Origin of the sequence: Streptomyces sp. NPDC005803 (genome assembly GCF_040630435.1) — a bacterium.
Taxonomy (GTDB): Bacteria; Actinomycetota; Actinomycetes; order Streptomycetales; family Streptomycetaceae; genus Streptomyces.
Genome location: NZ_JBEXXO010000007.1, coordinates 229,416 through 321,105, shown reverse-complemented (window position 1 = coordinate 321,105; position 91,690 = coordinate 229,416). Strand labels below are relative to the sequence as shown.

The window sequence follows — 91,690 nt, the reverse complement described above, 5'->3', positions numbered from 1 at the left end:
GGGGTGCCCCGGGGGCCCCCCGCGCCGACCGCCGCCTGCCCGGCCCGCCCGGACGCGCCGCGAGGGGCGGCGCATCGTGAGCGGGCCGGGCCGGCGGCGCGAGGAGAGCCGGCGGCACCGGCTCTCCGGCGGCCGTCACCTCACCGGTTCCCGCCGACGGTCTCCCGCGCCGCGCGCAGGGATTCCTTCAGCGACCCCATGGTGGCGAGTACGGCGGTGGGCTCGTAACCGCAGTGCGCCATGCAGTTGGCGCAGCGCGGGTCCTTGCCGCGGCCGTACTTGTCCCAGTCGGTCTCCTCGATGAGCTGCCGGTACGTCGGCACGTACCCGTCGCTCATCAGGTAGCAGGGCCGTTGCCAGCCGAACAGGGAGTAGTTGGGAATGGCCCACGCGGTGCACGGGAAGTCCGCCTTGCCCTCCAGGAAGTCCAGGAAGAGCGGCGAGTGGTTCAGGCGCCACCTGCTCCGGTTGCCGCCCGCGAAGGTCTTCTTGAACAGCTCACGGGTCTGCTCGACACCCAGGAAGTGCTCCTGGTCGGGCGCCTTCTCGTAGGCGTAGGCGGGCGAGATCATCATCTCGTCGACCTTCAGGTCGTCGTTGAGGTAGTTGAGGACCTCGATGATGGTCTGGGGCGTGTCCGTGTTGAAGAACGTGGAGTTGGTCGTGACCCGGAAACCGCGCCGCTTGGCCTCCTTGATCGCCGCCACCGCCTCGTCGAACACCCCCTCCTTGGCGACCGATTCGTCATGGCGCTCGCGCAGCCCGTCGATGTGGACGGCGAACGCGAAATAGGGCGAGGGCGTGAACTTCTCGATCTTCTTCCGCAGCAGCATCGCGTTGGTGCAGAGGAAGACGTACTTCCTCTTCGCCACCAACTGCCGGACGATCTCATCGATCTGCGGGTGCATCAGCGGCTCGCCGCCCGCGATGGAGACCATCGGGGCACCCGATTCGAGCACCGCGCCGACGGCCTGGGCCACCGGCATCCGCTGCTTGAGGACGCCGGCCGGGTGCTGGATCTTCCCGCAGCCTTCGCAGGCGAGATTGCAGGCGAACAACGGCTCCAGCTCGACGATCAGCGGAAACTTCTCCCGCTTTCGGACCTTCTGTTCAATGAGGTACGTCGCAACCTTGATGGACTGACGGAGCGGCATGGCCATCTAGCTCACCTCCTGGGGAGCAGCAAAGATCGGTGCCATTCATAGAAAGCCGGCAGGACGGCACGGAGGACGCGGAAAGCCGATATTCCACCGCGGACCGTGCCGATGCGGACGAGCTCGTGCTCCGGAGCGTCCACGACCACCCGTACGGCCGCAACCGGGCGTGGCCCGGACCGGGTGGCGGTGTGCAGGGTCGCGGCGGACTCCATGTCCACCGCGATCGCTCCGGTGGCCCGCAGCTCGGCCCGTTCAGGTCCTCGAACGACATGATCGGAGCCGGTCAGCGGACCGGTGTGGACGGTGCGTCCGGGTACGGCCCTGGCGAGTGCGTCGGCGAGCAGTTCCGTGCCGGTGCAGGTGAGCGACTGCCCGGCTGCCCGGGTCTCGTCGGCCACCACCAGGTCCCCGGGGTGCATGCCGGGTGCGAGCCCGGCGCAGAACCCCGCGGCGATGACCGCGGCGCCGAGCGCCCGGCCCTCGCCGAGCGCCCTCGCCACGGCCGTTTCGGCCGCCTTCGGCCCCATGCCCGTACGCAGTACGGTCACCGGGCCCGGGGCGGTGCCCGCCCTGCCCCTGCCGGTGCGCAGGGCCAGGTGCTCGATGCCCAGCGCGCAGGCGATGAGCAACGGGGCGTCGGGGCCGGCCGGCCCCGTGGCATCGCCCATCAGGCCCCCTCGCGGACCGCCGTGCGGCCGGCGAACGGGTCGCCGTGCACGTACCGTCCCAGTGCGGTCAGCGGGAAGACCTGCCGGTAGAGGTGGTAATTGATGGAGAAGTCCCAGGGGAAGCCGGTCCCGGTGAAGTACGGCTCGTCCCAGGAGCCGTCGGCCTGCTGGGTCTCGGCCAGCCAGGTGATGCCGCGTGAGACGGACACGGTGTCCCGCCGTCCGGCCGCGAGGAGTGCGAGCAGGGCCCAGGCTGTCTGGGAAGCCGTCGAGGCTCCGTGGCCGATCCACTTGTCCTCGTTGTACGAACGCAGGTCCTCGCCCCATCCGCCGTCGTCGTTCTGGACGGATTCCAGCCAGCCGACCGCACAGCGGATGGAGGGGTGCGAGGCGGGCAGTCCGGCGGCGATCAGGGCAGGCACCACCGACCCCGTCCCGTAGACGTAGTTGACGCCCCAGCGGCCGAACCAGCCGCCGGCCGCGTCCTGTTCGGCGAGCAGCCACTCGATTCCGCGCCGGGTTGCGGGGTGCCCGGAGTGACCCTCGATGGCGAGCATCTCCACCACGTGCCCGGTGACGTCGGCGGACGGCGGGTCGATGACCTCACCGAAGTCGCAGAACGGCAGCCGGTTGGGGAACGCGCTGGTGTTGTCGGCGTCGAAGGCCCCCCAGGCGCCGTTGCGGGACTGCATGCCCACGTTCCAGCGCACGCCCCGCTCGATGGCGGCCTCGACCCGTGCCTGATCCGGGTGGCGGACCCGGCGCAGCGCGAGGACCACTTCGGCGGTGTCGTCGATATCGGGGTAGTTGTCGTTATGGAATTCGAACGCCCATCCGCCAGGGGCCAGTTGGGGCCTGCGGACGGACCAGTCGCCCGGCCGCACGATCTCCTCGCCCAGCATCCAGTCCGCCGCCTTCACCAGCGCGGGGTGGTCGGGAGCGACCCCCGCGTCGGCGAGCGCGATGGTGGCGAGGCAGGTGTCCCAGACCGGGGACTGGCAGGCCTCGATCATGCGGGACCCGTCCTCGCGCCAGACCGCGAACCGGTCGAGCGACTCGAGCCCGGCCCGCATCACCGGATGGCCGAGGTCGTACCCGAGCAGATGCAGGGCGATGACGGAGTACACGGCGGGCGGCTGGATGCCGCCCCAGCATCCGTCGTTCTCCTGGCGCTCGATGATCCAGCGGGCCGCCGCGTTCATGGCGACCCGGCGCAGCCGGCGGGGGGCGATCCGGTGGTAGAGGTGCAGCGCCTTGTCGAGGCGCTGGAAGACGCCGTCCCAGGTGGCGGCCGGGGCGGGGCGGCGCGGCGGGTTCGGTTCGGCCGGATCGGTGTGCAGCTCGTCCAGGGCGAAGGGGGCGGGCCGTACCGGCCGCTTCGCGGAGACGACGGTGAGCGGCACGATGGTCTGGCGGGCCCAGCAGCCGAAGTCGTAGATGTTGAGCGGGGCCCACTTGGGGAAGAACATCAGCTCGGGCGGCAGTTCCGGCAGGTCGTCCCATTTCCACCAGCCGAAGAGGGCCAGCCAGATCCGGGTGAACACGCGGCTCGCCGCGATGCCGCCCTGCTCCCTGACCCACCCCGCGGCGCGGGCCATGTGCGGTTCGTCCGGCCGGTCCCCGGCCAGGCGCAGGGCCACGTACGCCTCGATGGTGGCGGAGAGGTCCCCTGGACCCCCGTGGAAGGTGGCCCAGGTGCCGTCGCCGAGCTGCTCGCCGCGGATGAAGCGGCCGGCCGCCTGGACCGTGGCGGCGTCCTGGATGCCGAGGAACTGCCGGAGCAGGAGGTCCTCGGCGTCCATCGTGACGTTGGTGGCGAGGTCGCCCTTCCACCAGCCCTGTTCGTCCTGCCTGCCGAGGAGGTGCTCCACCGAGCGCTCCGCGGCCCGCCGCGCGGCGGCGAGTAAGCCGTCCGCGACGATGGTCGATTCGGTTGTCGGTTCACTGGCCGAGGCTGCCCGGGGGTCAACAGCCCCGGTGCTTCCGTCGGTCGTCGCTGTCATGGCTTCCCCTTCGTGCAGTTGGTCCTCTGCTGTGCTGGGGTCTCCGTCGGCCGGCGCCCGTGGCGGGCGCCGGCCGGCGACTGCGAGTCATATGGAGGGGATGGTGATCATCTCTTTCGTACGACGACGAAGTCCGCGAGCGCCGTGAGCTGCGCCCGCACGGTTTCAGGCATGTTCACACCATGCAACGCCTCGATGGCGACCGCATGCTGACGACGTGCCTCCTGGGCGGTCCACTCGCGGCCGCCCGCCTCCTCGATGAGCGCCGCACGGGCGGCGAACTCCTCTTCGGAGAAGCTGTCGAAGTCATTGCTCTTCGCGTCGGCGGCGAGCAGCTCGCCCAGACGCTCCGAGGCCGGCCCGCCCGCGGCGAGCGCGGCGACGACCGGCAGGGACTTCTTGCGCTGGCGCAGATCGCTCCAGGTCTGCTTGCCGGTGGACTCGGGGTCGCCCCAGATCCCCAGCAGGTCGTCGACCGCCTGGAAGGCGAGGCCGAGGTGGTAGCCGTACGCCTCCAGGACGTCGGCGGTCCGGTCGTCGGCGCCGCCGAGCACCGCTCCGATGGAGCAGGCGCAGGCGAGCAGGGCGCCGGTCTTGTTGCCCTCCATCTCCAGGCACTCCTCGACGGTGACCCGCTCGCGGTGCTCGTAGGAGATGTCCTGGGCCTGCCCGTCGATGAGCTTGCGGGTGGCCGAGGTCAGCCGCCGGGCCGCGCGGCCCGCCTCCACGGTGCCGAGCTCCAGCAGGATCTCGTTGGCCAGGGCGAACAGCGCGTCGCCGACGAGGATCGCCTGGGCGGGGCCGTGCACCTTCCACACCGTGTCGCGGTGGCGGCGCTGCTCGTCGCCGTCCATCAGGTCGTCGTGCAGCAGCGAGAAGTTGTGCACGAGTTCGACGGCCACGGCGCCGGGGACGCCGGCCTCGGCCGCGGCGCCGGCCGCCTCGGCGGACAGCAGGGCCAGCGCCGGGCGGACGGCCTTGCCGCCGTCGCCGTCGGAGGGCCTGCCCTGGGCATCGATCCAGCCGAAGTGATAGGCGGCCACGGTGTCCATGGGCGGTGCGAGCCGGTCAACGGCGGCCCGGAGCACCGGCGCGGAAAGGGCCCGTCCGCGCTCCAGAAGCGCGGTGACGTCCGTGGTGTCCGCCACGGTGTCGGAAGCCGGATTCGCCGGGGTCACTGACTCTCCTCTTGTTCCGGTGGTACTGCTCATGCCGCCTCCTGCAGCGGATGTTCGTGGGGGCGGCCGAGTGCCAGGAGCGCGGCGTCCGCGGCGCCGGCACCGCTGCGGACGGCACCCTCCATCGTGGCGGGCCAGCCGGTGGCGGTCCATGCGCCGGCCAGGAAGAGGCCGGAGGCGCGGGTGCGCGTCCCCGGCCGCAGCCGGCCGACGCCGGGAGCGGGCGCGAAGGTCGCCGTACGCTCCCGGGTGACGAAGAAGTCCCTGATCCCGGCCCCGCGGGCGGCGGGCAGGAGCCGCTCCAGCTCGGGCAGGTAGCGCGCGCGGAGCTCGGCGACGGGCAGGTCGATCTCCTCGCCGGCGGCGGACTGGGAGACCGCGAGGTACTGACCGGGACCGGTGAGGCCGGAGGCCTCGGTCCGGTCGAAGACCCACTGGACCGGCGAGCCGAGAGCGGCGAAGAAGGGCTGCCTGAGCACCTTGCGGTCGTAGACCACGTGCACGTTGAGGATCGGCGAGGTGCCGATCTCCAGCAGCCGCTCCGGTGCGTCGAGCGCACCCTCCGGCAGCAGGTCGTGGGCCTCGCGCTGCGGTACGGCCAGCACGACGGTGTCCGCCTCGATGCGTTCGGCGCCCGTGTCGACCACCCAGCGTCCGTCGTCGGTGCGGGTGAGCGAGCTGGCCTTCGTCCGCAGTTCGGTGCGCACGCCCGCGGAGTCCAGGGCCTTGCGGCCGAGCGTGTCGTGGACGTCGCCGAGCGGCACGGAGGCCCAGCCGATGTCGGCGGCGCCCGGCTCGGAGAGGAGTCCGGTCTTGAAGACCTTCGCGGCGAGCGCGAGCGAGGAGTTCGGGGCGGTGGCGTTGAGCGTGGCCACGCCGACCAGGTCCCAGAGGGCCTCGACGGTGCGGGGCGACTGGCCGTGCCGGGCGAGCCAGCTGCCGAAGTCGACGTCGTCGAGCGCGGGGTCGTCCGGGTCCAGCCGGCCGAGCGCCAGCGCGGCCCGTCCGACGCTCGCGCGCTCGGCGAGCGAGAGGTGCGGGTAGGCGGCCAGTCCCGCGGCGAGGTGGAGCGGGACCGGGAGGCCGTTGCGGCGCAGCCGTCCGAGCCGGGGACCCGAGGGCCGCCCCACGTCGAGGACGGGCACGTCCAGACGGCTTTGCAGCGGCGCCAGGGCCGCGCCGTCGACCCGGTCGAGGAACCAGCGGTAGGCGGTGCAGCAGCGCAGGTAGACGTGCTGGCCGTTGTCGACCGTCAGCTCGCCGCGCCGGAAGGAGAAGGCGAGGCCGCCGAGCCGGGGCCGCCCTTCGAGCAGGGTCACGTCAAGTCCGGCGTCGGCCAGGCGCAGCGCCGCCGTCATGCCGGCGAGTCCGCCACCGATCACGACCGCGCGCGAGGAACGCAGGGCATCCTGCGTCATGCGTCCCCCTCTCGCCAGGTCTTTTCAGTCAGGGACGCATCCGCGTGGCCGGGGGTTGCCCGTCGCACGAAGAGATCATCCATGGTGCACATGGTGCGCGAGATGTCTGTGTGACGCATTCAGACACGCCCCCGGGTCGTGCGGCGCGAGATGTGGCGCGCGTCCAGACCCGACAGGCCGCGCACGGCCACGTACGCCTTCTCATGACCCGGGAGGGAGACCCGGCCGCGGAGCACGGCCTCGGGGTCGCGCTCGATCCGGTCGAGGAGCCGGCGGTAGATGCCGGCCATGGCCGCCACACAGGCGCCGCTGCGCCGGTCGAGCATCGGCAGCAGCCGGTAGCCCTCGGCGAACAGCGCCCGGGCGCGCCGGACCTCGAAGTGGACCAGTCCGGCGAAGTCGGAGCCGGGCGGCGGGGTGGCCCGGTGGAAGCCCGCGGAGCAGCCGAACTTGGCGAGGTCGTCGGCGGGCAGGTAGGTGCGCCCGTTGCCGGCGTCCTCGCGTACGTCGCGCAGGATGTTCGTCAGCTGCAGCGCGAGGCCGAGCGTGTCGGCGTACTCGGCCGCGCGCTCGGTGCCCGGAGCGCCCGGTTCCGTACCGAAGACGCCCAGGCTCAGGCGGCCGATCGCTCCGGCGACGCACCGGCAGTAGACCCTGAGGTCGTCCCACGTCTCGTAGGTCGCCCCGCGCACGTCCATCAGCACGCCGTCGATGAGCTCGTCGAGCCCTTCGAGCGGCAGCGGGAAGCGGCGCGCGGCGTCGGCGAGCGCGACGGCCACCGGGTCGGTGTCGTCCTCCTCGACCGCTCCGCCGCGGATCCGGTCCAGCACCGCGCGGGTGCTCTCCAGGCGGACGCGCTTGGTCTCCGGCTCCAGTTCGCCGTCACCGATGTCGTCGACCCGCCGGGAGAAGGCGTACAGGGCCGACATGGCCTGCCGCTTCTCGACGGGCAGCAGCCTGATGCCGTACGCGAAGTTACGCGCCTGCTGTCCGGTGACCGCCTCGCAGTAACTGTATGCGGCCTGTACCGGTGCCGACATGTACGTCGTCTGTCCCTCCACGGTCCGGCTCACCCCTCTCTACGCGCTCTTCGCAAAACAACTCCCACCTCGCGCAGCAGGCTGGGCTTGGTGGGTTTGGGGGGTCCGGGCAGTACGTCGAACCCGGCGGCCGCGATCGCGGTGAGGGCGGCACGCCCCCCTCCCACGAATCCGGCGAGAAGCAGCTTGAGCCTGCCGTGGACGCTACCCACCAGGGGGGTGCCTTCATTCAGCAGATCGGCCGCGCGTTCGGCCTCGTACGCGATCAGCGCCCGCACCGACGCGTTCGCGGAGGGCGCCGCCAGGTCGGATTCGGTGACATGGAACCTGGCCATGTCGTCGGCCGGCAGATAGATCCGGTCACGGCCGAGGTCCTCGCTGACGTCCTGCAGGTGCTCGACGATCTGCAGTGCCGTGCAGACGGCGTCGGAGCGGCGGACGCGCTCGGGGCTCGCGGTCCCGGTGAGCTGGAGGACCAGGCGGCCGACGGGGTTGGCGGACAGCTCGCAGTAGGCGAGGAGCTCCTCGTACGTCCCGTAGCGGCGGATCTTCTGGTCCTGCCGGTTGGCCTCGACGAGGCCGAGGAAGGGTTCGGGGGTCAGCGCGCGGCGCCGCACGGTGGGGCGCAGTGCCCGCAGGAGCGGGTGGTGCGGGCTCTCGCCGGTGGTGGCGAAGATCCGTCGCAGGTCCGTCTCGAGCGCGTCGAGCATCGCGAGCCGGTCCTCGCCCTGGGCCGGGTCGAGACCGAGGTGCCGGGCGTCGGCGCCGCCGGGGGCGAGGTCGCCGTCGCCGATGTCGTCGACGAGCCGGGCGAAGCCGTAGACCGCCATCAGATCGTCGCGCCAGGCGCGCGGCAGGAAGAAGGGGGCTACCGGAAAGTTCTCGTCGGCGGCCTTGTCAAGGGTTGTGGGTACGGCGGAATCAAGCCGCGCCTGCGGGGTACGGGTCACTGCGGACCGCCCTGCGCGGGGACGGCGTGAGCACTTCGGAGCTGGAGATCTTCCGCCATAGCCGTCACATCTCCCGTTCTACACTGCTGACCCAAAACATCCCATTCCGGACACGCCGCCCGCTCTCCCGAGTGCGGAGGACGGCTACGGGCCGTCCGCCCAGGCGGTATCGCCCCACTTTGCAACGAATCAGCACCGGTACAGCTTACGTTGTACAGGGCTGATCCATACGCCGGGGTGCGGGGCGGGCGGCACCTGCGCGCTTCGCCCTGCCAACTTTCCCCTCGCGCGCCGATGTTGACGTCATCCGGCGGGAGGAGATCTTGCCCGGAGCCGTACCGCGAGCCGTGGACGCCCGGGGCGCGGCGCACCATCCGGAAGCAGCGCAGCGGCCTTCGCCGGAATGCTCCGGCGAAGGCCGCTGCGGTGCGGGTGTGCGCGAGGCCCTACTTGCCCGTGTCGCGCTCGTACGCCTTGAGCACCTCGTCGGTCGGGCCGTCCATCAGCAGCTCGCCCTTTTCCAGCCACAGCACCCGGTCGCAGGTGTCCCTGATCGACTTGTTGCTGTGACTGACCAGGAAGACGGTGCCGGCCTCCTTGCGGAGCTCCCTGATGCGCTCCTCGGAGCGGATCTGGAACTTGCGGTCACCGGTCGCCAGCGCCTCGTCGATCATGAGGACGTCGTGGTTCTTGGCGGCGGCGATGGAGAAGCGCAGCCGGGCCGCCATGCCGGAGGAGTACGTCCGCATCGGCAGGGTGATGAAGTCGCCCTTCTCGTTGATGCCGGAGAAGTCGACGATGTCCTGGTACCGCTCGCGGATCTCCTCGCGGCTCATCCCCATGGCGAGCCCGCCGAGCACCACGTTGCGCTCGCCCGTCAGGTCGCTCATGAGCGCCGCGTTCACCCCGAGCAGCGAGGGCTGTCCGTCCGTGTACACCTTGCCGTGCTCGGTCGGCAGGAGTCCGGCGATGGCCCGCAGCAGGGTGGACTTGCCGGAGCCGTTCGTACCGATGAGGCCGATGGCCTCGCCCCGGTAGGAGGTGAAGGAGACGCCGCGTACGGCGTGCACCTTGCGGACCCCGCGCTCCTCACCCTTGCCGCGGCGCAGTATCCGGCTCAGTGCCGCGGTGGCGCCGCCCTTGCCACCGCCGCCGCCGTTGACGCGGTACACGATGTGCACGTCGTCGGCGATCACGGTGGGGACGCGCCCCGCGGTGTTGTCCTCAGCCACGGCCGTACCGCTCCTCTGCCTTCCAGAAGTACACGAAGCCCACGGCGCCCGTCAGCACCGCCCAGGCGAGACCCACCACCCAGACGTGCGCCGGCAGGTTCTCGGCGCCGTACCCGTCGATCATCGCGAAGCGGATCAGGTCCATGTAGATGGCCGCCGGGTTGTACTGCAGCACGGTGCCGATCCAGGCCGGCTTGTCGGCGAGCATCACCCGGATGGAGAACATGACGCCGGAGGCGTACATCCAGGTCCGCATGATGAACGGCATCAGCTGGGCCAGGTCGGGCGTCTTGGCCCCGAGCCTCGCCATGATCAGCGCCAGTCCGGTGTTGAAGAGGAACTGCATGGCCAGGGCGGGGATCACCAGCAGCCAGGAGAGCGTGGGATAGCTGCCGAGTGCCGCGGTCACCGCGACCAGCACGATCATCGAGTACAGCAGCTGCTGGAGCTGCTGGAGCGAGAACGAGATGGGCAGCGAGGCGCGCGGGAAGTGCAGGGCCCGCACCAGCCCGAGGTTGCCGGAGATGGCGCGGACCCCGGCCATCACCGAACTCTGGGTGAAGGTGAAGACGAAGACCCCGGTCACCAGGAACGGGATGAAGACCTCCGGGTCCATCCCCCTCTTCGTGCCGAGGATCACGCCGAAGATGACGAAGTAGACCGCGGCGTTCAGGAGCGGGGTGGCCACCTGCCACAACTGACCCAGCTTGGCGTCGCTGTACTGAGCGGTCAGCTTGGCCCGGGAGAACGCCATGATGAAGTGGCGTCGCCCGCGGAGCTGGCGCACGTACTCGAAGAGCCCGGGCCGGGCGCCGCTGACCGTCAGACCGTACTTGGCGGCCAGTGCGGCAGGGCTCATACCGTCGTCGGCCGATGGCGGGGTGCTCAACGCAACAGCACCGTCATGGGTTGTGTCACTCACCAGATGAAACTCTCGTATTCAAAACGCGCAGCCAGTCGTGGGCGCGGCACAGGGCGGACAGGTCCCGACAAGAAAACTTACGCCTCATGCTCCCAGAGGCGAACCCTCTCAGATCACCGGAGGGCGGCCGAGTCTGGTCAGCCGCCACACCGTACGCCACTTCATCGGACGGCGCGGTCCGCAGGGCGTGGACCAGCCCTCACGGAAGCCGCCGAACCACGCCTTCAGCGCCGGGCCCGAGGGCTTGCGGAGCAGGGTCAGCAGCAGCCACACGCCGAGGTACACGGGGACCAGGGGCGCGGGCAGGTTGCGCCGGGCCAGCCAGACCCGGTTCCGGGCCACCATGCGGTGGTAGAGGGCGTGCCGGGACGGAGCGGTCGTGGGGTGGTTGAGGACCATGTCGGCGCGGTAGTCGATCTGCCAGCCGGCGTCCAGCGCCCGCCAGGCGAGGTCGGTCTCCTCGTGCGCGTAGAAGAAGTCGCCCGGCAGCGGGCCGACCTCCGCGATGACCCGGGTGCGCACGGCGTTGGCGCCGCCGAGGAAGGTCGTCACCCGCGAGGAGCGCATCGGGTCGGCGGCGCGCAGCCGCGGTACGTGGCGGCGCTGGGTCTCCCCGGTGTCCGGGTCGGCGATCCGGAAGCTGATGATGCCGAGCCTCGGATCGGCCTCGAACGCCTGCCGGCACAGCTCGGCGGTGTCGGTGAGCGGCAGGTGCCCGTCGTCGTCGAGGAAGAGCAGGGCGTCGACGTCGGCGCCGGAGGGCCCGAAGGCCTCGATGCCCACGTTGCGGCCGCCGGGGATGCCGAGGTTCTCTGGCAGCTCGACGGTCCGCACGCCCGGGGGGACGTCCGGGACGGGGGAACCGTTGCCGACGACGACCACCTCGATCCGGTCGCCGTCCTGGGCGGCGACCGAGTCGAGCAGGGCGCGCAGCTCGGCCGGGCGGTTGCCCATGGTGATGATGACCGCGCCGAGTTTCATGGGGGTGCTCACTTCAGCCTGCTCGATGCCAGGACCGACACGAGGTGGAGGAGGGTCTGCAGCAGGGCGATGCCGGCCAGCACCGCGACCGCCAGGCGGCTGAAGAAGAGGTCGTCGCGGACCGCGTCCAGGACGGCCGCGACCAGGATGACGAACGACGCCTCGACGCAGAGGATCAGCCGGTGGAACTTGAGCGCGCCGGCGGCCCGGCGGGCGAACGCCATGCCGGACGAGCGCGGCTCGGAGGCGGCCTCCTTGACCGGCGGCAGGCCGCCCTGGTGGCGTGCGACCCCGACCAGGTCGGTCTCGGCCTTGATCAGGATGGCGCCCAGCGCGGCGAGCGTGCCCAGGAAGGCCCACAGCCAGTCGATGCGTCCCGTTCCCCACAGGTCCGCGGCGCGCAGGCCGAAGCCGACCAGCACGGCGGCGTCACAGAGGTAGGCGCCGACCCGGTCCAGATAGACCCCGCCCAGGGAGAACTGCTTCTTCCAGCGGGCGAGCTCGCCGTCGACACAGTCCAGCAGCAGGTAGAGCTGGACCATGAGGACGCCGAGCAGCGCGCCGGGGATGCCCGGGACGAGCAGGGCCGGAGCGGCGAGCACACCGGCGACGGTCATCAGATACGTCAGCTGGTTGGGCGTCACCTTGGTGTTCACCAGGTACCGGTCCACACGCAGCGAGACCTCGCGCATGTAGATCCGGCCCGCCCAGTGTTCGCCGCTGCGCCGGTCCTTGACGCCCGGGGGGTGAACGACCGGGCGGAGTTCAGCTACTGATGGTCTTGGCATAGTCGGCGTACGCGTCCCTGATCTGGTCGGTGGACAGGTTGAGGTGCTCCAGGACCGTGAAGCGTCCCGGACGGGTCTGCGGGGCGTAGTCGACGGCCTGCACGAACTCGTCGACGGTGAAGCCGATCTCCTCGGGCAGGACCGGCAGACCGTGCCGGCGGAGCACGTCGGCGAAGAGCCCGGACTCCTCCTGGGCGCCGCGCAGGTGCATGGCGAAGGCGGCGCCGAGGCCGACCTGCTCGCCGTGGCTGGCGGCGCGCCTGGGGAAGAGCAGGTCGAAGGCGTGGCTGATCTCGTGGCAGGCGCCCGACGAGGGGCGGGTGTCGCCGCTGATCGAGATGGCGATGCCGGAGAGCACGAGCGACTCGGCCAGGACCGTGAGGAACTCGTCGTCGGCGACGGTGCCGGGGTGGCGCAGTACGGCTTCGCCGGCCGTACGGGCCATGGCGGCGGCCAGTCCGTCGATCTGCTCGTTGTTGACCTGGTGCGAGAGTTCCCAGTCGGCGATCGCGGAGATGTTGGAGATCGCGTCGCCGACGCCCGAGCGCACGAAGCGGTCCGGGGCCTCGCGGATCACCGAGAGGTCGATGACCATGGCGATCGGCATCGGGACACCGTAGGAGCCCCGGCCGTTGTCGTTGTCCAGGGTGGCGACGGGCGAGCACAGACCGTCATGGGCGAGGTTCGTGGCGACCGAGACGAGCGGCAGGCCGACCCGGGCCGCGGCGTACTTCGCCACGTCGATGATCTTGCCGCCGCCGAGGCCGACCACGGCGTCGTAGCGCTTGCCCTTGATGTCGTCGGCCAGCTTCACCGCGGCATCGATGTCGCCGCCCGCGACGCAGTACCAGTCGGCGCCCGGCAGCGCCGGCGCGAGCTTCTCGCGCAGCGCCTGTCCCGAGCCGCCGCTGATGGCGATCGCGAGCTTGCCGGACGCGGAGATCCGCTGGTCGACGAGCAGGCCGGCCAGGTCGTCCATGGCGCCCCGGCTGATGTCGACGAAGACCGGGGAGGGGATGAGTCGGGTCAGTACCGGCACGCGATCTCCCTGCCCTTCGCGAGGTCGTCGTGGTTGTCGATCTCGACCCAGGTCACGTCACCGATCGGGGCCACGTCGACCGTGAAGCCGCGGTCGACGAGCTCCTGGTAGCCGTCCTCGTAGTAGAGGTCCGGGTCGCGTTCGAACGTCGCCTTCAGTGCGTCGGCGAGCTCCTCGGCGGCCTCGGCCTCGATGAGGGTGACGCCGATGTACTCGCCGGTGGCGGTGGCCGGGTCCATCAGCTTCGTGATGCGCCGCACACCCTGGTCGCCGTCGGTGATGACCTTCATCTCCTCGTCGGCGAGGTTCTTCACCGTGTCGAGGGCGAGGATGATCTTCTGGCCCTTGCCGCGCGCGTCCAGCAGGGTCCGCTCGACGGAGACCGGGTGGACCGTGTCGCCGTTGGCGAGGATGACACCGCGCTTGAGGACCTCGCGGGCGCACCACAGGGAGTAGGCGTTGTTCCACTCCTCGGCCTTGTCGTTGTCGACCAGGTGGAGCGTGAGGCCGTACTTCGCCTCCAGCTCCTCCTTGCGGTCGTAGACGGCCTCCTTGCGGTAGCCGACGACGATCGCGACCTCGGTGAGCCCGATCTCGGCGAAGTTGGCCAGCGTGAGGTCGAGGACCGTCCTGTCGCCGTCCACCGGCACGAGGGCCTTGGGGAGCGTGTCGGTGTAGGGGCGCAGACGCCGTCCTGCTCCGGCTGCCAGTACGAGGCCGATCATGCGGGTTCTCCTTCGTCGTGTACGGCGGGCGCCCCGGAGGACACCCAGAAGCGGATGGACTCCACGAGCACGACCAGGGCCACGGCCACCGCGAGGGCGGTGAGGGCCACCGTGAAGTCGGAGGTGTGGGTGAGTACGGCGGCGAGTACGGCCACCACCAGGGTCCGGCCCTCGTGCCCGCCGATCGTGCGCACCAGCCACTGGGGCGGGGCGCCGGTGCCGCCTCGGATGCGGTACACCGTGTCGTAGTGATGGTAGGCGACCGCCGAGACGAGGCCGAAAGCCGCGGGAAGCGCACCGTCGATGTCGCTGCGTGCGGCCAGGATGAGGACCGTGCAGTACTCCGCCGCCCGGAAGACGGGCGGGACGAGCCAGTCGAGTGCGCCCTTGAGGGGGCGGGCGACGGCCACGCCGGAGCAGATCGCGTAGAACACCGCGGCGGCGATCATCTGCCGGCTGCCGAAGGGCTGCTGCAGAGCCGCGGCGATCAGCGCGCCGGTACCGACGACCGCAGCCACCGGGGCGCTCCAGGCGCCGCGGATCCGGGGGCCCCGGGCGGCCACGAGCTGGGCGAGCGGGCCGGAGTCGGCGAGGTCGGCGAGGGCCTGGGCGGCGCGGTCGGTGCGACGGGCCTTGCGGGTCAGGGAGCGCAGCAGCCGGCCCGCGGTGGTGTAGCAGGCGGCGAAGGCGCAGCCGACGAGCAGCGCGTAGAAGACGATCCGCGGGGTGGTCAGCGCGGTCAGCACGGCGATCATGGCCCAGCGCTCACCGATCGGGAGCACGATCATGCGGCGCACCCAGACCGTCCAGCCGACGCTGTCGAGCTTGTCGGAGAGCGCGGCCGTGGGGCTGGAGTTCGCGACCGCGTCGTGGTTCGCCTCGTTGAACGAGAAGTCGATGACGTGGCGGCAGGACTGCAGCACCATCGCGCCCAGGGCCAGCGCCCAGACGTCGTCGCCGCCCCGGGCGGCGCCGAGGGCGAGGCCCGCGTAGTAGGCGTACTCCTTGGCCCGGTCGAACGTGGCGTCCAGCCAGGCGCCCATCGTCGAGTACTGCAGCGAATAGCGGGCGAGCTGCCCGTCGGTGCAGTCCAGCACGAAGGAGAAGAGGAGCAGCAGACCGGCGGCGACGTATCCGCCGCGGGTCCCGGTGGCCGCGCAGCCCGCCGCGACCAGCGCGGTCAGCAGGGACGCGGTGGTGACCTGGTTCGGGGTGAGCCCGCGGCGCGCGCACCAGCGAGCTATGTAGCGCGAGTACGGGCTGATGCAGTGGGTGGTGAAGAAGCCGTCGCGCGCCTTCACGGCGCTGCGCAGCCGGACCGCCTCGTCGTCGACGGCGGCGACACCGGCGAGCGCCGCGGCACGTTCGGCCTCGTCCGCCGGCACGGCGGCGACGAGCGACCCGAGCTCCGGGCGCTGGACCGCGGCGCCCTCGGACTCCATCGCGGCGGCGAGCCGCCCCGGCACGGTGCGGTCGGTGACCGCGACCGTGCTGCCGGGCGGGCCGGCGGGGACTCCTGCGCCGTCCGCCTCGGTGGTCGTGCGCAGGGCACGGACCAGGGCGGGACGCGCCTCGGGCTGTGCGGTGAGCGCTCCGGCCACGGCGGCGGCGGGGTAGCGGGGGTCGGTCAGTCCGAGCCGCAGGGCGTGGACGTGACCGACGAAACGGGGGTCGACGAGGGCGACGCGGCTTTCGGCCGGCACCGCGGACAGCAACCGTGCCGCCTCGGTGACGTCGGCGGCGGTCTGTACGTCGAAGCCCAGTGACCGCAGATCGTCATGGAGTGACGATCCGGGTACCGGAGCACCTGTGAGAATGGCGGTCGACAGACGAACTCACTCCTTGGTGCTGACACGGGTCGGCGCGCGACAGTGCGGCCGTGAATGCGGCCGGCGGCATGTCGGCAGAGGCTATCGGATGAACGGAAGCGGGAGTTCACTGCCCGTTTGTGCTCCGTTCCGGGCGGACCGGCAGCATGCGGTACCGTCCGCGATCATCATCGTCGATGGCTGCCTCACCTGACAAAACACGGGTCCACGGGCTGTCCCGTAATCCCTGGTGGATCAGCGCGCGGCGTCGGATGCGGTGCATCGCAAGGCGGAGGAGCGTCCGCATACCGGATGTATTCGCCGCGTTCCGACAACGCGGCGAGGTGCCGTAGCTGTCGTCGCGCGCCCGCCAGGGATCACGGGACAGCCCTTAGTCTGGCCCGCATGACATGGCTGATCACAGGCGGAGCCGGATATATCGGGGCACACGTGGTGCGGGCGATGAGGGAGGCCGGGGAGCGGGTGGTCGTGATCGACGACCTCTCGACGGGTAATCCGGCCCGGCTGCCGGACGACGTCCCCCTGGTCCGGGGCTCGGCCGCCGACCGGGGTCTGCTGGACCGGGTGCTCGCCGGGCACGGGGTGACCGGTGTGGTGCATCTCGCGGCGAAGAAGCAGGTCGGCGAATCCGTCGAGAAGCCGCTCATGTACTACCGGGAGAACGTCGGCGGGCTGAGCGTCCTGCTGGAGGCCGTGGTCGCCGCCGGGGTCCGGCGCTTCCTGTTCTCCTCGTCGGCCGCGGTCTACGGCGTACCGGACGTGGAGCTGATCTCCGAGGAGGCGCCCTGCGTCCCGATCAATCCCTACGGCGAGACCAAGCTCGCCGGCGAGTGGCTGGTGCGGGCGGCCGGGCGGGCCCACGGACTGTCGACGGGCTGTCTGCGCTACTTCAACGTGGCGGGCGCCGCCGCACCACACCTGTCGGACACGGGCGTCTTCAACGTGATTCCGATGTTCTTCGACCGGCTGACCCGCGGTGAGGCGCCGAGGATCTTCGGGGACGACTACGCCACACCCGACGGAACCTGTGTCCGGGACTACATCCACGTGGCCGACCTGGCCGACGCGCACCTGGCCGTCGCCCGGCAGCTGGCCGCGCAGGAGGGCCCCGGGGACCTGACGGTGAACATCGGCCGCGGCGAAGGCGTCTCGGTGCGCGAGCTCGCCGATCTCGTGGCGGAGGTCACCGGCTGCGCGCGGAAGCCGGAGATCGAACCGCGCCGGGCGGGGGACGCCGCGAAGGCGGTCGCCTCGTGCGACCGGATGTCCGGCGAGCTGGGCTGGACCGCCCGCCGCGGGGTACGGGAGATGGTCGGGTCGGCGTGGCAGGGCTGGCTGCTGCACCATCCGGGCACGCCGGCGGCGCAGGCGGTCGAACAGGTCGGCCCACCGCACTGACCTGCACCCTTCCGGCACCCCGTTTCCGCAGGTCAGAGCAGTTGACAACGGTGTTCAGTGCCGTGTTGCCCGATACCCCCCACCCGTAGTTCACTGGCAGTGCCCGGGCCATTCGCGCCTGGGCCCGCAGACGACCGGGAGGCGTCCCCATGGGGGCAGGGCACGACCACGGACACGCGCACGGAGGGCCCGCGCCCACCGGGACGGCGGCCGCCGCGTACAGGGGGCGGCTGAGGATCGCGCTGGGCATCACGCTCGCCGTGGCGGTCATGGAGGTCGTGGGAGGTGTGCTGTCGGGGTCCCTGGCCCTGATCGCCGACGCGGCCCACATGGCGACGGACGCCCTGGGGCTCGGCATGGCGCTGCTGGCGATCCACTTCGCCAACAAGCCGGCCGGCCCGAACCGGACCTTCGGCTACGCCCGTGCCGAGATCCTCGCGGCACTGGCCAACTGTGTCCTGCTGCTGGGGGTGGGCGGCTATCTGCTCTTCGAGGCGGTGCAGCGCTTCATCACGCCGGCCGACACCCGGGGCGGGCTGACGATCGCCTTCGCCCTGGTCGGCCTGGTCGCGAACATGGTCTCGCTGTCGCTGCTGACGCGCGGGCAGAAGGACAGCCTCAACGTGCGCGGCGCCTATCTGGAGGTCCTCGCGGACGCCTTGGGGTCGGTCACCGTGCTCATCTCGGCGGCCGTCGTCCTGGCGACCGGCTGGCAGGCCGCGGACCCGGTCGCCTCGCTGGTCATCGGGCTCATGATCGTCCCGCGCACGGTGAAGCTGCTCCGCGAGACGTTGAACGTGCTGCTGGAGTCGGCGCCGCCGGGGGTCGACATGGGCGAGGTGCGCGACCACATCACGGCCCTGCCCGGGGTGCTGGACGTCCATGACCTGCACGCCTGGACGATCACCTCGGGGATGCCGGTGCTCTCCGCCCACGTGGTGGTGCATCAGGAGTTCCTCGACTCGATCGGGCACGAGAAACTCCTCCACGAACTGCAGGGCTGCCTCGGCGACCACTTCGACGTCGAGCACTGCACCTTCCAGCTCGAGCCGAGCGGCCACGCCGAGCACGAGGCGAAGCTCTGCCACTGACCAAGCTCTGCCACGGACGAGGTCGTCGAAACCCGAGGTGTAGGGTTTTCGGAGCGGTGTACGAAACACTCAAGGGTTGCCCACGTTGACCGAAGACGATCACTCCCTGAACGACTCGCCCCCCTCTTCCCCGCACGCCGGCGCCCCGGAGCGTCCCTACTCCGCCGCCCGCTGGACGGCCCGTCCCGAGACGGCGGCCGACACCGCCGCCGTGCACGCGGTCAACGCGGCCGCGTTCCCGACGGAGGCGGAGGCGGACCTGGTCGACGCCCTGCGCGCGGACCCCTCGGCCTGGCTTCCCGGTCTCTCGTACGTCGCCGAGGCCCCCGACCGCTCGCTCGCCGCCTTCGCCCTGCTGACCCGCTGCCGGGTCAGCGGCGTACCGGCACTGGCGCTGGCGCCGGTGGCCACCGCTCCGCGGCATCAGCGCCGGGGCGCGGGGCAGGCCGTGGTACGGGCTGTGCTCGATGCCGCACGGCGGCGCGGGGAGCCGCTGGTCCTGGTGCTCGGTCATCCCGAGTACTACCCGAGATTCGGCTTCGTGCCCGCGTCGCGGTACGGGATCCGGCCGGGCTTCGAGGTGCCGGACGAGGCGATGATGGCCCTGGTCCTCGACGACTCCGCGCCCGTTGCGCACGGCACGATCGAGTATCCGGCGGCTTTCGGCGTCTGACGCGCCGTCCGGCCCGTGGCCCCGGGATGGTGCGGACGGCGCCGGACATGCCAGGACCCGAAGTGCGGACAAGCCGCTTTTGTACGGCAGACTTGAGCGGACTCGACGGGACCGGCGCACGGGGCCGGGCCTTAGGGGGTGTCTGACACATGCCTGCGGCGTCGCGGCGTCTGGCACGCACGCTCCTTCTCCCGCTCTCGTTGCCAGACACCCCCTAGCGAAGGATGGGTATGCCGACCACACCAGCCACCGCGGCGAACAGTTCGAACGGCGCAGCAGAAGCGATCATGCTCGAACTGGTCGACGAGAACGGCACCACCATCGGCACGGCGGAGAAGCTCGCCGCCCACCAGGCGCCTGGCCAACTGCACCGGGCCTTCTCCGTGTTCCTCTTCGACGAGCAGGGGCGGCTGCTGCTCCAGCGCCGCGCGCTGGGCAAGTACCACTCCCCCGGTGTCTGGTCCAACACCTGCTGCGGCCACCCGTACCCGGGCGAGGCGCCCTTCGCCGCCGCCGCCCGGCGGACGTACGAGGAACTGGGCCTTTCGCCCTCGCTGCTGGCCGAGGCGGGCACGGTGCGCTACAACCACCCGGATCCCGCTTCGGGCCTGGTCGAGCAGGAGTTCAACCACCTCTTCGTGGGCATGGCCCAGGAGCGGCTGCGGCCGGATCCGGAGGAGGTGGGCGAAACGGCTTTCGTGACGGCCGCGGAGCTGGCCGAGCAGCATGCCGAGGCCCCGTTCTCCGCCTGGTTCATGACCGTGCTGGACGCGGCACGGCCCGCGATCCGGGAGCTGACCGGACCGGCCGCCGGCTGGTAGGCGCGGGCCGCCGGCGCGGGAAGGTCACAGGCGGTTGCTCAGCGGCAGCGCCGCCCAGATGACCTTTCCGCCGCCCGCGGTGTGCTCCACATCGCAACTCCCGCCCGCTTCCCGGGTGATCTCACGGACCAGCAGCAGCCCGCGCCCGCCGGTCTGCGCGTAGTCCGTCTCCAGCGCCGTCGGCCGGTAGGGGTGGTTGTCCTCGACGGACACCCTGATCCACCCGGCGCCCACGGCGACCTCGACCGCGAGCTCCGGTGAGAGCAGCGCGGCATGCTTCACGGCGTTGGTCGCCAGTTCGGAGACGATGAGCAGCAGACCCTGGGCGATGTCGTCGTCCAGGGGGACGCCCTGGCGCTCCAGCAGATCGCGTACGGCGTGCCGGGCCTGGGGTACGGAGACGTCCGTGGCCGGGGCGGTGAACCGCCAGACCCCTTCGTACGACACGGGCCGGGCGGGGACACTCCCGCGGCTCTCCATTGTCCGGTACCCGCTCTCCACTCGGTGGTGACTGCACGTCGAGTACAGGGTGCGGGGCGTAGTCGGTTCGGTCCGTGCCACTGCACAGAAGTGGACCCCAATCGACGGAACTTGCCCGAATCGGTCTGGTTGCTTCAGCTTGAGGACCGCTTCCGATCGGGCCGTGCGCGCCTCCTCGGTCACATCGAGGCGCCCTTCTTGATCATGGGTTCGAACGGCATGGATAGCATCCGGCGTATGGAGCGTACGGAACCCCGGCTGGAGCACGGCGTCACGGACGGCGTCGCCACCGTCGTCATCAGCAACCCCGCCAAGCGCAACGCGATGACGGCGGCCATGTGGCAGACGCTGCCCGTGCTGCTCGAAGGGCTGGCCGCCGACCCGTCGGTGCGCGCCCTGGTGCTCACCGGCGCCGGGGACACCTTCTGCGCGGGTGCGGACATCTCGTCGCTGCGCGACCCCTCGGGCGCCCCGCAGGGGCTCGCCGTGGCGGCCGAGGAGGCGCTCGCCGCCTTCCCCCTGCCGACGCTCGCCGCGGTGCGCGGCTACTGCGTGGGCGGGGGAAGCCAGCTGGCGGCCGCCTGTGACCTGCGGTTCGCGGAGGAGGGGGCGTCGTTCGGCGTCACCCCGGCCAAGCTCGGGATCGTCTATCCCTCGTCATCGACCCGCCGCCTGGTGGCGCTGACCGGCCCGGCGACGGCCAAGCACCTGCTGTTCTCCGGCGAGCTGATCGGCACGGACCGGGCGCTGCGGACGGGCCTGGTGGACGAGGTGCTGCCCGCGGGCGAGCTGGACAAACGGGTCGAGGCGTACGTACGCACCCTGGTGTCCCGTTCCCGGCTGACCCAGGCGGCGGCCAAGGAGTTCGCCGCGGGGCGCGAGGACCGGGACGCGCACTGGGCGGAACAGGCACGCCGCAGCGGCGACACCGCGGAGGGTGTCGCCGCCTTCCTGGCGCGCCGCGCCCCGCGCTTCACCTGGCCGGCCGGGGCGTAGGGCCTCCTACCGGAGGACGAAGCGGCTCTTGGCCCGCCAGTCCTCGACGATCGCGGCCGGGGCCTTGTCCGGGGATCCCGCGTCGTACGGCGGCTGCGGGTCGTACTCCGTGAGGAGCTGCACGGCCTGGGCGTGCTCGTCCCCGGCGATCCGGCCGAGCAGGGTGAGGCCCATGTCGATGCCCGACGAAACCCCCGCGGCGGTCACGTACTTGCCGTCGGTGACCACGCGTTCGCCGGTCGGCTCGGCGCCGTACGCCTTGAGCGCCTCCAGCGCGAGCCAGTGCGAGGTGGCACGCCGGCCCTCCAGGAGTCCGGCGGCGGCGAGCAGCAGCGATCCGGTGCAGACGGACGTCGTCCAGGTGCTGGTGGCGTCCGCGCGCCGCAGCCAGGCGAGGAGTTCCCCGTTGTCCATCTGGGCGCTCTGCCCGGGGCCGCCGGGGACGATCACCAGGTCGGGGGCGGGGACCTCGTCCAGCGTCCGGTTCGCGACCAGCGCCAGGCTGCCGCTGTCGTTGCGCACCTCCCCCGCCGACTCGGCGACGAACACGGTCTCGGCACCGGGCGCCCGGCTCAGGATCTCGTAGGGGCCCACGGCGTCCAGCGCCGTGAACCGGTCGAAGAGGACAAGGGCGATCTGCATGGATGGCTGCCTTTCGGTCAGTGAGTGAGGTACCCGGTGGTGCCGGGGCGGCCGGGTGACGCCGCCGCCGGACGGGGGCTGAAGCGCCGCCGGTATTCGGCGGGGGCTGTGCCCAGAGCCTTGACGAAGGCCCTGCGCATCGCCTCCGGGGTTCCGTAGCCGCAGGCGCGCGCGATCTGGGCGACTCCGTCGGTGGTGTCCTCCAGGAGGCGGCGGGCCTGTTCGAGGCGGACGCGGTCGACGTACCGCCCGGGCGTCATGCCGGTCTCCGCCTGGAAGGCGCGGGCGAAGTGGCGCGGCGAGAGCCGGGCGCGGGCGGCGAGGGATTCGACGGTGAGGTCCGCGCCGGGGTGTTCGGTGATCCAGTGCTGTACCTCGCGCAGCGGTTCGCGGCGGGCCGTCTGGGCGGTGAGCTGGGCGCTGAACTGGGACTGGTTCCCCGGCCGGCGGAGGAAGACCACCAGGTGCCGGGCCACCGTGAGCGCCATGTCCCGGCCGTGGTCCTCCTCCACGAGTGCGAGCGCGAGGTCGATGCCCGCGGTGACCCCGGCGGACGTGGCGAGGCGGCCGTCGCGGACGAAGATCGGCTCGGGGTCGACCTCGACGGCGGGGTAGGTACGGGCGAGGTGGTCGCAGACGTTCCAGTGGGTGGTCACCCGGTGCCCGTCCAGTTGTCCGGCCGCGGCGAGGAGCAGCGCGCCGCTGCAGACGGAGACGAGCCGGTCGGGGCGCGGGCCGTTCGCACGCAGCCAGTCGATCAGGGCGGGGGCGGGGGCCCGGGTGCCCTGGCCGCCCGGGACGAGGAGGGTGTGGGGGGTCGCCGCGTCGGCGAGGCTGCCGTCGGGGATCAGGGTGAGACCGCACGACGAGCGCACCGGCGCGCCGTCCAGCGAGGCGGTGCGCAGGCCGTACGAGGCCTCCGGGAACCGGGAGGCGCCGGCGAAGACCTCCATGGGCCCGGTCACATCGAGGCTCTGGACGCCGTCGAAGAGGACGACGAGTACGGATCGCTGCTGCATGTCTTCATCGTGTGCGGCCCCGCCGCATGGCCGCAATGACGAGCTTCCCACCTTTCCTGCCACCCCCCCTCTGCGGCGCACTTCACGCCCGTCCCGGGGTTCCGGCACGTACCGACCAGTCGGTAACGTGCGGGCATGAGTACTCTCCCGCCGCGCGCCGGACGTCGTTGTCACAACGCCCTCAACCCGCTGCACTCCGCCCACTACTTCTCCCCTGACCTGGGCAAGGAGCTCGGCGGGATCGGCATCGACGATCCCTCCGCCGCCTACTTCGCCGTGCGTGCGGCCGCGCTGGGCGCGGTCGGCCCGGGCACGGTCACCGCCACCTTCTACAACTTCAACCACGAACTGGTGGCCAGGCACGTGCCCGCCGTCTGGGGCATCGCCCCGCCCGAGGCGGTCCTGGCGGCGCGGCTGCGTGCCGTCGACTCGACGCTGCGCCGGCTGCTCGGCGAGGAGATCATCGCCTCCCCCGAGATGGCCGAGGCCGCGCATCTGGCGCTGCGCGCCACCGAGGGCTGCACGCCGCACGCCCGGCCGCTCTTCGCGGCGCACGCCGGTCTCCCGGTGCCGGAACAGCCGCACCTGGCGTACTGGCACGCCGCGACGCTGCTGCGTGAGCACCGCGGCGACGCCCATCTCGCCGCTCTTCTCGCGGCCTCGCTCGACCCGCTGGAGGCCCTGGTCAGCCACACCGCCACCGGCAAGGGCATGGCACCGCGCTGGATCCTGGCCAGCCGTGGCTGGCGGCGCACCGACTGGGAGGACGCCTCCGCGCGGCTGCGCGAGCGTGGACTGCTCACGGCGGAGGGCGGGTTGACGGAAGAGGGCACCGCGCTGCGGGCCGGCCTGGAGGAGGCCACGGACCGGATGGACCTGGCACCGTACGAACACCTCGGCGGCGCGGGCGTGGCCCGGCTGACGGAGCTGGGGCGCGGTTTTCTCGGCACCGCACTGGCGGCCGGCGCGTTCCCGGCGTCCGCGACCGGCTGACCTGCCCGAAACCCGCGGCCGATAACCCGGGTGGTCGGGCGACACGGCGCCCGGCCACCCGGCACAATGCAGGCGAGTGGCTCCGCTGCCGGTCCGAACGGCCGGCCCCTGGGCCCGACCAGCACAGCCAGCAGGAGAAGGCGAGTCGGTAGAACCGTGACGACGTCCATCGAAGGCAGGATCGCCGAGGAGCTCGGCGTACGCGAGCGACAGGTGAAGGCGGCCGTCGAGCTGCTCGACGGCGGATCGACCGTGCCGTTCATCGCGCGCTACCGCAAGGAAGCGACCGAGATGCTCGACGACGCGCAACTGCGCACGCTCGAGGAGCGGCTGCGGTATCTGCGCGAGCTGGAGGAGCGCCGTGCTGCGATCCTCGAATCCGTACGGGAGCAGGGCAAGCTCGACGAGGCGCTGGAGGCGCGGATCCGGGCCGCCGACACGAAGGCGCGCCTAGAGGACATCTACCTGCCGTTCAAGCCGAAGCGGCGGACCAAGGCCCAGATCGCCCGGGAGGCCGGTCTCGAACCGCTCGCCTCGGGACTGCTCGACGACCCGTCGACGGACCCGCTCACCGCGGCCGCGGCCTTCGTCGACGCCGGCAAGGGGGTCGCGGACGCCGCGGCGGCCCTGGAGGGGGCCCGCGCCATCCTGACCGAGCGCTTCTCGGAGGACGCCGACCTGATCGGTGAGCTGCGTGAGCGCATGTGGTCGCGGGGGCGGCTGGTGGCCCGGGTGCGGGACGGCAAGGAGGAGGCGGGCGCCAAGTTCGCGGACTACTTCGACTTCACCGAGCCGTTCACCGCGCTGCCCTCGCACCGGGTGCTGGCGATGCTCCGCGGCGAGAAGGAGGACGTCCTCGACCTGGTCCTGGAGCCGGAGGAACCGTCCGAAACGCCTGGTCCGTCGTCGTACGAGAACATGGTGGCCCGCCGCTTCGGGGTGAGCGACCGCGGGCGTCCCGGCGACAAGTGGCTGGGCGACACGGTGCGCTGGGCGTGGCGGACCCGGATCCTCGTCCACCTCGGCATCGATCTGCGGCTGCGGCTGCGCACCGCGGCGGAGGACGAGGCGGTGCGCGTCTTCGCGTCCAACCTGCGCGATCTGCTGCTCGCCGCACCGGCCGGGACACGGGCCACGCTGGGGCTCGACCCCGGCTTCCGTACCGGGGTGAAGGTCGCCGTCGTCGACGCGACCGGCAAGGTCGTCGCGACCGACGTCATCTACCCGCACGTCCCGGCGAACAAGTGGGACCAGTCGCTCGCCAAGCTGGAGCAGCTGGCGAAGGCGCACGACGTCGATCTGATCGCGATCGGCAACGGCACCGCGTCCCGCGAGACGGACAAGCTCGCCGGTGAGCTGTGCGACAAGCACCCGGAGCTGAAGCTCACCAAGGTGATGGTGTCGGAGGCGGGCGCCTCCGTGTACTCGGCCTCGGCGTTCGCCTCGCAGGAACTCCCGGACATGGACGTGTCGCTGCGCGGCGCCGTCTCGATCGCGCGCCGCCTGCAGGATCCCCTGGCGGAGCTGGTGAAGATCGACCCGAAGTCCATCGGGGTCGGGCAGTACCAGCACGACCTGTCCGAGGTGAAGCTGTCGCGGTCGCTGGACGCGGTCGTCGAGGACTGTGTGAACGGGGTCGGGGTCGACGTCAACACCGCGTCGGCGCCGCTGCTCTCGCGGGTCTCCGGCATCGGTTCGGGGCTCGCGGAGAACATCGTGGCGCACCGCGACGCCAACGGCCCGTTCCGGTCCCGCAAGGGCCTCAAGGACGTGGCCCGGCTGGGCCCGAAGGCGTACGAGCAGTGCGCGGGCTTCCTGCGGATCCGCGGTGACGACCCGCTGGACGCGTCCAGCGTGCACCCGGAGGCGTACCCGGTGGTCCGCGCGATGGTGAAGCGGACGGGCGGCGATGTCGCCTCACTGATCGGCAACACGAGCGTGCTGCGTTCACTGCGGGCCGACGACTTCGTGGACGAGAAGTTCGGGCTGCCGACCGTCACCGACATCATCAAGGAGCTGGAGAAGCCGGGGCGCGACCCGCGTCCGGCCTTCAAGACGGCCACGTTCAAGGAGGGCGTCGAGAAGATCGGCGACCTGGAGAGCGGGATGGTGCTGGAGGGTGTGGTGACGAACGTCGCCGCGTTCGGCGCGTTCGTGGACGTCGGTGTGCACCAGGACGGCCTGGTGCACGTGTCGGCGATGTCCAGGACCTTCGTCAAGGACCCACGCGATGTCGTGAAGCCCGGTGACGTCGTCAGGGTCAAGGTGATGGAGGTCGACATTCCGCGCAAGCGGATCTCGTTGACGCTGCGGCTGGACGACGAGGCGGGTGCGGGGGCCGGCTCCGGTGCGCCGGCCGGTGAACGGGGCGGGCGTCCGCCGCGCCAGCGGCAGGGCCAGGGCGGGCAGGGCGCGCGGGGCGGCCAGGGCGGCGGCCAGCGTGACCGGCGCGGTGGCGCAGGCGGCAACGGCGGCGCGGGCGCTCGTCCGGCTCCGGCCGCGGCGCCGGCGAACGGGGCGATGGCCGACGCGCTGCGGCGGGCGGGACTGCTGGAACCGAAGCAGGGCGGCAAGAAGCGCTAGCACCGGCGGGCGGGGCGGGGCCGGGCTTGCGGCAACCCTCCCCGCCCCTTCCCGTAACCGGGGCCGCGCCCCGGACCCCGCTCCGCGCCACACGGAGGAGCGGCAGGAGCGCGGGGGGCTTCGACGGAACCGTCAGAGCTCCGTCAGCCGGCCCGCCACCACCTCGACGCGGCGCGTGGTGCGCACCGCCTCCAGCATCCGGCGGTCGTGCGTGACCAGCAGCAGCGTTCCCGTGTAGGAGTCGAGCGCCGACTCCAGCTGCTCGATCGCGGGCAGGTCCAGGTGGTTCGTGGGTTCGTCCAGCACGAGGAGGTTGACGCCGCGGCCCTGGAGGAGGGCGAGCGCGGCCCGGGTGCGTTCACCCGGGGAGAGCGTGGTCGCCGGGCGCATCACATGGTCGGCGCGCAGGCCGAACTTGGCCAGCAGCGTACGGACCTCGGCGGGTTCCGTTTCGGGCACGGCCGCGCAGAACGCCTCCAAAAGGGACTCCGAGCCGTGGAACAGCTTCCGCGCCTGGTCGACCTCACCCACGACCACGCCCGAGCCCAGGCTCGCGTGCCCCGAGTCGAGCGGCAGACGGCCGAGCAGGGCCGCGAGCAGCGTGGACTTGCCTGCTCCGTTGGCGCCGGTGATGGCGACCCGGTCCGCCCAGTCGATCTGGAGCGAGGCCGGCCCGAACGCGAAGTCGCCGAGGACGGCCCGGGCCTCGCGGAGCGTGGCCACGACGGAGCCCGATCGCGGCGCGGAGGCGATCTCCATCCGCAGCTCCCACTCCTTGCGCGGCTCGTCCACGACATCGAGGCGCTCGATCATGCGCTGTGTCTGCCGGGCCTTCGCGGCCTGCTTCTCGCTCGACTCGCTGCGGAACTTGCGGGCCATCTTGTCCGAGTCCGAGGCCTTGCGACGGGCGTTTCTGACGCCCTTGTCCATCCAGGAACGCTGCATCAGGGCCCGGCCTTCGAGGGCCGAGCGCTTGTCCGCGTACTCCTCGAACTCCTCGCGCGCGTGCCTGCGGGCCCGGTCGCGCTCCTCCAGGTAGGCCGCGTAGCCGCCGCCGTACAGGTTGATCTGCTGCTGCGCGAGGTCGAGTTCGAGGACCTTGGTGACCGTGCGCATCAGGAACTCGCGGTCGTGGCTGATGACGACCGTGCCGGCGCGCAGTCCGGAGACGTACCGCTCCAGCCGTTCCAGACCGTCCAGATCGAGGTCGTTGGTGGGCTCGTCCAGCAGGAAGACGTCGTAGCGCGACAGCAGCAGCGAGGCGAGCCCCGCGCGGGCTGCCTGGCCGCCGGAGAGCGCGGTCATCGGCAGGTCGAGTCCGACGGTGAGGCCGAGGTCGGCCGCGACCTCCTCGGCCCGCTCGTCCAGGTCGGCTCCGCCGAGGGCGAGCCAGCGCTCCAGCGACTCGGAGTACGCGTCGTCCGCGCCGGGCGCCCCGTCCACGAGGGCCTGCGTGGCGGTGTCCATCGTGGCCTGGGCGTCGGCGACGCCCGTGCGGCGGGCCAGGAAGGCGCGCACGGTCTCGCCGGGGCGGCGCTCCGGCTCCTGCGGCAGGTGGCCGACCGTGGCGGTGGGCGGGGAGAGCCGCAGCTCGCCCTCCTCCGGCTGGTCGAGCCCGGCCAGCAGCCGGAGCAGCGACGATTTTCCGGCTCCGTTGACTCCGACGAGACCGATCACGTCACCGGGCGCGACCACGAGGTCGAGCTCGGCGAAGAGAGTGCGGTCGCCGTGTCCGGCGGCGAGGTCCTTGGCGACGAGAGTGGCAGTCATCAGGGTGCCGATCCTAATCGGCCGCCGGGCCCCACCCGGCCGTCAGGGCGGCTCGGGACCACGCGGGAGCGTCTGCCCTGGGCGGTCAGCGGTGCACGACGGGCACGGCCGGCCCGCTTCCCGTCGCACGCGGCCGCGGCCGCGGAACAGCTGAGGCGGCCGTCCACGAAGGAGGACCGTGACGTCCCCGCGCGCCTGGTGGTCGCCGTGGGCCGGAATCCCTCCACGGGGCGGGGTGCCGGACCGGGGGCGCGTACGCGGCGGGCATCACCCGCGTCCTCCCGTTCCCGGGCCCCTGTGAGCACGTTTTCACGTGTCTCCGTTAGCGTCCGGCCATGAGCGGAGACAGGACGGGCAGGGGCGGCGGCGCGGCAGTGCCGGACGTGATCGTGGTGGGGGGCGGGGTCATCGGCCTCACCACGGCGGTGGTGCTGGCGGGGCGCGGTCACCGGGTGCGGGTCTGGTCCGGGGCGCCGGCCGCGGCCACGACGTCCGCGGTGGCTGGCGCCCTGTGGTGGCCGTACAGGATCGAGCCCCGGGACCGGGTGGGCGACTGGTCGCTGGCGTCGCTGCGGTGGTACGAGGAGCTGGCCGCCCGGCCGTGGGAGACCGGGGTGCGGCTGGTGGACGGGGTGCACCGGGGTGAGCGGCTCGACGCGCTCGGGCCGTGGGCGGGGCAGCTGACCGGGGTGGTGGAGACCGCCGAGGGGCTGCGGTGCCGGCTGCCGCTGATCGACATGCCCGTCCACCTGGAGTGGCTGGAGGAGCGGGTCAGGGAGGCCGGGGGCTCGGTGGAGCGCCGGACCGTCACCTCGTTCGGCGAGGCGGCGGCGGAAGCGGCGACGGTGGTCAACTGCACGGGACTGGGCGCCCGGGAGCTGGTCCCGGACGCCGGGGTGCGTCCGGTGCGCGGCCAGTTGGTGCTGGTGGAGAACCCGGGGGTCGAGGAGTGGTTCACCGAGGCGGACCCGGCGTCGAGCGAGACGACGTACTTCTTCCCGCAGCCGGGCCGGCTGGTGCTCGGCGGCACGGCGGGGGCCGACGACTGGAGCACGGTGCCCGATCCCCGGACGGCGCGGGAGATCGTGGCCCGGTGCGCCCGGGTCCGGCCGGAGATAGCCGGGGCGCGGGTGATCGGGCACCGGGTGGGGCTGCGGCCGGCCCGGGACGCCGGGGTGCGGATCGAGGCCGAACCGCTGCCCGGCGGCGGGCGACTGGTGCACAACTACGGGCACGGGGGCGCCGGCGTGACGGTGGCCCTGGGGTGCGCCGAGGAGGCGGCCCGGTGGGTGGGCTGAGCCGCCGTCGCCGGGCATGAGACGGATCAGCCGTCCGTGGGTGTCGAGCCGCCGGGCTTGTCGTGGTGCTCGGTCGTGATCTGGCTGCCGCCGGGCCCGATCCTGATCTCGAAGTCGCCGTCGTACTTCGCGTGCCCCTCGATGACCGCGGACTCGACGGCTTCCACGCCGAACTCGCGGCGCACGATCAGCGGGTCCTCGCGCAGGTCCCTCATCAGGGCCACACACATGCCGATCATCACGATGGTGAAGGGCGCGGCCACCAGAATGGTGAGGTTTTGCAGGCCGGCCAGCGCATCGCCCTTGCCGTTCCCGATGAGCAGCATGACGGCGGCCACCGCGCCGGTGACCACGCCCCAGAAGATGACGACCCACTTGGCCGGTTCGAGGATGCCCTTCTGGGAGAGGGTGCCCATCACGATGGAGGCGGCGTCCGCGCCCGAGACGAAGAAGATGCCGACCAGGATCATCACCACCAGGCTCATCACGGTGGGGATGGGGAACTGCTGCAGTACGCCGAAGAGCTGGGCCTCCTGGGTGTCGGCCCCGCTCAGCTTCCCTGCCTCCTGGAGCTTGATCGCGGTACCGCCGAAGATCGCGAACCAGACCAGGCTGACGGTGCTGGGCACCAGGATGACTCCGCCGATGAACTGGCGGATCGTCCGGCCCCGGCTGATCCGGGCGATGAACATGCCCACGAAGGGCGTCCAGGAGATCCACCAGGCCCAGTAGAAGACGGTCCAGCTGCTGAGCCAGTCCGCGACCTCGCCCTTGCCGGTCGCCTCGGTGCGGCCGGCGAGCTGGGCCAGATCACCGATGTAGGCGGCGATCGAGGTGGGCAGCAGGTCGAGCACGATGATGGTGGGTCCCGCGATGAACACGAAGACGGCGAGGATCAGGGCGAGCACCATGTTGATGTTGGACAGCCACTGGATGCCCTTCTCCACGCCGGAGATCGCCGAGGCGACGAAGGCCACGGTCAGTACCGCGATGATCAGGACGAGCAGCCCGGTGCCCGTCTTCTCCTTCCAGTTCAGTTCGTGGAACCCGCTGCCGATCTGGAGGGCCCCCAGGCCCAGCGAGGCGGCCGAGCCGAAGAGCGTGGCGAAGATGGCGAGGATGTCGATCAGCCGGCCGACCCCGCCGTGGGCGTGGCGGGGGCCGATGAGCGGCTCGAAGACCGCACTGATGGTCTGCCGCCTGCGGCGCCGGTAGGTGCTGTACGCGATGGCGAGACCGACCACCGCGTAGATCGCCCAGGGGTGGAGCGTCCAGTGGAAGAGGGTGGTGGCCATGGCGGTCTGCATCGCCTCGGCCGCGTCGGCGGGATGGGTGCCGGGCGGCGGGTGGATGAAGTGCGCCAGGGGCTCGCTGACTCCGTAGAACATCAGGCCGATGCCCATGCCGGCGCTGAACATCATCGCGACCCAGGACACCGTCCTGAATTCCGGCTCCTCGCCCTCCTGGCCGAGGGCGATCTTCCCGTACCGGCTGATGGCGAGCCAGAGGGCGAAGACCACGAATCCGGAGGCGGCCAGCATGAAGGCCCAACCACCGTTGTGCATCAGGCCGTTGAGCAGGGTGCTGGAGACGTCCTCCAGCGAGTCGGTCGCGGTGGCGCCCCAGACCACGAAGGCGAGGGTGAGGACCGCGGTGACGCCGAACACCACCCGGTCGGTCCTGGGGTGCCGGCCCTGGGTCGGATCGCCGGGCAGATCCGCCGTCACCGACCGATCCCCCTTGCCGCCCGTTCTCTGATCGTCCTGCGACACGAATGGCACCTTTCACGGAAGCTGGAAATTCGCTCTCCGTAGGCAGTACCACACAGCGTGTGCATCTCCCGGGATCAACAAGCCGTATCGGGTTGCCCGTCTGTGAGGCGGGAGGCCGCCCGCCGGTCCAGGAGGAGCGGGATCAGTCTCCGGGCGGACTGCCGCAGAGGTACGTACACACCGTCACCGTCGGGCCGGGACGTGACACCGTGCAGGGCCAGTTCGTCCCGGGCGCCGGCGTAGCGTTCCGCCGTGAGCCGGTAGCCGCAGGGCGGGTCGGCGAGGATCTCGCCGGGCTCCGCCGCCTCGTTGTCCGCTCCCCCGAGGTAGACCGGCCCCCGGTCGGCGAAGCCTGCGGCGCGCGACCGGGCGGTGGCGGCGCGGATGGGGGCGCGCTCCTCGTCGGTGGAGGCGAAGAGCGCTTCGAGCGCGACGCGTTGGGACCGCACGCGGCGGCGCCGCGCCAGGGCGGGGTCGTTCCGCTCGGCCTCGGAGAGCGCGTCCGCACGGGATTCGACGAGCAGGCCGAGCGCGTGTTTGACGGCGGCCATGTTGCGCAGCACGCGTTCCTGTCCGTCGCCCGCGGACTGCTTGACCGGATCACCCGTCACCGGGTCGGTCCAGACTCCGTACCGGCCGCTGCTGAACCCCGCGTCCAGCGCGGCCGGGCGCACGTGGCGTTCGACGAGGCGCTCGGACGCGTCGTGCACCTGGTCGTCGGCGTTGAGGGTGCGGGGCCAGAGGGCGTAGAGGTCCTTGTCGTAGTAGGGCGGGGTCGCACCGTACTCGTGGAGGTCCTCGATCACATCGGGGGTGCGGTCCCTGATGACCGCGGCGAGGGCGCGGGCCTCGGCGGTGCGCAGGGCGATGTGGTCGCGGTTGACGTCCAGACCGTCGGCGTTGCCGCGGGTGCCGGCGGCCATGCCGTCGGGGTTGGCGGTGGGCAGGACGAGGACCCGGGTGCGGGAGAGGAAGGCGCGTGTCGCCGGGTCCGTGGCGTAGGCGAGGTCGCGGATCGTCGTCAGACACGCCTCGCGTCCCGCGGGTTCGTCGCCGTGCTGGCCGCAGACCAGCAGCACGGTGAGCGCGGCCGGACGGCCGCTGCCGATCCTCACGAGGCGCAGGGGGCGCCCTTGTCGCGTGGTGCCGATCCGTTCCACCCTGGTCCCGGCGCCGTGGTGGACGACAGCCGCGAGCAGCGACCGTTCCTCGTCCGCGCCGGTCCACCGCGCCCCGTCGGAGGCTTCGAAGCCCGTCCGGGGCGGGGTGCGCGCCGCCTCGGACGGCACGGTGACGAGGGGCACGGCAAGGGCGACGGCGGCCGCCGTCAGGGCGAGGTTACGGACGGGGTGGCGGCTGGAGCGCGGCCCACGGCCCGAGCGCCCGGACAGACCGCCCGGCTCGGGGCCGGTCATCGGCGGCGGCCGCTCGCCGGAGCTGGGCGGCCACCTCCCCGTCCGTTCGCCGGACGGGGCGTCACCGGCCGCTGTCCGCCGCGCCGCTCGGTCGGCCCGGGTGCGGGGCCGGAGGCGTTTTGTTCGTCCGCGGGCGGGGCCGGAGACATTCCGTTCGTCCGGCGGGCACCCCGCGCACGTATCGGCATGGGCGGAAGGTACCCCGTACGGCTCCCGAGCGACAGACCCGACCGGGACCGGGTGCCGGGCGGGCTCGCGGTGCCCGGCAGCCCGTCGGCGTCCACCGGTCCGCGAGCATGCCCGGCAGCCTGTCGGGAGGGGTACTAGGCTGATGAGATTCGCACGGACCGGCCGGCCCCGGCCGGTCCCTGCCTCCTTCCGCGCCTCCCAGGAGCGTCTCTTGCCCGGTCCGACCCCCGACGCCTCTCCCGACGCGCGCCCCACGCTGGAGGCGGTGGCGGCCCGCGCCGGTGTCTCCCGGGCGACCGCCTCCCGGGTGGTGAACGGCGGTGCGGGGGTGCGCCGGCCGCTCGTGGAGCAGGTCCGCAAAGCGGTCGATGAGCTCGGATACATTCCGAACCGGGCGGCCCGGACCCTGGTGACCCGGCGCAGCGGTGCGGTCGCCGTGATCATCGACGAACCCGAGGCGCGGATCTTCTCCGATCCTTTCTTCGCTCAGCACATCCGCGGCATCAGCCGGGAACTGAGCGCGCACGACGCCCAGTTGGTCCTGCTCCTGGTGGAGGGCAGCGGGGACTTCGAACGGGTCACCCGCTATCTGGCCGGCGGCCATGTCGACGGGGTGCTCGCGTTCTCGTTGCACACCGACGACGAACTGCCGTCGGTCATCCGCCGGTTCCGGGTTCCCACGGTCTACGGCGGCCGGCCGGGACGGCCGGGTGCGGCCGGTGGGCCCGCCGTCCCCTATGTGGACTGCGACAACCGAGGGGGTGCCCGCGAGGCCGTGCGCCACCTGGTCTCGCTCGGGCGCCGGACCATCGCGCACATCGCGGGGCCGCGCGACCAGACGTCGGCGCTCGACCGGATCGACGGCTATGCCGACGTGCTGCCGGACGGCGATCCCGCCCTGGTCGCCGACGGTGACTTCACCCCCGAGGGCGGCGCCCGGGCGATGGCCCGGCTGCTGGAGCGGCGTCCGGACCTGGACGCCGTCTTCGCCGCCAACGACCTGATGGCGTCGGGGGCGCTGCGGGTGCTGCGGGAGCACGGCCGCAGGGTGCCGCAGGACGTGGCGCTCGTCGGGTTCGACGACATGGAGTCGGTCGCCGAGGCCACCGACCCTCCCCTGACGACGGTTCGTCAGGACGTGGTGGAGATGGGGCGGTTGATGGTCCGGCTGCTGATGGCCAGGCTCAACGACGGGACCGCCGCAGCCGATTCGGTGATCACGCCGACGGAACTGGTCCGCCGCGCCTCGGCGTGACCCCGGCCGTCCGGCGCCCGGTGGGGGCGGTCAGCGCGCGCCGCGCCGCCGCGCCGCCCGGTGGGCCGCCCGCGCCCGCCGCGCGCGCGGCAGATAACGCAGCCTTTCCGGCAGCACCGGCACCACCACCCGCACCACGGCACAGAACCGCCGGAGCCTGCGCTCCTGGGCATCGGTCCACTCCAGGCCGATCGCCTCGCGCGCGTCCGGCGGCATGAGCCCGATGGTGAGGAAGCGGCGGAACCGGGCCAGCGGCGGGAGCAGCGCGGGCCACAGGAGTCGCAGCAGCAGCCGGAGGACCAGAGGGCCCCGGTCGGGGGGCGGCACCGGGGTGCCGGGGGCGACGAGCTCCTCGACGACGACGGTCCGCTCGATCTCGTCTGCGAGCATGCGGCGGTAGTAGGGCCAGAACTCCTCGATCGTCTGCGGCATGTCCCGGTCGTGGATGCCGAGCACCCGGCCCACCTGGAGCCACTCCCGGTACAGCGCCCGCTCCTGCTCCGGGCCGAGCGGCCGGATCAGGTAGCGCGCCCCGTGCCGGTACACGGGGAAGCCGGTGGCGTGCACCCAGGCGTAGTTCGCCGGTGACAGCGCGTGATAGGGGCGGCCGCGGGTGTCGGTGCCCTGGATGGTGCGGTGCAGGCGGCGGAGCCTGCGCCCCTCCTCGGCCGCTTCCTCTCCCCCGTACACCCAGAGCTGGAGCGAGCTCAGGGAACGTTCGCCGCGCCCCCACGGGTCCGTACGGAATACGGAGTGCTCGTCGACCCCCGCGCCGACGGCGGGGTGGGCGACCTGAAGGGTGAGGGCGGCCGGCAGCATCAGCAGGGCCCGGATGTCACCGGACAGGCTCCACAGCACCCCGCCGGGCGGGGGCGGTGCGGGATCGGCGCCCCTGGCTGTCTCCCTGCTCATGCGGCGCTCCCGACGGTCGACGGGTGCCCGGCCCGGCGCCCGGCCCCCTGCTGATCCAGTATGCGAGCGCGCCCGCCGTCGTGCGCACCGGCCCTGCGCCCCCGCCCCCGCCGGAGCGCGTGCTCTCCCCGCCGGGGGTCGACGGCGGTGTTGACGGAGCTCGTGAAACAAGTCGATAGTATTTGTAACTTTGACTCCCCGACCCGACGGCCCCCTCATCTCACTTACGCAGCAGGCACGTTGGGCCGTCCGGCAGCGACACCCCACCCGAGCGGTCCCGCGGGGAGTCGGTACACGGACAGGAGGGCGCACCATGGGCCGATACAGCCGCCTGCACGAGATACGCCGGATGGATCCGGCGCGCGACTACGCCGAGATCCTTCGGCTGATCTCTCAGTACGAGTTCCCCTGGGACTACCGGCAGGGGGTGAGCGTCGCCTTCCTCCGGGACTACGGCGTCCCCCGGATCTCCGTGCTCCTCGACCGGACCCAGGAGTTCGAACGGGCCGGGCAGAAGCGGTTCGACGACACGGTGCTGATCGGGTACGAGATGGCCGCCGACGGCTTCGACTCGGAGCGCGGGCGGGCGGCCGCGCGTCATCTGAACCGGATCCACGGCAAGTACAGCATCCCGGACGAGGACTTCCGCTACGTCCTCGCGACCACGGTCGTGGGGCCCAAGCGGTGGATCGACCGGTTCGGCTGGCGCCCCCTGTGCGCGCAGGAGGTCCAGGCACTGGTGGAGGCCGGCCGCAAGATGGCGTCGCTCATGGGCATCGACGGCGCGCCGGACACCTACGAGGGGTTCGAGGCGCTGCTCGACTCCTACGAGGAGCGGATGTTCGCGTACGACCCGGCGAACCGGCGGGTCGCGAACGCCACCTTCCGGGTCATCGCGAGTTGGTATCCGCGCCCGTTCCGGCCCCTGGTGGCGAGGTTCTCGCTCGCCCTGCTCGACGAGCCGCTGCTGACGGCGCTGGGCTTCCGGCCCCAGCCGCGGTGGGCGCAGGCCTCGGCGTCGGCGTCACTGCGCCTGCGGGCGCGTTGTGTACGCCGGCTGCCGGCCCGGCCGGGACGCTTCCCCTCGCGCCCGCAGCCCCGTTCGTACCCCTTCGGCTGGCGGCTCGACGACCTGGGGCCGCACTGGGCCCGCAACCGCCCTCTGGAACCGCTGCCCGACGAAAGGGACGGGGCCGTGGGCGGGGCTAGCCGGCCCCGAGCAGGGGAACCAGGTAGCGGCGGGCGAACTCCCGCACCTGGGCCTCGTCGTCGAGCTCGAAACAGCTGACGGGGTTGAGGAGGAAGGAGACGGTGATCCGCACCATCAGTTCGGCGACCGGGGTCGGATCACTGACCGGCCGGCCCTCCGCGCGCCGGGCCTCGCGCAGACGGTCGGCCAGGTAAGCGCGGATGGCCAGGAACGCCGGACCGCTCTCCACGGTCAGGAACGGCAGCATGGTCTCGGGCTCCAGCCTCAGCAGACCGCCGATGAGCGGGTGCTCGCGGATGTGCCGGAGCACCGCGGCGAAGCCTTCGACGAGGCGGTCCTGCGTCGTCGGCAGCTCGGACACCGCCTCGTCCACCTCCCCCACGAACCTGCGGTACTCGCGCAGCAGGCAGGCGGAGACGAGGCTGTCCTTGTTGCCGATCCGCCGGTACACGGTCACCCGGGAGACGCCGGCGCGCTTGGCGACGTCGTCGACGGTGGAGCGGCGCAGCCCGAAGGTCATGAACTGCTCGCGCGCGGCGTCCAGGATCTGCTCGCTCAGCGCGTCGGAGGGCGGCCTCTCGGCGAGCGCCAGGGCCAGCCGTGTCCCGTCGGTGCTCCGTGCCGTCATGGGCCCTCCCCTGTTCCGCCGCTTCCACCCCCACCATAGGAGTCGGTACGGAGCGGCTCACCCCGTACCTCCGTATCGGCGGGCAGGGCGCCCACCGGAGTCCGCGGAGTCCGGTGGGCGCCCTGCCGGTGGCGCGGTGCCGGGCCGGGGCTACTCGCAGGTTCCGGCGAACGTCCTGCGGGTGACCACGTCGGTGGCCGCCGCGCTCGTGTCCAGCCAGGCGACGCGCTGCCCGTCACCGAGGGACGGGGCCAGCTGGGCGCCGGAGGAGCAGGAGACCCGGTGGTAGTTGTCGAGGCCGGCCAGGAGGTCGGCGGTCGTGGAGACGTACACCTTGCCCGGCCCGGACCAGGAGCCGAGAGCGCCCCAGAAGTCGTAGGTCGAGTAGGCGAAGTAGTCGTCGTTGACCGAGAACTGCGCCAGGGTGGCGGACGTCGGGAAGGCCGGTTCCACAGCCTTGGACAGGTCGTCCAGGGGCGCCGACCGGAACGTCGTGCTCGGGATGAGGAAGCCGCCCGTCTCCCGCCAGAAGACGCGGTCGGACGTGAACTGGATGTCCGAGACGTAGTTGAAGAGCCAGCCCGGGATGCGCTTGGTCTGCGTGGCGCCCGTGGCCGCGTCGTACAGGTACAGCGTGTCGCCGTCTCCGCCCGCCCAGGCGACGTGACCGTTCTTCATCGCGAGCCGGGCGGCCCGGGTACCGGCCTCCGGGGTCAGGTTGACCGTTTCGCCGTGGGCCTCGCGGAGCATGACGTCCTGCTCGCCGTCGGCGGTGGTGCTGATCCAGGCGAGCGCGCCGTCGTCCGTCACCGGCTCGGTCTCGTCCGCGTCCGGGCGGTCGACCAGCTTCCTGATCGCGCCCTGGCCCTTGGCGCCGGCCTCGTAGACGCCGATGGAGCCGGCGGCGATGCGGGTGAAGACGACGCGGTCGTCGTCCAGGGACGGGTCGAGCAGGTAGGCGTCCTTCTGTGCCAGCTCGTGCTTCGCGTTCTTGTCGAAGCGGCCGACGGTGATGCCGAAGGCGGCGCCGCCCTGGTCCCAGGCGATGGCGTCGCCGTGGCTGATCGCGTAGACGTTCCCGTTGATCTGGGCGGCCTGCTCGTCGACCCCGCCGTAGACCTCGTACGCGGGCAGGACGTCGGCGCCGATGGTGGTGCCGTCGTGCGTGCCGCCCTTGTGCTCCCAGCCCTTCTCGATGCCGTGGGTGTCGAAGGCCTTGTCGATGGCGGCGAGGTCGGCCCGGGAGACGTGCAGGGACTTGGCGGCGAGGGTGACCGCGTCGCGCATGTCGGTGAAGCCGGACAGCGGCGTGAGGTAGTTCTGCGCGGACCGGTAGACGATCTGGTCGGCGAGCTTGCTGTCGAGGTTCTTGCGCATGTCCCACAGCGCGCCGCCGACGATCGTGGAGTTGGAGTGCACTCCGCCGTTGTCGAAGTCGAGCGTCATGGGCACGTAGTCCCGCTGCGCGTTCCGCCCGTCGTTAAGGTCGCGCAGCGCACACTCCTCCAGCGGCTTCGTGCCGTTGCAGAGGTACTCGCCGATGAGACCGGACGTCGGGTCGCTCATCGCGATGCCCTTGTCGGCGGTCTCCATGGCGTTGCCGAAGTAGTCCGATATCGCCTCGTTGAGCGCGCCCGACTGGTTGAGGTAGACGAGCCCGGCGGAGTGTTCGGTGACGCCGTGCGTCATCTCGTGGCCGACGACGTCCAGACCGACGGAGAGCGGTACGCCGTCCATGTGGCCGTAGACCATCTTGGAACCGTCCCAGAAGGCGTTGGCGTAGTCCTTGCCACCGGAGGCGACGTTGACGACGGAGTAGATCGTGCCGCCCTTGCCGTCGACGCCGTCCCGGCCGACCTGGTCCTGGTAGAACGCGTACACCTTCTGCGCGTTCAGGTGCGCGTCCACCGCGCCCGACGTGGTGTTGGCGCCGTCGAAGCGGTCGCTCGCCGACGTGCCCAGCGGGACGTCCTCGGTGACCGGGCCGCCCGCGACCAGGGTGTAGTCCTTGCGCCGCGCGTCGTACGTGCGGATCTGGCCGCCGGTCCGCGGGTACATGGCGCGCGTCGAGTCGACGAGCGTGTACGAGCCGTCCGTCTCCTTGTTGACGTCCAGCTTCTCCTCGCTGCCGTCGACGCGTACGCCGGTCCCCTCGGCGGGCGACGCGTCGGCGGCGTCGATGTTGTTGTACGAGAGCGCGATGCCGCCCACGCGGGCGTCGACGTACACCTCCTGGCGCAGCGGGCTGCCGTTCGCCTGGCCGCCGGTGACGGTGAAGTGCCAGGCGAGCCTGCCGCCCCGGGCGTCGGGCAGCACCGACAGGCCGTGCCCCTCGGTCTTCGCTCCCCGCACGCCGGACAGGCCACGGTCGAGGGTGAACATCCGCTGTTTCGCGGTGGCTTCGCTCACCGTCGGAGCGGTGGAGACCGTGAGGCCGGTGTAGAGCGTGCCGGTGGCGGAGGTGACCTGCTGGCCGCCGTCGGCCGCCTGCGTCTGCACCGCGTACTCGGCGCCGAAGACCGGGACACCGTCGTGCCTCTGCTGGAAGCGCACCGATGACTGGGTGCCGTCCTTGGTGGTCTTCACCGTCCGCAGATCGGAGACCGGGACCTTGTACGTGTCCTCGTGCGCCTTCAGGTGAGCCCGCGCGGCCTCGGCCGGGGTGCCTTCCCTGGGGCCCTCGTCCAGGCCCTGGGTCATCGCGGGGGCGACGCCTGCCGGGTCCGTCGCCGGCGCCGTGGCGGCGTCGTCCGCCCACGCCGGCGCGCCCATCAGTGCCGCGCCGGTCGCGGCCGCGACCACCCCGGTCGCCAGCATCCGCAGCACGCTCGTTCGTCTCACTGGACCTCCCCATCGACACCTGCGTCCGGGGCGCCGGGGCGCCTCGGGCGTTGACGTGCTGATCGTTCGTCATGAGGCGCCGCGTGAACAGGGGGTGATCCAGGCGCGAAAGCGCCGTGGCGTATTTACGCCTCAGGAATGCGCCTGTGCGGCCGAGTTGTCCGATGTTTCGGGGAGCCACCCGGCACGGGCCGCGTACCAGCCGAGCTGAAAACGCGTCGCCGCGCCCACCTCGTCCATCAGGGCGTGCAGGCGGCGCTGCACGGTCCGATGGCCCATCCCCAACTGGCGTGCGATGGCGGCGTCGGTCAGGCCGACGTGCAGCAGGGACACGATCTGCCGGTCGATCGCCGCGACCGGGGACGCGGCGTCCTCGTCGGCACCGGGCGGGGTCAGCCGCCGCCCCTTCTCGAAGTGCGCCTCGAAGAGGGAGACAAGGGCTGTCAGGAGACCCGTCCGATGGACGACGAGTGCCACCGGTTCGTTCTCGCGCTCCGGGTCCAGGGGCAGCAGGGCGATGCGGCGGTCCACGATGACGAGCTTGGTCGGCAGCCGGTCCGTGACGGAGATGTGCTGGCCCTGGGCGACACAGGAGCCCACCACGGCCGCTGTCGCCGGATGCTCCAGCCACGCCCGTTCGACGACGCTGCGCACGGTGACCCCGCGGCGCATCATCTCGGCGTCCGCCTCTTCGTGGTTGTCCTCGAAGCTGAGCAGCGCGGGCATGTGCCTGGCCGGCACGAAGGTGCACACCTCGCTCCTGGCCTGACGCTGCATGGTCACCAGGCGTCGCCGGACCGCCGCCGGACCCGACAGCACCTCCACCGGAGCGCCGGCGCCGTACATCTGCGCCGAGCGGTGGCGCTCGGAGAGGTCGCCGACGAGCGACTCGACCCGGTGCAGTGCGGAGCGCCGGGACTCCAGGAGCGGCCCGAGCGCGAGGACGGGCGGGGCGGCCCGGTAGCGGGCGGGGCCGCCGGAGTCCGGCAGGTCGGCACTGGCGAGCCCCCGTTCGACGAGGGAGTCGAGGGCGCCGGCCACCACCGCGTCGCTCAGCGGGCCCGTGAGCGCGTCGGGTTCGCAGTCCGGGCGGTCCACGAGCAGACGGTAGACCGCGTCCTCGTCAGGTCCGAGGCCCAGCAGCGTCAGCAGTGACGCGTCCACCGGGTCGCCCGGTCCGACGCCGTCGGACCGGCCGGGTCCCCCGCCCCGCGTCTCGGCGCCCGTCATGCCCCACCCCTGTCCTGCCGCCCCGTGTACGGGGTCAGGTTATCCGGCGCGACCGGGACGCAGAGTCCTCGCCGAAGTCGTACACCGTCACCGGTACGCCCCGTGCGGTCAGCCCCTTCTCGACCAGTGGCTCGATCCGGGTCCACTCCCCGCCCGCCAGCCCGCAGCCGATCCGCGGCATGTGGACCGAGGCCATGGCACCAGGCTAAGTACCCCCACTGACAGTCCGGCTCTTTCACATCACTGGTGAGACAGCAATACTGTTGGACCGGAACGAGGCGCACGCACACAGCGGCCCACCCGCAGACGGACGCGAGGAGCAGACATGGCGACCGGCGCCGAGGAGCCCAGGCTCACCGTCGACGAGCTGGCGGCACGCGCCGGGGTGACCGTGCGCACGGTGCGCTTCTACAGCACCCGGGGGCTGCTGCCGCCCCCGGTCATCGGGCCGCGCCGGGTCGGGCACTACGGGCACGCGCACCTCTCCCGGCTGGCGCTGATCGAGGAACTCCAGCACCAGGGCATGACGCTGGCCGCGATCGAACGCTATCTGGAGCAGTTGCCCCCCGACCTGAGCGCCCAGGACCTGGCGATCCACCGGGCCCTGGTGGCGTCGTGGACGCCCGATTCGGCGGAGGAGGTGACCCGCGCGGAACTGGAGCGCCGCACGGGCCGGAAACTCTCGGACGAGGACCTCGCCCGGCTGGCCGCGATGGGCGTGCTGGACCGGGCCCGGCCGGGCGGCGACGTCTACCGGGTGGATCCGGGGCTGCTGCGGCTCGGGGTGGAGCTGCTCGACGTACCGATCGCGCACGAGACGATTCTCGCCGCCCGGACCGTGCTGCTGGAGCACACCCGCTCGGCCGCGCGCGAGCTGACCCGGCTGTTCCGGGACGAGGTGTGGGGTCCGTACCGGGAGCGGGAATCGGATCCGGAGCACCTCAAGGCGATGAAGTCGCTGTCGGCGCACATGCAGCCGCTCGTGCTGCAGGCGCTGGTGACCGCGTTCCAGCGCTCGCTCAAGGAGGAGCTGCGGGCCGCCTTCGCGGCCGAGTAGCACCGTGACGGGCCGCACCCCGGCTCGCGGGGTGCGGCCCGCTCCGGCCCGTCAGTCGTGGAAGGTCTCGCCCTTCTCCGCCTTCGCCACGAGCAGCGCGGGCGGCAGGAACCGGTCGCCGTAGCGCTCGGCGAGTTCGCGGGCGCGGGCCACGAACCCGGGCAGGCCGCCCTCGTACCCGTTGATGTACTGGAGCACGCCGCCGGTCCACGGCGGAAAGCCGATGCCCATGATGGAGCCGATGTTGGCGTCGGCGACGGTGATCAGGACGTTCTCCTCCAGGCAGCGGACACTGTCCAGGGCCTCGGAGAAGAGCATCCGCTCCTGCATGTCGGTGAAGGAGATGTCCGTGCCGGGCTTCGTGAAGTGCTCGCGCAGGCCGGGCCACAGGCGGGTGCGCCCGCCGTTCTCGTCGTACTCGTAGAAGCCCGCGCCGCCGCTGCGTCCCGGTCGGCCGAACTCGTCGACCATCCGGTCGATGACCGCGTCGGCGGGGTGGCCGGCCCAGCTGCCGCCCGCCTCCTCGACGGCCTTGCGGGTCTCGTTGCGGATCTTGCGGGGCAGCGTGAGCGTGAGCTCGTCCATCAGGGAGAGCACCTTGGCCGGGTAGCCCGCCTGGGCGGCGGCCTGCTCGACGGACGCGGGCTCGACGCCCTCGCCGACCATGGCGACGCCCTCGTTGATGAACTGGCCGATGACCCGCGAGGTGAAGAAGCCGCGCGAGTCGTTGACGACGATCGGCGTCTTCTTGATCCGGCGCACCAGGTCGAAGGCGCGGGCCAGGGCCTCGTCGCCGGTCTTCTCACCCTTGATGATCTCGACGAGCGGCATCTTGTCGACGGGTGAGAAGAAGTGCAGCCCGATGAAGTCGGCGGGGCGGGACACCCCTTCGGCCAACGTCGTGATGGGCAGGGTGGAGGTGTTCGAGCAGAGCAGGGCGTCCGGCTCGATGATGTCCTGGATCTCCTGGAACACCTTGTGCTTGAGCGCGGTGTCCTCGAACACGGCCTCGATGACGGCGTCACAGCCGGCGAGGTCGGCCGGGTCGCCGGTCGGGGTGATGCGGGCCAGCAGCTCGTCGCGCTCCGCCTCGGTCGTACGGCCCCGGGAGAGCGCCTTGTCGAGCAGCTTCTCGCTGTACGCCTTGCCCTGGGCGGCGGCCTCGGTGGAGACGTCCTTGAGGACGACGTCGATGCCGGCCCGGGCGCAGGAGTAGGCGATGCCCGCGCCCATCATCCCGGCGCCGAGCACGGCGACCTTGCGGACCTGGCGCTCCTCGACGCCCGCCGGGCGGCTGGCACCGGAGTTGACGGCCTGGAGGTCGAAGAAGAACGCCTGGATCATGTTCTTGGAGACCTGGCCGGTGACCAGCTCGGTGAAGTAACGGGCCTCGATGGTCAGCGCGGTCTCGAAGTCGACCTGCGAGCCCTCGACGGCCGCGGCGAGGATGTTGCGCGGCGCGGGCATGGGGGCGCCGGCGAGCTGCTTCTTCAGGTTCGAGGGGAAGGCCGGCAGGTTGGCGGCGAACTTGGGGTTCGACGGGGTGCCGCCGGGGATCCGGTAGCCCTTGACGTCCCAGGGCTGCTGCGATTCGGGGTGGGCGTCGATGAAGGCGCGGGCCTTCTCCAGCATCTCCTCGCGGGTGGTGGCGACCTCGTGGACGAGGCCGTTCTCCAGGGCGCGCCGCGGGGTGTACTGGGTGCCCTGGAGCAGCACCTTGAGCAGCGCGTCGGCGACGCCCATGAGGCGTACGGTGCGGGTGACGCCGCCACCCGCGGGCAGCAGACCGAGGGTGACCTCGGGCAGGCCGATGCGGGAGCCCGGAGCGTCGAGGGCGACGCGGTGGTGGGAGGCGAGGGCGATCTCGTAACCGCCGCCGAGGGCGGCGCCGTTGATCGCGGCGACGACGGGCTTGCCGAGGGTCTCGATGCGGCGGAGCGAGTTCTTGATCGCGGTGCCGGTGTCGAAGGCCTGCTGGGCGTTCTCGGGACCGACCTTGATCATGTCCTTGAGGTCGCCGCCGGCGAAGAACGTCTTCTTGGCGGAGGTGTAGATGATGCCGCGGATGGAGTCCTTCTCGGCCTCGGCACGGTCGGCGACGGCCGCGATGGAGTCCTTGAAGGCCTGGTTCATCGTGTTGGCGGACTGGGCGGGGTCGTCGAGTACGAGGGTGACGACGCCGGTCTCGTCCTGTTCCCAGCGAATGGTCGTGCTCTCGGTCATGTGCTTGTCTTCTCCGTAGGAAGGGGAACGGTCAGAGACGCTCGATGACGGTGGCGATGCCCATGCCGCCGCCGACGCACAGGGTGGCGAGGCCGTAGCGCTTGTCCTGGCGCTCCAGCTCGTCGATGAGGGTGCCCAGGATCATCGCGCCGGTGGCGCCGAGCGGGTGGCCGAGCGCGATGGCGCCGCCGTTGACGTTGATCTTGTCGAGCGAGAGCCCCATGTCGCGGGCGAAGCGCAGGACGACGCCGGCGAAGGCCTCGTTGATCTCGACGAGGTCGATGTCGTCGATGGTCAGTCCGGCCTTGGCGAGCGCCTTGCGGGTGGCGGGCGCGGGACCGGTGAGCATGATGGTGGGCTCGGATCCGGAGACGGCCGCGGAGACGATCCGGGCGCGCGGGGTGAGACCGTAGCGCTCGCCGATCTCCTTGGAGCCGATCGCGACGAGGGCGGCTCCGTCGACGATGCCGGAGGAGTTGCCCGCGTGGTGGACGTGGTCGATCTTCTCCACCCAGTGGTACTTCTGCAGCGCCACCGCGTCGAAGCCGCCCATCTCGCCGACCGCCGCGAAGGAGGGCTTGAGCGCGGCGAGGGAGTCCGCGGTGGTGCCGGGCCGCATGTGCTCGTCGTGATCGAGGACGACGAGGCCGTTGCGGTCCTTGACGGGGACGACGGAGCGCGCGAAGCGGTTGTCCTTCCACGCCTCGGCTGCCCGCTCCTGCGACAGGGCGGCGAACTCGTCGACGTCGCGGCGCGAGAAGCCCTCGATGGTCGCGATGAGGTCGGCGCCGATGCCCTGCGGTGCGAACCCCGTCTCGTAGTTCGTCATGGGGTCCATGGCCCAGGCGCCGCCGTCCGAGCCCATCGGGACCCGGGACATCGACTCGACGCCGCCCGCGAGGATGAGGTCCTCCCAGCCCGAACGGACCTTGGCGGCGGCCAGGTTGACCGCCTCCAGACCCGAGGCGCAGAAGCGGTTCTCCTGGACGCCGGCGACGGTGTCGGGCAGGCCCGCCGCGATGGCGGCGATCCGCGCGATGTCGGACCCCTGGTCGCCGAGCGGGCTGACCACGCCGAGGACGATGTCGTCGACGGCGGCCGGGTCCAGGCCCGGGAAGCGGTCGCGGAGCTCGTGGATCAGGCCGACCACGAGGTCGATCGGCTTGGTGCCGTGCAGGGCCCCGTTGGCCTTGCCGCGGCCGCGCGGGGTGCGGATCGCGTCGTAGACGAATGCTTCGGTACTCAAGACAGCTGCCTTTCGAGGGTGGTGGCGCGACGAGGGGTCGAGGGGGGCGGGGTCAGGCGAGCAGCGAGCGGCCGATGATCTCCTTCATGATCTCGGTCGTGCCGCCGTAGATGGTCTGGATGCGGCCGTCGGTGAACGCCCTGGCCACCGGGAACTCCGCCATGTAGCCGTATCCGCCGTGCAGTTGCAGGCAGCGGTCGGCGACACGCTTCTGCAGTTCGGTCGCCCACCACTTCGCCATGGAGGCGTGCACGGCGTCGAGCGTCCCCTCCGAGTGGTCGACGATGCACCGGTCGAGGAAGGTCCGGGTGACGGCGCACTCGGTGGCCATCTCGGCGATCTCGAAGCGGATGTGCTGGAGTTTGGAGAGCGGCCGTCCGAAGGCCTCGCGCTCCTTGACGTACGTGGTGGTGATCTCCAGGAGGTGTTCGGCGGCGGCGATCCCGGCGACGGCTATGCCCATCCGTTCCTGGGCCAGATTGGTCATCAGGTGGAGGAAGGCGCCGTCGCGCTCACCGAGGAGGTTCTCCTTGGGGACACGCACGTCGTGGAAGAACAGTTCGGCGGTGTCCTGGGACTTCTGGCCGATCTTCTCGAGGTTGCGGCCACGCTCGAAGCCCTCCGCGCCGCGCTCGACGACGATCAGGGAGAGCCCCTTCGCGCCGCCGTCCGGTGTGGTCTTCGCGACGACGACCACCAGGTCGGCGAGGATGCCGTTGGAGATGAACGTCTTGGAGCCGTTGAGCAGCCAGTGGTCTCCCTTGTCCTCGGCGGTGGTGCGGATGCCCTGGAGGTCGGAGCCGGCGCCGGGTTCGGTCATCGCGATGGCGGTGATGATCTCGCCGCTGCAGAAGCCGGGCAGCCAGCGCCGCTTCTGTTCCTCGGTGGCCAGGCCGGTGAGGTAGGGGCCGATGATGTCGTTGTGCAGGCCGAGCGCGAGGCCGGGGGTGCCCGCCCGGGTGAACTCCTCGGCGAGGACGGCGCTGTAGCGGAAGTCGGTGGTGCCGCCGCCCCCGTACTCCTCGGGGACGGCGAGGCCGAGCAGCCCCTGCCGTCCGGCGGCGCGCCAGGCCTCGCGGGAGACGATGCCGTCCTTCTCCCACTGCTCGTAGTGCGGGAGGACCTCCTTGGACAGGAAGGTGCGGACCGTCTCGCGGAACGCGTCGTGCTCTTCGGTGAAGATCTGCCGCTGCATCAGTCGGTCGTGTCCTTCCGGAGGGTCCGCAGGGCCGGTACGCCCCAGTCGGCGGCGACGGCCTCGGTGTCCGCGCCCGGCCTCGCCGGTCCGCTGTGCACCGAGGAGGGTGTGGCCGAGAACCGGGGCGCGGGCGCGGGCTGGGTGAGTCCGCCGTGTTCGACGAAGGTGGAGCGGGCGGCGAGGTGCGGATGGTGCGGCGCCTCGCGCAGGGAGAGAACGGGAGCCACGCAGGCGTCCGAGCCGTCGAAGACCTCGGTCCACTCGGCGCGGGTGCGGGTGCGGAAGCGGGCGGCGACGACAGCGCGCAGTTCGTCCCAGCGGGCGAGGTCGCCCCGGTCGGGGGCCGTCTCCCCGATTCCGAGGAGTTCGGTGAACTCGGCGTAGAACCGCTGCTCGAGCGGGCCGACCGCCATGTACTGGCCGTCGGCGGTCTCGTACGAGCCGTAGAAGGGGCAGCCGCCGTCCAGGAGGTTGGAGCCGCGCCGGTCCTGCCAGCCCCCGGCCTGGAGCATGCCGTGGATCATCATGGTGAGGTGCGCGGCGCCGTCGACGATCGCCGCGTCGACGACCTGTCCGCTGCCGCCGGGGGTCCGGGCGTGCTGGAGGGCGGCGAGGACGCCGACGACGAGGTAGAGCGAGCCGCCCGCGTAGTCGCCGAGCAGGTTGGCCGGGACGGTGGGGGGCTCCCCCGGCCGGCCGATCATGGAGAGGGCGCCGGTGACGGCGATGTAGGCGATGTCGTGCCCGGCCCGCTCCGCGAGCGGGCCGTCCTGGCCCCAACCGGTCATCCGTCCGTAGACGAGCCGCGGATTGCGGGCCAGACAGGCGTCCGGACCCACGCCCAGGCGTTCTGCGACGCCGGGCCGGTACCCCTCGATGAGGACGTCGGCGCGCTCGACGAGGTCCAGGACGGTCCGCGGCCCGGAGGCCGCCTTGAGGTCGACGAGGACGGAGCGCTTGTTGCGGTTGGTGAGGTCGCGGGCCGGATCGATGCCCAGGCCGGCCCCGCCGGGCCGGTCGACCCGCACCACGTCGGCGCCCAGATCGGCCAGGAGCATCGCGGCGAACGGACCGGGCCCGATGCCCGCCAGCTCGACCACACGCACCCCGCTCAGCGGGCCGCGCGGCCCGGACGAGCCGTTCCCTGTCGTTGCCATCGAGCCCCCAGCGGTGTGACACAACCGATGTAACATCAACGATGCTAAGAACGCACCGCGCTCCGCACAACCCTTTGGGCGAGCAAGCGCTTAGTTCTTTCCCTGGGATCCTCTCCCACGAAGCCTCCCCGGCCGCAGAGCGCCACGTCCGACTCCGCTACCCTCTGCCTGCCCGGGGCCTGTACGGGGTGCTCCCGTGACGCCACCGGACCATCCCGTCTCAGGCCCTCCATCGGCGCCGGCGCCCGCGGAGGCACTCGTGAACAGGCAGAACGGGGCATCACGCCCCTATGACGTGGTCCTCTTCGGCGCCACCGGTTTCGTGGGGGTGCTCACCGCCCGGTATCTGGCGGCCAACGCTCCGGACGGCTGCCGCTGGGCCCTGGCCGGACGCGACCGGGCCAAGCTGGAGCGGCTGCGCGACCGCCTCACCGCGGTGTATCCGCACTGCGCGGACCTGCCGCTGCTGCACGCCGACGCCGACGACGGTGACGCACTGCGCGAACTGGCCGAGTCCACCCATGTGGTGGCCACGACCGTCGGCCCGTACCTCTGGTACGGGGAGAAGCTGGTCGCCGCCTGCGCCGAGGCGGGGACGGACTACGCCGACCTCACGGGTGAGCCGGAGTTCGCCGACCGGATGTATCTGGAGCACGACGCCCGGGCGCGGGAGACCGGGGCGCGGATCGTCCACGCCTGTGGTTTCGACTCCGTTCCGCACGATCTGGGCGTGTACTTCACCGTCCGGCAGCTGCCCGAGGACGTCCCGCTGCGCATCGACGGATTCGTCCGCACCAACGCCGTCTTCTCGGGCGGTACGTTCGCCTCCGCGCTCACCGCCATGGGCCGCGGCCGCCAGTTGCTGAGCGCCGCCAGGGAACGCCGGCTGCACGAACCGCGGCTGGCCACCCGCCGCGCCCGCGCCTCGCTCGGCGGGCCGCGCTTCAGCACCGAGACCGGTACCTGGGCGCTCCCGCTGCCGACGCTCGACCCCCGGATCGTGGAACGCTCGGCCCGCGCGCTCCCCCGCTACGGCCCCGACTTCCGTTACCGGCACTACGCCTCGGTCAGGCGTCTGCCGGTAGCCCTGGGCGGCACCGCGGCGCTGGGCGCCCTGCTCGGCGCGGCGCAGCTGCCGGCCGTACGGACCTGGCTGATGAATCGCTATGAGCCGGGCTCAGGACCGGACGAGGAGCGCCGCCTGCGGAGCTGGTTCACGGTCCGGTTCGTCGGCGAGGGTGGTGGCCGACGGGTCTTCACCGAGGTGTCGGGCGGCGATCCCGGCTACGGCGAGACGGCGAAGATGCTGGCGGAGTCGGCGCTGTGCCTGGCGCTGGACGAGCTCCCGCCGTCCTCGGGGCAGGTCACCACGGCCGTCGCGATGGGGGACGCGCTGCTGGAGCGCCTGCGCGCAGCCGGGCTGCGCTTCCGGGTGGCGGCCGTGCGCTGACGCGCCGCCAGCCGGAGGGTCAGAGGTGTCCGGCACAGGGCTGCGGCGTCGCGCGCGCACCCCTGCGCCTGCCGGACACCCCTCAGAAGAGCCAGGAGGCCAGGGTGTAGAGCATCGCCCCGGCCCAGACGAAGCCGACCGCGCCCCCGACCAGCACGCCCACCGCGACACGGCGCTGGGCGGGGTGAAGGGGGGCGGTCCGGACAGTTGAGCGAGATGCGTTCATGTGTCCAGACTGCCGACCATGATCGGCGGGCGCTATCCGTACGGATACTCAGACGCCCGGCCGCCCTCCCCGCACCGGTGCTCAGGCGGTGGCCTCCCGCAGGGCCCGCCTGCACAGCGCGTCGGCCCTGCGCGTGGTCTCCGGCTGACGGAAGTCGCGCGCCAACTGGAGCGTGTGCGCACAGGCGTTGTCCAGCCCCGTGCGGTGTCCGACCGAGACGTACACCGGTCTGGTGCCGTCCTGGGTGCGCAGCGCCTGCCCCACCACCTCGTCCCCGTCGAGCAGGGGCGAGCGGTCTCCGCGGCGGGGGCCGGGCTGTTCGTACGAGAAGGTGAACGGGTTCTTCGCGACGCCGATGACAGGGAGCCCGGTGAGCACGCCCAGGTGGCTGGCGAGGCCGAAGCGGCGCGGGTGCGCCCGTCCGTACCCGTCGCAGACGACGAGACCCGGGTCGGCGGACAGCGACTCCAGCGCGGCCAGCACGGTGGGGATCTCGCGGAAGGCGAGGAGCCCGGGGACGTACGGGAAGGTGACCTGCCCGACGGCGGTGGACTCGGCCACCACCTCCAGCGTGGCCGCGTCCAGCACGACGGCCGCCGCCACGACGACATCGCGGGCGTCGTCGTAGGCGACGTCGACGCCCGTCACCCGGCCGGTACCCGGCGGTGGCCCGGGCTCGTCGAGTACCACCCGGGTGCGCAGGGTGTCCTGGAGGGCACGGGCCTCGGCCTCGTCGGCGGGCATCCGGAGTGTCGTCATGATGACGGTGAGCTTAGAGGGCCCCGGACGGGGGCGGCGCTCCCGTAGCCTGGAGATCATGTTCGTACTCGAGTTGTCCTACACCGCCCCGCTGGACCGCGTGGACGCCGTGCTGCGGGAGCACGTCGCCTGGCTCGACGCGCACTACGCGGCAGGGGTGTTCATCGCCTCCGGCCGCAAGAACCCCCGTGACGGCGGGGTGATCCTCGCGGTGGGCGACGACCGGGCCGTGATCGAACGGCTGACGGCCTCCGACCCCTTCGTCGTGCACGGCGTCTGTGCGTACCGGGTCACCGAGTTCATCGCGACGAAGACGTCGGACGCGCTCGCTCCGTACTGTCAGCAGCTGTAGCGCCCCTCAGCGCAGGACCGCCCGCGCGGCCCGCCCCTTCTCGCCCGCCGCCCAGCAACTCCCGTCGGCGGTGCAGTCCACCGTGTCGTACGAGCCGGTGTCGACCGTGCGCCAGGTGCGGCCGCCGTCCGTGGTGAGGTCGGTGCCGGTCGGGCCGACCGCCAGTGCCCCCGACCGGATGTGCGGCAGCCAGGCGACACCCGAGCGGTAGGCGGTGGCAGGGGTCCGGGACGGCTGCCAGGTCCGGCCCCCGTCGGACGTGACGGCCGATGCGCGGGGCGACGGCTGGTCGGTCCGGTAGTCGCCGCCGACCGCGAGGCCGTGGGTGCGGTCCCGGAAGGCGAGGGCGAAGACACCACGGGCCGGGTCCCCGGCCGGGATCGGCGACGTGGTCGCGGTCCACGTCAGCCCGCGGTCGGCCGAGTGCAGGACCCGGGCGGTGGCCGCCCCGCCGGTCGCCAGCCAGACGTCCTTCGGGCCGGAACCGACCAGGCACTGTCCACCGGCCGCGAACCCCGCCTCGCCGGCCTGCGCCTGCGGCATGCCGGCGCTCGGCAGCACGTGCCAGCTGCGGCCGCCGTCGGCGGTGGACAGGATCCGGAACCGCCCGTCCACGGGGTCGCTCATGGCGAGGCCGTGGCGGCTGTCGAGGAACGTGAGGCAGTCGTAGAAGGCGCGCGCGTCGGTGTTGCGGAAGGACTCGGTCCAGGTGGCCCCGCCGTCGTCCGTACGCAGCACCCGGGAGGCCTCGCCCTCGCCGATGGCCAGGGCCACCGCGCGCCGGGCGTCGAATGCCTCGATGTCACGGAACTCCAGCTCCGCTTCGGCCGCACCGGGCGGCGAGACGTCGCGCCAGTGCCGGCCGCCGTCGGTGGTGCGCAGCACGGTGCCCTGGGAACCCGCGAGCCAGGCCGTCCGGCTGCTGACGGCCGCGAGGCCGCGGAAGCGGGCGTCGGTTCCGGTGTCGGTGAGCGTCCAGGTGGGCCCGTGCCGTTCGCCGGGCGCCGCGTGGGCCGCGGGCGCCGCCGACGCGGCGGCCAGCGCCGCCCCGCACAGTCCCAGTGACAACAGTCGTCGCGTCTTCCCCATGACCTTCATGGCGCTGGAAGCTAACCCACGGGTCACGCGCCGTCCAGGGTGCATCGCCGGGAATTGGGCACGCGTGCAGGCAGCGGTGTGCGGTGACGCAGCTCACGCCGTGCTCCGGTGCACGGATCGGCGCGTTCCGTCGTCTGTACGAGTGCCGGAGACCGTTCATCCGGTCGCGAGAGGGAGCAGGTCTTGTCCACCGTTATCGAACAGTCCGTGCAGGCCCGCATGGTCGCATCCGCACCGCGGATGGAAACGCTGCCCGCGGTACTGAGTTACGACCGCCGGGACCCCTTCGCCGTCCGCATGGCGTTCCCCGCGCCGGCGACGCTGGAGGGCACCGAGGTGTCCTGGGAGTTCTCCCGGGAGCTGCTGGCGGCGGGGCTGGACGCACGGGCGGGGATCGGGGACGTACGCGTCAGGCCCTTCGGATACGACCGTACGGTGCTGGAGTTCCACGCTGCCGAGGGCATCGCCATGGTGCACGTGCGCACGGCGGATCTGCGCCGCTTCCTCCGGCGCGTCGAGGAGCTGGTCCCCGCCGGGCACGAGAGCCGCTTCCTGGACCTGGACCGGAGCCTCACGCACCTGCTCGGCGGTCCCTGCTGACGCGGGCTTCCCGGGGACGCCCGCGCGGGACCAGGGGCCGTTAATTCGCTTGCCCGGTCCCGGGGCCCGCCGTACCGTCGTACTCGTCCTTGTCGTCGCCGATCGGAGTAGGACGTTGCTCGTCTGAGGTCTTGAGACACCGTGTCGCGCGCCGTGCCATGTCCGCACATGTCCGCGCGCCCGAGTGTGACCTCAGCTCTTCGAGCCGTCCTCCGCGACCAGGGCCTTCCTCTCCACCTCCGGAATTTCTTCCGTGGAACGCCAGTGACCGGTGTCTCGCCCCGTTGCCCCTGTCCTTCCTCGCAACCGGGAGATTCCTCATGTCTGCCCCCCTCACCCACCTCACCTGCTCCTCGCTCTCCTTCGCCTGGCCCGACGGCACCCCGGTCCTCGACGACTTCCATCTGAGCGTGGGACCCGGACGTACCGGCCTCATCGGGCTCAACGGCTCGGGCAAGTCGACCCTGCTGCGGCTCATCGCCGGTGAACTCACCCCCGCCGAAGGCCACATCAGGACGGCGGGCGAGGTCGGCTACCTGCCGCAGAACCTGGTCCTGGACACCGCGTTGCGCGTCGACGAAGCCCTGGGCATCGCCACAACCCGTGCGGCGCTCCACGCCATCGAGGCGGGGGACGTCGACGAGAAGTGGTTCACCGCCGTCGCTGACGACTGGGACGTGGAGGAGCGGGCGCTCGCCACGCTCGATCAGCTCGGCCTCGGCCACATCGGGCTCGACCGCACGATCGGTGAGATGTCGGGCGGTGAGTGCGTGCTGCTGCGCCTGGCGGCACTGCTGCTGGCCCGCCCGGACGTACTGCTGCTGGACGAACCGACGAACAACCTGGATCTGTACGCGCGCGGCCGCCTCTACGCGGCGGTCGACGCGTGGAACGGCGTCCTCGTCGTCGTCAGCCATGACCGGGACCTGCTGGAGCGGGTCGACCAGGTCGCCGACCTGCGGGACGGCCAGGTCACCTGGTACGGCGGGAACCTCTCGGCGTACGAGCAGGCGCTCGCCGTGGAACAGGAGGCCGCCGAACGCATGGTGCGGGTCGCCGAGGCCGATGTGCACCGCCAGAAGCGCGAACTCGCCGAGGCCCAGGTCAAACTGGCACGGCGCAAGCGCTACGGACAGAAGATGCAGGAGAGCAGACGCGAACCGAAGATCGTCATGGGCGCCCGCAAGCGCGCCGCCCAGGAGTCCGCGGGCAAGCACCGGATCATGCACGCGGGGAAGCTGGCCGAGGCGAAGGAGCGCCTCGACGACGCTGTCGAGGCGGTGCGCGACGATGCCGAGATCAGGGTCGAACTGCCGCACACCAAGGTCCATCCGGGCCAGGGCGTGCTGGTGCTGAGCGATCTGGAACTCGCCTACGGGGCACGGGTCCAGGGCTTCTTCGAAGTGCGCGGCCCCGAGCGCATCGCGCTGGTGGGGCGTAACGGCGCGGGCAAGACCACGCTGTTGCGGACGCTGGCCGGTGAGCTGGCGCCGGTGTCCGGCGAGGCGTCGGTCCAGGTGCCGACGCGCTTTCTGCCCCAGCGACTCGACGTGCTGGACGACGAGTCGAGCGTGGTGGAGAACGTGGCGCGGTTCGCACCGGAGGCCACGAACAACCAGATCAGGGCGCGGCTGGCGCGTTTTCTGTTCCGGGGTGCGCGGGCGGACCGGCCGGCCGGGACCCTGTCGGGCGGCGAGCGGTTCCGTGCGGCTCTGGCCTCGCTGCTGCTGGCCGAGCCCGCGCCTCAGCTGCTGATGCTGGACGAGCCGACGAACAACCTGGACATGGCGAGCGTGCAGCGGCTGACGGCGGCACTCGATGCGTACGAAGGCGCGCTGATCGTGGCGAGCCACGATGTGCCGTTCCTCGAATCGCTCGGGATCACGCGCTGGCTGCTGCTCGACGGCGGCCTCCGGGACACGACGGCCGAAGAGGTGCGCACCGCCCTGTGAGGCCGCAGGACAGGGGGCGACGGGCCTCCGGTTCACCGTCGTACGTGACCGGGGGCCTGCCCGGCCGATTATTCGATTTCAGCCCCTCCGACCCCCCGCCCTCCCGCACCCGCTGACCCTCCGTATACACGCATGACCTGCCCTTATGACACTGGGTGAACAATTGTTGCCCGGATGGGCTTGGCGGAGGCCTTACTGCCGCTTTAACCTACGGTCTCGTAACCTACGAAGCCGTAGGTATTTTCTCCCGTCCCCAGGAGCCCCCGTGACGATCACCTCTCCCCACCTCGGCAGTTCACAGGCGTGGACCGACGCGCAACTGCTGTACGCGCTGGAAGAGGTGGTGGAGAAGGAACTCAACCGCCATCTCAAGGTCGCCAAGGACTGGATGCCCCACGAGTACGTGCCGTTCTCCGACGGCCGGAACTTCCCCGGTGTCTTCGAGGACGGCCAGGCCTGGGAGGCCGAGCAGTCCAAGGTCACCGACATCGGCAAGATCGCCCTGGTCGTGAACCTGCTGACCGAGGACAACCTCCCCAGCTACCACCACGAGATCGCCTCGCTGTTCGGACGCGACGGCGCCTGGGGGACCTGGGTGCACCGCTGGACGGCCGAGGAGGGCCGCCACGGCATCGTGATGCGCGACTACCTGCTCACCTCGCGCGCCGTGGACCCGGACAAGCTGGAACAGTTCCGGATGGCGCACATGGCGGAGGGCTTCGAGTCCGACAACCGCCACTCGATGCTGCACTCCGTGGCGTACGTGGCGTTCCAGGAGCTGGCGACCCGGGTCTCGCACCGCAACACCGGGCACCAGTCGGGCGACCCCGTCTGCGACCGCATGCTGGCGCGGATCGCGACCGACGAGAACCTGCACATGGTGTTCTACCGCAACCTCCTCGGAGCGGCCTTCGAGCTCGCCCCGGACCTGACGATGCAGGCCGTGCGCGATGTCGTCGTGAACTTCCGGATGCCCGGTCACGGCATGCCCGGGTTCGAGCGGGCCGCCGCGCAGATGGCGATCGGCGAGATCTACAACATGCGGATCCACCACGACGACGTCATCCAGCCGGTGCTGCGGTACCTGAAGGTGCTGGACATCGACGGCCTGGGCCCGGAGGGGCTCAAGGCGCAGGAGGAGCTCGGTCTGTACATGCACGGGCTGGACAGCGAGGCGTCGAAGTTCGACGAGAAGCTCGCCGCGCGCAAGGCGCGCGTGGCGGCCCGCGCCCAGGCCTGACGGCCGGCCGACCCGGCCCCGGCGCAGGGGCGGGCCCCCGGCCCGCCCCTCCGTTCGCCCCCCCGGTTCGTCGCTGTCGCGGGGGCGACGGCAAGGCAGCGCCGGGCGAGCACGGCGTCCCATGGGGCCGAGCCTTCCCCAGGGCCGCACGGACCGTACTCTGTGCCCGTGAAACCTGTGACCCGCGTTGTTCTGTTCGGCGCGCCGATAGTCATCGCCGTTTCCCTGCTCTTCAACAGCGGCGGCGACCCGGAACTGCCCACGAGCTCGCCCACGGCGCCCGCTCCGGCCGCCGCGGCGGACACGGGAGCGGACCCCTTCGCCGAGGCGGACGACGAGGAACGGCGGGAGCTGGACGCACGCGTCGCGGCGATGCCCGCGGGGCTGGCCGGCCCGAAGATGCGCGAGGTCGCCTGGAAACTGCTCGCCAGCGCCGAGGGGTCGACCCTGGACTGGCGCAGCCAGTACGGCACGATCGAGGACAACGGCGACGGCACCGGCTACAACGCCGGAATCGTCGGCTTCTGCTCCGGTACGCACGACATGCTCACGTTCGTCGAGGCGTTCACCAAGGACCATCCCGACAGCCCGCTGACGCCGTTCGTCCCGGCGCTGCGCGAGGTCGACGGCTCCGCTTCGCACGAGGGGCTGGACCCCGGCTTCACGGCCGCGTGGAAGAAGTCGGCCGAGGACCCCGCCTTCCGCGCCGCGCAGGACCAGGTCCGGCAGAAGCAGTACTTCGAGCCCGCCGTCCGGCTGGCGAAGCTGGACGGACTCGGCCCCCTGGGCCAGTACATGTACTTCGACGCCATGGTTCTCCAGGGCCCCGGGACGGACGAGGACGCGTTCTACGGCATCCGGAAGGCGGCCCTGGCGGAGGCGGACACGGTCGCTGAGGGCGGCGACGAGGCCGCCTATCTGGACGCCTTCCTCGATGCGGCCCGGGCCGTGATGAAGTCGAAGAAGAACCAGCAGGACACCTCACGCCTCGACACCGCCCAGCGCGTGTTCCTGGAGGACGGGAACCTGGCCCTGGAACTGCCCCTGACCTGGCAGATGTACGGCGAGACGTTCCGCGTCACGTCCTGACCCGGCGACATGCCCGGCGTGAGCGCGCACGCCCGGCCGGGCGTGGACGTCGACGCCGGTGGGCGGACGTGCGGGCGTGCCTGGTGCGCGGGCGTGCACGCCTGCCTGGTGGGCGGACCGACGTGCACGCTTTCGGCGTACCTGGGACGGGGGCGTTCACGCCCGGTCGCGGTCACCTCTGCGGAGCCGGTCGCGCTCCTTCTCGGAGAGACCGCCCCACACGCCGAAGCGCTCGTCGTTGTCGAGTGCGTATTCCAGGCAGGCCAGACGTCCCTCGCAGGCGTTGCAGAGCTGCTTGGCCTCACGTGTGGAGCTGCCGGGGGCGGGGAAGAAGAACTCGGGCCCCGTCTGTGCGCACAGCGCTGTCTCCTGCCAGGCGAGAGCGGGGTCGATCGCGGTGTTGATGAGCATGGTGCACACAGTTCCCTGCCGCGATAAACGACTGATCAACGATCCATCAACCGCGGAGCCGGCAACCCCGGAGGCGCTCACGCACGCGCGGGGCCGGGGAACGCCGCCCTGTCAGGCGGCCGGCGTCTCGGCGCCCCTGATCACGGCGAACGCGGCGCCGTACGGGTCGGCGACGTAGGCGAAGGTACCCACGCCCTCCCTCTCCATCGGTTCCACCGTCAGCTCGCCGCCCAGCCGCTCGACGGCAGCTACCGTGGCATCGCAGTCGCCGACCTCGAAGTACGGCAGCCAGTGCGGCCCGGCAGCGGCCCGCCCGGCCACGGCGTCGAGCGGGACGAGCCCGCCGAAGGAGGTCTCCTCGCCACCGCCCGCCGTCCGGATGAGGGTGTACGCGCCACCGCCGCCCGGACGGGGGGAGTTGATGGTCTCCCAGCCGAAGACGGCGTCGTAGAACGCCGCGGCCGCCGGCACGTCCGGGGTGTAGAGCTCTGCCCAGCACAGGCTGCCCGGTTCGTTCACGACGCCGAGGCCCGGATTCCGCTTGGGCTGCCAGACGGCGAAGTACGCCCCGGCCCGGTCGGTGAACCCGCCCATCCGGCCGTACTCCAGGATGTCCATCGGCTCGAACGGCACCGTCCCGCCGGCGTCGCGCACGGCCCGTGCGGTGGCGTCGGCGTCGGAGGACCGGAAGTACAGGGACCAGGAGGGCTTCCCCTGCTCCTCGTGACCGTCATCGCGCCGCCGACCGTCTTCCCGTTCAGCGTGAACATCCCGTAGCCACCGGTCTCGGGACCTCCGGGGTCGAAGTCCCAGCCGAGGAGAGCGGTGTAGAACGCCTTGGCCCCTTCGAGATCCGGTGTGCCGAGATCCATCCAGGCGGGGGATCCGTCAACAAATCGGGTGGTGAGCATGGGGCGCTCCTTCGGTGGTCCCGTCCTCGCACAGCAGGGTTCCTGACCCCCCGAGTCTCGCACCGGGCACGGACCACCGCAGTCCCCGCGCGCTCCGGCCACGGCCGGCCGGAGCACGCTCGTCCGGCCCGTCAGCGTGTGATGCCCAGCGCCGGCAGCACCGTCTCCGCCACCCGGTACGCCTCCTCCAGCAAGGGGTTGCCCGAGAGGATGAAGGTGTCCACTCCCAGGTCCTCGAACTCCTTCAGCCGCTCGACGACCTGGGCGGTCGATCCCACCACCGCGGTTCCCGGGCCCGGCCGGAACAGGCTCATGCCCGGCCACATGTTGGGGTGGACCTCCAGCTCACGGGCGTGCGCGGGCACCTTTCCGCCGTGCTGACGGAACTGCCGCTGCCAGCCGACGCCGTCCTCGCCCGCCCGGTCGCCGAGCTGACGGGCGTACGTCGCGTCGCTGGTGACGTCCAGGAGCCGGTCGGCCGCGGCCCATGCCTCCTCCTCCGTGTCCCGGACGATCAGGTGCAGCCGCAGCCCGATCCTGAGCGTGCGGCCGTACGCGGCGGCCCTCGCCCGCACCTTCTCCAGCTTCTCCTTCAGCAGGTGCGGCGGCTCCCCCCAGGTCAGGAAGACGTCCACGTGCTCGGCGGCCATTTCGATGCCGGGGTCGGACGAGCCGCCGAACCAGAGCGGGATGTGCCCCTCCTGGACCGGCTTCAGCTCCCGGAACGAGGCGCCGGCGTTCTTCAGGTCGTAGAAGCGGCCCTTGTGGTCGAAGACCTCGCCGGCCGTCAGCCGCTTCACGATCGACCAGTACTCCGCGCTCAGCTCGTACCGTTCGTCGTGCTCCACGTGCAGTCCGTACTCCTGCAGCGACTTGGTTGAGCCATTGACCACGTTGAAGCGGAGACGGCCCCCGAAGAGCGTGTCGAAGCTGAGCGCCATCTTGGCCAGCAGGGTCGGCGAGATCAGGCCGGGGTGGACAGCGAGCAGGGGTTTGAAGCGGGTGCTGGTCGAGGCGGCCAGCGCGCTGCCGAGCGGCCAGACGTCGTACAGATCGGTGGCGAGCAGCGCGCCGCTGTAGCCCAGCCGCTCGACCGTCCCGGCCAGTTGGCCCAGGTAGCCGAGGTCGACCGGGCGCCTGCCCGCCGGCTCCCAGGGGTAGGCGCCTTCGCGCGGAATGATGTACCAGAGGACCTCGGTCGCCATGACGTCATACCGCCTTGCCGGCGGTACGGGCGCGGGCGTCGGCGACGGTGACCGGCCGGTCGATGAAACCGGTGCGGTGGAAGATGTCCGCGGCCTCCTGCTGCTCGGCGATGAACGCGTCGGAGACGGGCTCGATCGTCCAGGGCAGCGAGGCGAGCGCCGTCTCCCAGTCGTCGGCCGACCCCCCGAGGTCGGCGGCGGCGATCTCGGCCGCCTGCCGGGGGTGGGCAGCGGCCCAGTCGTCGGCCCGCTGGAGCGCCCTGGTCAGGGCCTCGACGACCTCGGGCCGGGATTCGGCGAGGTCGCGGCGGGTGAAGAAGACGGAACGGTCGCTGATGACGTCACCGGTACGGACCAGGGTCCGCAGTCCTCCGGTGCGCCGGGCGGCCGCCAGTTCGGCGCCCTGGGCGACCCAGGCCGCGATCGCGCCGGTGCGCAGCAGTTCTTCGCTGCCGGGGTCGCTGCGGACGGCGGTGATGTCGTCGGCGTAGGACAGTCCGGCGTCGTCGAGGGCCTTGGCGACGAGATGGGTCTGCCAGGAGCCGACCGCCAGGTGCACGGTCGCGCCCTTGAGGTCGGCGACGGTGCCCACGGGGCTGTCCTCGGGGACGAGGAGCGCGCCGTGGTCGGGGCGCGGGGCGGAGACGGCGGTGTAGACGATGTCGTGGCCGGCGGCCTGGGCGGTGACGGGCGGGGTGGATCCGGTGCCGCCGAAATTGATGACGCCCCGGCTCAGGAGTTCGCCGGTGCGCACGCCGTTGGTGTACGGGTGGAAGACGACGCTCTCGCCCAGTGGGGCCAGCTCCTCCTGGGCGAGGCCCAGCCGGGAGAGGTGGTACAGGTGGTAGAGGGACGGGTTGCTGCTGTGGACACCGATGGTGAGGGTCATTCAGATCACTCCTGCTTCGGTACGGGCGGGGGTCGGGAGGGAAGGGGCGGGGGCGTCGACTCCGAGGTCGGCCAGGAGCCGTCGGCGCAGCGCCGCGAATGCGGGATCGCCCGGATCGCGCGGCCGGTCCACGTCGACGGTCTCGTCGGTGACGAGGCGGCCGTCGCGCAGGACGGCGACCCGGTCGGCCAGCCGCACGGCCTCCTCGACGTCATGGGTGACCAGCAGGACGGCGGGGCGGTGCCGGCGGCACAGCTCGCCGACCAGGTCCTGCATCCTCAGCCGGGTCAGCGCGTCGAGGGCGGCGAACGGCTCGTCGAGGAGCAGGAGTTCGGGCTCGCGGACCAGGGCGCGGGCGAGTGCGACGCGCTGGGCCTCACCGCCGGAGAGGGTGGCGGGCCACGCCTCGGCATGCCGTTCCAGACCCACTTCGGCCAGCGCCCGGAGCCCGTGGGCGGAGCGGCCGCGGGGCAGGGCGACCGTCACATTGGCCAGGACCTTCTTCGACGGTACGAGCCGGGGCTCCTGGAAGACGATGGTGCGGGCCTCGGGCACGAGCACCTCTCCCCCGTCGGCGCCGTCGAGGGCCCCGAGGATGCGCAGCAGCGTCGTCTTCCCGCTGCCGCTGGCGCCGAGGAGGGCGACGAACTCGCCGCGCGCGATGTCGAGTCGCAGGTCGTCGAGGACGGCGCGGTCGCCGAAGACCCGGCGCAGTCCCCGTACCCGCACCGCGGGAGCGGATGTCGTGTCGGTGGTCATCGGGTGGCTCCCCGGGGGGTGCGCCACGGCATCAGCAGGCGTTCCAGCAGCCGCACGAGGATGTCGGCCGTCAGCCCGAGGAGCCCGTAGACGAGGATGCAGACGGCGAGGATGTCGGTGCGGGCGTAGCTCTGCGCCTGGGACATCAGGTAGCCGATGCCGGCGGTCGCGTTGATCTCCTCGGCGGCGATCAGCGCGATGACGCTGAGCGTCATCGACAGGCGCAGTCCGGCGAGCAGGGACGGCAGGGCGCCGGGCAGGACGACTTCGCGTACGAGGGCGAGGCGTCCCATGCCGAAGCTCCGCATGGCCTCGATGAGTTTGGGGTCGGTGTCGCGTACCCCGCTCGATGTGGACACGTACATCGGGAAGGTGGTGGCGACGGCGATGAGGAGGATCTTGGCCGTCTCGTTGATCCCGAACCAGACCATGAACAGCGGGACCAGGGAGAGGAAGGGAACGGTGCGCAGGGTCTGGAGCGAGGAGTCGAGGAGTTCGTCGCCGAGACGGGTGAATCCGGTGGTGATGCCGAGGGTCAGTCCGGCGACGAGCCCGATGAGAAGGCCGAGTCCGGAGCGGGTGAGGGAGGTGGTGAGGGCGTCGGGCAGCTGGCCGTTGCCCCACAACTCCCCCACGGCACGCAGCACTTCTCCGGGCGAGGCCAGGACGTCGGGGGTGAGGAGTCCGGTAACGGAGGCCGCCCACCAGAGGGCGAGCAGCGCGACCGGGCCGAGGGCGCGGACCGTGAGGGCGTAGCCCCGGCCGCGGGGCTTGTCCAGCCTCGGGCGCGGCCGGACGAGTCCGGGAGGCGCGGCGGTGTCGCTCATGTCAGTTTCCGGACGTCGAGCAGGTGGGGGGTGACGTCGACCTCGGTCCTGGTGACCTTCTGCTCCGCGTAGAAGGCGGCGACGGCCTTGAAGCGCTCGATGTCCTCCGGGCCGATGGGATCGATGGTCCCGCCCTTCGCCGTGAACCCGTTCTGGACCTCCTCGGCCCTGCCGGTCACGGCGGTCGGGCCGACGTCCGTGAAGACGTTGAGGTACGCGGACGGGTTCTGCTTCTCCTTGGCGCTGGCCTCGTGGAGGTACTGGTAGAGGGCCTTCACGACCTTCGGGTGCTGCTCGGCGAACTCCGTCCGTACGGCGTTGAGGCTGTAGTTGTCGGAGCCGATCGCCGCTCCGTCGGCGACGAAGTGCGCCTTGCCGCTGCCGATCTCGGCGACCGCGTAGGTGGCCCAGACGGCCCAGGCGTCGACCTTGCCGGCGTTGAAGACCGCCGCGGTCTGGTCGGGCCTGAGGTAGACCCGGGTGACCTCGTCGGCCGGAATCCCTGCCTTCGCGAGCGCCTTGAGCAGCAGGTACTCGCCGGTACCGCCCTGGTTGACGGCGACCTTCTTCCCCACGAGGTCGTCCACCGAGCCGATGCCCGATCCGTTCCTGACGAGGATGCCCTCCCCCGCGGCGTCCGGGGCGACAGCGGTGAAGAACGAGAAGCCGGGCCGCTGGGCGAGCGAGGTGATGCCGGAGGTGATGGAGCCCGTGGCGACGTCCAGTTGATCCGCGTTCATCGCCTGCGCGGCCGGCGCGAACGGGCCGGCGCTGCCGGTCCACCGCACCTTGGCACCCGCCTTGGACAGTGCCTTGTCGAGGCTGCCGTCCTTCTTGCCGAGGGCGAGCACACCCGAGTTGCCGGGGTCGGGGATGCGGACGGTCACCGTGGCCTTCGAGCCCCCTGCGGCGCTGTCAACCTCGGACGTGCCGCATGCGCTCAGGGCGACGAGCGCCGAGACGGTCAGGAGCGCCGGAACGGCTGTCGTACGCAGTGGTCGGACGAGATTCATGACGAGGGTTCCTCTGGGGTCAGGGGGGCGGAGGTACGGCGAACCAGGTCGGATGCGCGGCGCAGCGGTTCGGGGTCGGCCCAGGCCGCGATGTCGACGGGTTCGGGCAGGAAGCCGTGGGCGCGCAGCCCGGCTTCCTGGGCGGCGAGCAGGGCGAGGCGTTCGGCGGACAGGTCGGGGTGGAGCGTCAGATGGGTGCCGGGCCGGTAGGCGCCGGCGACTCCGTCGGCGCCCGCCCCGGTCTCGGCGCCGAGGATCCGGTCGACCTCGCCGGGCTGCCCGGCAGCCCAGTCGGCCGCCCTCAGCAGGACGGCGAGGAAGCGGTCGACGAGGTCGGGGTGGTCGTCCAGGAGTCGCTGGTGGACGGTGAGGGGGCGCGGGGTGCCGTTGTTGACGCGGAACCGGCGGTCGGGCAGTTCGTCGAGCTCGACGGCCACTTCGGCGCCGGCCCGGCGGGCCGCCTCGACGGCCAGCGCGCCCTTCACGTACACGGCGTCGACGTCGCCGCGCCGCAGCGCGGCGAGTTCGGCCGCCCACTGGCCCTGGTGGCCGGCCGCCGGCACGTCGACGAGCACGGTGTCGTCGAACGCGAGACCGGCCGAGCGCAGCGCCCCCTCGAAGCCGCGCAGGGCCATGGCCCGCCAGAAGTCGATGGCGATGTCGTGCCGGGGCAGGGCGAGACGCAGACCGCGCAGTGCGCCGGCGCCCCGGATGCCTGAGCCGGGGGCGACGAGGACGGTCTGCCGCTCCTCGATCCAGGTGAGGCCGATCAGCCGGGTGTGCTCACCCCGCGAACGGGCCCACAGCGCGGGGACATTGCCGCCCTCCCGGAAGAGGGCGGGCAGGGCGTGGGTGTAATGCGCGGCGGGGTCGGCGTCCGGGGAGGCGTCCTGGAGGGAGCGCACGGAGATGCCGTCGGGGGCGAACTCGTCGGTGAGCCACTGCCGGTCGGCGGCGATGCCGGTGGCGGTGGGGACGGGACAGCGGGTGAACCAGAGGGTCCGGGGCAGGACGGCAGGCGTCATGGAGTCTTCCCGAAGATCGGCGAAGCGGGGTGAGGGACAGACGGTGCGGCACGTACGGCCCGGAACGAGGAGGCACGTGCGGCAGGGGCCCGCGAGGCGTCGGAGCGACGCGTGGGGCGAGAAGAAGCAGGGTGTGCGGGGAGAGGTCAGCGACAGGCGGCGCTGGACACGCGGGCCAGGTCGATGTGACGGCGCAGCGTGAGCGCGAGCAGGACCGGAGCTGCGCCGGCGGGGGTCGCGGATCGGCGGCCGGCCATGGCACTGCTCCCTTCAGCTCGTCGGTGGTGAGGGCTGCAGCCTGCCACGGGACGACACCCACCCACAACTCGCTTCCCATGATGTGGGATTGGGTATGAACGGCGTGTTTCGTCAGAGGGCCTTGGCCCGGCCCGGCTCCCGTAATGTGGCAACGTCGGGCACCGCATCACCATGAGCGGAGAGTGAACCCATGACCGAGGCCGCAGCGGCACGCGCTCCCGTCGGGGCGCAGGCGGTACAGCGCGCCCTGGACGTCCTGCACTGTTTCCACGACAACGGTCCCGATCTGAGCGCATCCGATCTCGCCCGCCGTCTCACGCTGTCGGTCTCCACCGCCCACCGGCTCGCGCGCACCCTGCTCGGCGCCGGATTCCTGGAGCAGGACGCCCGCACGTCCCGCTATCGGCTGGGGCCCGCCGTGACCGAACTGGGCCGGCTCTCCTACCACCAGCGTGGTCTGCACCTCGCCGCCCCGGAGCTGGCCGACCTCGCCGAGCGCACGGGCGCCACAGCCGACCTGGCCCTGCGCAGCGGGCCGCACGCCGTGATCGTCGCGGGCGGTTCGGTGACCCCCAAGGTGGGGCTGCGCCGGCCGCTGCACTCCACGGCCCTGGGCAAGGTGCTGCTGGCGTGGGCGAGGCCGGGTGAGGGCGGCCCCTCCTCGCTGCCGCCGCTCCCCGCCTTCACCGACCGGACGATCGTCGAACCGGCGGCCCTGGAGGCGGAACTGGCCCGGGTGCGCTCCGACCAGCACGCCGTCAACGACGGCGAGTCCGCCCACGGGGTGCGGACCCTGGCGGTGCCCGTGCTGGACGGCGCCGGGTACGCGCGTTTCGCCCTGGCGGTACGGGCCACCCCGTCCGTGATCACCGATGCGCGCAGCGACTGGTTCCTGGCGCAGGCGCGTTCGTGCGCGCGGGCCCTGGAGGTGCTGCTGCTGTCACCGGTGGAACGTCGGCCCCCCGCACCCTGAGCCGTCCGCCGGACTGCCGGTCGCGCGTGGGACGATATGGGTCGCTCCGGGCGTAAGCCGCGGGCGCAGCGGCAAGGCGGCGGACACAGAAGGTACGACATGACTGAGGCCGGGTCCACGGAGGGCGGGGCGCCGACCGGGCGGGCGGCCCGGGAACTGCTGGCGCGGGCCGACGGACTGGTGGACGCCGCGCGTGCCGTCCTGGCGGATCACGCCCGCGCGGTCGGCGCCGTGCGCACGGCTCTGGATCCGCTCCTCGACGCCCTCGTCCGCAGGGAGCTCTCGGCCATTCCGGTGTCCCGGCTCAAGGACGTCACCGAGGGCCGGCTGCGGCTCGGCGCGGTCGAGCAGGCCGGCTTCACGACGGTGGCGCAGGTGTACGGGGCCGGCCGCTACGAGCTGCGCCAGATCCCCGGCGTCGGTGCGCAGACGGCCGACCAGACCCTGGCCGCGGCGGGCCAGATCGCGCACGCGGTACGGGACACCGTCGCCCTGCGGATAGACGTGGACACCCCCGACGATGCCACGACCGCCCTGCTCACCGCGTTGTACCGGCTGGTCGAGGCCGGGCCGGACGTGCGCCGGGCCGTGGACGGGGCCCGGCGGCTGGCCGACCGCCTGGAACCGCTGCTGGCCGTGGCGGGACCGGCCCGGGGGCGGCTGGGGATGGTGTTCACCCGCCGGCAGGCCCGCGCGCGGGCGCGGGCGGCCGTCGCAGCCGTGCGGGCGGCCGTCGCGGATGCGGAGGAGTGCGAACTCCCGTCGCTCTTCGGCCAGGTGTCGGTGGACCTGCTGCGGGAACCGGAGTCCGACGTCGCCGCCTGGGTCGACTTCGAGCTGCGGTCCGCTGAGTACTACAGCCTGCTGGCCGGGATGTCCGGCACCGGTCCCGACCGGGACGCGGCCGAGGGGTTCCTGCCGTCCGGGATCGCCGACCGGGTACGCGGACTGCGGCTGGACGACGCCCGGCTGCGGGTCTCGCTGCGCGGCTACCAGTCCTTCGGCGCGCGCTTCGCGCTCGCGCAGAAGCGGGTGATCCTCGGCGACGAGATGGGGCTCGGCAAGACCGTGCAGGCCATCGCGGCGCTGGCCCATCTCGCGGCGCGGGGGGAGACGCACTTCCTGGTGGTGTGCCCGGCGAGCGTACTGATCAACTGGACGCGGGAGGTCCGTGCCCGCTCCACGCTGCGCGCCCTGCCCGTGCACGGGCCGGAGCGGCAGGAGGCGTTCGGCGAGTGGCGTGAGAGCGGCGGGGTGGCCCTGACCACCTTCGACGCGCTGCACACCCTCCCCCTGGCGGGGGACAGCGGGATCCGGCCCGGCATGCTCGTCGTCGACGAGGCCCACTACGTCAAGAATCCGGCCACCCGTCGCGCCCGTGCGGTGTCCGACTGGTCGCAGAGGACCGAACACGTGCTCTTCCTGACGGGCACGCCGATGGAGAACCGGGTGGAGGAGTTCCGCAGCCTCGTCCGCCACCTCCAGCCGGAGCTGGCCCCGTCGGTCCGCACGACGCACGGGGTGGCCGGTTCGCACGCCTTCCGCCGGGCCGTCGCCCCCGCCTATCTGCGCCGCAACCAGCAGGACGTCCTCACGGAGCTCCCCGCCCTGGTGCAGGTCGACGAGTGGGAGGAGTTCAGCGCCGCCGATCAGCGGGCCTACCGCGAGGCGGTGGCCGACGGGCACTTCATGCGGATGCGCCGGGCCGCCTACGCCCACCCGGCCACGTCCGCCAAGCTGAACCGGCTGCGTGAGCTGGTCGCGGAAGCGTCGGGCAACGGGGTGAAGGTCGTCGTCTTCTCGTACTTCCGCGAGGTGCTGGAGACGGTCGGGGGCTGCCTGGGGGAGGACGTGTTCGGCCCGCTGTCCGGAAGCGTTCCGGCCGCGCGCCGCCAGGCGCTGATCGACGGCTTCGCCGCGGCGGACGGCCACGCGGTGCTGCTCAGCCAGATCCAGGCGGGCGGGATCGGACTGAACATGCAGGCCGCGTCGGTCGTCATCCTCTGCGAGCCGCAGATCAAACCGACGATGGAGCACCAGGCCGTGGCCCGCGCGCACCGGATGGGCCAGATACGCACGGTCCAGGTGCACCGGCTCCTCGCGACGGACAGCGTCGACGAGCGGATGCTCGCCATCCTGGCCCGCAAGGAGCGGCTGTTCGACGCGTACGCACGGCGCAGCGACATCGCCGAGACGACGCCGGACGCCGTGGACGTGTCGGAGGGGTCGCTGGCCCGTCTCGTCGTCGAGGAGGAGCAGCAGCGCCTGGCCGCTCAGGCACGGGCCGGGTCGCTTCCGCGTCCGGCCCGGCCCGACCCGGCCGAAGCACCTCGGGGCGTGCCCGGAAGATAGGGCTGTCCGTCGGGAAGGCGGCCGCGCGGCGGCGCGCGAGCGCGGAGCGCGCGGGACCGCCATGAGGGAAGCCACGAAGGCCTCCGCGCGACGCCCGCGCGCGTGCGTGCCGGGCGTCGCGCGACAGGCGGCCCGTGACCCGGACGCCCTAATGGCCCTCGTGCGCCGCCGCGTTCGGCGCGGGCTTCGCCGCCTGCGATGACCCCATGGTGTGCCCCTCGTGCCCCGGGACGGTCCCGTCCGCCTTGGCGACCAGCAGCATTCCGGCCATACCCATGTCGGAGTGGCTCTGCACGTGGCAGTGGTACATCCAGGCGCCGGCGCCCACGTGTTCACCCGCGATGACCTGGAAGCCGAAGGAGTCCGCAGGTCCGACGATCTTCGTGTCGACGACCCGGCTCGGGTCGTCGGGCCCGGTGAGCAGGCCTGTGCGGTTGTCCGCCCAGCGGTGACCGTGGATGTGGAAGGTGTGGTAGTACTCGCCGTGCGTGATCATGACGACTTCGAGCCGGTCCCCCACCGTGGCCTCGAAGTCGGGGCTCTTGTCGGCGGGCCTGTTGTTGATCGTCATGTCGTTGAAGACGATCGTGATGGTCTTGTCGGGCAGGATGTCGCCCTTGCGCCGGACGATCACCGGCCCGTACAGCCCCTTGCGGATGCCGCCCGTGCCGTGGTCCGTGCCCACGACGTGGTCGTGGTAGTGCCAGTAACCCGCGCTGCCCGGCTGCCAGGTGCCGTCCTTGCGCCGGCCGGGGGCGTGGGTGCGCCAGGTGTACGTACGGGTCTCACCCGGTTCGACGATGCTCCGGTTCATCCGGGTGCCGTCGCTCGCGATGTCGTAGTCGACACCGTGCGCGTGGAGGCTGGCCGGCACGTCCAGGGTGTTCTCGAACTCGATGTGCAGGGTGTCGCCTTCGTTGATCTCGATCAGCGGGCCGGGGACCGACGCCTTGCCCTTCTCGAACCCGTACCCCAGCTGACCGTCCGCCAGCTTCTCCGCGTACAGCTTGAGATGGCGGACCACGCCGCCCGCGGGCGCCGTCCTCGGGGGGTTCTCCGCGGAGGTCGCCTCGATCGCGCCGAGGGACAACGATGTCACGCCGGTCGCTGCCGCCACCCCGCCGCCCATCAGAATCCGCCGGTTGAAGCTCCTTCGATCCATGCCGAACTCCCCACTGTTGGACGGGCCTTGCGGAGTGAGCCGAGACGACCACGGCGTGCGGCGCGACGACGCGCAGAGCGCGCGAGCCGACGGACCGTGGGCACGGCCGTCTCCGGAACGGGCCATACCGTAGCCCGGGGATCTTCGTTTATCCACACTAAGGACAAAGTTCGTGTCATTGCTGCCATAGCTCTTGGCGAGTCGGGAAAAGAGGTCTAGCTTCATGCGCTGTTGCAGTGACCAAAGAGGGGTGGGTGACCACATGCAGCGCACACCACATCACAGGTCCAGATCGCGACGCGGACTTGCGGCGGCCGTGGCGGCCGGCGCACTGACCGCATCCCTGCTCGGCGGCAACGCCGCCAGTGCCAGGCCGGACCCCGGGGCGCCGGGGGCCATGGCGACAACGTTGTCCCTGCCGTCGCCACCAGGCGGCGCCAACGTCAAGGTCCTCGTCTTCCATGCCTCCGCCACCGCGGAGTCGCCGACGGTGGACGCCGGAATCGCGGCGATCGAGCGGATCGGGCTCACCGGCCCGGAGGCCGGCCGGTTCAAGACCGTCGCCACCGATGACGCCTCCGTCTTCACCAACGGCAAGCAGTTGGGCAAGTACAACGCCGTCGTCTTCCTGACGGGTGGCGGCGATGTCCTCGACCCGGAACAGGAGGCCGGTCTCGAGGCGTACATGGAGGCGGGCGGCGGCTTCCTCGGCATCCATGACGCGGCACGCACCGAGCCGTACTCGGACTGGTTCACCGGGCTCGTCGGCGCGCGTCCGGCGGCCGGCAGCCCCACCGCCGTCCAGCGTGCGACGGTGGAGATCGGCGACCGGCAGCACCCGGCGACCAAGAACCTGCCGCTGGAGTGGAAGCGCCCGGACAAGTGGCTGAACTGGAAGGACAATCCGTCCGGTGACGTGCACACCGTGGCGCGCGTCCGCGAGATCACCTACAAACCGGGGACGAGCGCCAACGGCTGGGACCACCCGGTCTCCTGGTGCCGGGACTACGACGGCGGACGGTCCTTCTACACCGCGATGGGCGGCACGGTCGACAGCTTCGCCGAGGCCGACTTCCGCGACCACCTGCGCGGCGCGCTGGACTGGACGACCCGGATCTCCCAGGCCGACTGCAAGGCGACGATCACCTCCAACTACACGGCGGAGCGGGTCACCCAGCCCAACCAACCCGGCAAGAACGACCAGATCGGCGAGCCGCACGGGCTCGTGACGGCCCCCGACGGACGGGTGCTGTACATCGGTCGCGGCGGCGCGGACAGCAGCGTGCCGGTCGTCACCGACTGGGCCGACCCGAACGTCGGCAAGGGCCTGGGACAGATCCACGTCTACGACCCGAAGACCAGGAAGGTCACCCTCGCCGGTGAGCTGACGGTCTTCGGCAACAAGGGCGGTGGCGACGAGCTGATCAAGGTCGAGGAGGGTCTGCTCGGCATCGAGCTCGACCCTGACTTCGAGAAGAACGGCTGGGTGTACCTGCACTACACACCCCACGACAAGATCGACCGCGACAAGCAGATGGCGGTCCGTCAGGTCTCCCGCTTCACTCTCGACCTGACCACGAACAAGCTGGACCTCTCCTCCGAGAAGGTGCTGCTGCACTGGCCGGTGCAGGTCCACAGCTGCTGTCACGCCGGCGGCGGCATGGCATGGGACTCCAAGGGCAACCTGTACATCGCGACCGGCGACAACAACTCCTCCGGCTTCAGCGACGGTTACTCCGGCAACAACCCGCAGCCGAACTACAAGGGCGTCTCGTTCGCCGACGCCCGCCGCACCGCGGGCAACACGAACAACCTCAACGGGAAGATCCTCCGGATCCACCCCGAGGACGACGGCACCTACTCGCTCCCCGCGGGCAACCTCTTCACCGGCAAGGAGCCGGACGAGGGCGGCGGCAAGACCCGTGGCGAGATCTATGTGATGGGTGTGCGCAACCCGGCGCGCATCTCCGTCGACAAGTCGACCGACACGCTGTACGCGGGCTGGGTCGGCCCCGACGCGGGCTCCCCGAGCACCACCTGGGGCCCGGCCAAGTACGACACGTTCGCCGCGATCACCCAGGCGGGGAACCACGGCTGGCCGTACTGCATGGGCAACAAGCAGCCCTACCGGGACCGCAATCTGCCCGATCCGGGCAAGCCGCTCGGCTGGTACGACTGCGACCACCCCAAGAACGAGTCGCCGAACAACGACGGTCTGGTGAAGCTGCCGCCGATCACCTCCAACACCATCTGGTATTCGCCCCAGGGCGGTGGCGTGGACTACCCGCGTGACGCGAACGGCATCCCGAGCTACAAGGTGGAGGACCAGAAGGAGCTCCTGCCCTGGCTCAAGGGCGGCGGCCAGGCCACGATGAACGGACCGGTCTACCGGTACGACGCGGCGAGCACCAGCGCCGACAAGTGGCCGTCGTACTGGGACGGCAAGTGGTTCGTCGGTGACTTCTACGACGACACCCAGCCGCGGCACGCCGTACTCACTGACCCGAAGACGGTCGGCAAGGGCGGTCTGCCCACGCACGCCGAGTCGCTCAAGGAGATCATCCCGGTGGGCGCGAACGGCATCCGCAACCTGATGGACTGGAAGTTCGCTCCGGACGGTTCGCTCTACGTCCTGGACTACGGGCGCGGCTTCTTCACCTCCGACTCCAAGTCCGCGCTGTGGCGCGTGACGTACAAGGGCGGCGCACCGACCCCGGCCGTCAAGGACCTGGCCAGGAAGGCGGCAGTGCAGTGAGACACCGTTCGATCTTCTTCCGGAGGCGGTACCGGCCCGCGCGACTGTGGCTCGCCGTGCTGGGATCGTTCCTCATGGTGCTGGGGCTGACGTCGACGGCGGCGTACGGCCGCACGGCGGCTCCGGCGGACGCGGCGGCGGACCAGGTGCTGACCTGGACCGCGGGCAACCCCATCGACCACTATCTGTCCGCGCCGAAGACGGCCGTGGCCGGCAAGGCGACCATCGTCTTCGAGAACAGCGCCGCGACCGGGAACACCACGGGCATGCCGCACACGCTGACCTTCAGCGTGTCGGACCCCGAGTTCAACAACGACGTCTCCCTGAACCTGCTGGCCAACCCGGGCGACGACCAGGGCGGCAGGCACACGGCGGAGGTCACGCTCACCCCCGGCCGGTACTTCTACCACTGCACGATGCCGGGGCACGAGATGATGCAGGGCATCCTGACCGTCACCGACGGGAGCGGAGGTGAGGACACCACCGCGCCCGAGACCTCGGCGAAGGTCGACGGCGACAGGAACGCCGCCGGCGCGTACGTCGGTCAGGCCACCGTCACCCTGGCCGCCACCGACACGGGTTCGGGTGTCGACACCGTCGAGTACGCGGTCGGGGCGGACGGCGCCTGGCAGCCCTACACCGTGCCGGTCGTGGTGAACGAGGTCGGCGCGCACACCATCCGGTACCGCGCCACCGACAAGGCGGGCAACGTGGCCGCGGAGAAGACCGCCGAGTTCGCGGTAGCCGCTCTGCCGACGGACGACACGACGGCGCCCGAGACCTCGGCGACCGTGTCCGGGGAGAAGGACGCCCAGGGGCAGTACCTCGGCATGGCGACGGTCACCGTCACCGCGTCCGACACCGGCTCGGGCGTCAACACCATCGAGTACGCGCTCGGGACGGACGGCGCCTGGCAGGCGTACACCGGTCCCGTGATGGTCCACTCGGTGGGGGCGCAGCACGTCCGCTACCGCGCCACCGACAAGGCGGGCAACGCGGCAGCGGAGAAGGCGGTGGACTTCACCGTCGTCGAGCCCCCGACGCCGGACACGACGGCGCCGCAGACGTCCGCGAAGGTCGAGGGCGAGCAGAACTCGGACGGGGCCTACCTCACCAGTGCGAAGGTGACGGTCACCGCGACCGACGCCGGCAGCGGTGTGGACAAGGTCGAGTACTCCCTGGACGGCGGCCCCTACCTCGCGTACACGGCCACCGTCATCGTCGACCGGATCGGCTACCACACCCTCGCCCACCGGGCGACGGACAAGGCGGGCAACACCTCCGAGGCCCAGCGGGTGTCGTTCACCGTCGCGCAGAGCGGTGGCGTACCGGCGCCGAACTGCCCGGAGTTCGACGAGCGGCTCACCGTCATCGTGGGCACCGTCGACACCGGTGTCCCCAACCGCATCACCGGTAACCGCTGCACGATCAACGAGCTGATCGAGGACGAGAAGGACTGGTCGTCGCACGCGCTGTTCCTCAAGCACGTCGACCAGGTCCTCGACAAGCTGCTCACCGCCGGGGTGATCGACGCCCGCGAGCACAAGAAGATCTACCGGGCGGCCAAGCAGTCCGGCATCGGCAAACCGGGCCAGGACGAGGGCTACCGCAAGCTCTTCGACGGCACGGCCGCCTCGCTCGCCAAGTGGGAGCAGGTGGGCGGCGGACAGTTCGCGCTCAACGAGGCGGACAGCGCGATCACCAGCTCCACCACGGTGGACGGCATGGGCATGCTGTGGTTCCCGGGCCGCCAGTACGGGGACTTCTCGCTGAAGCTCCAGTGGCGGGACGACGCGCCCGGCACGGGCAACGCGAACGGCGGGGTGTTCGTACGCTTCCCGAACGTCCACGACAACCCGGAGGAGCCGAATCCGGAGTGGGTCGCCATCAAGTACGGCCATGAGATCCAGGTCAACGACCGGCCGGACGGCGACATGTACAAGACGGGTTCCGTGTACGGCTTCGACCGGGTGGGCCTCGCCGGTGCCGGCGTCACTCCCAAGGGCACCTGGAACGACTACGAGATCCGGGTGGTGGACCAGCACTACTCGGTCTACCGCAACGGTGTCCTGCTCAACGAGTTCGACAACAACGGCGGCCAGGTCTTCGAGCCTCCGCGGGGTGACGACCCGGGCACCGACGGCCGGCGGTACGCCTCCGGCTACATCGGGCTCCAGGTCCACAGCACCTCGGACGTGATCTCCTACCGGGACATCCGGATCAAGGAGCTCTGACGGCGCCGTCCGGAATCAGGTGGCCGTGGCCGCATGCTCGGGCATGTGGTCGCGGCCTCCCGGGTGCCGGTGGCGCCACACCCAGAAGACCGTGATGGAGACCAGGCACCAGACCGCGAGGACCAGGTAGGGGAAGAGCTTCTGGTGCCCCTGGTAGTAGACGGCGGTGTGCTGGGCGTTGACGGAGGCGCCCGGCGGCAGCCAGCGTCCGATGTGCCCGAGCAGGGAGGGTAGCAGCGGCCAGGACACGGCTCCACCGGATGACGGGTTCCCCAGGAGCACCATCACGCCCCAGGTCGGGAGCATGGCCCAGCGCCCCATCAGGGTGTTGAACATGGTGAAGACCATGCCCGAGGTGAACATCGTGAACGCCAGGATCAGCCAGGACTGGGCGAAGGGCAGGTCGACGGCTCCCAGCAGCCAGTCCACCACCGCGGCGATGGCGAAGGCGCCCAGCAGCGAGTAGGCGATGGTGAACGCGATCCGTTCGAGGGGGATCAGGCTTCTGGCGTGCACGCTGAGCTGGATGGAGCCGACGAAGCCCACGATCACGGCGGCGAGCGAGATGTAGAAGAGCGCGAGTCCGCGCGGGTCGCCCTTCTGGAGCGGTTTGACGTCCGCGACGGCGACCGGGATGCCGAGCGTGTCACCCACCTTCACGGCGGATTCCGTGAGCAGTTGGGCGACGGCGGCGCCGGAGGCACTGGCCACGGAGAGCTCCACGCCGCGGCTGCCGGAGTGCACGATCGTGAAGACCTCCTGCTCCTCCAGCGCCTCACGCGCCGCGGCCGGTGTCCGGAAGACGTGGATGACCAGGGAGGCGTCCAGGGCCTTGTCCATCGCCGCGACGAACTCCTTGCCGCGGGCCGTGTCCGGCTGGCTGACCACGGCGGTGGGAATCCGGTGGGGCGTCGGGTTGGCCATGGCGTACGTGTACGAGCCGGCGAAGAGCCCCGCGGCGGCCGCGAGGATGAACACCAGGACCGTCGCCGGGAAGTACGGCGACTCCTTGAAGGCCGCCCATTTCTCGCCCCTGGTCAGTGGCCTGCTGTGCGCCCCGTGGTGCGCCTCGGGCCGCTGCCCGGATGTGGTCATGCGTCGTCGTCCCCGTCGTGGCGGGCGCGGCTGGGCTGCACCCGTTTCGGTTCGCCCGGCATCTTCGGGTACTCCGGCGGGTACGGAAGGTCGCCGGGGCCGCCGTCGCTCGCATGGCGATCGGCGAGCTCCAGCAGCGCGTCGAGCCGGAAGGCCTCCTGATCCATGTCCGCGTGTACGTCACCCAGTTCCGCGTACCGCGCCGGCATGGTCCGGATGTCGAAGTCGCGTGGTTCGGCGTCGTCGATCTCGTCCCAGCGCAGGGGGGCGGAGACCGGGGCGTGGGGGCGCGGGCGCACGGAGTAGGCCGAGGCGATGGTCCGGTCCCGGGCCGTCTGGTTGTAGTCGACGAAGATCCGCTCACCGCGCTCCTCCTTCCACCAGGCGGTGGTGACCCGGTCGGGCATCCGGCTCTCCAGCTCGCGCCCCACCGCGATCGCCGCCCGCCGCACCTCGGTGAACGTCCAGCGTGGCTCGATGGGAACGAACACGTGGATGCCCCGGCCTCCGGAGGTCTTCGGCCAGCCGCGCAGTCCGTGGTCGTCCAGGACCGCGCGCAGTTCATGCGCGGCCCGGACCGCGTCGGCGTAGTCGGTGCCGGGCTGCGGGTCGAGGTCGATGCGCAGTTCGTCGGGGTGGTCGGTGTCCTCGCCGCGGACCGGCCAGGGGTGGAAGGTGAGCGTGCCCAGGTTGGCCGCCCAGATGACGGCGGCCACCTCCGTGGGGCACATCTCGCGGGCGGACCGGCCGCTCGGAAAGTCGATCTGGGCGGTGGGAATCCATTCGGGAAGGTTCTTGGGGGCCCGCTTCTGGTAGAAGAACTCCCCCTCGACGCCGTCCACGAACCGCTGGAGCGTGGTGGGCCGGTCGCGCAGGGCACGCAGGATCCCGGGGCCCACGGCCAGGAAGTACTCGGCCACGTCCCTCTTGGTATAGCCCTTCTCCGGGAAGTAGACCTTGTCCGGATTGGACAGCCGTACGGGCCGTCCGCCTGCTTCCAGCTCCATCGCTTTGCCCGCTGCTGCCATGTCGGCCACGGTAGGCGGGGCACACATATGCCGCATATCGGAGGACTCCGGTCGCCGTACGGTTCACAATCGGGGCATGGACCTGCCGGTGATGCCGCCCGTGAAGCCGATGCTCGCCAAGTCCGTGGCGCGCATTCCGCCCGGCATGCAGTACGAGGCCAAGTGGGACGGCTTCCGGGCGGTCGTGCACCGGGACGGTGACGAGGTGGTGATCGGCAGCCGTACCGGCAAGCCCCTGACCCGCTACTTCCCCGAGCTGGTCACCGCGGTCCGGGAGCAGCTGCCGGCGCGCTGTGTCGTCGACGGCGAGATCGTGGTCGCCTACGACGGCCGGCTGGACTTCGACCGGCTCAGCGAGCGCATCCACCCCGCCGACTCCCGGGTGCGGCTGCTGGCCGAGCGGACCCCGGCGAGCCTGGTCGCCTTCGACCTTCTCGCGCTGGGCGGCGACTCGCTCCTGGACACCCCGCAGTCGGACCGGCGGGCGGTGCTGGAGGCCGCGCTCGCCGATGCCTCGGCCCCGGTGTACCTGGCCCCGGCGACCACTGATCCCGCCGTCGCCCAGGAGTGGTTCGAGCGGTACGAGGGGGCGGGTCTGGACGGGGTCGTCGCCAAGCCGCTCGATCTTCCGTACCGGCCGGACGCTCGCGTGATGTACAAGATCAAGCACGAGCGGACCGCCGACTGCGTGGTGGCCGGCTACCGCTTCCACAAGAGCGGCCCCGTCGTCGGCTCGCTGCTCCTCGGTCTGTACGACGAGCGGGGAGCTCTGCAGCACGTGGGCGTCTGTGCGGCCTTCCCCATGAAACGCCGCGCCGAACTGGTCACCGAACTCGAACCGCTGGTGACCGACGCCGCCGGGCACCCGTGGGGTGCCTGGGGGGACGCGGAGGCACACGAGAGCGCCCGGATGCCCGGGGCGCCGAGCCGCTGGTCGGGGAAGAAGGACATGTCCTGGGTGGCGGTGCGGCCGGAGCGGGTCTGCGAGGTGGCGTACGACCACATGGAGGGCGACCGGTTCCGGCACACCGCCCAGTTCCGCAGGTGGCGGCCGGAACGCACCCCCGACAGCTGCACGTACGCGCAGTTGGAAGAGGTGGTGCGGTACGACCTGGCCGAGGTGCTGTCGGCGGACGGCTGAACGTGCCCGCCGCCGTCAGTCGGCGGCCGGCGGCACCGTCGCCGTGGAGCAGGGCTCTGCCGTCTCCGTGGGGTCGGGCGACGGCGTCGGCGCCGTCCCCGTGGTGTCTGTCGGCTCCGGCGACGCGGGGTCCGTCGGGCAGCCGGGGTCCCCCGGATCGGGCGGCGTGGTACCGGGGTCGGGCGTGGTACCGGGGTCGGGCGTCGTCGTCGGGCCCGGGTCGGCGGAGCCGGTGTCGGTGGGGTCGGGGGTGCCCGGGCCGGTCGGGTCGCCGGGGTCCGGGGTATGCGTGCCGCCCGGCGTGGGGCCGGTGCCCGGGTGCGTGGTTCCCGGTGCCGTCGGGCGCGTGGAGTGGCTGGGCTGGGGACCGACCTCGATACCGCCACCGCCACCGTCGTCGCCGCCGCCGCCCGTGGCCGGTCCGCCCACGGGGCGCTCGGGAGCGTTCGGGCTGCCCGCCCCGGGACTCGTGGGCACCGTGCCCTTGCCGTCGGCCACCACATGGGTGCCCTTGCGGTAGAACTCCAGCCAGGACAGCACGGTCCGCAGATAGGTGTCCGAGTGGTTGTAGCTCAGGATCGCCCGGTCGAGGTCGGCCTTCACCGTCAGGTCGCGCGTCCCCGCGCAGAGATAGGCCCCGGCCGCCAGGGCCGCGTCGTAGATGTTGCTCGGATCGCTGCGGCCGTCGCCGTTGCCGTCCCTGCCCCAGTGGGCCCAGGTCGAGGGGATGAACTGCATCGGGCCGACCGCCCGGTCGTAGGTCTTGTCCCCGTCGTACCCGCCACCGTCCGAGTCGGGGATGTTCGCGAACCCGGCGCCGTTGAGCACCGGTCCCAGGATCGGGGAGAGCGTCGTGCCGTGCGCGTCCACCCGGCCGCCGGACGCGTGTCCGGACTCGACCTTGCCGATCGCGGCGAGTAACTGCCACGGCAGCCGGCAGCCCGGATCACTGTGCCCCAGCGCGCTCTGCGCCTTGCGGTAGGCGGCGAGCACCGTGGCCGGGATCCCCGCCTCGGCCCACGACTGCACGGCCGCCGTGTTCCGTTCGACGCCGGGCTCGGGCGGCTCGGGGCTCTTCAGGGGCGGGAGTTCGGTGTGGTACGAGTCGTCGTTGGCCACCTGCGACCACGTGACCTCGTCCGTTTCCGTCTTCGGCTTCTCCTTCCGCGTCTCCACGTGCGCGACGAGCCCCGGTGCCTGGGACGCGGTGAGCGCTGCCATCGCGGCCACGGCGGCTGCGGTGCCACCGATTCCGCGGCGCATGGTGCCGTTGAACCTCATGCGTGCTCTCCTCTCCCCCGGGTCACCGGGTGAACGTGTCGATGGCGGAGATCCGCCAGGTGCCGCCCTTGCGGACGGCGTCCACGGCGAACATCGCCGCGGCGTACGTCGTCTCCTCCGACGTGCCCGTACGGGTGTTGCTCTGGTCGGCGAAGATGATCAGCCGGGCGCGGTCGCCGTCGAGCAGCTCCACACCGCTCTCGGTGACCGTCGTGGTGAGGACGAGCTTCTGCTTCGGTGCCTGCGCCCGGACCCCGGCGAGCATGTCCTGGTGCTGCTGGACCGCTCTGCCCGTCAGATACTTCCTGACCGCGGCGTCGGCCTTGGCGGGCGAGGCGTAGTCGTACGAGAACACCGCGCCGACGGCCTCGGTGATCTGCCCCTTCACCTCGCTGGTGCGGGCGATGTCGGTGAGCGCGGTGTTCTGCCGGCCCGGGTCGTCGTTCAGGGTGGCGGCCGAGGTGAACGCCCACGCGGCGAACGCGCCGAGGAGGACGGTCAGGGCGCAGAGCACGGCGGGCAGTCTGATCCGGAGCCGGGGCGGACGGCCGGAGCGCGGCGTGCCCTCTTCGGGCTCCTCCTGCGGTTCCGCCTCGTCGACGGCGGCGTCGTCGGGCCCGGAGTCGTCCCGGACGGTCCCGGGATCCACGGGCTCGCGCACGGGGGCGGGCGCTGCGGTGCGTTCGGCGGCGACGGTGGCCAGGCGTCGCTGCCGGTTCACGAGGTGGCGGGTCGTCGACATGTCCGTGGTCCTCTCGGTGCAGGGTGGGAGTCGGTGGCGTGAGCCGTCAGCCGGCGGTGTTGCCGACGGGCGCCTGGCCGAGGGCGCTGAGCTTCCACCCTTCGGAGGTGCGGGTGAGCTGGCCCAGCATCCGGCTCTCCTTCACCGCGGGCTTGCCCTCGGGCGCGGTCACGGTCACCCGCAGCGCCACCATCACGCCCGCCTTGCCGGCCCGGTCGTCGAGCTCGGTGACCGCACCGGACAGCACCTTGGCCGTACTGACGGTCTTCGCCGCCTGGATCTGCTTCACGAACCCGTCCCGTCCGTCGACGAGTTGCTGGTGCAGGTCCCCGGTGGTGGAGTCCTCCCAGCTGTCGAGGCCCTTGGCGAGCTGTTCATGGTCGAGCGTGTTCATGTTCTGTACGGCCTGCTCGCCGGCGGCCAAGGCGTCGTCGCGCGCCTGGGCGTACGCCGCCGAGCCGTTGTGCTCCGCCCGGTACCAGGACGCCCCGCCCCAGCCCGCGGCGCCCGCCGCCGCGACCGTCAGCACGATCGCCGCCGCCACCAGCGGATTCCTCGTCATCCGTACCCGTGCCATTTGCCTCTCCCTGCCGGCCGGTCTGTGCTGTGCGTGCTGTTCTTCGGTACTGCTCCGCGCTGCCGTCGCGGGGCTATCTGGAGTTGATCTCCACGATCGTCCAGCGCCCGTCGCGGAGTTGGGCGGTCACCGAGAGCTGGGCCGCGGCCCTGTTGGCGGCCTTCCCCTCGCGTTCGTAGACCTGGTCCAGGAAGACGAGCAGGTGGGCGCTCTCGTCGGTCAGCCTGGTCACCCCGGCCCGCACGACATGGGTGGTGAGGGTGAGTTTCTGGTCGGCCGCCTGCTTCTCGACCTGGCCGAACAGCGCCGCGTACTGCCGGAGCGCCTGGCCGGCGAGGAGTTGCTTCGCGGCCTCCTTGGTGACGCCGGTGGCCTCCGGGCTGTAGGAGAACACCTTGCCGAGCGCGTTGGTGACGTCTCCCGCCACCCGGACGGTCGCCCCGCTGTCGGTCAGCGCCCTGTTGGACGTGGCGGGCGTGTCGCGCAGGTGACGCCCCGCCGCGAAGAGCCCGCCACCCGCTACGAGCAGCGCGACGACCAGGACCCCGGCCGCCACACGCAGCGGGCGGCGGCCCGCGCCGGGCGCCGGCCCGTCCGCACCGGCCCCGGCGTCCGCCGCGCTGTCCTGCCCGAGCTCGCCGCCCGGTGCCTCGTCCGCCGTGGCCTCGGGCCCGCCGACGCCCTCCAGATCCGTGCCGGTGCTCACGACCGCCGCCCCTCCCTGCCGCTTCATGTGCCGCTCCCGACCGCTATCGCCGTGAGCGCCTTGATCTTCCAGCCGTCGGCGGTCCGGGCGAGGGTGGCCTCGAAGCGTTTGCGTTCGGTGCCGCCCTTTCCCGAGCGCGGGGTGACCTGGACGTCGACGGTGGCGATCATCTGGGCGGTGCCGGTCCGCTGGTCAAGGGCGGTGAGCGCCGCGTCGGTGACCTTTCCGCGCGCGGTGGAACCGGACTTCGTCAGCTCGCCCGCGTCCTTGGTCCGGGTGCGTGCGAGCTGTTCGTGGAGCGGCCCGGTCGAGGAGTCGAGCCAGGTACCGAGTCCCGCGTCCACACTCCTGGCGGTCTTGCCGTCCAGGCTGTTGAGCCGCGCGAGGTGCAGCTTCCCGTCGGCCAGCGCGGCGTCCCGGCTCTTGGCGTAGGCGAGGTCGTCGTCGCCGCGTGCCTGTGCGTACGACCAGCCGCCGAGTGCGCAGATCAGTACGGCGACGAGCAGGACGGCCCAGCCGCCCAGCGTCTTCGTACGGGGTGTCATGCGCCGCCTCCCTGTCCGAGGCCGAGCAGACCGGCCATTCCGCCGGTGGCCGGGGCGGTGTCGGCAGGTACGCCGAGCGCTCCGGGGAGCCGGCCCTGCGCGTCGTCGGAGAGGAGCATGGAGCCGGGCTTGGCCGGTGGCGGCAGGGCCCCGCCCTTCGGGGCGTTCGCGCTGCCGCGGACGTTGATGCCTGTTCCGGGCGACGAGGTGCAGCGCGCCTTGGTGTTGGCGGCGGGGCCGGCCGTGACGTCGAGTCCGTTGCGATAGGTCGTGCCGCCGTACCCGGCGGTGCAGGGGAGCGGCTCGAAGAAGGTGACCGACATGCCGAAGCGGGCGCCGTTCTCGTCGACCGCACTGGATCCCGCGGCCGCGACGGCCGGAAGCTTCACCAGGAGCTCCTCCAGTCCGCGCTGCCGGGTGACGGCGATGTCCGACGTGGTGAGGAGGTTGGCGACCACTACGCCGAAGCTCGGGTCCAGATCCCGCAGGAGTCCGCTGATCTGGCCGGTCGCATCGGGGGCGACCGCGATCAGCTTGCGCAGATCGGTGTCGGAACCCTTGAGCTCGGCGGCCAGTTCCCTGGCGCCCGAGGCGAACCCCTTGAGGGCGTCGCCCTGTTCGGCCTGCGTGCGCAACACGGTTTCGCCGTCGATCATCAGCCGGGTGTTGACGGGCAGTGCGTCGTCGGCCGCCTGGACGAAGTCGCTGCCGGTGTCCAGCAGCACCTGAAGGTCGTCACCGCGTCCCTCGAAGGCGGTGCCGAACTCGTCGACGACCGTGCGCAGCGATTCGAGGTCGACGGAGCCGGCGAGGTCGTCGACGCTGGTGAGGACGTCGGTGACGGGCGCGGGAACAGTCGTGTCCGCCTGGTCGATGACGGAGCCGTTCGCCAGGTACGGCCCATCGGTGCGGGTCGGCCGCAGATCGACGTACTGCTCACCGACCGAGGACAGGCTGGCGACGACGGCCTTCAGCGCGTCCGGGATGGGCGGGGCGTCCTTCTCGATGCGCAGTTCGGCCTCCACCCCGTCATCGGTGAGTTCGATGGGTCCGACCCGGCCCACGGAAACGCCCCGGTAGGTGACGGCGGAGTGGGTGAACAGCCCGCCGGTCCGGGGGAGCTGGACCTTGACGGTGTAGTAGCCGCGCATGCCGACGTAGTGGCCGAGGTCGGCGTAGCGGACTCCCAGATAGCCGAGCACGAGCACCGCGATGATCAGGAACGCGATGTTCTTGAGCCGGACGGCGAGGGTGATCATCAGTTGCTCCCCTTCGTCGTCGAGGTGACCGCGGGAAGGGGCAGCGGCAGGGCCGAGCCGGACTTCTGGGCCGTGCTGCCCCCGGCCGCCGGGGGCGCGGTGCCGGCGCGGACGAGCGGCGGAATGATCTGTGTGCCGGGCATGGCCGTCACATCCAGGTAGACGTTGAGGTAGTCGCCCTTCACCCCGCGCAGCACCTCGTCCGTGAAGGGGTAGGTGAGGAGCACCTGAAGGGAGTCGGGCAGGTCCTGGCCGGAGTCGGCGAGGGCCTGGAGCGTGGGGGCGAGGGCCTTGAGGTCGGCGACCATGTCGGCCTTGCTCCTGTTGACCGTGTCGACGGCGACGGTGGAGAGGGTGTCGAGCGAGCGGAGCATGGTCATGAGCGAGCCGCGCTGCTTCTCCAGGACCTTCATGCCGGGACTGAGCCCGGTGAGGACCGTACCGACGTCCTGTTTGCGGGTGGCGAGGGTGGCGGAGAGCCGGTTGACACCGTCGAGGGCGTCGGTGATGTCCTCCTTGTGCCCGTCCAGGTTCGTCACGAGGGTGTCGACCCGCTTCAGCATGGAGCGGACCTGCGGTTCCTGTCCGGCGAGAGCCTTGTTGAGTTCGGTGGTGATGGTCTTGAGCTGGTTGATGCCGCCGCCGTTCAGCAGCATCGACAGCGCCCCGAACACCTCCTCGACCTCCGGATTGCGGTTGGTCCGGGTCAGGGGGATGCGATCGCCGTCGGCGAGTGCCCCCTGGGCGGTGCCGGCGGCGGGCGGGGAGAGCTGGATGTACTTCTCGCCCAGGAGGCTGGACTGTTCGAGGTGGGCGTAGGCGTTGGCGGGCAGTTTGATCTGCCCGTTGACCCGCATGGTGACCTTGGCGTTCCAGCCGTCGGAGGCGAGCGAGATCTTGGTGACACGGCCGACGGCCACGTCGTTGACCTTGACCGAGGACTGCGGGGCGAGGCTGAGCACGTCCCCGAACTCGGCGGTGATCTCGTACGGGTGGTCCCCCAGATCCGCGCCGCCGGGCAGGGTCACCTGGTCGATGCCGGTGAACGTCGGCAGGTCGACCGTGGTGACGACCAGGGCCAGGCCGACGCCCACCGCGAGTACGGCGGCGACGCCGGTCACGCGGGCGCCGGGTCTGCGCAGGACGCGGCTCATCGCTTCGCCCCCTTCTTCTGCGTGGCGGTCTTCTCCGGGGTGCCGTAGACGGTCCCCACGGCGGGCAGCGGCAGGGAGGGCAGGGCCTTCTGCCGTGCGGCGTCCACCGGCGTGAGTCCGGCAGGACCGAGGGACCCGTGGGTGAGCGGCCCGCCCATGGAGAGTTCGTTGAGGTTGGTGCGGCCGTTGAGCGTGCGGTTCAACGGGTCGTAGGCGTTGAGCACGTTGCCGGCCGCGAGCGGCAGGGTGTCCAGGGACTCGGCGAGTGAGGCACGCTGGTCGACCAGGGTCTGGGTGATCGGCACCAGGGCGTCCACGTTCGCCTTGAGGGCGCCGCGGTTCTTCTGGATGAAGCTCTTGACCTGGCCGAGGGCGGTGCCCAGTTCCTTCAGTGCGGCGCTGATGTTCGTCTTGTCGTCGGCGAGGAATCCGGTGACGGAATTGAGCTGCTGTTCGGCGGCGCGGACGTTGCCGTCGTTGTCCTTCAGCATGGTGGTGAAGGTCTGGAGGTAGGACAGCGTGTCGAAGAGATTTCCGCTGCTCTTGTCGAGGGTCTTCGTCGCCTTGCCGAACTGCTCGATGGAGTCCCCGATGGCCTTTCCGTTGCCGTCGAGATTCTCGGCGCCGGTGTCGAGAAGCCTGGCCAGGGCGCCGTTCGCGTTCGCCCCGTCGGGGCCCAGCGCGGTGGAGAGTTCGGTGATGGAGGCGTAGAGCTGATCGACCTCGACCGGGGTCGCGTTCTTCGCGGCCGGCAGGACGGCCTCGTCCGCGAGTACCGGTCCCCCGCTGTACGCGGGGGCCAGCTGCACGTACCGGTCGGCCACCAGGCTGGGGGCGACGACGACGGCGTGTGCGTCCTTGGGCACCTTGACGCCCTTGTCGACGCGGAGCGTGACCCGGACCTCCGTGCCCTTCGGCTCGACGCTTTCGACCTTGCCGACCCGCACGCCGAGGATGCGCAGGTCCGATCCGGCGTACACGCCGGTGGCCTGGTCGAAGTAGGCGGTGACGGTGGTCGTTCCCTCCTCGTCCATGGCCATCACTCCGGAGGTGGCGGCGACGGCCACGACGGCGAGGCCGGCTCCGATGCCGACGATGCGCGTGATTCTCATGTCAGCGGCCGCCTTGCTGCTTGGGTGGCATGCATCCGGTGGCCGGAGGAGTGCCGGCGGGGAGGTAGTCCTTGGGGACGACCCCGCAGACGTAGTTGTCGAACCAGCGGCCGCTGCCGAGGGTGTTGCCGACGAGCCGGTTGTACGAACCGGTCAGGGACAGCACCTTGTCGAGGCTCTTGCGGTTCTTCACCAGGACGGCGGTGACCCGGCCCAGCGAGTCCAGGGTCGGCTTCAGTTGCTTGTTGTTGTCGGCGACCAGTCCGGTGAGCTGGGTGCTCAGACTCCGGGTGCCGGTGAGCAGCAGATGGATGGAGTCGCGGCGGGCCTGGATCTCTCCCAGGAGCAGGTTGCCGTCCTTGAGCAGGGTTTCGAAGCTGCTCTTCTTGTCGGCGAGCGTCTTGGTGAGCTGCTTGCTGCCCTTGAGCAGGGTGGCCAGCTGGGCGTCGCGCTCGGAGACGGTCCGGGAGAGGGCGGAGAGCCCGTCGGCGGCGCTCCTCACGTCGGGGGGCGAGTCCTTGAAGGTGGCGGAGATCGTCTCGAAGCTCTTGGCGAGCTGCTCGGTGTCGATCTCCCCGATGGTCTCGCCCAGCCCGTTGAACGCCTGGGTGACGTCGTAGGGGGAGGTCGTGCGGCTCACCGTGATGCGCAGGTCCGGGTCCTGGGGCCCGGCGCCGAGCGGGTCGACGGCGAGGTATTTCTCCCCGAGGAGCGTCTTGATGGCGATGCCGACGGTGGAGGAGTCACCGATCCAGGCGTCCTTGACCCGGAAGCTGACCTTGACCTTGGCGCCGTCGAGGGAGACACCGGTCACCTCGCCGACCTTGACGCCGGCGATCCGTACCTCGTCGCCCTCGCCGAGGCCGGCGGACTCGGTGAAGTCGGCGGTGTACGTGGTGCCGCCGCCGATGAAGGGCAACGAGTCGGCGCGGTAGGCGCCGAAGCCGACGAGGACCAGGACGAGGAGGCCGACGATGCCGATGGCCACGGGATTGCGTTCCCGCAGGGGTCTGATGCTCATGCCAGGCACCTGCTCGGTGTGGTGATGCCGATCCCGGTGGGCGGTGCGCTGCCGTCCTCGGTCGTCACACCGCTGACCTTCGCCTCGCAGAGGTAGAGGTTGAGCCAGGAGCCGTACGAGGCGAGGCGGCCGATCGCCTCCATCTTGGCCGGGGTCTTCTTCAGCATGTTCTCGATCTGCGGGGTTCCCTTGCCCAACTGGTCGGACAGCCGGCCGAGCTGCCTGATGTCGTCCTTGAGCGGCTTGCGCCCGTCCTGCAACAGGCCGGCGGTCACCGTGGTGAGTGCGCCCATCGCCGTGACCGCCTCTCCGAGCGGTTTGCGGTCGCCGGAGAAGCCCGTGACGAGTTCCTGGAGCGTGTCGACCAGGTCGTCGAAGCCGGCTTCCCGGTCGTTCACGGTCTTCAGTACCGTGTTGAGGTTCTTGATCACCTCGCCGATCACCTCGTCCTTGGCCGCGACCGTGGTGGTCAGGGAACCGACGTGCTGGAGGATGCTGTCCACGGTGCCGCCCTCGCCCTGGAGTACCTGGACGATGGAGCCGGCGAGCTGGTTGACGTCCGGCGGGGACAGCCCTTCGAAGAGCGGCTGAAAGCCGTTGAAGAGCTGGGTCAGGTCGAGTGCCGGGGTGGTGCGGGAGAGCGGAATGGTCTCTCCGGCTCGAAAGCTCCTGCCGACCGGCCCCGCGCCCTGGTCGAGGTCGATGTAGCGCTGGCCGACCATGTTGAGGTACTTGATCGAGGCGGTCACCGAGGCGGGGAGCCTGCGCCCCTTGCGGACGGCGAAGCCGACCTCGGCGAGCCGCTTGTCGGCCACCTCGATGGATTCGACCTGCCCGACCTTGACCCCGGCGATCCGGACGCTGTCACCGACGATCAGACCGGTGGCGTCGGTGAACCTGGCCTTGTACGTGGTGGTGTCGCCGACTCCGGTGTTGGCGATGGAGAGACCGAGGACGGTGGTGGCCAGGACGGTCACCAGGATGAAGACGATCGATTTCGCGAGCGGGCCCGCGAGGGAGCGGCGCTTCACTTGAGCTTCACCTCCGCACCGCGGAAGGCCGGACCGATGAGCACGCTGCTCCAGTCGGGCAGGGTCTGCGGCTGGACTTTCAGTGAGGGAGCCACCAGCTCGTTGACGAGCCGGCTCTCCTGCGGGGAGTTGGGCATGCCGAGTGCGGTGTCCTGGGCCGCGGGCGCCGTGGCGGTCTGCTCGCCGGCGCCCGCCCTGTCACCGGGAGCCAGTGACGCGGTGGCCCGCCCGGCGGCGGTCGGCTCGGTCGCCCCGACGTACGGCACCGAGTAGCAGTGCGGTCCGCCGGTGGCGTCGTAGACCGGGGTGTCCTTGCCGGGCACGTACTTCCCCTTGGAGGTCACGGCCTTGAGGGTGACGTGCAGACCGGGCTGGTCGGTGCCCTTGCCCAGCGCCTTGTCCATGGCGGGAACGAATCCGGCCATCGTGCGCAGGGTGCAGGGGAATTCGGCGGAGTACTTCGCCAGGAGTTCCAGGGTGGGCCGGCCGGTGGCGGAGAGCCGGATCAGGTTGTCCTTGTTCTCCTTCAGGAACGAGGTGACATCCTGCGCGGTGGCGGTCGTGGAGCCGTAGAGGTCGGCCAGTTCCGCCTGCTGCTCGGCGATGGTGCCGCTGGTGGTGGTGAAGTCGGTGAGGGCGTCCAGGATGTCGGGGGCCGCGTCCGCGTACACCCTGCTCACCCTGACGAGTTCCTTGATGTCGGCGTTGAGCACGGGGAGCTGGGGGTTGAACTTCTGGAGGTGCCTGTCGAGCGTGACGAGCGTGTCGCCGAGCTTCTCGCCGCGTCCCCGCAGCGCCTGCGACACGGCGTTGAGGGTGGCGGAGAGCTTCTCCGGCTGCACGGCGGTCAGCAGCGGCAGGACGTTGTCGAGGACTTCCTCCAGCTCGACGGCGTTGCTGGAACGGTCCTGCGGAATGACGGCTCCGGCGCGCAGGGTCTGCGCGGACGGTACGGCGGGCGGCACGAGTGCCACGAACCGCTCGCCGAAGAGAGTGGTGGGCAGCATCTGTGCGGTGACGTCGGCCGGGATCCGGTCGAGTTTCCCGGGCTGGATCGCCAGGGTGAGGCGCGCCCCCTCGCCGTCGACGGAGATGTCACGGACCTGTCCGATGACGACGCCCCGCAGCTTCACGTCGGCGTTGTCGTGCATCTCGTTGCCGACGCTTCCCGTCCGCACGGTGACGGTGGCGTCGTCGGTGAACTCCTTCTCGTACACGGCGACCGACACCCAGACGAGCAGGGCGGGCACGAGCAGGAAGGTGACTCCCGCGAGTCTGCGGCGGGCCGTGCGGGTGGTCCGCGTCTTCATCAGCCGGCCACCTTCACGGTCGTCGTGGCGCCCCAGATGGCGAGCGAGAGGAAGAAGTCCGTGACGCTGATCAGCACGATCGCGTTGCGCACCGACCGGCCGACCGCCACACCCACGCCGGCGGGTCCGCCGGAGGCGTGGAAGCCGTAGTAGCAGTGCGCGAGGATCACCATCACGCTGAAGATCAGCACTTTGAGCACCGACAGCAGGACGTCCTGCGGGGAGAGGAAGAGATTGAAGTAGTGGTCGTAGGTGCCTGCCGACTGTCCGTTGAACAGGACGGTGACGTAGCGGGAGGCGACGTACGAGGAGAGCAGCCCGATCGCGTAGAGCGGGATGATGGCGACGACCCCGGCGATGATGCGGGTGGTGACGAGGTAGGGCATGGAGCGCACGCCCATCGACTCCAGGCCGTCGATCTCCTCGTTGATCCGCATGGCGCCGAGCTGGGCGGTGAAGCCCGCGCCGACGGTCGCCGAGAGGGCCAGTCCGGCGACGAGGGGGGCGATCTCGCGGGTGTTGAAGTACGCGGAGATGAATCCGGTGAAGGCCGCGGTGCCGATCTGGTTGAGGGCCGCGTACCCCTGGAGGCCGACGACCGTTCCGGTGGCGAGGGTCATCGCGATCATCACACCGATGGTGCCGCCGACGACGCCGAGGCCGCCGCTGCCGAAGGCGACTTCGGCGAGGAGGCGCTGCACTTCCTTCAGGTAGCGCCGCAGCGTTCGCGGGATCCAGATCAGAGCCCGTACGTAAAAGGTGAGTTGGTCGCCGGATCGGTCGAGCCAGCTGAGCATCGACATCGGTCAGCTCCCCTTCGCGGGGACGATCTGGAGATAGATCGCCGTGAGGACCATGTTCACGAAGAACAGCAGCATGAAGGTGATGACGACGGACTGGTTGACCGCGTCCCCCACCCCCTTGGGACCGCCGCGCGGGTTGAGCCCGCGGTAGGCGGCGACGATGCCGGCGATGAAGCCGAAGATCAGGGCCTTGATCTCGCTGATGTACAGGTCGGGCAGCTGGGCCAGGGCGGAGAAGCTGGACAGATAGGCCCCGGGGGTGCCGTCCTGCATGATCACGTTGAAGAAGTAGCCGCCCATCGTGCCGACCACGGAGACGAGGCCGTTGAGCAGGACGGCCACCAGCATGGTGGCCAGGACCCGTGGCACGACGAGGCGCTGTACGGGCGAGACGCCCATGACCTCCATCGCGTCGAGCTCCTCGCGGATCTTGCGCGATCCGAGGTCGGCGCAGATGGCCGAACCGGCTGCCCCGGAGACCAGCAGCGCCACGATGATCGGGCTGGCCTGCTGGATGACGGCGAGGACGCTGGCGCCGCCGGTGAAGGACTGGGCGCCGAGCTGCTGGGTGAGGGACCCCACCTGCAGGGCGATGACCGCACCGAAGGGGATGGACACGAGGGCGGCGGGCAGGATGGTGACGCTGGCGACGAACCAGAACTGCTCGATGAACTCCCGCACCTGGAAGGGCCGGCGGAAGGTCTCCCGGCACACGGCCCCGGCGAGGGTGAACAGCCTCCCGGTCTCGCGCAACGGGGCGAGCAGCCGGGTGGGCCGTCTCTCCTCGGGTGCCTTCTCCGGCACCCGGTCCGCCGGCGGCTCGGGGGGCCGCACCGGCATGGGGGCCGTCATGGGCGCCCACCGCCCGCGGCCGGGCTGTAGCTGTTGAGGATGGCGGTACGGGCCGCCTCCGGCAGCTGTCCCATCATCGACATGACCCGCTCCCGGCGGCGCAGGGCGCCCTGCCGCACCGGAAGCCCCGGCGAGGGCTCCAGCTGCGGGACGACGGTGCGCGGGGCGTTGGCCGAACTGATGCCTCGCCCGTAGCCGTTGAGTTCCTCGGCGGCCAGGGTGGCGGCGTCCTTCTCCTCCGACATGCCGATGGGGCCTTCGCGGCGTCCGGCGAGGAACTGGGAGACGACGGGCAGATCGCTGGTGAGCAGCACCTCGCGCGGCCCGAAGGTGACGAGGTTGCGGCAGAAGAGCATCCCCATGTTGTCCGGGACGGTGGAGGCGATGTCGAGATTGTGGGTGACGATCAGCATCGTCGCGTCGATCTGCGCGTTGAGGTCGATCAGCAGCTGCGAGATGAACGCGGTGCGCACCGGGTCGAGCCCGGAGTCCGGCTCGTCGCAGAGGATGATCTGCGGGTCCAGGACGAGCGCGCGGGCCAGGCCGGCCCGCTTGCGCATGCCGCCGGATATCTCACCGGGCAGCTTGTCCTCGGCGCCGAGGAGACCGACGATGTCGATGCGCTCCATGACGATGCGGCGGATTTCCGATTCCTTCTTGCGGGTGTGTTCACGCAACGGGAAGGCGATGTTGTCGAAGAGGGACATCGATCCGAAGAGCGCGCCGTCCTGGAACATGAGCCCGAACAGCTTCCGGGTCTCCATGATCTGCCGCTCGGGGCTGTTCACCATGTCGACGCCGTTGATGAGCACGCGTCCCTGTTCGGGCTTGAGCAGGCCGATGATGGACTTGAGGAAGACGGTCTTTCCGGTGCCGGAAGGACCGAGCATCACGCTCACTTCGCCGGCGGGCAGGGTAAGGCTGACGTCCTGCCAGATGTTCTGCTTGCCGAAGGATTTCGTAAGGCCTTCCACAACTACTTCGATTCCCATCGGCCCTCCCTCGACGTTTCGGTGAACGAAGTCATCTGTCAGCGCTCCGGCTCTGAGAAATCCAATGGCGGCTCGTCACACATGCACCAGGAGGCGCACGTTATGTCCGCCGAAACCGCCAGGACAAGCCGTTGAACAGCGGAAATCGACGAATCAGGTACTCGATGTGGATCACTTGTCACCGAGTGACAAAGCCGCTGGACGGCTTTGTCGGAGACTGCGCAAGATCTCCGGTGTGCGGGTCGGGGTGCCACGGTCCGTGGAGGCCGGATCCACGGGCCCCCGACTGCGGGACACACGCCCCTGGCGAACGGAATCGAGTCCACCGAATTCCCGGTGCGAAATCCGGACCCGAGGGGGCGCGACCTGGACTCCACGTCCGTCGAACGAGCAATCGTGGACACGTTTCCGCGCTGCTCACCTGGACGCTACGGCTCAGTAACCTGCCTTCGCAAGAGCGGTCCCTGAACTTCTTGCGCGGCTGTTGGCAGCGGCATTGTTTTTGTACGGAGGTGAGCAGGGACCGTCCCGGGCTTGTCGACATGTGAGTCCTTTCGCGGCGCCTACCGCTCTTGACCGTGCTCACTTCCTGAGGGAGCGGCCCCACAACGACGCCCGCCCCGTCCGCATAACCTCTCGGACGGGGCGGGCATCGGCCGCCGGCGGAAAGTGCGCAAAGGAGCACCGAAACCTCCGCGCGTCCGCCGGGCCTTACTTCACCGCGGAGTGCCAGTACTGCGAAAGCACCTTGCCGGCGTCGGGAAGGACAAGCCCGGGAGCGGTGAGCGCACCGCTGTACGTCGACGCGTTGTTCAGCGTGAGGTGGTTGTCCCCGGAGAGCGACGGCAGGCCCGTCTTGAGGTTCACCGCCCAGCTCAGGATTCCGCCCAGGCCACAGCCGGTGGCCTTCGGCACGGAGAACGTGGTGTCGCCCTGGGTGTTCCCCGTGAGTGCGAACCTCAGCATCGCCCCCTCGTCGGCGTTGGGCGTGCCGTCGCCGTCGAAGCGCTGGATGGCGACGGCCGGAGCAGTGGTGTTCTGCGGGCGCAGAATCACGGGGTCCGCGGCCGTGCCGATGTAGCAGTTGGAGCCGAGCAGCGGATTCTCCAGGTGTATGCGGACCGGCAGCTTGACGATCGGCTGCCCCGTGCTCAGTCCGGCGAGCAGATTGAACTCGGTGGGTGTGCCGGCCGACTCCACCGTGGCCTTCACCTTGTTCAGGCTGACGTCCGTGATCTGGTTGCAGACGGCGGTGACCACCGGGATGTCACTGGGACACATGAGCCCGAGCAGCCCGCCGGGGATGGTCGTCGGCGCTCCGACGAGGGCTCCGCCCGCGGGCGGAATGACCTTGAACGTGCCGGCGGCCGTGTCCTGGACGACTCCGAACTGCATGTCGTTGGCGCCGGTGGTGGCCACGGTCGTACCCAGCTTGATGGCTCCGCTGGGCGAGTAGGAGGACACGCACGACGCG

General features: G+C 71.3%; 80 protein-coding genes and 1 pseudogene (1 of these 81 running past the window's edge). 22 read left to right on the top strand and 59 right to left on the bottom strand.

Translation table 11 applies throughout. From position 1 onward, the window contains the following. Window positions 1–140 precede the first annotated feature (140 nt). The 14 genes from hpnH to ABZ454_RS13290 form a co-directional block, all read right to left on the bottom strand. A complete protein-coding gene (gene hpnH / locus ABZ454_RS13355) occupies window positions 141–1,160 on the bottom strand; it encodes an adenosyl-hopene transferase HpnH (protein ID WP_359537802.1) in 1,020 nt (339 codons plus the stop codon). A gap of 5 nt (window positions 1,161–1,165) precedes the next feature. Then, window positions 1,166–1,825, bottom strand: coding sequence for a 1-hydroxy-2-methyl-2-butenyl 4-diphosphate reductase (locus ABZ454_RS13350; RefSeq protein WP_356326030.1), 660 nt, complete (start codon window positions 1,823–1,825; stop codon window positions 1,166–1,168). Continuing rightward, window positions 1,825–3,828: a squalene--hopene cyclase gene (gene shc, locus ABZ454_RS13345; RefSeq protein ID WP_359537800.1), complete on the bottom strand. Its 2,004-nt coding sequence runs from the start codon at window positions 3,826–3,828 to the stop codon at window positions 1,825–1,827. Before shc ends, ABZ454_RS13350 begins: the two co-directional genes overlap by 1 nt. A gap of 107 nt (window positions 3,829–3,935) precedes the next feature. After that, window positions 3,936–5,039, bottom strand: a complete 1,104-nt coding sequence (locus ABZ454_RS13340; protein WP_356322652.1) for a polyprenyl synthetase family protein — start codon at window positions 5,037–5,039, stop codon at window positions 3,936–3,938. Then, a complete protein-coding gene (gene hpnE, locus ABZ454_RS13335) occupies window positions 5,036–6,424 on the bottom strand; it encodes a hydroxysqualene dehydroxylase HpnE (protein WP_359537798.1) in 1,389 nt (462 codons plus the stop codon). The genes ABZ454_RS13340 and hpnE overlap by 4 nt, the downstream gene beginning before the upstream one ends. Window positions 6,425–6,543: 119 nt before the next feature. Beyond that, on the bottom strand, window positions 6,544–7,464 hold the full coding sequence (gene hpnD, locus ABZ454_RS13330; RefSeq protein WP_356322654.1) for a presqualene diphosphate synthase HpnD: 921 nt from the start codon (window positions 7,462–7,464) through the stop codon (window positions 6,544–6,546). 29 nt (window positions 7,465–7,493) lie between these two features. Further along, on the bottom strand, window positions 7,494–8,414 hold the full coding sequence (hpnC, locus tag ABZ454_RS13325; RefSeq protein ID WP_356322655.1) for a squalene synthase HpnC: 921 nt from the start codon (window positions 8,412–8,414) through the stop codon (window positions 7,494–7,496). Window positions 8,415–8,860: 446 nt separating this feature from the next. Continuing rightward, window positions 8,861–9,646: an ABC transporter ATP-binding protein gene (locus ABZ454_RS13320; RefSeq protein ID WP_356322656.1), complete on the bottom strand. Its 786-nt coding sequence runs from the start codon at window positions 9,644–9,646 to the stop codon at window positions 8,861–8,863. Then, window positions 9,639–10,568, bottom strand: a complete 930-nt coding sequence (locus ABZ454_RS13315) for an ABC transporter permease (protein ID WP_356322657.1) — start codon at window positions 10,566–10,568, stop codon at window positions 9,639–9,641. Before ABZ454_RS13315 ends, ABZ454_RS13320 begins: the two co-directional genes overlap by 8 nt. Before the next feature lie 108 nt (window positions 10,569–10,676). Beyond that, on the bottom strand, window positions 10,677–11,549 hold the full coding sequence (locus tag ABZ454_RS13310) for a glycosyltransferase family 2 protein (RefSeq protein WP_356322687.1): 873 nt from the start codon (window positions 11,547–11,549) through the stop codon (window positions 10,677–10,679). Between the two features lie 8 nt (window positions 11,550–11,557). Then, window positions 11,558–12,337, bottom strand: coding sequence for a CDP-alcohol phosphatidyltransferase family protein (locus tag ABZ454_RS13305; RefSeq protein ID WP_356322658.1), 780 nt, complete (start codon window positions 12,335–12,337; stop codon window positions 11,558–11,560). Beyond that, window positions 12,315–13,376 (bottom strand): iron-containing alcohol dehydrogenase family protein, encoded by a 1,062-nt coding sequence (locus ABZ454_RS13300; RefSeq protein ID WP_356322659.1) that lies wholly within the window; start codon window positions 13,374–13,376, stop codon window positions 12,315–12,317. The genes ABZ454_RS13305 and ABZ454_RS13300 overlap by 23 nt, the downstream gene beginning before the upstream one ends. Beyond that, window positions 13,364–14,101 carry a phosphocholine cytidylyltransferase family protein gene (locus ABZ454_RS13295; protein ID WP_356322660.1) on the bottom strand — a complete coding sequence of 246 codons (738 nt, stop codon included), beginning with the start codon at window positions 14,099–14,101 and terminating at the stop codon, window positions 13,364–13,366. Before ABZ454_RS13295 ends, ABZ454_RS13300 begins: the two co-directional genes overlap by 13 nt. Further along, entirely contained in the window at window positions 14,098–15,873 is a 1,776-nt protein-coding gene (locus ABZ454_RS13290) for a DUF5941 domain-containing protein (protein ID WP_356322688.1), read from the bottom strand. The genes ABZ454_RS13295 and ABZ454_RS13290 overlap by 4 nt, the downstream gene beginning before the upstream one ends. A 441-nt stretch (window positions 15,874–16,314) precedes the next feature. Here ABZ454_RS13290 and galE point away from each other — a divergent pair, with 441 nt between their 5' ends. The 4 genes from galE to idi all read left to right on the top strand — a co-directional run bounded on the left by galE (window position 16,315) and on the right by idi (window position 19,913). After that, window positions 16,315–17,328 carry a UDP-glucose 4-epimerase GalE gene (gene galE, locus ABZ454_RS13285; RefSeq protein ID WP_359537794.1) on the top strand — a complete coding sequence of 338 codons (1,014 nt, stop codon included), beginning with the start codon at window positions 16,315–16,317 and terminating at the stop codon, window positions 17,326–17,328. A 149-nt stretch (window positions 17,329–17,477) separates the two neighbouring features. Continuing rightward, window positions 17,478–18,419, top strand: a complete 942-nt coding sequence (locus tag ABZ454_RS13280; RefSeq protein WP_356322662.1) for a cation diffusion facilitator family transporter — start codon at window positions 17,478–17,480, stop codon at window positions 18,417–18,419. 85 nt (window positions 18,420–18,504) lie between these two features. After that, on the top strand, window positions 18,505–19,092 hold the full coding sequence (locus ABZ454_RS13275; protein WP_359537793.1) for an N-acetyltransferase: 588 nt from the start codon (window positions 18,505–18,507) through the stop codon (window positions 19,090–19,092). 230 nt (window positions 19,093–19,322) lie between these two features. Beyond that, a complete protein-coding gene (gene idi, locus ABZ454_RS13270; RefSeq protein WP_359537791.1) occupies window positions 19,323–19,913 on the top strand; it encodes an isopentenyl-diphosphate Delta-isomerase in 591 nt (196 codons plus the stop codon). Window positions 19,914–19,937: 24 nt separating this feature from the next. Here the strand turns inward: idi and ABZ454_RS13265 are convergent, their stop codons facing one another. Further along, complete coding sequence (locus tag ABZ454_RS13265) at window positions 19,938–20,393, bottom strand: ATP-binding protein (protein WP_356322665.1); 456 nt, start codon at window positions 20,391–20,393, stop codon at window positions 19,938–19,940. A 237-nt stretch (window positions 20,394–20,630) separates the two neighbouring features. Between ABZ454_RS13265 and ABZ454_RS13260 the strand changes: the two genes are divergently transcribed. Continuing rightward, window positions 20,631–21,389, top strand: coding sequence for an enoyl-CoA hydratase-related protein (locus ABZ454_RS13260; RefSeq protein WP_356322666.1), 759 nt, complete (start codon window positions 20,631–20,633; stop codon window positions 21,387–21,389). A gap of 6 nt (window positions 21,390–21,395) precedes the next feature. Here ABZ454_RS13260 and ABZ454_RS13255 read toward each other — a convergent pair whose 3' ends face one another. Together ABZ454_RS13255 and ABZ454_RS13250 are read right to left on the bottom strand one after the other, a co-directional pair. After that, window positions 21,396–22,031: a DJ-1/PfpI family protein gene (locus ABZ454_RS13255; RefSeq protein ID WP_356322667.1), complete on the bottom strand. Its 636-nt coding sequence runs from the start codon at window positions 22,029–22,031 to the stop codon at window positions 21,396–21,398. Window positions 22,032–22,048: 17 nt separating this feature from the next. Further along, window positions 22,049–23,050 carry a GlxA family transcriptional regulator gene (locus ABZ454_RS13250; protein ID WP_359537788.1) on the bottom strand — a complete coding sequence of 334 codons (1,002 nt, stop codon included), beginning with the start codon at window positions 23,048–23,050 and terminating at the stop codon, window positions 22,049–22,051. 135 nt (window positions 23,051–23,185) lie between these two features. Here ABZ454_RS13250 and ABZ454_RS13245 point away from each other — a divergent pair, with 135 nt between their 5' ends. Next, on the top strand, window positions 23,186–24,043 hold the full coding sequence (locus tag ABZ454_RS13245) for a hypothetical protein (protein ID WP_359537786.1): 858 nt from the start codon (window positions 23,186–23,188) through the stop codon (window positions 24,041–24,043). Window positions 24,044–24,199: 156 nt separating this feature from the next. Further along, on the top strand, window positions 24,200–26,626 hold the full coding sequence (locus tag ABZ454_RS13240; RefSeq protein WP_359537785.1) for a Tex family protein: 2,427 nt from the start codon (window positions 24,200–24,202) through the stop codon (window positions 26,624–26,626). 132 nt (window positions 26,627–26,758) lie between these two features. Here ABZ454_RS13240 and ABZ454_RS13235 read toward each other — a convergent pair whose 3' ends face one another. Next, window positions 26,759–28,396: an ABC-F family ATP-binding cassette domain-containing protein gene (locus ABZ454_RS13235; RefSeq protein ID WP_359537783.1), complete on the bottom strand. Its 1,638-nt coding sequence runs from the start codon at window positions 28,394–28,396 to the stop codon at window positions 26,759–26,761. Between the two features lie 335 nt (window positions 28,397–28,731). On the opposite strand from ABZ454_RS13235, the gene ABZ454_RS13230 reads away from it, so the two are divergent. Continuing rightward, window positions 28,732–29,694 carry an FAD-dependent oxidoreductase gene (locus tag ABZ454_RS13230; RefSeq protein WP_359537782.1) on the top strand — a complete coding sequence of 321 codons (963 nt, stop codon included), beginning with the start codon at window positions 28,732–28,734 and terminating at the stop codon, window positions 29,692–29,694. 26 nt (window positions 29,695–29,720) lie between these two features. On the opposite strand, the gene ABZ454_RS13225 is transcribed toward ABZ454_RS13230, so the two are convergent. Together ABZ454_RS13225 and ABZ454_RS13220 are read right to left on the bottom strand one after the other, a co-directional pair. Continuing rightward, entirely contained in the window at window positions 29,721–31,466 is a 1,746-nt protein-coding gene (locus tag ABZ454_RS13225) for a BCCT family transporter (RefSeq protein ID WP_359537780.1), read from the bottom strand. Window positions 31,467–31,540: 74 nt separating this feature from the next. Further along, on the bottom strand, window positions 31,541–32,881 hold the full coding sequence (locus ABZ454_RS13220) for a M14 family zinc carboxypeptidase (protein WP_359537778.1): 1,341 nt from the start codon (window positions 32,879–32,881) through the stop codon (window positions 31,541–31,543). Between the two features lie 400 nt (window positions 32,882–33,281). On the opposite strand from ABZ454_RS13220, the gene ABZ454_RS13215 reads away from it, so the two are divergent. Then, window positions 33,282–34,325, top strand: coding sequence for a LacI family DNA-binding transcriptional regulator (locus ABZ454_RS13215; RefSeq protein ID WP_359537776.1), 1,044 nt, complete (start codon window positions 33,282–33,284; stop codon window positions 34,323–34,325). Window positions 34,326–34,355: 30 nt separating this feature from the next. Here the strand turns inward: ABZ454_RS13215 and ABZ454_RS13210 are convergent, their stop codons facing one another. Then, entirely contained in the window at window positions 34,356–35,237 is an 882-nt protein-coding gene (locus tag ABZ454_RS13210; protein ID WP_359537774.1) for an oxygenase MpaB family protein, read from the bottom strand. Between the two features lie 313 nt (window positions 35,238–35,550). Here ABZ454_RS13210 and ABZ454_RS13205 point away from each other — a divergent pair, with 313 nt between their 5' ends. Continuing rightward, window positions 35,551–36,525 carry an oxygenase MpaB family protein gene (locus ABZ454_RS13205; protein WP_359537772.1) on the top strand — a complete coding sequence of 325 codons (975 nt, stop codon included), beginning with the start codon at window positions 35,551–35,553 and terminating at the stop codon, window positions 36,523–36,525. Here ABZ454_RS13205 and ABZ454_RS13200 read toward each other — a convergent pair. From ABZ454_RS13200 to ABZ454_RS13185, 4 genes are all read right to left on the bottom strand, one after another. Beyond that, window positions 36,443–37,075, bottom strand: coding sequence for a TetR/AcrR family transcriptional regulator (locus ABZ454_RS13200; protein WP_356322678.1), 633 nt, complete (start codon window positions 37,073–37,075; stop codon window positions 36,443–36,445). The genes ABZ454_RS13205 and ABZ454_RS13200 overlap by 83 nt on opposite strands. Window positions 37,076–37,225: 150 nt before the next feature. After that, window positions 37,226–39,916 (bottom strand): M4 family metallopeptidase, encoded by a 2,691-nt coding sequence (locus tag ABZ454_RS13195; RefSeq protein WP_359537770.1) that lies wholly within the window; start codon window positions 39,914–39,916, stop codon window positions 37,226–37,228. Between the two features lie 132 nt (window positions 39,917–40,048). Beyond that, a complete protein-coding gene (locus tag ABZ454_RS13190; protein ID WP_359537769.1) occupies window positions 40,049–41,146 on the bottom strand; it encodes a helix-turn-helix transcriptional regulator in 1,098 nt (365 codons plus the stop codon). Window positions 41,147–41,180: 34 nt separating this feature from the next. Then, window positions 41,181–41,342: a hypothetical protein gene (locus ABZ454_RS13185; RefSeq protein ID WP_359537819.1), complete on the bottom strand. Its 162-nt coding sequence runs from the start codon at window positions 41,340–41,342 to the stop codon at window positions 41,181–41,183. A gap of 129 nt (window positions 41,343–41,471) precedes the next feature. On the opposite strand from ABZ454_RS13185, the gene ABZ454_RS13180 reads away from it, so the two are divergent. Continuing rightward, window positions 41,472–42,203 carry a MerR family transcriptional regulator gene (locus ABZ454_RS13180; RefSeq protein ID WP_359537767.1) on the top strand — a complete coding sequence of 244 codons (732 nt, stop codon included), beginning with the start codon at window positions 41,472–41,474 and terminating at the stop codon, window positions 42,201–42,203. A gap of 51 nt (window positions 42,204–42,254) precedes the next feature. Here the strand turns inward: ABZ454_RS13180 and ABZ454_RS13175 are convergent, their stop codons facing one another. From ABZ454_RS13175 to ABZ454_RS13160, 4 genes are read right to left on the bottom strand one after another with little or no spacing between them, the layout of a single operon-like run. Beyond that, window positions 42,255–44,426 (bottom strand): 3-hydroxyacyl-CoA dehydrogenase NAD-binding domain-containing protein, encoded by a 2,172-nt coding sequence (locus tag ABZ454_RS13175; protein ID WP_359537765.1) that lies wholly within the window; start codon window positions 44,424–44,426, stop codon window positions 42,255–42,257. Window positions 44,427–44,457: 31 nt separating this feature from the next. Next, window positions 44,458–45,672: an acetyl-CoA C-acetyltransferase gene (locus ABZ454_RS13170; protein ID WP_359537763.1), complete on the bottom strand. Its 1,215-nt coding sequence runs from the start codon at window positions 45,670–45,672 to the stop codon at window positions 44,458–44,460. 52 nt (window positions 45,673–45,724) lie between these two features. Then, on the bottom strand, window positions 45,725–46,867 hold the full coding sequence (locus tag ABZ454_RS13165; protein ID WP_359537761.1) for an acyl-CoA dehydrogenase family protein: 1,143 nt from the start codon (window positions 46,865–46,867) through the stop codon (window positions 45,725–45,727). After that, window positions 46,867–48,027, bottom strand: a complete 1,161-nt coding sequence (locus ABZ454_RS13160) for a CaiB/BaiF CoA-transferase family protein (protein ID WP_359537759.1) — start codon at window positions 48,025–48,027, stop codon at window positions 46,867–46,869. The genes ABZ454_RS13165 and ABZ454_RS13160 overlap by 1 nt, the downstream gene beginning before the upstream one ends. 259 nt (window positions 48,028–48,286) lie before the next feature. On the opposite strand from ABZ454_RS13160, the gene ABZ454_RS13155 reads away from it, so the two are divergent. Continuing rightward, the gene (locus tag ABZ454_RS13155; protein ID WP_359537757.1) at window positions 48,287–49,477 is read left to right on the top strand and encodes a saccharopine dehydrogenase NADP-binding domain-containing protein; all 1,191 of its coding nucleotides are present in this window, start codon (window positions 48,287–48,289) and stop codon (window positions 49,475–49,477) included. Window positions 49,478–49,559: 82 nt separating this feature from the next. On the opposite strand, the gene ABZ454_RS13150 is transcribed toward ABZ454_RS13155, so the two are convergent. Further along, window positions 49,560–49,703, bottom strand: a complete 144-nt coding sequence (locus tag ABZ454_RS13150; RefSeq protein WP_356325237.1) for a hypothetical protein — start codon at window positions 49,701–49,703, stop codon at window positions 49,560–49,562. An 81-nt stretch (window positions 49,704–49,784) separates the two neighbouring features. Next, the gene (locus ABZ454_RS13145) at window positions 49,785–50,462 is read right to left on the bottom strand and encodes an endonuclease V (protein ID WP_359537755.1); all 678 of its coding nucleotides are present in this window, start codon (window positions 50,460–50,462) and stop codon (window positions 49,785–49,787) included. Window positions 50,463–50,520: 58 nt separating this feature from the next. Between ABZ454_RS13145 and ABZ454_RS13140 the strand changes: the two genes are divergently transcribed. Further along, entirely contained in the window at window positions 50,521–50,814 is a 294-nt protein-coding gene (locus tag ABZ454_RS13140; protein WP_359537753.1) for a YciI family protein, read from the top strand. 6 nt (window positions 50,815–50,820) lie between these two features. On the opposite strand, the gene ABZ454_RS13135 is transcribed toward ABZ454_RS13140, so the two are convergent. Further along, on the bottom strand, window positions 50,821–51,912 hold the full coding sequence (locus ABZ454_RS13135) for a YCF48-related protein (protein ID WP_359537752.1): 1,092 nt from the start codon (window positions 51,910–51,912) through the stop codon (window positions 50,821–50,823). 183 nt (window positions 51,913–52,095) lie between these two features. On the opposite strand from ABZ454_RS13135, the gene ABZ454_RS13130 reads away from it, so the two are divergent. The 4 genes from ABZ454_RS13130 (at window position 52,096) to ABZ454_RS13115 (ending at window position 56,793) form a co-directional block, all read left to right on the top strand. Continuing rightward, a complete protein-coding gene (locus ABZ454_RS13130) occupies window positions 52,096–52,512 on the top strand; it encodes an SsgA family sporulation/cell division regulator (RefSeq protein WP_359537750.1) in 417 nt (138 codons plus the stop codon). Between the two features lie 320 nt (window positions 52,513–52,832). Beyond that, window positions 52,833–54,464: an ABC-F family ATP-binding cassette domain-containing protein gene (locus ABZ454_RS13125; RefSeq protein WP_359537748.1), complete on the top strand. Its 1,632-nt coding sequence runs from the start codon at window positions 52,833–52,835 to the stop codon at window positions 54,462–54,464. Between the two features lie 265 nt (window positions 54,465–54,729). After that, a complete protein-coding gene (locus ABZ454_RS13120; protein ID WP_359537746.1) occupies window positions 54,730–55,704 on the top strand; it encodes an acyl-ACP desaturase in 975 nt (324 codons plus the stop codon). A 177-nt stretch (window positions 55,705–55,881) separates the two neighbouring features. Beyond that, window positions 55,882–56,793, top strand: coding sequence for a chitosanase (locus ABZ454_RS13115; protein ID WP_359537817.1), 912 nt, complete (start codon window positions 55,882–55,884; stop codon window positions 56,791–56,793). A 156-nt stretch (window positions 56,794–56,949) separates the two neighbouring features. On the opposite strand, the gene ABZ454_RS13110 is transcribed toward ABZ454_RS13115, so the two are convergent. The 9 genes and pseudogenes from ABZ454_RS13110 to ABZ454_RS13070 all read right to left on the bottom strand — a co-directional run bounded on the left by ABZ454_RS13110 (window position 56,950) and on the right by ABZ454_RS13070 (window position 64,090). Continuing rightward, a complete protein-coding gene (locus tag ABZ454_RS13110; protein WP_356325251.1) occupies window positions 56,950–57,204 on the bottom strand; it encodes a WhiB family transcriptional regulator in 255 nt (84 codons plus the stop codon). 111 nt (window positions 57,205–57,315) lie between these two features. Continuing rightward, a pseudogene (locus tag ABZ454_RS13105) lies at window positions 57,316–58,115 on the bottom strand (VOC family protein). 131 nt (window positions 58,116–58,246) lie between these two features. Beyond that, window positions 58,247–59,320, bottom strand: a complete 1,074-nt coding sequence (locus ABZ454_RS13100; protein WP_359537744.1) for an LLM class flavin-dependent oxidoreductase — start codon at window positions 59,318–59,320, stop codon at window positions 58,247–58,249. A gap of 4 nt (window positions 59,321–59,324) precedes the next feature. Next, window positions 59,325–60,209 (bottom strand): ABC transporter substrate-binding protein, encoded by an 885-nt coding sequence (locus tag ABZ454_RS13095; RefSeq protein ID WP_359537742.1) that lies wholly within the window; start codon window positions 60,207–60,209, stop codon window positions 59,325–59,327. Further along, a complete protein-coding gene (locus ABZ454_RS13090; RefSeq protein ID WP_359537740.1) occupies window positions 60,210–60,968 on the bottom strand; it encodes an ABC transporter ATP-binding protein in 759 nt (252 codons plus the stop codon). Beyond that, window positions 60,965–61,795 (bottom strand): ABC transporter permease, encoded by an 831-nt coding sequence (locus ABZ454_RS13085; protein ID WP_359537738.1) that lies wholly within the window; start codon window positions 61,793–61,795, stop codon window positions 60,965–60,967. Before ABZ454_RS13085 ends, ABZ454_RS13090 begins: the two co-directional genes overlap by 4 nt. Beyond that, complete coding sequence (locus ABZ454_RS13080; RefSeq protein WP_359537736.1) at window positions 61,792–62,808, bottom strand: NrtA/SsuA/CpmA family ABC transporter substrate-binding protein; 1,017 nt, start codon at window positions 62,806–62,808, stop codon at window positions 61,792–61,794. Before ABZ454_RS13080 ends, ABZ454_RS13085 begins: the two co-directional genes overlap by 4 nt. After that, window positions 62,805–63,833, bottom strand: a complete 1,029-nt coding sequence (locus ABZ454_RS13075; protein WP_359537734.1) for an ABC transporter substrate-binding protein — start codon at window positions 63,831–63,833, stop codon at window positions 62,805–62,807. The genes ABZ454_RS13080 and ABZ454_RS13075 overlap by 4 nt, the downstream gene beginning before the upstream one ends. A gap of 146 nt (window positions 63,834–63,979) precedes the next feature. Continuing rightward, a complete protein-coding gene (locus ABZ454_RS13070) occupies window positions 63,980–64,090 on the bottom strand; it encodes a putative leader peptide (RefSeq protein ID WP_356325267.1) in 111 nt (36 codons plus the stop codon). 191 nt (window positions 64,091–64,281) lie between these two features. Here ABZ454_RS13070 and ABZ454_RS13065 point away from each other — a divergent pair, with 191 nt between their 5' ends. Both ABZ454_RS13065 and ABZ454_RS13060 read left to right on the top strand, forming a co-directional pair. Further along, a complete protein-coding gene (locus tag ABZ454_RS13065; protein WP_359537731.1) occupies window positions 64,282–65,064 on the top strand; it encodes an IclR family transcriptional regulator in 783 nt (260 codons plus the stop codon). A 99-nt stretch (window positions 65,065–65,163) separates the two neighbouring features. After that, window positions 65,164–67,416, top strand: a complete 2,253-nt coding sequence (locus tag ABZ454_RS13060) for a DEAD/DEAH box helicase (RefSeq protein WP_359537729.1) — start codon at window positions 65,164–65,166, stop codon at window positions 67,414–67,416. Window positions 67,417–67,564: 148 nt separating this feature from the next. Here the strand turns inward: ABZ454_RS13060 and ABZ454_RS13055 are convergent, their stop codons facing one another. After that, window positions 67,565–68,578 carry a multicopper oxidase domain-containing protein gene (locus tag ABZ454_RS13055; protein ID WP_359537727.1) on the bottom strand — a complete coding sequence of 338 codons (1,014 nt, stop codon included), beginning with the start codon at window positions 68,576–68,578 and terminating at the stop codon, window positions 67,565–67,567. A gap of 262 nt (window positions 68,579–68,840) precedes the next feature. On the opposite strand from ABZ454_RS13055, the gene ABZ454_RS13050 reads away from it, so the two are divergent. Both ABZ454_RS13050 and ABZ454_RS13045 read left to right on the top strand, forming a co-directional pair. Beyond that, complete coding sequence (locus ABZ454_RS13050; RefSeq protein WP_359537725.1) at window positions 68,841–71,333, top strand: ThuA domain-containing protein; 2,493 nt, start codon at window positions 68,841–68,843, stop codon at window positions 71,331–71,333. Further along, window positions 71,330–73,567 (top strand): family 16 glycoside hydrolase, encoded by a 2,238-nt coding sequence (locus ABZ454_RS13045; protein WP_359537724.1) that lies wholly within the window; start codon window positions 71,330–71,332, stop codon window positions 73,565–73,567. The genes ABZ454_RS13050 and ABZ454_RS13045 overlap by 4 nt, the downstream gene beginning before the upstream one ends. Before the next feature lie 15 nt (window positions 73,568–73,582). On the opposite strand, the gene ABZ454_RS13040 is transcribed toward ABZ454_RS13045, so the two are convergent. Beyond that, window positions 73,583–74,662 carry an ABC transporter permease gene (locus ABZ454_RS13040; protein ID WP_356318600.1) on the bottom strand — a complete coding sequence of 360 codons (1,080 nt, stop codon included), beginning with the start codon at window positions 74,660–74,662 and terminating at the stop codon, window positions 73,583–73,585. Further along, window positions 74,659–75,669: a non-homologous end-joining DNA ligase gene (ligD, locus tag ABZ454_RS13035; protein ID WP_359537815.1), complete on the bottom strand. Its 1,011-nt coding sequence runs from the start codon at window positions 75,667–75,669 to the stop codon at window positions 74,659–74,661. The genes ABZ454_RS13040 and ligD overlap by 4 nt, the downstream gene beginning before the upstream one ends. Before the next feature lie 97 nt (window positions 75,670–75,766). On the opposite strand from ligD, the gene ABZ454_RS13030 reads away from it, so the two are divergent. Next, window positions 75,767–76,831, top strand: coding sequence for an ATP-dependent DNA ligase (locus ABZ454_RS13030; RefSeq protein ID WP_359537722.1), 1,065 nt, complete (start codon window positions 75,767–75,769; stop codon window positions 76,829–76,831). Window positions 76,832–76,846: 15 nt separating this feature from the next. Here ABZ454_RS13030 and ABZ454_RS13025 read toward each other — a convergent pair whose 3' ends face one another. The 15 genes from ABZ454_RS13025 to ABZ454_RS12955 form a co-directional block, all read right to left on the bottom strand. Further along, on the bottom strand, window positions 76,847–78,112 hold the full coding sequence (locus ABZ454_RS13025) for a lytic murein transglycosylase (RefSeq protein WP_359537720.1): 1,266 nt from the start codon (window positions 78,110–78,112) through the stop codon (window positions 76,847–76,849). A gap of 22 nt (window positions 78,113–78,134) precedes the next feature. Then, complete coding sequence (locus ABZ454_RS13020) at window positions 78,135–78,854, bottom strand: hypothetical protein (RefSeq protein WP_359537718.1); 720 nt, start codon at window positions 78,852–78,854, stop codon at window positions 78,135–78,137. 46 nt (window positions 78,855–78,900) lie between these two features. Further along, window positions 78,901–79,431 (bottom strand): hypothetical protein, encoded by a 531-nt coding sequence (locus ABZ454_RS13015; RefSeq protein WP_359537716.1) that lies wholly within the window; start codon window positions 79,429–79,431, stop codon window positions 78,901–78,903. A gap of 73 nt (window positions 79,432–79,504) precedes the next feature. Beyond that, the gene (locus ABZ454_RS13010) at window positions 79,505–80,164 is read right to left on the bottom strand and encodes a hypothetical protein (protein WP_356318590.1); all 660 of its coding nucleotides are present in this window, start codon (window positions 80,162–80,164) and stop codon (window positions 79,505–79,507) included. Then, a complete protein-coding gene (locus ABZ454_RS13005; protein ID WP_356318588.1) occupies window positions 80,161–80,682 on the bottom strand; it encodes a hypothetical protein in 522 nt (173 codons plus the stop codon). The genes ABZ454_RS13010 and ABZ454_RS13005 overlap by 4 nt, the downstream gene beginning before the upstream one ends. Beyond that, window positions 80,679–81,941 carry an MlaD family protein gene (locus tag ABZ454_RS13000; protein WP_359537714.1) on the bottom strand — a complete coding sequence of 421 codons (1,263 nt, stop codon included), beginning with the start codon at window positions 81,939–81,941 and terminating at the stop codon, window positions 80,679–80,681. Before ABZ454_RS13000 ends, ABZ454_RS13005 begins: the two co-directional genes overlap by 4 nt. Continuing rightward, window positions 81,941–83,095: an MCE family protein gene (locus ABZ454_RS12995; RefSeq protein ID WP_359537712.1), complete on the bottom strand. Its 1,155-nt coding sequence runs from the start codon at window positions 83,093–83,095 to the stop codon at window positions 81,941–81,943. Before ABZ454_RS12995 ends, ABZ454_RS13000 begins: the two co-directional genes overlap by 1 nt. Further along, window positions 83,092–84,207 carry an MCE family protein gene (locus tag ABZ454_RS12990; RefSeq protein ID WP_359537710.1) on the bottom strand — a complete coding sequence of 372 codons (1,116 nt, stop codon included), beginning with the start codon at window positions 84,205–84,207 and terminating at the stop codon, window positions 83,092–83,094. The genes ABZ454_RS12995 and ABZ454_RS12990 overlap by 4 nt, the downstream gene beginning before the upstream one ends. Before the next feature lies 1 nt (window position 84,208). Beyond that, window positions 84,209–85,228, bottom strand: a complete 1,020-nt coding sequence (locus ABZ454_RS12985) for an MCE family protein (RefSeq protein WP_359537708.1) — start codon at window positions 85,226–85,228, stop codon at window positions 84,209–84,211. Then, window positions 85,225–86,259, bottom strand: coding sequence for an MCE family protein (locus ABZ454_RS12980; RefSeq protein WP_359537706.1), 1,035 nt, complete (start codon window positions 86,257–86,259; stop codon window positions 85,225–85,227). The genes ABZ454_RS12985 and ABZ454_RS12980 overlap by 4 nt, the downstream gene beginning before the upstream one ends. Continuing rightward, window positions 86,256–87,569 (bottom strand): MCE family protein, encoded by a 1,314-nt coding sequence (locus tag ABZ454_RS12975; RefSeq protein ID WP_356318576.1) that lies wholly within the window; start codon window positions 87,567–87,569, stop codon window positions 86,256–86,258. The genes ABZ454_RS12980 and ABZ454_RS12975 overlap by 4 nt, the downstream gene beginning before the upstream one ends. Further along, complete coding sequence (locus ABZ454_RS12970) at window positions 87,569–88,372, bottom strand: ABC transporter permease (protein ID WP_356318574.1); 804 nt, start codon at window positions 88,370–88,372, stop codon at window positions 87,569–87,571. Before ABZ454_RS12970 ends, ABZ454_RS12975 begins: the two co-directional genes overlap by 1 nt. Before the next feature lie 3 nt (window positions 88,373–88,375). Continuing rightward, a complete protein-coding gene (locus tag ABZ454_RS12965) occupies window positions 88,376–89,224 on the bottom strand; it encodes an ABC transporter permease (protein WP_356318571.1) in 849 nt (282 codons plus the stop codon). Beyond that, entirely contained in the window at window positions 89,221–90,216 is a 996-nt protein-coding gene (locus tag ABZ454_RS12960) for an ATP-binding cassette domain-containing protein (protein ID WP_356318569.1), read from the bottom strand. The genes ABZ454_RS12965 and ABZ454_RS12960 overlap by 4 nt, the downstream gene beginning before the upstream one ends. 711 nt (window positions 90,217–90,927) lie before the next feature. Continuing rightward, window positions 90,928–91,690: the 3' portion of a hypothetical protein gene (locus tag ABZ454_RS12955; RefSeq protein WP_356318567.1), read on the bottom strand. It continues 194 nt past the right edge of the window; the window shows 763 of its 957 coding nt (coding positions 195–957); its start codon lies off the right edge, out of view — the gene reads right to left on this strand; the stop codon is at window positions 90,928–90,930.

What these genes read in the sequence shown, in the direction of transcription:
- ABZ454_RS13180 (WP_359537767.1), top strand. Translation starts at nt 41,472, where the DNA reads ATGGCGACCGGCGCCGAGGAGCCCAGGCTCACCGTCGACGAGCTGGCG.
- ABZ454_RS13135 (WP_359537752.1), bottom strand. Translation starts at nt 51,912, where the DNA reads ATGAAGGTCATGGGGAAGACGCGACGACTGTTGTCACTGGGACTGTGC.
- ABZ454_RS13250 (WP_359537788.1), bottom strand. Translation starts at nt 23,050, where the DNA reads ATGCAGCAGCGATCCGTACTCGTCGTCCTCTTCGACGGCGTCCAGAGC.
- ABZ454_RS13175 (WP_359537765.1), bottom strand. Translation starts at nt 44,426, where the DNA reads ATGACCGAGAGCACGACCATTCGCTGGGAACAGGACGAGACCGGCGTC.
- shc (WP_359537800.1), bottom strand. Translation starts at nt 3,828, where the DNA reads ATGACAGCGACGACCGACGGAAGCACCGGGGCTGTTGACCCCCGGGCA.
- ABZ454_RS12965 (WP_356318571.1), bottom strand. Translation starts at nt 89,224, where the DNA reads ATGACGGCCCCCATGCCGGTGCGGCCCCCCGAGCCGCCGGCGGACCGG.
- ABZ454_RS13065 (WP_359537731.1), top strand. Translation starts at nt 64,282, where the DNA reads ATGACCGAGGCCGCAGCGGCACGCGCTCCCGTCGGGGCGCAGGCGGTA.
- ABZ454_RS13265 (WP_356322665.1), bottom strand. Translation starts at nt 20,393, where the DNA reads ATGGAGAGCCGCGGGAGTGTCCCCGCCCGGCCCGTGTCGTACGAAGGG.
- ligD (WP_359537815.1), bottom strand. Translation starts at nt 75,669, where the DNA reads ATGGAGCTGGAAGCAGGCGGACGGCCCGTACGGCTGTCCAATCCGGAC.
- ABZ454_RS13350 (WP_356326030.1), bottom strand. Translation starts at nt 1,825, where the DNA reads ATGGGCGATGCCACGGGGCCGGCCGGCCCCGACGCCCCGTTGCTCATC.
- ABZ454_RS13230 (WP_359537782.1), top strand. Translation starts at nt 28,732, where the DNA reads ATGAGCGGAGACAGGACGGGCAGGGGCGGCGGCGCGGCAGTGCCGGAC.
- ABZ454_RS13190 (WP_359537769.1), bottom strand. Translation starts at nt 41,146, where the DNA reads ATGACGGGCGCCGAGACGCGGGGCGGGGGACCCGGCCGGTCCGACGGC.
- ABZ454_RS13060 (WP_359537729.1), top strand. Translation starts at nt 65,164, where the DNA reads ATGACTGAGGCCGGGTCCACGGAGGGCGGGGCGCCGACCGGGCGGGCG.
- ABZ454_RS12990 (WP_359537710.1), bottom strand. Translation starts at nt 84,207, where the DNA reads ATGAGAATCACGCGCATCGTCGGCATCGGAGCCGGCCTCGCCGTCGTG.
- ABZ454_RS12970 (WP_356318574.1), bottom strand. Translation starts at nt 88,372, where the DNA reads ATGTCGATGCTCAGCTGGCTCGACCGATCCGGCGACCAACTCACCTTT.
- ABZ454_RS13055 (WP_359537727.1), bottom strand. Translation starts at nt 68,578, where the DNA reads ATGGATCGAAGGAGCTTCAACCGGCGGATTCTGATGGGCGGCGGGGTG.
- ABZ454_RS13025 (WP_359537720.1), bottom strand. Translation starts at nt 78,112, where the DNA reads ATGAGGTTCAACGGCACCATGCGCCGCGGAATCGGTGGCACCGCAGCC.
- ABZ454_RS13075 (WP_359537734.1), bottom strand. Translation starts at nt 63,833, where the DNA reads ATGACGCCTGCCGTCCTGCCCCGGACCCTCTGGTTCACCCGCTGTCCC.
- hpnH (WP_359537802.1), bottom strand. Translation starts at nt 1,160, where the DNA reads ATGGCCATGCCGCTCCGTCAGTCCATCAAGGTTGCGACGTACCTCATT.
- ABZ454_RS13305 (WP_356322658.1), bottom strand. Translation starts at nt 12,337, where the DNA reads ATGCCAAGACCATCAGTAGCTGAACTCCGCCCGGTCGTTCACCCCCCG.
- ABZ454_RS13085 (WP_359537738.1), bottom strand. Translation starts at nt 61,795, where the DNA reads ATGAGCGACACCGCCGCGCCTCCCGGACTCGTCCGGCCGCGCCCGAGG.
- ABZ454_RS13340 (WP_356322652.1), bottom strand. Translation starts at nt 5,039, where the DNA reads ATGAGCAGTACCACCGGAACAAGAGGAGAGTCAGTGACCCCGGCGAAT.
- ABZ454_RS13020 (WP_359537718.1), bottom strand. Translation starts at nt 78,854, where the DNA reads ATGTCGACGACCCGCCACCTCGTGAACCGGCAGCGACGCCTGGCCACC.
- ABZ454_RS13160 (WP_359537759.1), bottom strand. Translation starts at nt 48,027, where the DNA reads ATGGCAACGACAGGGAACGGCTCGTCCGGGCCGCGCGGCCCGCTGAGC.
- ABZ454_RS13235 (WP_359537783.1), bottom strand. Translation starts at nt 28,396, where the DNA reads ATGACTGCCACTCTCGTCGCCAAGGACCTCGCCGCCGGACACGGCGAC.
- ABZ454_RS13310 (WP_356322687.1), bottom strand. Translation starts at nt 11,549, where the DNA reads ATGAAACTCGGCGCGGTCATCATCACCATGGGCAACCGCCCGGCCGAG.
- ABZ454_RS13145 (WP_359537755.1), bottom strand. Translation starts at nt 50,462, where the DNA reads ATGACGACACTCCGGATGCCCGCCGACGAGGCCGAGGCCCGTGCCCTC.
- ABZ454_RS13070 (WP_356325267.1), bottom strand. Translation starts at nt 64,090, where the DNA reads ATGGCCGGCCGCCGATCCGCGACCCCCGCCGGCGCAGCTCCGGTCCTG.
- ABZ454_RS13030 (WP_359537722.1), top strand. Translation starts at nt 75,767, where the DNA reads ATGGACCTGCCGGTGATGCCGCCCGTGAAGCCGATGCTCGCCAAGTCC.
- ABZ454_RS13125 (WP_359537748.1), top strand. Translation starts at nt 52,833, where the DNA reads ATGTCTGCCCCCCTCACCCACCTCACCTGCTCCTCGCTCTCCTTCGCC.
- ABZ454_RS13295 (WP_356322660.1), bottom strand. Translation starts at nt 14,101, where the DNA reads ATGATCGGCCTCGTACTGGCAGCCGGAGCAGGACGGCGTCTGCGCCCC.
- ABZ454_RS13000 (WP_359537714.1), bottom strand. Translation starts at nt 81,941, where the DNA reads ATGATCACCCTCGCCGTCCGGCTCAAGAACATCGCGTTCCTGATCATC.
- idi (WP_359537791.1), top strand. Translation starts at nt 19,323, where the DNA reads ATGCCGACCACACCAGCCACCGCGGCGAACAGTTCGAACGGCGCAGCA.
- ABZ454_RS13255 (WP_356322667.1), bottom strand. Translation starts at nt 22,031, where the DNA reads ATGCAGATCGCCCTTGTCCTCTTCGACCGGTTCACGGCGCTGGACGCC.
- ABZ454_RS12975 (WP_356318576.1), bottom strand. Translation starts at nt 87,569, where the DNA reads ATGAAGACGCGGACCACCCGCACGGCCCGCCGCAGACTCGCGGGAGTC.
- ABZ454_RS13040 (WP_356318600.1), bottom strand. Translation starts at nt 74,662, where the DNA reads ATGACCACATCCGGGCAGCGGCCCGAGGCGCACCACGGGGCGCACAGC.
- ABZ454_RS12960 (WP_356318569.1), bottom strand. Translation starts at nt 90,216, where the DNA reads ATGGGAATCGAAGTAGTTGTGGAAGGCCTTACGAAATCCTTCGGCAAG.
- ABZ454_RS12985 (WP_359537708.1), bottom strand. Translation starts at nt 85,228, where the DNA reads ATGAGCATCAGACCCCTGCGGGAACGCAATCCCGTGGCCATCGGCATC.
- ABZ454_RS13150 (WP_356325237.1), bottom strand. Translation starts at nt 49,703, where the DNA reads ATGAACGCATCTCGCTCAACTGTCCGGACCGCCCCCCTTCACCCCGCC.
- ABZ454_RS13095 (WP_359537742.1), bottom strand. Translation starts at nt 60,209, where the DNA reads ATGACCCTCACCATCGGTGTCCACAGCAGCAACCCGTCCCTCTACCAC.
- ABZ454_RS13100 (WP_359537744.1), bottom strand. Translation starts at nt 59,320, where the DNA reads ATGGCGACCGAGGTCCTCTGGTACATCATTCCGCGCGAAGGCGCCTAC.
- ABZ454_RS13245 (WP_359537786.1), top strand. Translation starts at nt 23,186, where the DNA reads ATGAGTACTCTCCCGCCGCGCGCCGGACGTCGTTGTCACAACGCCCTC.
- ABZ454_RS13205 (WP_359537772.1), top strand. Translation starts at nt 35,551, where the DNA reads ATGGGCCGATACAGCCGCCTGCACGAGATACGCCGGATGGATCCGGCG.
- ABZ454_RS13090 (WP_359537740.1), bottom strand. Translation starts at nt 60,968, where the DNA reads ATGACCACCGACACGACATCCGCTCCCGCGGTGCGGGTACGGGGACTG.
- ABZ454_RS13260 (WP_356322666.1), top strand. Translation starts at nt 20,631, where the DNA reads ATGGAGCGTACGGAACCCCGGCTGGAGCACGGCGTCACGGACGGCGTC.
- galE (WP_359537794.1), top strand. Translation starts at nt 16,315, where the DNA reads ATGACATGGCTGATCACAGGCGGAGCCGGATATATCGGGGCACACGTG.
- ABZ454_RS13200 (WP_356322678.1), bottom strand. Translation starts at nt 37,075, where the DNA reads ATGACGGCACGGAGCACCGACGGGACACGGCTGGCCCTGGCGCTCGCC.
- ABZ454_RS13185 (WP_359537819.1), bottom strand. Translation starts at nt 41,342, where the DNA reads ATGGCCTCGGTCCACATGCCGCGGATCGGCTGCGGGCTGGCGGGCGGG.
- ABZ454_RS13165 (WP_359537761.1), bottom strand. Translation starts at nt 46,867, where the DNA reads ATGCAGCGGCAGATCTTCACCGAAGAGCACGACGCGTTCCGCGAGACG.
- ABZ454_RS13210 (WP_359537774.1), bottom strand. Translation starts at nt 35,237, where the DNA reads ATGAGCAGGGAGACAGCCAGGGGCGCCGATCCCGCACCGCCCCCGCCC.
- hpnE (WP_359537798.1), bottom strand. Translation starts at nt 6,424, where the DNA reads ATGACGCAGGATGCCCTGCGTTCCTCGCGCGCGGTCGTGATCGGTGGC.
- ABZ454_RS13220 (WP_359537778.1), bottom strand. Translation starts at nt 32,881, where the DNA reads ATGACCGGCCCCGAGCCGGGCGGTCTGTCCGGGCGCTCGGGCCGTGGG.
- ABZ454_RS13080 (WP_359537736.1), bottom strand. Translation starts at nt 62,808, where the DNA reads ATGAATCTCGTCCGACCACTGCGTACGACAGCCGTTCCGGCGCTCCTG.
- ABZ454_RS13140 (WP_359537753.1), top strand. Translation starts at nt 50,521, where the DNA reads ATGTTCGTACTCGAGTTGTCCTACACCGCCCCGCTGGACCGCGTGGAC.
- ABZ454_RS13010 (WP_356318590.1), bottom strand. Translation starts at nt 80,164, where the DNA reads ATGAAGCGGCAGGGAGGGGCGGCGGTCGTGAGCACCGGCACGGATCTG.
- ABZ454_RS13110 (WP_356325251.1), bottom strand. Translation starts at nt 57,204, where the DNA reads ATGCTCATCAACACCGCGATCGACCCCGCTCTCGCCTGGCAGGAGACA.
- hpnD (WP_356322654.1), bottom strand. Translation starts at nt 7,464, where the DNA reads ATGTCGGCACCGGTACAGGCCGCATACAGTTACTGCGAGGCGGTCACC.
- ABZ454_RS13015 (WP_359537716.1), bottom strand. Translation starts at nt 79,431, where the DNA reads ATGGCACGGGTACGGATGACGAGGAATCCGCTGGTGGCGGCGGCGATC.
- ABZ454_RS12995 (WP_359537712.1), bottom strand. Translation starts at nt 83,095, where the DNA reads ATGAGCCGCGTCCTGCGCAGACCCGGCGCCCGCGTGACCGGCGTCGCC.
- ABZ454_RS13280 (WP_356322662.1), top strand. Translation starts at nt 17,478, where the DNA reads ATGGGGGCAGGGCACGACCACGGACACGCGCACGGAGGGCCCGCGCCC.
- ABZ454_RS13005 (WP_356318588.1), bottom strand. Translation starts at nt 80,682, where the DNA reads ATGACACCCCGTACGAAGACGCTGGGCGGCTGGGCCGTCCTGCTCGTC.
- ABZ454_RS13050 (WP_359537725.1), top strand. Translation starts at nt 68,841, where the DNA reads ATGCAGCGCACACCACATCACAGGTCCAGATCGCGACGCGGACTTGCG.